This window comes from Citrobacter sp. Ce104 (assembly GCF_030334595.1).
GTDB lineage: Bacteria > Pseudomonadota > Gammaproteobacteria > Enterobacterales > Enterobacteriaceae > Citrobacter > Citrobacter europaeus.
This window is the reverse complement of the sequence record NZ_JAOWDP010000064.1, coordinates 173,015-286,446: the sequence shown is the minus strand read 5'-3', so window position 1 is coordinate 286,446 and position 113,432 is coordinate 173,015. Positions and strand designations below refer to the sequence as shown.

Below are 113,432 nucleotides of genomic sequence, written 5' to 3'. Positions count from 1 at the left end.
GACACGAAACCGCCTTTGCGCACGGCGCTGGCGTACTGGATGCGTTTCCGCAGGCGAAAGTGGGGATAGTCAACTTCGATGCGCATCTCGATTTGCGCCATGCCGGGCAGGCCACGTCCGGTACGCCATTTCGCCAACTGGCGCAACTGTGCGACGAACAGCAGCGTGAATTTCACTATGCCTGTATCGGCGTCAGCCGGGCGGCAAATACCCAGGCGCTATGGGATGAAGCCCTGCGACTCGGTGTGACCGTAGTGGAGGATCTGCATTGTGATACGGCGCAGGCTCAGCTGGCACAGTTTGCCGCCAACCTGGATGTCGTCTATCTGACTATCGACCTCGACGTGATGCCAGTATGGGAAATGCCCGGCGTGTCGGCCCCCGCCGCGCTTGGCGTACCGTTGGCGACGCTGCTGAGACTGATTGAGCCCCTGTGCCGTAGCGGTAAACTACAGGCGGTGGATATGGTTGAATTTAATCCACGCTTTGACGATGATGGCAGGGCGGCGCGGGTTTCGGCGCGATTAGGCTGGCAAATCGCACACTGGTGGCACTGACATACCTGATGGCGTTGCGCTTATCAGGTTCGGGTAATGCCTGTAAACTGTACCCACTCACATTCTCAGCTTAAGGAAGGCTCACGCATGCTCCCATCCCGTTCTGCTCCGGCTCCTTTTTACGAAAAGGTCAAACAGGAGATCAGCGAAAAAATTGCCGGTGGTATCTGGCAACCTCACGATCGCATTCCGTCTGAGGCTGAGCTGGTGGCGCAGTATGGTTTCAGCCGCATGACCATCAACCGTGCGCTGCGTGAGTTAACGGATGAAGGTCTACTGGTGCGTTTACAGGGCGTGGGGACGTTTGTCGCCGAACCAAAAGGCCAGTCCGCGCTGTTTGAAATCCGCAGCATCGCGGATGAAATCAACGCCCGTCAGCATCAGCACCGGTGCGAAGTGCTGACGCTGGAAAGAACCCAGGCAAACGCGCAGCAGGCTTTGGTGTTAAACGTCAAAGAAGGCACCTCCATTTTTCACTCTGTCATGGTGCACTTCGAGAACGATTTGCCGGTGCAGATTGAGGATCGCTGCGTGAATGCCGAAATTGTGCCGGAGTATCTGGCGCAGGATTACAGCCAGACCACGCCGCACGCTTACCTGTCGCTGATAGCCCCTTTAACGGAAGGTGAACATATTGTTGAAGCGGTGCGTGCCAGCGCCGAAGAATGTGTACTGCTGAATATCAAAGAACACGATCCCTGCCTGCTGATCCGTCGTAAAACCTGGTCTGCGTCATCCATTGTATCTCATGCCCGTTTGCTGTTCCCGGGTTCCCGCTATCGTCTGCAAGGGCGGTTTATGTCCTGATACAGGACGTGAAAACCGTGATTGCTGACGCAATATAATAAAAATGTATCTTAATTGTTAAAATCACCCTTGCGGGAGCTTGTATAGACAAGTATATGTTACTTATCTATCCGACGTTCGCGAGGAGTTTTCTGTCATGTCCCATAGCAAATATCGTCAGCAGGATATTCGTGCCCCACGTGGCGCTGCCTTAACGGCCAAAAGCTGGCTGACCGAAGCGCCATTGCGCATGTTAATGAACAATCTCGATCCTGACGTGGCGGAAAATCCCCATGAGTTGGTGGTTTACGGCGGGATCGGTCGTGCGGCGCGGGACTGGGAGTGCTATGACGCCATCGTCAACGCGCTGACCAAACTGGAGACCGATGAGACCCTGCTGGTCCAGTCCGGTAAACCGGTTGGCGTGTTCAAAACTCATGACAATGCGCCGCGCGTGCTGATTGCTAACTCCAACCTGGTGCCGCATTGGGCTACCTGGGAACACTTCAACGAACTGGACGCCAAAGGGCTGGCGATGTACGGCCAGATGACCGCCGGAAGCTGGATCTACATCGGCAGCCAGGGCATCGTGCAGGGGACTTATGAAACCTTCGTTGAGGCCGGGCGTCAGCATTATCAGGGGAATCTGAGCGGACGCTGGGTACTGACCGCCGGACTGGGCGGTATGGGCGGGGCGCAGCCGTTAGCCGCTACGCTGGCAGGCGCTTGTTCGCTGAACATTGAATGCCAGCAAAGCCGAATCGATTTCCGTCTGCGTACCCGCTACGTGGACGAGCAGGCGACATCGCTTGACGACGCGCTGGCGCGTATCGACAAGTATACCCGTGAGGGTAAAGCGGTCTCTATTGCGCTGTGCGCTAACGCCGCCGACGTTGTACCGGAAATGGTGAAACGCGGTGTGCGCCCGGATATGGTCACCGACCAGACCAGCGCCCACGATCCGCTGCATGGTTATCTGCCGTCCGGCTGGAGCTGGGAAGAATACCAGGCGAAAGCGGTGTCCGATCCTCAGGGCACGGTACAGGCGGCGAAACGTTCAATGGCAACGCACGTCGAGGCGATGCTGGCTTTCAGCAAAATGGGCGTGCCGACGTTTGATTACGGCAACAACATTCGCCAGATGGCCAAAGAGATGGGCGTGGAAAACGCCTTTGATTTCCCTGGCTTCGTACCTGCTTATATTCGCCCCCTGTTCTGTCGCGGCATAGGGCCATTCCGTTGGGTGGCGCTGTCCGGCGATCCGCAGGATATTTATAAGACAGATGCCAAAGTGAAAGAGATCGTGGCTGATGATAAGCATCTTCATCACTGGCTGGATATGGCGCGTGAGCGGATTAACTTCCAGGGCTTACCGGCGCGTATCTGCTGGGTCGGCCTGGAGTGGCGTCAGAAACTGGGGCTGGCGTTTAATGAAATGGTGCGCAGTGGTGAAGTATCTGCGCCGATTGTTATTGGTCGCGATCATCTGGACTCCGGCTCTGTTGCCAGCCCGAACCGCGAAACCGAAGCTATGCGCGACGGGTCAGACGCCGTATCCGACTGGCCGCTGCTGAACGCGCTGCTTAACACCGCCAGCGGCGCGACCTGGGTATCGCTGCATCATGGCGGCGGGGTCGGCATGGGCTTCTCCCAGCATGCCGGGATGGTCATTGTTTGCGATGGCACCGATGAAGCAGCCGCGCGTATCGCCCGGGTATTGCATAACGATCCGGCCACTGGAGTAATGCGTCACGCTGACGCCGGGTATGATATTGCGGTTGAGTGCGCCGTCGAAGAAGGGCTGAATTTGCCGATGGTTGCTGCGACGCAGGAGAAACGCTGATATGAACGCCATGACACTCACGCCGGGCCATCTGAGTTTTACCCAGCTACGCGACATCTGGCAGCAGCCGGTTAAACTGAGCCTGGATGCCGGAGCGATTGATGCTATCAACGCCAGCGTCGCCTGCGTCAATAATATTGTCGCTGAAGGCCGTACGGCATATGGCATTAATACCGGCTTTGGCCTGCTGGCCCAAACCCGTATCGCCACGGAAGATTTACAGAATTTACAGCGTTCGCTGGTGCTTTCCCATGCGGCAGGCGTTGGCGAGGCGCTGGACGACGCGATGGTTCGCCTGATTATGGTGCTGAAAATCAACAGCCTGGCGCGTGGTTTTTCCGGCATTCGCTTGAGCGTGATTGAGGCGCTGATTGCGCTGGTAAATGCTGAGGTGTATCCGCTGATCCCGGCGAAAGGATCGGTGGGCGCTTCAGGCGATTTGGCCCCGCTGGCGCATATGTCTCTGACGTTGCTGGGTGAAGGTAAAGCGCGCTGGCAGGGGGAATGGCTCCCGGCGACCGAAGCGCTGAAAAAGGCCGGGCTGGAGCCGATAACGCTGGAAGCGAAAGAAGGGCTGGCACTGCTCAACGGAACTCAGGCGTCCACCGCCTTTGCCCTGCGCGGGTTAATTGAAGCTCAGGAGCTGTTCGCGTCTGCGACGGTGTGTGGGGCGTTAACCACCGAAGCTGTGCTCGGTTCCCGCCGCCCGTTTGATGCCCGCATTCATGTGGCGCGAGGACAGCGTGGGCAGATTGATGCCGCTGCACTTTATCGCCATGTGTTGACCGACACCAGCGCGCTTTCCCAGTCGCATCATAACTGTGAAAAAGTGCAGGATCCGTATTCTCTGCGCTGTCAGCCGCAGGTGATGGGGGCGTGTCTGACGCAAATGCGCCAGGTTCTGGATGTCCTGCTGGTGGAAGCTAACGCGGTTTCCGACAACCCGCTGGTGTTTGCCGAAGAGGGCGATGTGATTTCAGGCGGCAACTTCCATGCCGAACCGGTGGCGATGGCGGCAGATAACCTGGCGCTGGCGATTGCGGAAATCGGCGCGTTATCAGAGCGGCGCATTGCGCTGATGATGGACAAACATATGTCGCAGTTGCCGCCGTTTCTGGTGAAAAACGGTGGGGTTAACTCCGGCTTTATGATTGCTCAGGTAACCGCCGCCGCGCTGGCGAGCGAGAACAAAGCGCTGGCGCATCCGCACAGCGTGGACAGCTTGCCGACCTCCGCCAACCAGGAAGATCACGTATCTATGGCGCCTGCGGCGGGTCGCAGATTGTGGGAGATGGCGGCGAATACGCGCGGCGTGATTGCCGTGGAGTGGCTGGCGGCGTGCCAGGGGATCGACCTGCGCGAAGGGTTAACCTCAAGTCCGCTGCTGGAGCAGGCGCGTCAGGCATTACGTGAACAAGTTGCCCACTATACCCAGGACCGTTTTTTCGCCCCGGATATTGAGTGCGCGACCGAACTGTTAGCGCAAGGAGCGTTGCTGAAATTGCTGCCTGAATTTCTGTAAAACCAGGCCGGATGAGGCGAAGCCGACATCCGGCACAACAAAGCTTAGCTAAACATCGCCGTAATCGAGGCGCTGGCGAGCGAATGGAAGTGAACGTTAAATCCGACCATCGCGCCGCTGGCGTCTTCATCGACATCAATACGCTCCACATCCAGCGCGTGAACCGTGAAGATATAGCGATGGGTTTCCCCCTTCGGCGGGGCTGCTCCACCATAACCGGCTTTACCAAAATCCGTACGGGTCTGAATCACGCCATCCGGCACTGCAACCAGCCCGGAGCCGAATCCTTGCGTCAGTACGCGGGTATCAGCCGGCAGATTTACCACCACCCAATGCCACCAGCCGGAGCCAGTTGGCGCATCAGGATCAAAGCAGGTCACGACAAAGCTTTTGGTTCCTGCGGGCACGTCATCCCACGCCAGATGTGGGGAAATATTATCCCCGTCATACCCCATGCCGTTAAAGACGTGGCGATGTCCAAGCTTATCGCCATCGCGCAGATCGTTACTGATTAGTTTCATGCTGACTCCTCTCGTTAGCCAAAAAGTGTAGCCAGAAACTGTGGAGCTTACCGCTGATTAATCGCTAAAAAATGTTGCACTGCGCACAGCATCGTTCACGGCCAGGGTCAGGCGACGCAACTGATCGGGCTTGATAATGTACGGCGGCATCAGATAAATCAGTTTACCAAATGGTCGTACCCAGACGCCCTGTTCGACAAAGAACTTCTGTAACGCCGCCATATTCACCGGATGGGTAGTTTCGATGACGCCGATGGCGCCGAGTACGCGTACGTCCGCTACCCAACTGGAATCCGCCGCCGGGGCAAGTTCTGCCCGCAGCTGCGCTTCAATGGCCGCGACCTGCGAGCGCCACTCGCCGGTTTCGAGTAATGACAGGCTGGCGGAGGCGACGGCGCAGGCCAGCGGATTGCCCATAAAGGTTGGGCCGTGCATGAAGCAGCCCGCTTCGCCGTTGCTGATGGTTTCTGCGACCTGACGCGTGGTCAGGGTTGCTGAAAGAGTCATTGTCCCACCGGTTAACGCTTTACCCAGGCACAAAATGTCCGGAGTGATGTCGGCGTGCTCGCAGGCAAACAGCTTACCTGTACGGCCAAATCCGGTGGCGATTTCATCAGCAATCAGCAGGATCCCTTCACGGTCGCACATTTTACGGATGCGCTTTAACCATTCGGGATGATACATGCGCATACCGCCAGCGCCCTGTACGATTGGCTCAAGGATCACCGCCGCAATCTCGTGGCGATGCGCGGCCATCAGGCGGGCAAAAGGCACCATATCCAGTTCGTCCCACTCGCCGCCCATGCGGCTTTGCGGGGCGGGTGCAAACAGGTTTTCCGGCAGATATCCTTTCCACAGACTGTGCATCGAGTTGTCGGGATCGCAGACCGACATCGCGCCGAAGGTATCGCCATGGTAGCCGTTACGAAACGTCAGGAAACGCTGACGGGATTCGCCTTTAGCCTGCCAGTATTGCAGCGCCATTTTCATTGCTACTTCTACGGCGACCGACCCTGAATCCGCGAGAAAAACACACTCCAGCGCCTCTGGCGTCATCGCCACCAACTGACGGCACAGCGCAATGGCCGGGGCATGGGTAATGCCGCCAAACATCACATGCGACATGGCATCAATCTGCGTTTTCATCGCGGCGTTCAGCTGTGGGTGATTGTAACCGTGGATAGCCGCCCACCAGGACGACATGCCGTCAATCAGCTTCTCACCGCTGGCTAAAATCAATTCACAGCCTTCGGCACGCGCCACCGGATAAACCGGCAGCGGGGAGGTCATGGAGGTGTAAGGGTGCCAGATATGGCGTTGGTCAAACGCAAGATCGTCCGTTGTCATAATCGACTTGTAAACCAAATTAAAAAGATTTAGGTTTACGAGTCTACACCAAACTAACAACGAAACGTATACCAATATGGCTCATTCTTCTCGCTGGACAATGTCGCAAGTCACCGAATTATTTCAAAAACCGCTGCTGGATCTGCTATTTGAAGCGCAGCAGGTTCATCGCCAGCACTTCGATCCGCAGCAGGTTCAGGTCAGTACGCTGCTGTCGATTAAGACCGGCGCCTGCCCGGAGGACTGCAAATACTGCCCGCAAAGTTCCCGCTATAAAACCGGTCTGGAAACGGAGCGTTTGATGGAGGTTGAACAGGTACTGGACTCGGCGCGTAAGGCGAAACAGGCCGGTTCAACGCGGTTTTGCATGGGCGCGGCGTGGAAGAACCCTCACGAACGCGATATGCCTTACCTGGAACAGATGGTTCAAGGCGTGAAAGCGTTGGGGCTGGAAGCCTGTATGACGCTGGGCACGCTGGACGAAACTCAGGCCCAGCGCCTGGCCAATGCGGGTCTGGACTACTACAACCACAACCTCGACACCTCGCCGGAATTCTACGGCAATATTATCACCACTCGTTCGTACCAGGAGCGCCTGGATACGCTGGATAAAGTGCGTGAGGCGGGCATTAAAGTCTGTTCCGGCGGAATTGTGGGGCTGGGGGAAACGGTGACCGATCGCGCGGGTTTACTGCTGCAATTAGCTAATCTGCCGACGCCGCCGGAAAGCGTGCCGATCAATATGCTGGTAAAAGTGAAGGGCACGCCGCTCGCCGATAATGACGACGTAGATGCCTTTGATTTCATTCGTACTATTGCCGTGGCGCGCATCATGATGCCGACCTCGTACGTGCGTCTTTCTGCCGGGCGCGAGCAAATGAACGAACAAACCCAGGCAATGTGCTTTATGGCCGGGGCCAACTCGATTTTCTACGGCTGCAAACTGCTTACTACACCCAATCCGAACGAAGACAAAGATTTACTGTTGTTTCGCAAGCTGGGCCTTAATCCGCAGCAAACGGCGGTACTGGCGGGCGATAACGAACAGCAGCAACGCCTGGAGCAGGCGCTGCGTACTCCGGATACTGACGATTACTACAACGCGGCAACCGTATGACCTGGCAGCAAAAAATAGACGATGCGCTAACGGCGCGTCGCCGTGCTGATGCGTGGCGTCAGCGCTATGCGGTGACGCAGGGCGCCGGTCGCTGGCTGCAGGCTGATGGTCGCCAGTATCTGAATTTCTCCAGCAACGACTACCTTGGCTTGAGCCACCATCCGCAGATTATCTGCGCGTGGCAGCAGGGTGCTGAGCGTTTTGGCGTCGGTAGCGGCGGCTCGGGCCATGTCAGCGGTTATTCCGTTGCTCATCAGGCACTGGAAGAAGAGCTGGCGCAGTGGCTCGGCTACTCCCGGGCGCTGCTGTTTATCTCCGGTTTTGCCGCTAATCAGGCGGTCATTGCCGCATTGATGGGAAAAGAGGATCGGATTGTTGCAGACCGGCTCAGCCATGCTTCGCTGCTGGAAGCTGCCAGCCTTAGCCCCGCCGTGTTACGTCGCTTTACCCATAACGACTCGCAACATCTGGAGCGTTTGCTGACTACTCCCTGTCCGGGGCAGCAGCTCGTGGTGACTGAAGGCGTGTTCAGCATGGACGGCGACAGCGCGCCGCTGGCTGAAATTCACGCGGTGGCGAAACGACATAACGCGTGGCTGCTGGTGGATGACGCACACGGGATCGGCGTGTGCGGCGAGGAAGGGCGCGGCTCCTGCTCTCGACAGCAGGTAAAACCTGAGCTGTTAGTGGTGACGTTTGGCAAAGGGTTTGGCGTTAGCGGCGCGGCAATCCTGTGTTCAGATAGCGTAGCCGATTATTTGCTGCAGTTTGCCCGGCATCTGATCTACAGCACCAGTATGCCCCCGGCACAGGCTCAGGCCTTGCGCGCCGCGCTGGCGGTGATCCGCAGCCGCGAAGGCGATGAGCGCAGAGAAAAGCTGGCGATGCTGATCCAGCGTTTTCGTGCTGGGATTAATACGCCGGACTTAACGCTGGCGCATTCAGACAGCGCTATTCAGCCGCTGATCGTTGGCGATAACCATAAGGCCTTGCAACTGGCACAGACGTTACGGCAACAGGGATGCTGGGTGACGGCGATTCGTCCACCGACGGTGCCGGCGGGTACGGCCAGGCTGCGGCTTACGCTGACTCAGGCGCATGAAGCCCAGGATATCGACAGCTTACTGGAGGTGCTGCATGGCGCAGATCAATAAGCAGGCGATTGCCGCGGCGTTTGGTCGTGCGGCCACGCACTATGAGCAACACGCTGAGCTTCAGCGTCAGAGCGCCGATGCGTTACTGGCGCGACTCGATGGTCGGGTGTTCTCTCAGGTACTGGATGCGGGCTGTGGGCCAGGACGTATGAGTCGTTACTGGCGGGAGCAGGGGAGCGAGGTCTGCGCGCTGGATCTGTCGGCGCAAATGCTGACGCAAGCGCAGCGTCATGATGTCGCCCACCGCTATCTGCTGGCGGATATCGAAGCCATTCCGCAGGCCGCCGGTACTTTCGACCTGGCCTGGAGCAATCTGGCCGTACAGTGGTGCAGCGACTTTCGAGGCGCATTAAGCGAGCTTTACCGTGTGGTGCGCCCTTGCGGGGTGGTGGCGTTTAGTACTCTGGCGCAGGGTTCAATGCCGGAGCTTCGTCAGGCCTGGCAGGCGGTTGACGATCGGGAGCATGCCAACCGTTTTTTGCCCGTGGAACAACTGGAAAACGCGCTGCATGGCTGGGATGCGGAATACCAGTCTCATGCCGTCACGCTGTGGTTTGATGATGCGCTGAGCGCCATGCGCTCGCTAAAAGGCATCGGCGCGACGCATTTGCATGATGGACGCGAGCAGCGCGTGCTTACCCGTTCGCAGTTGCGTCAGCTACAGCTAGCCTGGCCCTGTCAGCAGGGGAAATATCCGCTGACTTATCAACTATTTTTGGGAGTGATTCAACGTGACTAACACCTATTTTGTCACCGGGACGGATACTGAGGTGGGTAAAACTATCGCCAGCTGTGCGCTGCTTCAGGCGGCGGGACAGCTGGGGTTACGAACCGTTGGTTATAAACCCGTGGCGTCAGGCAGTGAAATGACGACTGAAGGTCTGCGTAATAGCGATGCCCTGGCATTACAGCGCAACAGCGTTGTGCCGGTGGATTATGCGGCTATCAACCCCTATACCTTCGCAGAACCTACCTCACCGCATATCATCAGCGCTGACGAAGGCCGCCCGATTCAGGCCTCAGTGATGTCTGCAGGTTTACGCGCGCTGGAAGAGCAGGCTGAGTGGGTGCTGGTGGAGGGCGCTGGCGGGTGGTTTACGCCGCTTTCGCCAACGCTGAGTTTTGCTGACTGGGTAACAGCAGAGCAACTGCCGGTGATTCTGGTGGTTGGCGTTAAGCTCGGCTGCATCAACCACGCTATGCTGACCGCCCAGGCGGTGCAGCAGGCCGGACTAAAGCTTGCCGGATGGGTTGCCAATGATGTGACGCCACCCGGCAAGCGTCATGCTGAATATATGGCAACGCTCAGACGTGTACTTGCGGCTCCAATGCTGGGGGAAATTCCCTGGCTGGCAGAAGAGCCGGAGCAGGCATCGACAGGGCGTTATATCGATCTTAGCGTTTTATCTCTGGCGTCCCCCAGTCATTGATTAACGGGTCGCCGAACGGTGTTATTTCCCCCTGAGCCACGTTGCGCCCCCGGTGTAACAAGCAGTAGCAGTCGGCGACCCGACGAATAAACGGCAGGCTCTGCTCCGCGAGCATAATGGCGATGCCAAGCTCCTGGCTTAGCCTCACAATCAGGTTTCCCAACTTGTGGATATACGCCTGGCCACTGCCTCGCGTGGGCTCATCGAGGATCAGCAGGCGAGGGCGTGTGACCAGCGCGCTGGCGAGCGCAAGCTGGTGCTGATTATCCTCTGATAATGCCGCTCCTTTGGCCTGACGTAGTACAAACAGCTGTGGAAACAGGCGGTAAATATCGCTACTGTTCATCGTTTCGCTTTCTTCAACAGCCTGGCGGGCAATATGCAGATTTTCCTCGACCGTCAGTTGCGAAAAAATCCGTCTTTCTTGTGAAACGGAGTTAATACCCAGCGCAATGCGATTTGCCGCCGGGATCGGACTCAGATCGCGTGGCGGCGCGCCTGCCTGATGCCAGAACATGGTGCCGCTTTCGATCGGTAGGTTGCCGATGATGCAATTGGCCAGCGTAGTCTTTCCCATCCCCGGAAGCCCCAGCACGCCGGTACATTTGCCGGGCAGCAGGTCGAGATCCACATCCCACAATGAGTGCTGATTGCCGTAATAGTGATTCACTGCGCGAAGACTCAACATAGATTTCTCCATCATGATGTTATCCGGCACACGGACAGGTCGTCGGAAGAAAACTGCAATTCTCTTGCCAGAAGAGGGCTTCGGGACAAAAACAATGGGATAACATGCTAAGTGGGTCGAAATATCTGGTTTGTCAGAAGGAGAGCGCTGTTTTGTGCACATTACCAGTGCCTGGCGGTGCCGTGATGGTGCAGGCAGGAAAATGATGAAAATGCGAGCAAGATCCCGGCCATTCCAGGCCGCTTCGTTAGCTGATAAATATCAAAAAATAGCGATAATTTTTTTTTATGCCACCGGAAAAGGGAGTAAGGGCGTTTTTGCCAGGCTACAGTCCATACGGGCTGGAGGCAGTTATCCACTATTCCTGTGGATAACCTTGTGTATTAGAGTTAGAAAACACAATGTAAGCGAGAGAAGACGCGGCCTGCGACTAAATTGGTGCGAAAGACGGCTCGGGATAATAGTCATTAAATTACAGGATGTTAGATAAAATCAATGGCTGTCGCAGAAGTGTCATGCGTTGCCACAAAACTTTCATCGAGTGGCTTGACAAATGTTAAAAAAGTCATTGCTTTGGGGATAACGCATTTTTACTGGTGTTTTATCTCGCCTGAGGCCAAATTTTAGTCGCCCGTCACGGCCGTTTTGATGGCGTATCAGAAATATTATGGCGCGTTACTGTTTTTTCATCCAGTATATTTTACTGGCAAAATATACCACTGCGAGTAAAATTACACACCTGCCCGCCCATTGCTTCAGGTAGCTGCTCATGAGTAAACCGTTCAAACTAAATTCCGCTTTTAAACCCTCTGGCGATCAGCCTGAGGCAATTCGTCGTCTGGAAGAAGGGCTGGAGGATGGTCTGGCGCATCAGACGCTGCTGGGGGTGACAGGGTCGGGGAAGACATTCACCATCGCTAACGTGATTGCGGACTTGCAGCGTCCTACCATGGTGCTGGCGCCCAATAAGACGCTTGCCGCGCAGCTGTATGGAGAGATGAAAGAATTCTTCCCTGATAACGCGGTTGAGTATTTCGTCTCCTACTACGACTATTATCAGCCGGAAGCCTACGTGCCAAGTTCTGACACCTTCATCGAGAAGGATGCCTCGGTCAACGAACACATTGAGCAGATGCGTCTGTCGGCGACCAAAGCGCTGCTGGAACGTCGTGACGTCGTTGTTGTGGCGTCGGTTTCCGCTATCTATGGTCTGGGTGACCCGGATCTGTATCTGAAAATGATGCTGCATCTGACGGTGGGGATGATTATCGACCAGCGCGCGATCCTGCGCCGCCTGGCGGAACTGCAGTATACCCGCAACGATCAGGCATTCCAGCGCGGAACCTTCCGCGTGCGCGGTGAAGTGATCGACATTTTCCCGGCAGAATCCGACGACATCGCGCTGCGTGTGGAACTGTTTGATGAAGAGGTCGAACGTTTATCGCTGTTTGACCCGTTAACCGGGCAGGTCGAATCCACTATTTCGCGCTACACCATTTATCCTAAAACGCACTATGTGACGCCGCGTGAACGTATCGTGCAGGCGATGGAAGAAATCAAAGTTGAACTGGCAGAGCGGCGTAAAATTCTGCTGGCAAATAACAAACTGCTCGAAGAGCAGCGGCTCAGCCAGCGTACGCAGTTCGATCTGGAAATGATGAACGAGCTGGGTTACTGCTCGGGGATTGAAAACTATTCCCGCTATCTCTCCGGGCGTGGCCCCGGCGAGCCGCCGCCGACGCTGTTTGATTACCTGCCTGCCGATGGCCTGCTGGTGGTGGACGAATCCCACGTCACTATTCCGCAAATTGGCGGCATGTACCGCGGTGACCGGGCGCGTAAAGAGACCCTGGTCGAGTACGGTTTCCGTCTGCCGTCGGCGCTGGATAACCGTCCGCTTAAATTTGAAGAGTTCGAGGCGTTGGCACCGCAGACCATCTACGTCTCAGCGACACCGGGCAACTATGAGCTGGAGAAATCCGGTGATGAAGTGGTCGATCAGGTCGTACGACCGACCGGCCTGCTGGATCCGGTTATTGAGGTGCGTCCGGTGGCGACGCAGGTCGACGATCTGCTGTCTGAGATCCGCATTCGTGCGGCGATTAACGAACGTGTGCTGGTCACCACGCTCACCAAACGGATGGCGGAGGATCTCACCGAGTACCTCGAAGAGCACGGTGAACGGGTGCGTTATTTGCACTCTGACATCGATACCGTGGAACGTATGGAAATCATTCGTGACCTGCGTCTGGGTGAGTTTGACGTGCTGGTGGGTATCAACCTGTTACGTGAGGGTCTGGACATGCCTGAGGTCTCACTGGTGGCGATTCTGGACGCAGACAAAGAAGGGTTCCTGCGTTCTGAACGTTCGCTTATCCAGACCATCGGTCGTGCGGCGCGTAATATCAACGGTAAGGCGATTCTCTACGGCGATAAAATTACCGCCTCAATGGCCAAAGCGATTGGTGAAACCGAACGTCGTCGTGAGAAACAGCAACTCTACAACGAAGAACACGGTATTACGCCGCAGGGCCTGAACAAGAAAGTGGTCGATATTCTGGCGTTGGGTCAGAATATCGCGAAGACCAAAGCGAAAGGCAAAGGGAAGTCACGCGCAGGCGCGAAGTCTGAAGTTGTCGAGCTGGATATGACGCCAAAAGCGCTGCAGCAGAAGATTCACGAGCTGGAAGGGCAGATGATGCAGCACGCGCAGAATCTCGAATTTGAAGAGGCAGCGACGATCCGCGACCAGTTGCATCAACTGCGCGAGTTGTTTATTGCGGCATCGTAAGGCGGTGTCGGATGCGGGGTGGATAGCATTCGTAGGCCGGATGCCGGAGCAAATCGTTTTGTAGGCCTGATAAGCAAAGCGCATCAGGCATTGTTTGATGCCGGAGCAATTCGTTTTGTAGGCCTGATAAGCGCAACGCATCAGGCAAATACGTTCAACCTAACGCCTGTACCGCTTTCTCCAGCGCGTTGTGCAATAGCTGGCGGTCATGGCGGTAGGGAATATCGCTGGCTTCCAGCACCTCCTGAATAACCACGCGGTCGGAAACGGTGGATACATCTACTTTCGGGCCCACAACCACCGCATCAATCACTTTTCTGCCAACATACTGTTCAATGATTGCCAGCTTATCGTTAAGTGTCAGGCCGGCTGCTGGCAGGCTTAACTCGCGGCCCAGATTGCCGATGTACACCATCGGAGCGGGAGTGCGACGTAATGCCTGCGCCAGTTCGTCGAGCAGCAGGAGCGGCATCAGGCTGGTGTAAAAACTGCCGGGACCTATCAGAATCAAATCCGCTTCGGCGATAGCTTCTACCGCCTCCCGCGTGGTGGGAACTTTTGGCGACAGCATCAGTTCCTGAGGTGGGATGGTAAGCTGATCGATATTCACTTCGCCATAAACTTCATGCCCCTGATCGTCGATAGCCATCAGATCTACCGGCAGCTCCGACATCGGAATTAAATGCGCGTCAACTTTCAGCAGACTACGAATTAAATTGATAGCCTCCAGAGGCCGCACGCTGAGGTGATCGAGCGCCTTTAACATCAGATTTCCGAGGTTATGCCCGGAAAGTTCGCCATTACCGCCAAAACGATACTCAAACATGGCGGATGCAACGCTGGGTTGAGTGATTAACTGGTTCAGACAGTTACGCATGTCTCCCCAGGCAATCCCGCCTTCAGAGCGGCGAATACGACCTGTCGACCCGCCATTATCGGTCGTGGTGACGATACCCGTCAGGCGCGAACCTAAAGGAGAAAGTGAGGAGAGAACGCGTCCCAGTCCATGCCCTCCGCCGAGAGCGACAACGCGGTCCAGATCTGCCAGCGTGCGAGTGCGCATAAATTTTCCTGATATCAATTAATCGGCGCTACAGTAACGTAAATAGCGTGTTTTCAGCAATTATCCAGTCGACATCTGCCGTAATTTTTTTCTGCCATCTACTCCTTTCTGACGAGATCCACCTGACGGCAAGATGATGTATATCAATGCAAAACTGTGGTTTTTGCTTATTCTGTAGCGAAATTGCACGATCATGTCGTTATGTATGTATTTATACAACGAAAGTGTACATGGCAAAAGCGTCATTTACACGCTAGTATCGGCATAACCACTAAGTACTCTAAATAATTTGAGTTGCCGGAAGCCAACGCATCTGCAACACGAAGTATGACGAGTATAAACACTCTAGCCTCTGCACCTGGGTCAAATGATACGGTGCTTTGGCCGTGACAATACTTGAAAAAGTTTGTCACCAGGGCGCAGGAAGAAATGACTACGTCTCCCGTATTTGGAAAGGTGTACATGGGCTCTCAACTTACCGATGCTTTCGCACGTAAGTTTTACTACTTACGTTTGTCGATTACCGATGTGTGTAACTTTCGTTGCACCTACTGCCTGCCGGATGGCTATAAGCCCGGTGGGGTCACCAATAACGGCTTTCTGACCGTTGATGAAATTCGCCGCGTTACGCGCGCATTCGCCAGCCTGGGAACGGAAAAAGTGCGTCTGACGGGGGGCGAACCGTCTCTGCGTCGCGACTTCACTGACATTATCGCCGCCGTGCGCGAAAACGACGCCATCCGTCAGATTGCGGTAACCACCAATGGTTATCGTCTGGCGCGCGATGCTGCTGCCTGGCGCGATGCCGGACTGACCGCGCTTAACGTCAGCGTCGACAGCCTCGATGCCCGCCAGTTTCACGCCATTACCGGGCAGGACAAATTTCAGCAGGTGATGGCGGGCATTGACGCCGCCTTTGAAGCCGGTTTTGAAAAAGTGAAAGTCAACACCGTGCTGATGCGCGACGTGAATCATCATCAACTGGACACCTTCCTGGCGTGGGTTCAGCCCCGTCCTATCCAACTGCGCTTTATTGAACTGATGGAAACGGGCGAGGGCAGTTCTCTCTTCCGTAAACACCATATTTCAGGCCAGGTACTGCGCGATGAGCTGCTGCGTCGCGGCTGGATCCACCAGATTCGACAGCGCAGCGACGGCCCGGCTCAGGTTTTCTGTCATCCTGACTATGCCGGCGAAATTGGTTTGATCATGCCTTATGAGAAAGACTTCTGCGCCACCTGCAACCGTCTGCGCGTTTCATCTGTCGGCAAGCTTCATCTGTGTTTATTCGGTGAAGGCGGCGTAAGCCTGCGAGATTTGCTGGAAAACGACGCTCAGCAGCCAGCGCTGGAAGAACGCATTTCAGCCGCGCTGCTGGAGAAAAAGCAGACCCATTTCCTGCATCAGAACAATACCGGTATTACGCAAAACTTATCTTACATTGGCGGCTGATCGCTAAAAGGAGTTTTTCATGAGTCAGGTAAGCGCTGAATTTATCCCGACACGCATTGCTATTCTTACCGTTTCAAGCCGTCGCGGCGAAGAGGATGATACCTCCGGCCATTATCTGCGTGACTCGGCGCAAGAAGCGGGTCATCAGATTGTCGACAAGGCGATTGTCAAAGAGAACCGCTACGCCATCCGTGCCCAGGTTTCTGCCTGGATTGCCAGTGACGATGTTCAGGTGGTGCTTATTACCGGCGGCACTGGGTTAACCGAAGGGGACCAGGCGCCAGAAGCGCTGCAGCCGCTGTTCGACAGAGAAGTCGAAGGGTTTGGTGAAGTATTCCGTATGCTGTCGTTTGAAGAGATTGGCACCGCGACGCTGCAATCCCGGGCGATTGCCGGAGTAGCCAATAAAACGCTGATTTTCGCCATGCCGGGGTCGACGAAAGCGTGTCGTACCGCCTGGGAAAATATCATTGCGCCGCAACTCGATGCCCGTACGCGTCCGTGTAATTTCCACCCACATTTGAAGAAATAAGTATGTCGCAACTGACTCATATTAACGCCGCTGGCGAAGCGCATATGGTGGATGTCTCCGCCAAGGCGGAAACCGTACGCGAGGCGCGTGCAGAAGCATTCGTGACCATGCGTAGCGAAACGCTGGCGATGATTATCGACGGCAGCCACCATAAGGGCGACGTTTTTGCCACGGCGCGTATTGCCGGTATCCAGGCTGCCAAACGCACCTGGGATCTTATCCCGTTGTGTCATCCGCTGATGCTGAGCAAGGTTGAAGTCAATCTGCACGCTGAACCGGAACATAACCGCGTACGTATTGAAACGCTGTGTCGCTTGACCGGTAAAACCGGCGTTGAAATGGAAGCGTTAACGGCGGCCTCCGTGGCGGCGTTGACCATCTACGATATGTGCAAAGCGGTGCAAAAGGATATGGTGATTGGACCGGTGCGTCTGCTGGCAAAAAGCGGCGGAAAATCGGGCGATTTTAAGGTGGATGCGCATGATTAAGGTTCTTTTCTTTGCTCAGGTACGGGAACTGGTGAACACGGATGCGTTAGAGGTTGCTGCCGGGTTTGCAACGGTAGAAGCCCTGCGCCAGCATCTGGCAGCGCAAAGCGATCGCTGGGCGCTGGCCCTGGAAGACGGTAAGCTGCTGGCGGCGGTAAACCAGACGCTGGTCAGTTTTGACCATCCCCTTAACGCGGGTGACGAAGTGGCTTTCTTCCCGCCGGTAACCGGAGGCTAAGATGGCTGAAACGCGAATTGTTGTTGGCCCTGCGCCGTTCAGCGTTGGGGATGAGTATCCCTGGCTGGCCGAGCGTGATGAAGACGGCGCGGTCGTCACTTTCACCGGTAAAGTGCGCAATCACAATCTCGGTGATAGCGTGCGGGCGTTAACGCTGGAACACTATCCGGGAATGACTGAAAAAGCGCTGGCGGAGATTGTCGACGAGGCGCGTTCGCGCTGGCCGCTGGGTCGGGTGACGGTAATTCATCGCATTGGCGAACTGTGGCCGGGTGACGAAATCGTTTTTGTTGGCGTGACCAGTGCGCATCGCAGCAGCGCGTTTGATGCCGGGCAGTTCATTATGGATTACCTGAAAACTCGCGCGCCGTTCTGGAAGCGCGAGGCTACGCCGGAAGGTGAGCGCTGGGTTGATGCCCGCGACAGTGATAAGCTAGCAGCAAAACGCTGGTAGAGTACAATTGTTGTAGGCTCATACTGATTCAGGAGATTGTCATGGACCGATTCCCACGATCCGATTCTATTGTACAGGCCCGTTCCGGCCTGCAAACGTATATGGCGCAGGTGTACGGCTGGATGACCTGCGGACTGTTGCTGACGGCGTTTATCGCCTGGTATGCGGCAAATACGCCCGCGGTGATGATGTTTGTCTTCTCCAGCAAAATCACCTTCTTTGGCCTGATCATCGCTCAACTGGCACTGGTGTTTGTCCTGTCCGGCATGGTGCAAAGGCTCAGCGCAGGTATGGCGACAACGCTGTTTATGCTCTATTCGGCATTAACTGGTTTGACGCTATCAAGCATTTTTATCGTCTATACCTACTCGTCTATCGCCAGCACTTTCGTGGTCACCGGCGGGATGTTCGGGATCATGAGTCTGTATGGCTACACCACCAAACGCGATTTGAGCGGCTTCGGCAATATGCTGTTCATGGCGCTGATCGGTATTGTGCTGGCCTCGCTGGTTAACTTCTGGCTCAAGAGCGAAGCGCTGATGTGGGCGGTAACCTATATCGGGGTGATTGTGTTTGTTGGTTTGACCGCCTATGACACGCAGAAGCTGAAAAATATCGGTGAGCAGATCGACCTGCGCGACAGCTCCAATCTGCGTAAATACGCGATTCTTGGAGCCCTAACGCTGTATCTGGACTTCATCAACCTGTTCCTGATGCTGCTGCGTATTTTTGGCAATCGTCGTTAATCGTCTGTTGCCGGATGGCGCTGCGCTTATCCGGCCTACAGTTGTGTATCGAAAGTAGGCCGGATAAGGCGTTAAGCCGCATCCGGCAAATCATTTCGCCATCGCCTTCTCGTTTTTTACCCGCAGCTTTTTCGCCCGACTCTCCAGCAGCAAATAACACACCAGCGCCAGCAGTAGCGGAATAAAATAGTACAGCACGCGATACGCGAGCAGTGCGGCAATGATCGTGCCCTGAGACGTGTCCTCTCCTGCCAGCAGCGCCATAAACACCGCCTCCAGCACGCCAATTCCCGCCGGAATATGTACGATAACGCCGGCAATACTGCTCACCAGTAGCACGCCCAGCACGAAGAAATAGTTAATATTCTGACCCAGCAACAACCAGATAATCGCCCCCATTACCATCCAGTTAGCCCCGGATATCGCCATTTGTGCGAGGGCAAATTTCCAGGAGGGTAGCACCAGTTTTTGGCCCTTGATGGTGATGTGGCGATGTTTAGCGAAGGCGCAAAACCACAGATAAACGCCAATTATCAACAGCAGCGCAATGCCTAAGATACGCAGCGTACCTTCATCGATATACCAGTGCGCGGGCAGTTCGACGACGCCGAAAGTAAAAATAAAACCGCCCAGCAGAATATAGCCCAGCCAGTTGGTGGTAATGCTCAGTGAAAAAATTCGGGTAATTGTGCTCCCCGGCAACCCGAGACGCGAGTAGAGCCGATAGCGCATCCCAATACCGCCCACCCAGGTGCTTAACGTCAGGTTGAAGGCGTAACAGATAAACGACACCAGCATGACCTGGCGTTTTGCCAGCTTGTGCCCACAGTAGTAGCGCCCGAGCAGGTCATAACAGCCGTAAAGTAAATAACTGACGATCACCAGCCCCACGGCACTGAGCAGGGCAATCCGATTATAATCGCGGATTACCGTCCATACTTCCTGCCAGTTGACCTTGCTGGCATAAACGACCAGCAATACGATCACCGCAATAAAAAAAAGCCATGTAAGGATCTTTTTCGCTAACCGCCAGCGTCGGTGGTTTTTTGTCATCAGGTTTTCCCTCCTGCATCCTCAGTTTGTATACGGTCCTGGGTTTCCAGAGCGGGCTGTGCGGGCGGCTCTACCTCGGCCAGAAGCGGGGTATGCGCCGGCAGCCAGCCGACCAGCGCCGGGAAGTGGCGTAAGAAGTGGAAGGCCAGCACGCTCTTTGTCAGGTTCCACCAGGTGCGTTTTGGCAGCATAGATTCGTCAACCCGCTTGCAGTCCTTGGCAATAATGGGATTCAGGTTGTCACGCAGAGTCTGGTTAAATGTGCGGTCATGAATAATCAGATTTGCTTCCAGATTCAGCGACAGGCTCAGCGGATCGAGATTGCTGGAGCCCACCGTCGCCCAGTGATCGTCCATCAGCGCTACTTTGCCATGCAGAGGTTTACGACGGTATTCATAGACATGGACGCCGCCCTTGACCAGATAGTTATACAACAGGCGGGCGCCCACTTTTACAATCGGCATGTCCGGTTCGCCCTGCACGATGAGTTTTACCCGAACGCCGCGCCGCGCTGCTTTACGCAGGGCATGCAGCAGGCGATATCCGGGAAAGAAATAGGCATTGGCGATAATCACTTCCCGCCGGGCCTGGGTCAGCATTTTCAGATAATGGCGTTCAATATCATCGCGATGCTCTTCGTTATCGCGCCAGACAAACAGCGCCTGCGCTTCGCCGGGACGATGATTGTCGATTGCCCGGTGATGACGTCGCCACCAGCGGCGTACGGCGCTTTGCCCGGGCAGGTTTTCCAGTGCAAAATTCAGAATGTCAGCAACGACTGGACCTTCAACACGCACGGCGTAATCCTGCTTGGCCTCAGGGCCGTAATCAGACATATGTTCAGCGGAGTAATTGATGCCGCCGACAAAGGCAACACGATCATCAATGACCACAATTTTGCGATGCATACGGCGAAAGAGATTGGTGCGCATTCCAAACAAACGTGGACGCGGATCGTAGTAGCGGAAAACAACGCCGGCTACGGTGAGCTCTTCGACAAAACTGTCGCTAAGATCCGGCGAGCCGTAGCCATCCAGCAGCACCTCTGCTTTGATTCCTCGCTGGGCGGCCCCGAGTAGCGCGGCATGCAGCTGTTTTCCGACCGCATCCTCAAACCAGATAAAGGTTTCGAGGATAATTTTTTGCTGCGCCTGCTCAATGGCCTCAAAGACGGCGGGATAAAATTGATCGCCGTTTTCCAGCAGTTGTATTTGATTGCCTTCACGCCAGCCATATTTCATAAATGAATCTCCGCACTCAGGGGGGCATGATCGGACAAATGTCGCCAGTGGCGCAGCGCCAGCGTCGTTGGAGTACTGGCATTGGCGTTTTTCACGTAGATCCTGTCCAGACGCAGCAGGGGAAACTGCACCGGAAAGGTTCGCGCCGGGCGACCGTGGGCGCGGGTAAAAATCTCATCAAGGCCGGCCCTGGCTTTCAACGGGCGATTGGCCGTTTGCCGCCAGTCATTAAAATCTCCGGCGATCACCACGGGCTCCGTGTCGGGCAGGGCGTTGACCCAGTCTGCCAGCATAGCGAGCTGGGCCTGGCGGTGAGCTTCACGCAAACCGAGATGCACGCACATCACATGGATGGGGTGGGAGAGCATTGGCGGTACGATTCGGCAGTAAAGGACCCCGCGCTTTTCACTCGCGCCGACGGAAACATCACGATTTTCATAATGCTCAATGGGATACCGCGACAGCACCGCATTACCGTGATGTCCCTGCGGGTATACGGCGTTACGCCCGTAGGCGAAGTCGCTCCACATCGTGTCCGCCAGAAATTCGTAGTGGCTGGTATCCGGCCAGTTCTCAATATGCAACGAATGAGCTTCGTGCGCGCCCATGACTTCCTGCAGACACACAATGTCTGCACCAACCGTTCTGACAGCCTCCCGTAGCTCAGGCAAAATAAAACGCCGGTTGAAGGCGGTGAACCCTTTGTGAGTATTAATGGTGAGCACATTGAATGAAAATTGAACTCCCGATCCGCTCATGAGCCTCCCGATGGCGTCACTTCCTAAATAAAATAGTGTAGTCGTCGTCACAAAAAGATGCGGTGTTGCGGAATTTTCCGTAAAGTCCGGTACTCTGAACAATTAGTCGAAAATCCTTCAGGAGAATAGCCATGAGGTGGCAACAACGTGTTCGTGTCGCAACGGGTCTAAGTTGCTGGCAGATAGTGTTGCATTTACTGGTAGTGGCGTTGCTGGTAATGGGCTGGATGAGCGGCACGCTGGTGCGCGTCGGCCTGGGATTATGCGTCGTTTACGGCGTAACGGTTTTATTAATGCTGGCCTTGCAACGTCACCATGAACAGCGCTGGCGCGACGTCGCTGACGTGCTGGAAGAGCTGACTACCACGTGGTATTTCGGTGCCGCAATGATCGTACTGTGGCTGCTGTCGCGTGTGTTGCAAAATAACGTCTTGCTGGCACTGGCGGGGCTGGTGATCCTTGCCGGACCCGCCGTGGTCTCGCTGCTGGCGAAAGACAAAAAGCTACATCACCTTGCGTCTAAACATCGCATACGCCGCTGAGCCGGTCGTGGCCGCTATCACTAATAGCGGCCACAAACTTCCCCAGACAATCTGCAGACTCGCATCCTTCAGGTAAATTTGTTTGGTGATGTCCGTAAAATGACGGATTGGGTTTATCCACGTCAGATTCTGCAACCAGACCGGCATGTTTTCGACCGGTGAAACATAGCCCGAGAGTAAAATCGCTGGCATCATAAACACAAACACCCCGATAAACGCCTGCTGCTGGGTGGCGCACAGCGATGAAATCAGCAGACCAAAGCCGACCAGCGACAGCCCGTAAATTACCATCGTGAAATAGAACAACCCCAGTGAACCGGCAAATGGGATGTGATAAGCCCAGATGCCGATCGCCAGCACAATGGTGGCCTGAAAAGTTGCCACAATTAACGCAGGCACCGCTTTGCCGATGAAAATCTGCCAGGTGGTAAGCGGGGAAACCAGCAGTTGATCCAGCGTGCCTTGCTCGCGCTCGCGGGCAACCGAGAGCGAGGTGACGATCATTACGCCGATAGTGGTGATCATGGCGATCAGCGACGGAACCACAAACCATTTATAATCCAGATTCGGGTTATACCAGTTACGCACTACCAGCTCGCTGTTATTCGGCTTCGGCTTGCCGTCCATCAGCTCCTGCTGATACTCCTTAACGATTTGCTGCAGGTAATTCGCGGCAATTTGCGCGCTGTTGGAGTTACGTCCGTCGAGGATAATCTGCATGGGAGCCTGCTGGAAGGTATCCAGATTACGCGAAAAGTTAGCCGGGAAACGCACCAACAGCAGGGCTTTTTGCGTGTCGATGGTGGGCTGGATCTCCTGCGGACTTTTCAGCAGCAAAACATGCGTAAAGGCGCTGGCGCGGGCGAAGCGCTGGGTGAGCTCCACCGAATGTTTACCGTTATCTTCGTTATAGATAGCGATAGTCGCGTTGGTGACTTCCAGCGTTGCCGCGAACGGGAACAGGATAACCTGAATCAGCACCGGTAAAATCAGAATGGCTCGCGTCTGCGGTTCGCGTAACAGCGATTGCAGCTCTTTGCGAATTAATGTCCATAATCGATGAAACATGCCCGTCCCCTTAATCCAGCCGACGTTTGGTTTTAAGCCACGTCAGGCCGATAAACATCACTGCCGAAGCAATTAAAAACAGCACGTTGACAATCAGCACTACCGGAATATTTCCCGCCAGAAACAGGCTTTGCAGGGTGCTGACGAAATAACGAGCCGGAATAATGTAGGTCACCGCCCGAATAATCGCGGGCATGCTGTCTATCTGGAAGATAAAACCCGACAGCATAATCGAGGGCAGGAAGGCGGCATTCAGCGCGACCTGCGCGGCGTTAAACTGGTTGCGGGTGACGGTGGAAATAAGCAACCCCATGCCGAGCGTACTGAGCAGAAACAGGCTGGTAATAAAAAACAGGATCAGCAACGAGCCACGATAGGGCACGCCAAGAATAAACACCGATACCAGCATACACAGCAGCATCGCCAGCATGCCCAGAAAGTAATAGGGGATCAGTTTGCACAGTAGGAGTTCGACGCGGGTGACTTCGGTAGACAGCAGCGCTTCCATGGTTCCGCGCTCCCATTCGCGTGCCACCACTAATGAGGTGAGGATGGCGCCAATGACCGTCATTATGATGGTTACTGCCCCAGGAATAATAAAGTGCTGGCTGATGGCCGCCGGGTTAAACCAGTAGCGGGTCTGCACATCGATCAATGGCTTGAACGATTCTCCACGATCTTCCGCCCGCTGTTGCTGCCAGATTTGCCAGATGCCTTCGACATAACCCTGCACAAAGTTGGCGGTATTCGGCTCACTGCCGTCGGTAATCACCTGGATCGACGCCACGTCGTTGGGCCGCGCCATCTGCTGGGCGAAATCCACCGGGATCACCACCAGCCCGCGAATGCGCCCGGCCTGCATTTTCTCAATCAGTTCCTGACGGTTATCGCTGATGGTGGCGTCAATATAGGGCGAACCGGTCATAGTATGGGTAAAATCCAGCGCCTCTTCGCTTTGCTGTTCGAGCAAAATCCCTACCCGCAGCTTGCTGGAGTCGAGGTTGATCCCGTAGCCGAAGATAAACAGCAGCAGCAGCGGGATCACCACCGCAATCAGCCAACTGCTGGGATCGCGGACGATCTGGCGCGTCTCTTTTACGCACAGCGCACGTACGCGACGCCAGGAGAGAGCGGAGTTACTCATGCGTATGCTCCTTATCCCAGTCATTGATTAGCGTAATAAACGCCTGCTCCATGGTCGGATCCGGCGTGTCGCTGTCGGCAGCCTGAGCTTTCAGGTCGTCCGGCGTACCGCTGGCAATCAGTTTGCCGCGATACACCAACCCGATGCGATCGCAGTATTCCGCCTCATCCATAAAGTGGGTGGTCACCATCACCGTGACGCCTTTTTCCACCATGCTGTTGATATGCAACCAGAACTCGCGGCGGGTGAGGGGATCGACCCCGGAAGTGGGTTCATCAAGGAACAGAATGTCGGGTTCATGCATCAGTGAGCAGGCCAGCGCCAGACGCTGCTTAAAGCCCAGCGGCAATTCGTCGGTGGCGTGGGAGGCGATGCTCTTCAGGCCGAATGCCTCGCTCATACGGTCAATTTTCTCTTTCTGCGCCCGACCGCGCAGGCCGTAGACACCGGAGAAAAAGCGCAGATTCTGTTCAACCGTCAGGTTGCCATACAGGGAGAATTTCTGCGCCATATAGCCCAGATGCTGACGCGCTTTGCCGGAGCTGACTTTCAGATCCATATCCAGCACCAGCGCTTTGCCGGAAGTGGGGACCAGCAGGCCGCACATCATTTTAAACGTGGTAGACTTACCGGCGCCGTTGGGTCCTAACAGACCAAAAATCTCGCCGCGCTGCACGGCAAAGTCTACCTGGTCGGTAGCGGCAAAATCGCCAAATTTCTTGGTCAGCGCTTTGGCCTCGATCACCGTTTCGCCAGGCGTGCCTTCCACGGTATGCAGGATAGCCCCCAGCGGGGACTCTGATGTTCCGGCCCCACCGAGTAAATCGATAAAAGCATCTTCGAAGCGCGGCGCAGTTTCGTTGATGGTTATCTCCGGCATGCCGTCAGCGCGTTGAATCTGCTGAGCTGTAGCCTCTTTTTTCAGGATTAAACGGACTGATTTCCCCTGAATCATCCCATCGCTGACCTGCGGCAGTTTTAATGCGCGTTGCAGCAGCCGGCGGTTGTTTTCCTGCGGACTGCTCATCAGGAAGCTGCGACCTGCCATGGTTTGCGTAAGCTGAGTGGGATCGCCCTGGTATAATAATTCCCCTTCGTTCATCAACAGCACATCACGGCATTGTTCAGCCTCATCCAGATAGGATGTACTCCAGAGGATCAGCATGCCGTCCCCGGCCAGTTCGTGGACCATTTGCCACAGTTCGCGACGGGAAATAGGGTCGACGCCGACGCCTGGCTCATCCAGCAGCAACACTTTGGGTTCGCCGACCAGCGTACAGGCAAGCCCGAGCTTCTGTTTCATGCCACCGGAAAGCTTGCCAGCCAGTCGTCCGGTAAACGGCCCCAGCGAGGTGAATTCCAGTAGCCGGGCAAAGGTTTTTTCTCGCGTTTCACCGGTGACGCTGCGCAAATCAGCATAGAGATTGAGGTTCTCCATGACCGTCAAATCTTCATACAGACCAAATTTCTGCGGCATATAGCCGAGCACTGCATGCAGCGCGCTGTCGTCTCTGATGGGATCAAAACCAATCACCGCAGCACTTCCGGCATCGGGTTTTAACAACCCTGCCAGCATTCGCATCAGCGTAGTTTTGCCCGCGCCGTCGGGTCCGACAAGTCCGGTCACGTAGCCCGCATGGACGGTGCAGTCGAGTGGGGCGACGGCCGGTTTTTCCATTCCGGCAAAGTTTTTCGTCAGCCCTTTAAGCGTAATGACGGCGTCATTCATGCCGTGCCTCATCGCCAAACTTAATTGTTACCGGCATTCCCTGGCGTAGCGCATCGTCCGCGTCGGTGACGACAATTCGCAGTCGATAAACCAGGTCGGTGCGCAGGTCAGGGGTCTCAACCGTTTTCGGCGTAAACTCGGCGGTAGGGGATACGAAGCCGATTTTACCGTGATACGGTTTGTCCGGGCGACCATCGGTATAGAGCTGGATTTCTCGTCCTGGCTGCGCCTGGCTCAGATTTCGTTCGTCAACGTAGGCGCGAACCCATACCGGACGCGTGAGCGACAGCGTCAGTACCGTGCCCCCTTCGTTCAGCATGCTACCGGGTTCAACCGCACGGGTGAGAAGCGTGCCATCTGACGGCGAGGTCAGCGTGGTGTCATGCAAATTAAGCTCTGCCTGCGCCAGCTCGGCCTGGGCCTGTTCGAGCGCGGCTTTTGCCTGTTCGATGTCCTGTACACGATTACCGCTGCGATATTGCGTGAGCTTATCCTGCGCGGATTTCAGTGAGGCCAGCGCCTGATCCCGTGATGAACGGGCGTTTTCCAGATCGTTGGCAGAAATGGTGCGGCTTTTCCACAATCCTACCTGCCGATTGTAAAAGTTCTGCGCGTAATCATAGGCCGCCTGCGCCTGTTTGACAGCCGCCGCGGTTTGCGCGATCTCTTCTTCGCGATATCCTGCCAGCATCAGATCGTATTGCGCCTGCGCAGCGGCAACGTTGGCTTTTGCCTGCATTAATGCGTTTTCATACGGCGCGCGATCCAGTTCGCCCAGCACCTGACCGGCGGTAATCGCATCGCCTTCGTCAACAGCCAGCGAGGCCAGCCTGCCGCCGACGCGAAAACTCAGGTTGACGCTACGGATGTCGACATTGCCGTACAGCGTCAGGCCGTTATCTTGCCGGCTTTGATACCACCACGTTCCACCGGCAATCACGGCAACGAGGGCCGCGATGACCAGCCCGAGAACGACAGGTTTTTTCATGACTCCAGACTCCTTTGCGTTAAACCTTGCAGAATAAGATCGATGTGACAGGTGATCGTTTGGTCAATCAGCGCGGTTTTATCCTCATCAAATTGTGACCAGCCCGTACGCAACAGAATGGTTTCTTTCCCCAGACGAAAAGCCAGCACTTCGCCGAGTATGGCGTGGGTGTGCAGAATCATTTGGGTATCGTTGGCATCGCCGCCGGTATAGGCGGCAATCAGGCGTGTCAGGTGTGTATGCAGCGGATTGATAACCTGGTCGTGCACCAGTTGATAAGCTGCGGTGGGGGAAAGCTGTTCACGCGAGATAAATTTGCTCAGGTTAACGGTGTCGTCCTGAGTTAACAGCATGATCATATTTTTGCAGGCGCGCAGGATCAGTTCGCGCATCGCGCCGCGATCAGGCTCCGGCTGCGCAAACAGACGCTCGGCTTCTTCAGCGTGCGGGCGAAACTGTGAGCCGATAAAATCTGCAATCCACTGGGCGCAGGCGAGATATAAATCCTCTTTTGAGCCAAAATAGTAGGTGATGGCCGCAATATTTTGCCCGGCCTGCGCGGCGATATCGCGCGTGGTGGCATGTAGACCATACTCGCCAAACTGCGCCAGCGCGGCGGCAATGAGCTGATTTTTCGCCTGTTCACCTTTGGTTGTCATGGTGGGTGTATTCATGGCACAACTCTAATATTAATCAATCGATTGATTAAGATTATGACTGATGTGCAACCTTGTCCAGTCCAGACCGTTATTTTCCTGCACAGGGATAATTTATGCGGCACATCACAAAAACTGCTACACTCCGCCCCTTCATGACATTGTGGTTTTTGTCATCTCTATTATATGTATCTCCCTGAAAACGACACCGGTAACGGTCAGGGTGGTTCGGAGTTGTTATGTCTTTTGATTCCCTTGGTTTAAACCCTGATATTTTACGTGCCGTTGCCGAGCAGGGTTACCGTGAACCTACCCCTATTCAGCAGCAGGCGATCCCTGCCGTGCTGGAAGGCCGCGATCTGATGGCCAGCGCCCAGACCGGCACGGGGAAAACGGCAGGTTTTACCCTGCCGCTGTTGCAGCACCTGATTACTCATCAGCCGCATGGTAAAAGCCGTCGTCCGGTTCGTGCGCTGATCCTTACTCCAACCCGCGAACTGGCAGCCCAGATTGGCGAAAATGTCCGTGATTACAGTAAGTATCTGAATATTCGCTCGCTGGTGGTTTTCGGCGGCGTCAGTATTAACCCGCAGATGATGAAGCTGCGTGGCGGCGTGGATGTGCTGATTGCCACTCCGGGTCGTTTGCTCGATCTGGAGCACCAGAATGCGGTGAAACTGGATCAGGTTGAAATTCTGGTGCTGGATGAAGCTGACCGCATGCTGGATATGGGCTTTATTCACGACATTCGTCGCGTTCTGGCGAAATTGCCGGCAAAACGTCAGAACCTGCTGTTCTCAGCCACGTTCTCTGACGATATCAAGTCGCTGGCCGAAAAGCTGCTGCACAATCCGCTGGAAATCGAAGTGGCGCGTCGTAATACCGCGTCCGAGCAGGTGACTCAGCACGTTCATTTCGTAGATAAGAAGCGTAAACGCGAACTGTTGTCGCAGATGATAGGTCAGGGCAACTGGCAGCAGGTGCTGGTGTTTACCCGTACCAAACACGGTGCGAACCATCTGGCGGAACAGCTGAATAAAGACGGTATCCGCAGCGCGGCGATCCACGGTAACAAATCTCAGGGAGCGCGTACGCGTGCGCTGGCTGATTTTAAATCCGGTGATATTCGCGTGCTGGTGGCGACCGACATTGCCGCGCGCGGCCTGGACATTGAAGAATTGCCGCATGTGGTGAACTACGAGTTACCAAACGTCCCGGAAGATTACGTGCACCGTATTGGTCGTACCGGTCGTGCGGCCGCTACTGGCGAAGCGTTGTCTCTGGTGTGCGTCGATGAACATAAGCTGTTGCGCGACATCGAGAAGCTGCTGAAAAAAGAGATCCCGCGTATTGCAACGCCAGGCTATGAGCCAGACCCGTCCATCAAAGCCGAGCCGATCCAGAATGGTCGCCAGCAGCGTGGCGGCGGCGGCCGTGGTCAGGGTGGAGCAGGGCGTGGCCAACAGCCGCGTCGTCAGGATGGCGGTGCGCCAAAAGCGAAACCGCGTAGCGGTGAAGGCAAACCGGCAGGCGACAAGCCTCGTCCACCGCGCCGTCCGCGCAAACCGTCTACAGCGCAGTAATTCCCTTACTGTATGGCTGTATAAACACGCTATCCGGTCTACACACTGTGTAGGCCGGATAGGTCAATCACTCCCCCGAACTTTGCGATTTCAGCACGATCGAGCAGGTATATCGTCCTGCCGGGTGAATCGAAATCGTCGTCTCAAATACTTTCCCGTCCCTGTCCAGATAACGACGCACAATTCTCATCGCTGGCGAATCAGGCGCTACATTGAGAATCTTTGCCACCTTTTTGGGCACTCCGACAGCCGTAATGGTCTGATGCACCTCATGACTTTTGATACCGTAATGCGTTTCGATCAAATCGCTGATTAATGAGTGTGGATCGTCACGGATGTACGTGCGCAACTTGGCGTAATCCGTGCTGGCATAGCTGTCCGTCCAGCAGATTGGCGCGTCGGGGTTGTGCGCATCTTCGCGAGTGCTGGCAATGTGCAGCCATCGAGAACCTGGCGGGCAGCCAATCATCTGGGACAACTCTATGTCCGCCACAATCTCATCGATTTTCTTGATGACGCGCAGATTGTTTTTGGCCAGCAGCAACAGATCCTCAAGATGCGATAGCGGGTGATTGACGCCGTTCGCCTTAGGTTCGCAAACGCGAGTACCCGCACCTTTACGCCGTGAAATCAGACCTTGCTCTGTTAATTCCCTTAACGCCTCACGCATGGTGTGGCGGCTGACCTGCCATGTTTCGCACAGTTCCATTTCCGTAGGAAACAGCGAGCCGGGGGCGAAGGTTCCCACCGCAATTTGCTGCGCCAGTTCACGTGCTATTCGCTTGTACAGAGATTCTTTCATCGCAGTTTCATCAAAATATTAGTGATCTTTATCACGAAAATTTGTACGGACTATTCCCTACATTTCTTACGAATACTATAAATGTCCGTACATTTAAATGTACGGACATTTTGTTATGTCTGGACATTATGGCGGCGTTTGGGCATTCAACAAACTGCCGTAAACACGCATCTTATCATTATCAGATTTTCCAGGGGGATTTATGGCTTCGAATGTACTTGATTCTGTTCTGTTCAGGGATTCTTTCGGTACACCGGCGATGCGCGCGGTGTTTGACGATCGCGAACTGGTGCGCAAATACGTGGAAGTGGAAGTGGCATTAGCCAAAGCCCAGGCACGCTGCGGTGTGATACCCGAGGCTGCTGCGGTGGAAATTGCTGAAAAATGTAATGCCGACACGCTCGATTTTGATTTATTGCGCCATGAAACCGAAATTGTGGGTTATCCGATCCTACCGCTGGTCCACCAGATTTCTAAACAGGCTGGCGAGTCCGGCGGTTATGTGCACTGGGGGGCAACCACTCAGGACATTATGGACACCGCAGTGGTCCTGCAAATTCGTGATGCTTTTGCGCTCATTGAATCCGATATGGACAAACTCCGCGCCACGCTGGCCGATCTTTCACGCCGCTACCGTGATACGCCGATGGCCGGGAGAACCCATTTACAACAGGCTTTGCCGGTGACATTCGGTTACAAAGCGGCCATCTGGCTGGATATGTTTGAACGCCACGCGGAACGTCTTACCCAGGCGCGTCCTCGTGTATTGGTTGGCGAATTTGCGGGGGCGGCCGGTACGCTGGCATCGCTGGGGGATAAAGGGCTGGCGGTACAAAAAGCGATGATGGAAGAGCTTGGTCTGAATGTTCCAACCTCCACCTGGCACGTCGCGCGTGATGGTTTTGCCGAAGCGGTGAACCTGTTAGCGGTGATAACCGGGTCGCTGGGTAAGATTGCCTACGACGTAATGCTGCTGGCAGCTAACGAGTTTGGTGAGCTGTATGAGCCGTTTGTTAAAGGGCGTGGCGCCAGCAGTACCATGCCGCAGAAACGCAACCCTATTTCCAGCGAGCTGATGCTGGCCTGTGCCAAAGGTGTTCGCCAACAGGCAGGGTTGATGCTTGATGCGATGGTACAAGATCTGGAGCGTGCAACCGGGCCGTGGCATGCCGAATGGATTGCCATCCCGGAAAGTTTCGTTCTCAGCGCGGGGGCGTTGCATCAGGCCAATTTTATGCTGGCGGGGCTGGTGGTCGATGAAGCGGCGATGAAACGTAACCTCGGTATGACCAACGGATTGATTGTAGCTGAGGCAGTCATGATGGGATTGGCCCCGTACATCGGTCGTCAGGATGCACATGACGTGGTGTACGACGCCTGCCGTATCGTCAACGAACAGGGTGGGCGATTGGCTGATGTGCTGAATGCGATGCCCTCTGTCTCTGAACGACTGGACCCACAGTTGATTGAAAAACTGACCGACCCGGCAAATTACCTTGGAATGGCACCGGCGATGGTGGATCAGGTATTAGCAAGATATATGTCGCGGAAATGAACGTTCTCGGGCTAACGGAATAAGGATATTTTTATGTCAACGAATTCTGTCACGGGAAAATCCATTCTGTCGTTCCTGATACCGCTGGCGATAGGCGCGATCGTTTGGTTTTATCCCGTACCTGATGGTCTGACGCCTCAGGCCTGGCATATGTTCGCGATATTTGCCGCGACCATTGCCGCTATTCTTACTCAGCCGCTCCCTTCGGGGGCGGTGATGTTGGTTGCACTTTGTGTGGTTATTTTCACCAAAACATTACCAGAGGCAAAGGCGTTGTCAGGGTTTGCGTCCGGTACGGTATGGCTCATTTTCTGTGCCTACGTCTTGTCTCTGGGGTTTGTAACGTCAGGACTGGGGAAACGTATCGCGTATAAAATGTTATCGCTCTTTGGCGGTAGCAGCCTGGGTATCGCTTACTCACTGGGGGTTTCCGATCTGATTATGGCCCCGGCAATGCCGTCAGTAACCGCGCGGTCCGGGGGCATTATTTTTCCCATCACTCGTTCCATCAATGATGTATTGGGTTCCGCTCCAGGGGTTACTGGCAAGCGCATTGGCGATTTCTTAACCATGGTGTGCTTCCAGTTTACGCCGATTACCGGGGCGATTTTCCTCACCGGGATGGCGGCGAATCCGCTGGTAGCCAGTCTGGCTAAATCGTCATTGGGTATAGAGATAACCTGGGGCGGATGGTTTATTTCCGCAGTGGTCCCTGCGATGGTCTGTTTCTGCCTGATGCCACTTCTGGTTTACAAGTTATTGGATCCCGAGCTTAAGCGTACGCCAGAGGCAAAAGCGATGGGTAAGCAGGCGCTCGGTGAACTCGGTTCGATGAGCAGCAATGAGAAAAAGGTTGCGTTTGGGTTTGTGCTGGCGCTGGTTGGCTGGGGCACTAGCTTGATTACTGGATTGTCTGCCACATCTGTCGGACTGGGGCTGGCTGCTTATCTGTTCGCCTCGGGTGCCGTTAGCTGGAAAAGCCTGCTTAATGACCATGCGGCATGGGATACGGTAATCTGGTTTAGCGTCATAATTAGTCTGGCGACCGGACTTGCCGATCTGGGCTTTATTAAATGGATGACCGTAAAGCTAGGCAGCGGTATTCAAGGGTTTGGCGCGATCGAGTCCTTTATTGTCCTGGGGATCCTTTACATTTACGTCCATTATCTCTTTGCTACGGCTACCGGGCACGTGGCTGCGCTGTATGCCCCTTTCGCGGCCACGGCGATCGCTGCAGGTGCGCCGCCGATGATGGTCGCTATTTGCTTCGGTATCTTTAGTAACCTGATGTGGGGGAATACCGAGTATGGCGGCGGACCTGGCCCTATTTATTTTGCTCAGGGCTATTTTGAACGGCCGCGCTTTTACAAGATTAACCTCTGCGTGGTGACGGCAAATGTGATCATCATTTTTGCCGTGGGCATGCTGTGGTGGAAGCTGCTGGGGTACTATTAATCGACACGTTTATTCGGCCTGCAATGAACCTGGCTGTAGGCCGGATAGCGTATAAGCCGCCATCCGGCAATTTAAGTCAAAGCTGCGAAGCGCTTTCCAGAATGGGGGAAAAAGGTACATTCAACGACTGAAATGTGCCACAATAGTGGCTGTTTATACAGTACTTCAGGTTTTCTCATGGCACTAACGGCTGCGTTAAAAGCGCAAATCGCCGCCTGGTATAAGGCGCTTCAGGAACAGATCCCCGACTTTATCCCCCGTGCGCCGCAGCGGCAGATGATTGCTGACGTTGCGAAAACACTCTCCGGGGAAGAAGGGCGACATCTGGCGATTGAAGCGCCGACCGGGGTGGGGAAAACTCTGTCTTATCTGATTCCCGGTATTGCCATAGCGCGTGAAGAACAAAAAACGCTGGTGGTCAGTACCGCCAACGTCGCTTTGCAGGATCAGATCTACAGCAAAGATTTACCGCTGCTACGCAAAATTATTCCTGACCTGCGTTTTACCGCCGCGTTTGGTCGCGGACGCTATGTCTGTCCGCGTAACTTAGCGGCGCTGGCTAGTACCGAACCCAATCAGCAGGATCTACTGGCCTTTCTCGACGACGACCTGACGCCCAATAACCAGGAAGAACAAAAGCGCTGCGCCAGGCTAAAAGGCGATCTCGACAGCTACAAGTGGGACGGGCTGCGCGATCACACCGATATCGCTATCGACGACGGACTCTGGCAGCGTCTGAGCACTGATAAAGCCAGCTGTCTGAATCGTAACTGTCACTACTATCGTGAATGCCCTTTTTTTGTTGCCCGCAGGGAAATTCAGGAAGCCGAAGTGGTGGTTGCCAACCACGCGCTGGTGATGGCGGCCATGGAAAGCGAAGCCGTTTTGCCGGAGCCGAAAAACCTGCTATTGGTGCTTGATGAAGGCCACCATTTGCCCGACGTCGCGCGCGATGCGCTGGAGATGAGCGCAGAAATCAGCGCCCCCTGGTACCGACTGCAGTTGGATCTGTTTTGCAAATTAGTGGCTACCTGCCTGGAGCAGTTTCGGCCAAAAACCACGCCTCCGTTGGCGAATGCCGAGCGTCTGAATGGTCACTGTGAGGAACTGTATGAGCTGATTTCCTCGCTCAATAACATTCTTAATCTGTACATGCCCGCTACCCAGGAGGCGGAACACCGCTTCGCGATGGGGGAGCTACCTGCGGAAGTGATGGAGATTTGTCAGCGTCTGGCAAAACTAACGGAAATGCTGCGCGGTCTGGCCGAACTGTTCCTCAACGATCTCAGCGAAAAAACCGGCACTCACGATATTGTGCGTCTGCATCGGGTTATTTTGCAGATGAATCGGGCGCTGGGCATGTTTGAGGCACAAAGCAAATTGTGGCGGCTGGCATCGCTCGCGCAATCATCGGGCGCGCCGGTGAGTAAATGGGCGACGCGCGAGGTGCGTGACGGGCAGATCCACGTCTGGTTTCACTGCGTGGGGATCCGCGTGAGCGATCAGCTCGAACGACTGCTGTGGCGCAGCGTACCGCATATTATTGTCACTTCCGCCACGCTACGCTCGCTCAACAGCTTCTCGCGTCTGCAGGAAATGAGCGGCCTGAAGGAAAAAGCAGGGGACCGGTTTGTTGCGCTGGATTCACCGTTTAATCACGTTGAACAGGGCAGAATCGTCATTCCGCAGATGCGCTACGAACCGCTAATTGAAAATGAAGAGCAGCATATCGCGGAAATGGCCGCCTATTTCCGCGAACAGCTGGAAAGCAAGAAGCATCAGGGGATGTTGGTACTCTTTGCCAGCGGACGGGCGATGCAGCGTTTTCTGGAGCACGTTACCGATCTGCGCCTACTGTTGCTGGTTCAGGGCGACCAGCCGCGCTATCGTCTGGTGGATCTGCACCGCAAGCGGGTGACCAACGGCGAGCGTAGCGTGCTGGTTGGGCTGCAATCTTTTGCCGAAGGTCTGGACTTGAAAGGCGACCTGCTGACTCAGGTGCATATTCATAAAATTGCTTTTCCGCCTATCGACAGCCCGGTGGTGATCACCGAGGGCGAGTGGTTGAAAAGCCTGAACCGCTACCCCTTCGAGGTGCAGAGCCTGCCCGCGGCGTCGTTCAATTTGATCCAGCAGGTAGGGCGACTCATCCGTAGCCATAGTTGCTGGGGAGAAGTGGTTATTTATGATAAGCGTTTATTGACCAAAAACTATGGCAAGCGTTTACTGAATGCGTTACCCATATTTCCGATAGAGCAACCTGCTGTGCCAGACGTTATAGTAAAACCAAAAGAAAAAGCGAAACCCACACGCCGCCGTCGGCGTTAACGACGCGAGCAACAGGCAAGGAGTTAACGATGGATTACCGCAAAATCATTAAAGAGATTGGGCGAGGAAAAAATCACGCGCGTGACCTGGATAAGGATACTGCTCGCGGACTGTATACCCATATGATGAACGGCGACGTACCTGACCTTGAAATGGGCGGGGTACTGATTGCGCTACGTATTAAAGGCGAAGGCGAAGCGGAGATGCTGGGCTTTTACGAAGCGATGCAAAACCACACCATTCGCCTGACTCCGCCGGTAGCGAAACCCATGCCGATTGTCATTCCCAGTTATAATGGCGCGCGCAAGCAGGCGAATTTGACTCCGCTGCTGGCGATTTTACTGCATAAGCTCGGCTTTCCGGTGGTGGTACATGGCGTCAGCGAGGATCCAACCCGCGTGCTGACAGAAACCATTTTCGAGCTGATGGGAATTGCGCCGACGCTGCATGCCGGGCAGGCGCAGGCAAAGCTGGATGGTCATGAGCCGGTGTTTATCCCGGTGAGCGCGCTGTGTCCTCCGCTGGAGAAACAGCTGGCGATGCGCTGGCGAATGGGCGTGCGTAACAGTGCGCACACGCTGGCTAAATTAGCCACGCCGTTTGCTGAAGATGCCGCGCTGCGTCTTTCCAGCGTGTCCCACCCGGAATACGTTTCGCGCGTGGCGAAGTTCTTCGGCGATATCGGTGGGCGTGGCCTGTTGATGCACGGTACCGAGGGCGAAGTGTATGCCAACCCGCAGCGCTGCCCGCAGATAAGTCTGATAGATTCATCCGGTGTGCGAGTGTTACAGGACCGACAGAGCGAGATGCCTGATGAGCCGGTACCGCTACCGGTAGCAAAAGACCCGGAAACCACCGCGCGCTGGATTGAGCGTTGTCTGGCGGGCAGTGAGCCTGTTCCGGCATCGTTGAAAATCCAGATGGCCTGTTGCCTGGTGGCAACCGGTGAATCCGCCTCACTGGCTGAAGGACTTGCCCGCGTCGAGCAAAGTTTCTAATTAATTTGTTATCCCGACGGGCCATTTACCAGGCCTGTCGGTTCTCTCATTTTAACAACGTGAAATTTCTGCACGTTTATTGACCTCCTGAGCGCCGTGGCGCAGCATAGTTTGTTGAAAAATAAGAAACACAACAAACACGCGACACAACAGGAGATAACAATGAACAGTGGACATCGCTTCCATGTGCCAACACTGCACGCCTTTATCCAGGCCGTTTTTCATCAGATGGGAAGCAATGAGCAGGAGGCGCGGCTGGTGGCAGATCATCTGATAGCCTCTAACCTTGCTGGTCACGACTCCCACGGCATTGGCATGATCCCAAGCTATATTCGCTCATTCTCACAAGGGCACCTGCAGATCAACCGTCATGCCAAAGTGGTCAAAGATGCGGGAGCGGTGATAACGTTTGACGGCGACTGTGCGTTTGGTCAGGTGGCGGCGCACGAGGCAATCACGCATGGAATCGAAAAAGCGCGCCAGTACGGTATCGCCGCCGTGGCATTACATAATTCGCACCATATCGGACGCATTGGCTACTGGGCGGAACAATGTGCGGCGGCAGGTTTTGTTTCGGTGCACTTTGTGAATGTGGTAGGTATCCCGATGGTCGCACCGTTTCATGGCCGCGATAGCCGTTTTGGCACCAATCCCTTCTGCGTTGTGTTCCCGCGTAAAAATACTTTCCCGTTGTTGTTGGACTATGCGACCAGCGCCATCGCGTTTGGCAAAACCCGTGTGGCATGGCATAAGGGCGAACCGGTGGCACCTGGATGCCTGATTGACGCAAATGGAGTGCCCACGACCGATCCTGCCGTAATGCAGGTTTCTCCGCTGGGGTCGTTACTGACATTCGCCCAACATAAGGGTTATGCGCTGGCGGCGATGTGCGAAATTATGGGCGGGGCGCTTTCTGGCGGTAAAACAACACATGAAGAAAGTCTGCAGACCAGCGCGGATGCCATCATCAACTGCATGACGACCATCATTATAAATCCGCAACTGTTCGGCGCGCCGGACTGTGATAACCAGGTTGCGGCATTTGCTGAGTGGGTGAAAGCGTCTCCGCATGCTGAAGGTAACCCGATCCTGTTGCCAGGGGAGTGGGAGGTGAATACGCGTGAGGAACGGCTGGCGCAAGGTATTCCGCTGGATGCCGGGAGCTGGAAAGCGATTTGCGAGGCGGCGCTGCAAATAGGGATGCCAGACGTCGTGTTACAGGAGTTCCGTCAACGTCTGGAACACTAAGCAAAAAAAAGCCCGTCCAGTGGCGGACGGGCAAACAAAGGGTAACAAACAGGGTCAATGAGGGTTGGAGCATTGGGTCGTACAGGTAATTTCTCGGTTATTTATAGATAACCGCGGTGCCGCTCATTTTATCTTTGCCGATAGCGGAAGTAATGCTGTATCCCGTTGCGCCAGCAGCATTTGCTTTCTCAGCGAGTTTGGCTTCCAGGCCGTCCAGCGTAGTGGCGCCGTCAGCAGATACCACACCAATTTTGTTCATGTTTTGTGCCTGAGTAGAGGAAACCGGCTCGGCAGCGAAAACGCCAAATGACAGGGTAGACAGAGCGATGGCGGCAACAGCAAATTTGATATTTTTCATGATTAATTTCTCGCAGGGTTGTTCTGTTAGTCAGTGTTCTTTAAGAAGACGTTGTTTCGTCGATGTGAGAAGTATCACGTTTTTTTATGCGAGATAAAATCGAATAGAATTGACGGCATCAATCAAAAAAATTGAATGACAAATAACTTATTGAATATTAATAAATTCGAAAGAGGGATTTACAGTTCTTGTCATTGCGCTTTACAGAGACACCGACAACGGCACATTTTGCTACACAGAGTGCAAAAAAGCGTGCTCGTAAAGGAAATTGTATACGCTAAAGCTTTTGGTAAAGATAAGTCAACGTAGCTGGCTGTCTTTTGAACCTCTGCGATTATATCCTGAAAATGCCGCACTATGTGAATCTTTATCCTGTTGGCAAGTGATGCACAAGCGTACGCCTGGCACGGCCTCACGTCTGGCCTGAGGGATAGGATTGCCACATTCTTCGCATTCATACAGACTTTCCCCCGTCGGTAATTCACCGCGGGCGCGGGCTACAGCATCTTCAATAGTATTGTTGATCTGTTCGTTAACCGCGTCGTCATTTGCCCATCCGGATGCCATGCTTACCTCCTGCTGATGTCTACAGAATAAGTATAGCGAATGTGATGGCTGAAAAACGACCACGCGTTACCACTATCAGATTTCAGACCATTCGCGCAGCAGGTTATGGTAGAGATTGAGAAGCGAGAGGATCTCGCTACTCTCCCCATGACGTGTTTTCAGGGACTGGATGTTTTTATCCAGTTCAAAAAGCATGGCGCGATTTTTGTCGTCACGGATCATCGACTGGATCCACATAAATGACGCCACACGAACGCCTTGGGTCACCGGCGTGACGCAGTGCAGGCTGCTGGAAGGGTAAAGCACCAGATCGCCCGCCGGCAGCTTTACCGCATGCTGGCCGTAGGTATCATTGACCAACAACTCTCCTCCTTCATAATCATCAGGATTACTCAGGAATAAGGTGGCGGAAAGATCTGTGCGCATCCAGCCGTTTTCCGGATGGCTACGCACCGCGCCGTCAACGTGAAAACCGTAAGTCTCGTTGTCCTGGTAGCGATTAAACAGAGGTGTGGAGAGTGTTTTCGGTAATGCTGCGGCGAAGAATAGTGCGCTGCTATTCACCGCAGTTTGTACCGCCTGTTGTAAAGCGCCATAACGCGCACTTTGCGTATCCACCTGCTGGTTGTTTTTAACCTGTGCTCCCTGAGCGCCGGTGGTTGCACGGCCATCAACCCAGTCGGCAGCGTCCAACTGTTCGCGAAACCAGGCAACATCCTGAGCTGTCAGAACGCCGGGAATGTGGTACATCATCAGTGTTTCTCCTGAAAGTGGGGCTGACGCCCCACGTAAAAGATCAGAAATGCATATTTGCAGTGAGCAGGAAGGTTCTTGGCTCGCCCGGATGGTAACGGTATCCGCTCTTGTTAATGGAGGATACGTAATCGGTGTCGAACAGGTTATAGACGTTTAGCTGGAAATCGAGATTGCGATTCACGCGATAGCCCAGTTTGGCGTCGGCGACCCAGTAACCTTCAGTGTAGGATGGCGTACCGACCGCACCGTCGGAACCGCGATGCATGCTGCCCACGTAACGAGCGCCCGCGCCAACAGAGATATCATCGGTAGCCTGATACTGGTTCCACAGCGTGAACGCATGTTCAGGCGTATACGGCAGGGATGAAGACCCATCCTGAGCAACGTTTTTACCATTGTGGATGGTAGCGCGTTGCTGGGTGTAGCCACCAATAACCTGCCATGCGGGGGTGATGTTGCCTGCTACCGAGAGCTCGTAGCCTTCAACGCGTTTCTCTCCGTACTGGGAATATGTTCCGTCGTCGTTCTGCTCAACTTCGTTTTCAATATCCGTGCGGAAAATCGCGGCGGTTAACAGCAGGCGCTTATCCAGCACCTCCCATTTGGTGCCGATCTCGCTGGTTTTCGCTTTCTGCGGTTTGAAATCGGTACGGTTCGCACTGTTACCGCTGCCGCCCTGGGCAAGAGCAAAGTTGCTGCCGCCTGGCGGTTGCTGAGAAACGGCATAGTTGATGTACACGTTACCATTATCGGTCAGGTGATACAGCGCACCCGCTTTCCAGTTAACCAGATTGCCTGATTTGGCTGTATCCACAGTGGTGACCGGGGAACCTTTGACCACACCTGTCGGGCACGCGACAGCGCCACGCCCGGAGGCGCCGCAAGCGGTGGCGCTGTCATATTCAGTGCGGTAATTGTCGAGGCGAATACCACCGTTTAGCTCAAACTCACGGGTAACTTGTAGCGTATCAAAAGCGTATATACCGAAGGTATCGGTTTGTCCGTTAGCGTTGGCGCCGTTACGCGACAATCCGCCGATATTCACATTGCTGTCGGGATGATAGATATTCACCGGTGGTGGGGTGATCGGCGCCACGCCATAATTGGTTTGCGTTTCGCGCGTTAGCTCCACGCCGGTACTGATGTCGTGACCGATGGATCCCGTGTAAAACTTTGAGGTCAGATTAGTCTGGTTGGTGAGGATTTTATTGCTGACATCTTTGGTATTTGCCAGGCGTGACCAGGTCCAGGTATCGACACTACTGGTTGGTTGAGTGATGTTAGACGCGCCGCCCATCACCGCCGTCATCAGATAATCTTGTTTAATACGCGACCAACGGGTGGTGTTGCGAATAGTGGTGCTGTCGTTCAGGTCATGTTCAAAACGCATCGTTGCGGTATCGGTCGTCGAATCGTCGTAATCCGAGTTGGTGCCGTAGAAGTTATGCGTATCTACTTTTCCTGAATGATTCAGTGCAGAAGTCCCCGCGGATGGTGCGGAATACCCCGGCAGGCCAATGGTAGGGATACCGCCATCCGGCGTGTTGTGCTGGGTGACATGAAGATAGTTCAGGTACAGTCGGTTCTCAGTCCCTAAGCCAAAAGCGAGAGAGGGGGCCACACCATAACGTTCATTCTTAACATTATCGCGACCCGCATCATGGGTTTTTTCACCCATCAGGTTTAAACGTGCGGCGGTGGTCTCGCCGATGACCTGGTTAATGTCCAGCGTACCACGACGGAACCAGGCGCTACCGACGCTGGCTGACGCATCGATCCCGGAATCGGTGCGCGGCTGTTTGCTGATCATATTGATGGAACCCGTCGGCGCGCTACGTCCATAGTCGGTACCGGAAGGACCTTTGATCACTTCCACCTGTTCTGTATTGAAGGTGTCGCGCGTGACGCTGCCAATATCACGGACACCGTCGATATAAATACTGTTCGAGGTATCCGCACCACGCATGTAAACCGCGTCGCCTGTGCTGGAGTTTCCGTTCTCACCGGCAAAAAATGCGCCAACGCCCGGTACGTTTTTCAGCGCATCGGTCAGATTTGTTGCGCCTTGATCCTTAATCACCTGTTCAGAAATCACCGTCATGGTGCGGGTGGTATCCGCCACCGGGCGGGAGAATTTAGGATCGGCAGACTGCGTTGGGGCGTACAGCGAAGGTTTGGCCGCTTCAACGACCAGAGTGTCTTCTTGTTTTTTATCCTGATTGCCCGCGGCGACAGCCTGAGCTACCGGGGACAGGCCAATGCACAGACCGGCAAAAAAAGTCAGTGAGTGAAAACTACTGGACGGCAAGTTGCGATTTTTATCCATGTTAATGAGTGACTTATTATTGTTTGAGTAAACGGTTTCACTCGCGCGAAGGGACATCTCTATGGATGTTATACCCTGCAGGCCTCGCGGAAGTGGACTTGTAATTGATAATGATTTTGATAAGCATTACTAATCAGTGCGACGTTTTAGCATTCATTACTTCAAAAATAAATACATTTGTTTACATTGGATTCAAAATTACTACACGGTGATTACAATTCGCACCGGGAATGACGTGAATTGCGGACAGCTAACTGCATTCGGGATGAATGCAGTTGGGCTAAGGTGAGGGGGTTACTTATAGATAGTTGCGGTGCCGTACATCTGGTTTTTACCGCCCGCAGAATTGACGACAAAGCCTTTGGCGCCTTGCTCTTTCGCTTTCTCAGCCAGCTTGTCTTCGAGATCGCTCAGGTTAGAGGCGCCGGTAGCGAAAACTGTGCCGGAAGCCTGTAGCTGACCGATAGCAGGGCTGGTGTAGGGCTGTGCAGCAAAGGACGCAAATGTCATGCCGGTCAGGACGGTAGCGGCAAGTAATGTGAGGCATTTCTTCATAGTGATATCCTCTGAAAAACAACAGGTGTGCCTGATAAGTTTAGGTCGTCAGCACAGGACATTTACCGCAAAAAACTGGTGAAAACCTGTCTGTTTTTTGAACAACTGGCAAGGCATTAAACAGGCGTGAAAAATCAAATTTCCTTGTTGCATGTGTTTACCGCGTGGCGTTATGCGGGTATCTTACGCCGCTGTTAAAAGGAGAATGCTATGTCCGCCCAGAAACCGGGATTACACCCACGCAACCGCCACAACGGCCGTTATGATCTTGCGACTTTATGCCAGGTTACGCCCGAGCTGACGCAATTTCTCACCCTCACGCCCGGCGGCGAGCAGAGTGTTGATTTCGCGAATCCGCAGGCAGTGAAGGCGCTCAATAAAGCGCTGCTGGCGCATTTTTATGCGGTGAAACACTGGGATATTCCAGACGGTTTTCTGTGCCCGCCGGTTCCTGGTCGTGCAGACTATATCCACCATTTGGCCGATCTGTTAGGTGAAACCAATGGAACCATTCCGGCAAATGCGAGCGTACTGGACGTGGGAGTAGGGGCCAACTGTATTTATCCGCTGATCGGCGTGCATGAATACGGCTGGCGATTCACCGGGAGTGAGACCAGCAACGAAGCGTTTAACAGCGCTCAGGCGATCGTAAATGCCAATCCGGGGTTAACCCGTGCTATTCGCCTGCGTCGCCAGAAAGATGTTACGGCAATCTTCAACGGTATCATTCACAAAAATGAGCAGTATGAAGCCACATTGTGTAACCCGCCATTCCATGATTCTGCGGCCTCAGCCCGCGCCGGAAGCGAGCGCAAGCGCCGTAACCTGGGCCAGGATAAAGATGATGCGCTGAACTTTGGTGGACAGCAGCAGGAGCTGTGGTGTGAAGGCGGCGAAGTGGCGTTCATCAAAAAAATGATCGCCGAAAGCCAGGCCTTTGGACGTCAGGTGATGTGGTTCACCACGCTGGTTTCGCGCGGTGAGAATTTGCCGCCGTTGTACCATGCATTAACGGATGCGGGCGCGGTGAAAGTCGTCAAGAAAGAGATGGCCCAGGGGCAAAAGCAGAGCCGCTTTATTGCCTGGACCTTTATGGATAACGATCAGCGCCGACGTTTTATGGCGCGTAAACGCTAAAGCGTGGGCTCGGTTGGCGGCAGCGGTTCGCTTGCCGTCGATACAGGGCCATTCACCGGTGCAGGCAAGACCTGATACGTTTGTACCGGGGCGCGTATGTTGGCCAAATCGAAGTATTTCTTCACCTGACTGTCGAGGGCAAAACGTACCGTCCACTGCTTCAGCGGTAAAGTAGTAAACGAGACCCTGAGCGTGAAAGCCGTATTGGTTAATCCCACGATCCCGGCAAACGACGGCTCGCCGATAATAAGACCGCGGATATCTTCTTTTTCCATCACCGCAGCAACCGCGTCTTTCAACGCTTGATTCGCTTTATCCGCATCCTCATGACGGTCTACGTCGTAATTGGCGACGACCGATCCAATTCCACGCACAAAGTTGGCGAAGGTCGTTATCGATGACCAGGGAATGATATGGTACGCCCCGGTGTCTTGACGCACACCCACAGAGCGGATGGACATTCGTTCAACCGTGCCGGTGAGTGGGCCGATGGTCACCAGGTCGCCGGTGTTCATACCATTTTCGAACTGAATAAAGATCCCGGTAATAATATCTTTTACCAGCGTTTGCGAGCCGAAAGAGATAGCCAGCCCCAACGCCCCGGCCCCGGCCAGTAAGGGGGCGATATTGACGCCAATTTCAGACAGCACAATCATGATGGTGATCGTGCTGATTATTACCGCCAGCGCATTGCGAAACAGCGTCAGCAAAGTGCGGGTTCTGGCGCTGGGTAGCGGGCGGCCATGAATATCGGAAGCCAGACGATTTTCAATCAGGCTGGCAAGGATCGTCCAGCCGATGGCGGAGAAGAATAAAATCAGCGCGATACGGATCAGAATATCCACCGTTTTTTCTCCTGCGCCGTAATGCAGCCAGTTCCAGAAGTCGAACAGTCCCCAGGCATTCAATAGCAGCATCACCGCAACGCACACCGTCAGGATCCTGGCCACGCTTAACGCCGTCGACAGCCAGCCATTCAGTCGTTTTTGTAATTCCGGATAGCTGCGCTGGGTGTGTGGCGAAAGGGTAATGGTCTTGGCTATCCAGCGGGAAAACATGCCGGATACAAAGGCAGCAATCCCGATAATCACGAGGCTGCGCAGCGTAGCGCCCATCATGAATTTCAGGCTGTTGCCAGGATCAAACAGCGAGAAGAAAAACAGCACAATGAAGTAGGCGCTGGCCAGCCAATGCCATACCAACGCAAAAGCGCGGATAAACAGGCTGAAGAAAGCTAACGATCTTTCCGCCAGATTCTGTAAATGCTGTGTTATCTCTTTCTTGTTTCTGAAAATCAGGTACAGCGCCCATAGCGTAATACACAGCATGATGATGACGTTTGCCATCGCGCCGACCTGCACGTTGACCTGATTGGAGATAATGGGAACGGCAACGATCAGTCCGTAACCAATCAGACTGCTCAACGAACTCAAACGGCGATTCCAGTAGCGAGCACCAGCATCCTGAATGTTAAACGGGCGCAGTTCGGCCACCGTTGGGCAAAATATCAGACGTAGAATGGCTTTGAAGAATTCAATCAGGGCAAAGGCATTGAGAAACAGGCTTTGCTGAAAGGCGATCGTGCGACTGCCGGCGTTCATTCGGTCGCTCAGTATTTGCCCGACAAACAATGTCAGCGCCAGCAGAAGCAAATCGATAATGAATGCGCCGATTATCATTGCCGGAAGCTGGAGCCAGTTGCTGCGTTCACGGTTTTTCCGTCGTGCCCATTGCCCCATTTTGCGATACAGCGGAAGCGCGCACAGGCGAATCAACCAGAAAAAACCGAACACTGACGCCGCCAGCATTAAAAAATGGGTCAGGGCATTGGTGAAAGTTTGTGGGTTAAAACTCTTATGCGGTGCGTCGGTAATATTACGGTAAAGTTGGGCAAAGCGGCTGGAGAGCGCCTCACCGTAGTGCCGTGTGACATCCGTGACGTTTTCCAGCACCGTTTTTTCTTCTGTTAATGTGGGTGGAACAATGGTTGGCACCGGCTCGGCAGGGGGCGCTGTCGCCACTTTGCGTAACTGATCGATCAGTTCCTGACGTGAGGCGTCATTTTCCAGCACATCCGCCAGTGCGCCGTAGGCCGCTTTCTTCTGTTCAACATCCGGCTCTTTCGTTGGCGCGGTTTGTGCGTTGGTTGACGTTGGCGAGGTGACGCCAGGTATCGTCACCGCCTGAGCCGGAATACTCAGCAGACAAACAAAGATGAACAGGATCCAGCGCATGACTCCTCCCATGAGAAAATAAATTCAAAAGGATAAGTATAGATGTCAGGGCGGGGGAGAAATGAAATGAGAGGATTCTGGTGAAAAACCTCCCTTCGGGCGAAGGGAGGCTGAACTATCAGGAAACGTGCTGCAAAAATTCCTGTAAGCGTTGGCTGGGCGGATTTTCAATCAGGGCCTGCGGATTACCGTCTTCGGCAATACGTCCCTTATCAATGAAAATCAGGCGTGAAGCCACTTTTTCGGCAAAGCCGATTTCGTGGGTTACAATCACCATGGTCATCCCTTCTTCCGCCAGATCCTGCATAACTTTCAGAACTTCATGACGCAGTTCCGGGTCCAGCGCTGAGGTTGGCTCATCAAACAGCATCATTTTCGGCTTCACCGCCAGCGCACGGGCGATAGCCACACGCTGTTGTTGACCACCGGACAGTTCAGAAGGGTAGTGATGCGCACGCTCAGCCAGACCCACTTTCGCCAGCAGCTCTTTAGCCAGTTTCTCAGCCTGCTCTTTATTCGCCCCGCGTACGCGCTGCGGTCCGAACATGACGTTTTCCAGCGCCGTCAGATGCGGGAACAGATAGAACTGCTGAAACACCATCCCGGCTTCCTGGCGGATTAACCGCTCGTCTACCTTCGGATCGTTTACTTTCAGACCATCGACGATCAAATCGCCGGAGGTGATTTCTTCCAGTTTGTTAATACAGCGCAGCAGGGTAGATTTACCGGACCCGGACGGACCGATAATCACCACCACTTCGCCCTGCTGAATGTTCAGGTCAATATTGTGCAGCACCTGAGTTGGACCAAAGTGCTTAGAAACGTTTTTAAATTCAATCACAGGATTTTCATCCTTCTTTCCAGACGACGCAGAATGAAGCTCAGCACCAGCGTAATGATCAGATAGAACACCGCAACGGCGCTCCAGATTTCCAGTGCGCGGAAGTTACCGGCAATGATTTCCTGGCCCTGACGGGTCAGTTCAGCGACGCCAATGACAATAAACAGCGAGGTATCTTTTATGCTGATTATCCACTGGTTACCCAGCGGTGGCAGCATACGACGCAGCGCGAGAGGCAAAATTACGTGGCGGATAGTCTCTGTGCGTGAAAGTCCAAGCGCCAGTCCGGCTTCGCTGAATCCTTTATGGATTGAGAGCACCGCACCGCGGGTGATTTCCGCAATATAGGCCCCGGAGTTGATCATGATGGTGACAACGGCGGCGCTAAAGGGATCAATGCGTAAATCGTTAAATGCCATTGGCAGGGCGAAGTAAATAAACATCACCTGCACAACGATTGGCGTACCGCGAATGACTTCGATAAACACCAGCGCTACGTGGTTGGCTATCCAACCGCCGAAAGTACGTGCAAACCCCGCTGCAAGCCCGATTACCAGACCGCCAGCCAGACCGAGGACCGAAATCCACAGGGTCATTTTGGCGCCTTCAATCAAAAGCGGGATGGCGGGCCAGATGGCACTCCAGTCAAACTGCATATGTCGTTCCTGTTACCGTGGTGTAAATATACAAATGCCTGTTTTACCGGATTCACCGTGTGGTTATTCGGCCTACAGGTCTCAAAAATCCCGGCGTAAGCCCGGTAAGCATCGCGCTACCGGGCAACGCTGCCGGTTATTATTTAGGTTCAGTACCGAACCATTTTTTGTAGATTTCGTTATACGTGCCGTTCTCTTTCAGCGTTTTCAGCGCGCCGTTCACTTTCTCGCGCAGTTCATCGCTGCCTTTCGGGAAGGCGATACCGTACTGCTGGGCTTCCAGGGATTCACCTACGGCTTTGAACTGGCCGTTACCCGCAGTTTTGATGAAGTAAAGAATGTTTGGCGTGTCGTGCAGCACGGCGTCTGCGCGGTTGGTGCCCAGTTCCATATACGCGTTATCGATATTCGGGAACTGACGCAGGTCTTTGGTTTTGATGTTAGCTTTTGCGTAATCAACGGAACCGGTGCCGCTCTTCACAGCGACGACTTTACCATCCAGATCTTTCACGCTTTTCACGTCGTTATTATTCGCTTTGACCATCACTAACAGACCGCTTTTGTAGTAGCCGTCAGAGAAGTCGATCGCTTTTTTACGCTCATCAGTGATGGTGATACCCGCCAGTGCCAGGTCGATATTTTTGGTTTGCAGAGCCGGGATGATGCCGCTGAAATCCATTGGTTTCAGTTCATAATCCAGCTTCAGTTCTTTGGCCACGGCAGCCCACAGATCCACATCAAAACCAACGTATTTGTCACCCTGTTTGAATTCGAACGGTACAAACGCGGTGTCGGTTGCGACAACCAGTTTCTTATCTGCGGCATGGGAGGACACCGCAAAAGCCAGGGTAAGTGCAGCCAGTGAAACTTTTAATACAGACTTCATAGGATTTCCTTTTATATCCACGGGGCGATCCCCTGCGAGAACATATGGCTTAATGAAAAAATCGTGCCAATTTTGCAACTCATTGTTTTAACAAGAGGGTGTCTTGTTTCTCTGCACAATAAGTAGGGCAAAGCGGGCGATCTGCACTATTTTGGGGCACTCATTTGGTGCGTACCTGACACGGTGCAAACGGTATGACTATTTAGCGTAAAAATTGTTGATAAAACAATCTTTCGTTAACGATTGTGTGAGGTGATTATTACAATTAATTTACTTTGGAGTGACGAATGATCAAAGTTATGCACCATAGAAGTGCAAAACCCCCGCCAGGGCGAGGGTTATATAGGTAATTCTTATGTCTGCTGTTATTCAATATTGGCTTCGATAAACCACAGGAATTTGTCGAGATCGCGTGACGCGGCGGTGAAGATATCTGCAGTATCTTCGTCTTTAGCTTCGCTAATGGCTTTACGTACGCTATTCGCGACGACGGCATAACGATCGGCCAGCTCTTTTAAGTGGTCCTGCACGCTATGGATATCTAGCGGGTAGCTTTTCAGAGGCGTTTTGCTGTTAATCACTTGGGTTGTACCCAGTGCGACTCCGCCCAACTGTACGGCGCGCTCAGCCATGGTGTCGAGGTGATCGGTCAGGGCTGTGCGGAAGCCATCCAGCATTTCATGTACGGCAATAAAGTTGGTGCCGCGCATGTTCCAGTGAGCCTGTTTGGTGATCAACGACAGGTCGATGAACTGGATCACTTGCTGATTCAGCAGCTCTACGGTCGCTTTCTTTTCGCTATCTGTCACATCGTTGCGGGTATATAGGAGGGCAGATGCTTTTGTTTTTACCAATTTTGCGGTACTCATATTTTCATATCCTCTTGATATTTATGTCCCAGCTCTTCAACGGGATTAAGTATAGCGCTAAATTTGGATTTGTTTTTCCGATCTTGCCTATCACTTTAATAGCGAAGAGAGAGGTTGGTATAAAATAATTAATGAAATCATAGTGATATGATGGTTGTTGCCGGGGCGATGTTATTTTTATGTTAATGTAAAAAGTAAAAGAAATATGCGGATGAGAAAAATATATTTATTAGAATAATTATCACGCAGATTTACAATTGGATATTCTGCATGATTATGCAAACCATGCAGAATATTAAGTGGTTAATTCACGTCAACTTGCTTAATTTGCGGTTCTTTGCGAATAGTGAGCGTAGACCCCATTGATGCGACGATAATGGCGCCCAAAGCGAGCGTCTGGATAAGCGTCAGCGTTTCACCGAGGAAGATCATTCCGGAAACCGCTGCCAGTGCGGGCTCCATGCTCATCAGCGTCCCAAAAGTACGGGTTGGCAGCCGCGTCAATGCAATCATCTCCAGCGAGTAGGGAAGCGCAGTGGAGAGGACCGCAATGGCGAGGCCTAACGGCAGAATGGACCAGTGCCACAGGGCATCTCCAGCCTGGATCGCGCCGATGGGGACAAAAACCAGCGCCGCAATTAATGACCCAACCGCAACGGTCGCCGGACCATGTTCCGCGCCTGCACGCTGCCCGGTAAGAATATAGATTGCCCAACAGGCGCCAGCCCCCAGCGCCAGCGCGGCGCCGGTTAAATCCACGTGAGAAACGTCCTGACCTAACGGCAGCAGGAACCACAGCCCGAGAACAGCCAGTGCAACCCAGATGAAATCCACCGGACGCCGGGATGAAAACAGCGCTACCGCGAGCGGACCGGTAAACTCCAGCGCCACGGCAATTCCCAATGGCACGGTCTGGATTGACAGGTAGAAGAGATAGTTCATCCCGCCCAGAGACAGGCCATAAAACAGCAGGGGCAGGCGCTGTTCTTTGGCGAATCGCAAACGCCAGGGTTTAAAGAAGGCGATAAGGATGAGGGTGCCCAACGCAAGGCGCAACGCGGTAACGCCCGGCGCGCCAACGAGCGGGAACAGCGATTTCGCCAGAGATGCTCCGCTTTGAATGGATGACATAGCAATGAGCAAAACCAAAATAGGCAACCAGACTGGCGCTTTACGTGACGACCCCGGCATCCTTTCTCCTGTCAATGATGATTACACGCCTTCATCTGCGCGACGTTGCAGTTTTGCTACGACACGGATGACTTTATGTATAGAAAAGTAAAACAGCGAGTGTAATGGAAATACGCATCGCTGGTTGACTATTCGTTGAAAAAAAAATTGCTCAGTTCCGTACAATGGCATGAAAATGATGGATTAATAATCTGTGTGATTAGGATTAATCTGGATGAATGTGCCATATTGTGCGCGCAATAATGGCATTTTACGTTAGAAAAGTGATGTTAATTGAAAGAGATAGCGGGTTTCTGAAATGTTCTGTTACATGAAAGACCCCGTTAGACATCGCGAATCGCAAAGAGTTTCCCATCAATTTTTGGTATATTTAAAACTTAAGATTTACTTGAAGCACATTTGAGGTGGTTATGAAAAAAATTGCATGTCTTTCAGCACTGGCCGCTGTTCTGGCTTTCTCCGCAGGTACTGCAGTAGCTGCTACTTCTACCGTTACCGGTGGTTACGCTCAGAGCGATGCTCAGGGCGCAGCGAACAAAATGAACGGTTTCAACCTGAAGTATCGCTACGAGCAGGACAACAACCCGCTGGGTGTTATCGGTTCCTTCACTTACACTGAAAAAGATCGTACCGATGCTTCTGGCGACTACAACAAAACCCAGTACTACGGCATCACTGCTGGTCCGGCTTACCGTCTGAACGACTGGGCAAGCATCTACGGTGTAGTGGGTGTTGGTTACGGTAAATTCCAGAACGCAGCATCCCCGGCTGACAACCACACCACCAGCGACTACGGTTTCTCTTACGGTGCTGGTCTGCAGTTCAACCCGATCGAAAACGTTGCTCTGGACTTCTCCTACGAGCAGAGCCGTATTCGTAGCGTTGACGTTGGCACCTGGATCGCTGGCGTGGGTTACCGCTTCTAATCACTCCGGTGATATGAAAAATCCGCCTTTTAGGGCGGATTTTTTTTGCGTGTAATTTAGAGATTAACGAGATTTGGTCTCAAAGATATCGGTACCAAGATGGTTGTAATCCACCTTCTGCAGTTTGAAGTTGGTGATGTACACCGGGCCGGCCTTTTTCTCTGAAATAAAGCGGTAGCTGTTGGTAATTTCCTTTGCGCTTATCCCTGTCCACTGTGAGAAAAAACTGAGGAAATCATTCGCAGAGCGACGGGCTTTAATCACCCGATGCGCTTTATCATCGCTCGACAGCACCATGAAAGGCACCTGGAAATTCTGCTGGAACTGATCGTCATGCGCCAGGTACTGCACCTCTTTTCCTCGCTCTTTAAACGCGAGGCCATGATCGGAAAAATAGACCATCGAGAAGCTGGTACCGCTGTTACGTAGCTGATCGTATAGCTGACGCAGCAGGTCATCCGTCTGCGTCATAGTGTACAGGTAGCAGGATGTCTCTTTTGACTGGACGAAGGTCTCGTATTTACCCTGCGTACGGTCGCAGGCCTGTGGATGTGAGCCCATTAAATGCAGCACGATGAGCTGTGGCTGGGTGCGCTCGGTTGCCAGCACCTGGGCGGTCATCTTCAACAGCGCTTCGTCACGGGTGTTTTTATCCGCTTCGAAATCACCGCTTTTGAGAAACTGAACTTCATCAGCGCGTTTCGCGATGCTGGCGATGGCCGTATCGTATTCACCAATCTGTCCCTGATTGGAAAACCACCACGTCTGGAATCCCGCTCGGTTGGCCAGGGTGACAAAGTTATCCTGGAACTGGGGCTTATTGTCGACCACCCGATTCAGCGTCAGGCCGAGTGATTTTTGCGTCGAACCGCTTGCCGCAATGTAATCCGCGAAGATGTAGCCGTTAACGGAGCTGGCAAACGGGGTGTTATCCCAGTGGCCGCCAAACGCGCCTAACGCATCGCGGCGGGCGCTTTCGCCGATCACCACGACGTAGGTGTGATACTTCGGCTTGACGGCGGTTACCGTCCAGCTGTCTTTTACGCTCGACAGTTTCGCCATACGCTCTTGTTCATCGAGCACTTCGTTGTTATTGACGATAACGTCCTTGGCAAAGCGGAAAACCGGATAGCCAGTATCTTTCAGCTTGAACACGCCGCCCCAGGCCAGGTTTTGCATCGGGGTAACAAAGAATGCGACAACGCTGAACAGCAAACAAACGCTGTCGAACTTGTTCCAGCCACGCTGCTGTACATCTTTTTTACGGCGTACGGCGATAACGCCGAGGGCGAAAATAAATACCCCAACCAGATAACTGTACCAGGGGAAGATGGTCAGTATTTCAGTAGACTCTTCCATATTGGTTGAGTGCAGCGCCAGCAAAGTATTGAAGTTCGGCGCACCATAAGCCTGGCCGAACGGAAAGTACATTGCCGCAATGAGTGAGCAAATGCCAATCAGTGCTTTCTGCACGCGCGGCGCGCTACGCCACAGCAGCATCAATATACAGGTGAAAGCAACGCTATAGAGCAGGCTAAGCGGATAGCCCAGCGCAAGGTTGATCAGCAGAGACTGTAAGAAATAGAGGCCAGTCCACGGACTAATTGCCCGGCTACGAGCAATGATTGAATCTTTGAGGGTTAAATTCATATGCCACTGTTACAAAAACGCCATGTGCTTACCCTGGCGCTAAGGGTCATTGCCTGCCTGAGAGAGCGAGAAGAGGGATAGGGTCCGCATCCGCGAGCCGCAATATACGCAGGGCTGCGAAAAGATAGAGTGTGCGCAGGAGAAGGTCAACTACTACAAAGAAATTGTTTTGCGAGGGACGTGGCAAAACTGACAAAAAGAAGGGTTATTGGCAGGAAAACGATAGCCGTATCCGAGTTACGGCAGGAAAAGAAGCGGCGTACCGCGACGCCGCATTATTTTTCTGAAGGTTTATCCTGCTCTGGTTTGCTGTTAATCATGTCGCACAGCATAGAGATAAGCATTAACCGTACTTTAAAGGGAGAGTGGCTAAACACGCGTATACACCTCTTAAATTCATTCATATAAACCTCCTGACTTCACGATCCCATCAGTCCTTGAGGGATGTCTTTATTATATACAGATATAGCACAGGCTATATTATATAGCTATTGCTAAAACGTTAATTTTTTGTGCCCACGCAACTCTGGTTTACAATGAGCGCTCTCTAATCAGATGCCGTTAACGCGTCACAGGAACGAGGAAGCATAATGAGTCGTCGCGCAGGTACGCCAACAACAAAAAAAGTGACGCAATTGGTGAATGTCGAAGAACACGTTGAAGGATTTCGTCAGGTCCGGGAGGCACATCGCCGTGAGCTGATTGATGACTACGTAGAGCTGATTTCCGATCTCATTATTGAGGTTGGTGAAGCGCGCCAGGTAGATATGGCCGCGCGGCTTGGGGTTTCCCAGCCGACGGTTGCTAAAATGCTTAAGCGTCTTGCTTCAGTCGGATTGATTGAAATGATCCCCTGGCGAGGCGTGTTTTTAACCGCAGAAGGTGAGCGACTGGCTCAGGAGAGTCGGGAGCGTCATCAGATTGTAGAGAATTTCCTGTTGATGTTAGGTATCAGCCCGGAAATTGCCCGTCGCGACGCTGAGGGAATGGAGCACCACGTCAGTAAGGAAACGCTGGAAGCTTTTAGCCGGTTTACGCAACAGCAAGGAACAGGCTCTGAATGAGTTTTCCTTTATTACGCGCCTTACAGCGCGATCGTTTTTTTCAGTTGTTAATCATCGTCGGGATTGTACTAAGCCTGTTTACGCCATTTGCGCCCCGGTCGTGGCCGGGGGCGATTGACTGGCACACGATTATCACGCTTAGCGGGCTGATGTTACTGACCAAAGGGGTGGAGCTAAGCGGTTACTTCGATGTGTTAGGGCGCAAGATGACCCGCCGCTTCAATACTGAACGCCAATTGGCGATATTTATGGTGCTGGCGGCGGCGCTGCTGTCGACGTTTCTGACCAACGATGTTGCGCTGTTTATTGTGGTTCCGCTGACCATCACCCTGAAAAAATTGTGCGCCATTCCGGTGAATCGCCTGATTATCTTTGAGGCGCTGGCGGTAAACGCCGGATCGTTACTCACGCCAATAGGCAATCCACAAAACATTCTGATGTGGGGACGCTCAGGCTTATCGTTTAGCGCGTTTATCTGGCAAATGGCACCGCTTGCGGGGGCCATGATGCTGACGCTGGTGGTGCTGTGCTGGTTCAGTTTCCCACACAAAGCCTTGCACTATCATACCGGTACGCGCGCGCCTGACTGGCAACCGCGCCTGGTGTGGGGCTGTCTTGCGTTGTATATCATCTTCCTGACGGCACTGGAGTTAAAACATGGGCTGTGGGGCCTGGCGGTTGTGGCGGCAGGTTTCATGGTGCTGGCTCGCCGCGTGATCCTCAGCGTGGACTGGACGTTGCTGTTGGTGTTTATGGCGATGTTCATTGATGTGCATTTGCTGACGCAGCTCCCGGCCTTACAGGGGATGACCCATCAGATTGGCATCCTCTCAGCGCCGGGGCTTTGGTTGACCGCCATTGGCCTCTCGCAGTTTATCAGTAATGTTCCCAGTACGATTTTGCTGCTGAACTACGTCCCGCCAACGCTGCTGTTAGCCTGGGCGGTCAATGTGGGCGGCTTTGGGCTGTTGCCGGGGTCGCTGGCGAATCTTATTGCTTTACGGATGGCAAACGACCGACGGATCTGGTGGCGTTTTCATTGGTATTCGGTGCCGATGCTGATATGGGCGGCGCTGGTGGGATATGGTTTGTTGTTACTAATGTAATAGCGGCATTGAGGCAATAAAAAGGCGGATGAATTATCCGCCTTTTTCGTGTCAGGTATGTGCTTAGTTCAGACGAACCGGCATACCTGAACGGTTCTGAACCGCCTGCTCAACGACGGCCTGATCGACGTCAGACTGACCGGTGATGCTGGTAATGCTCTTGTTCAGCGTAATCGGTACGATTTCCCCGCCCTCAAACTGTGCTTCAGTGGTAGACAGTGGGTTATGTACCTCGATGTAACGGCTGCCGTCTGGTTCGGTAGTGGCTTTTACCGGCTCATCGATAAACTGTACGCGGGTGCCGACTGGTACATTTTCAAACAGGAATTTGATGTCATCGTTACGCAGACGCACGCAACCGTGGCTGACGCGTAAGCCGACGCCGAAGTTAGCATTGGTGCCGTGGATGGCATACAGACGACCAATATACAGCGCGTACAGACCCATCGGGTTATCCGGACCTGCTGGAACAACGGCTGGCAGCGGTTCACCCGCAGCGCGGTATTCCGCATGCATTTTCGCCGTTGGCGTCCAGGTTGGACCCGCTTTTTTACGTTCTACTTTAGTAGTCCAGTTGATTGGCGTGTCTTTGCCCAACTGGCCGATACCAATCGGCAGAACAATAACGGTGTTGGTGCCTTTCGGGTAATAGTACAGGCGCATTTCAGCGCTGTTGATAACAATACCTTCATGCACGGTATCCGGCAGGATCAACTGCTGAGGAATGTTCAGCACCGTGCCGCCTTTCGGCAGGAAGGTATCCACGCCCGGGTTGGCTTCCAGCATGTTAGACAGACCCATCTGATACTCCGCCGCAAAATATTCCAGCGGTTGGGTGTTGCCTTCAGGAATCGTGATGACCTGGTTTTGCCCAATTAAACGGCTGCCATCGGTAGGCAGCGGGTACGTGACGGCAGAAGCTGTGTTACAAAAACCAACTATTGCGAGTGCCGCCGCGAAAAGCGTTGTTAATTTCATATTCATGTTCATGTATGCGAGATTCAGTGCCAGGCAGGCTAGTGGGTTGAGATTTATGTAGTGTTGGGCACGCATTATATGTGCAATCTGAGCAACAAGGAATTCGGATGTGTACTAAATCACATTTTTTTCCTTTTACTCTCATTTTAGCCCTTCAGCATCAGGGGGCGATCTTATTGCAGACTTATGGCATAATAAGCGGTTTGTCACATATTTCTTTCTCTTTCAGGATACGCCAGTGTTAGTTTCCAGCAACGTCACCATGCAGTTCGGCAGTAAGCCGCTGTTTGAAAATATTTCCGTCAAATTTGGCGGCGGCAACCGTTACGGCCTGATTGGCGCGAACGGTAGCGGTAAATCTACTTTTATGAAAATTCTCGGCGGCGACCTCGAACCGACGCTGGGCAACGTTTCCCTCGATCCGAACGAGCGCATCGGTAAGCTGCGTCAGGATCAGTTCGCCTTTGAAGAGTTCACCGTGCTTGACACCGTGATCATGGGTCACGGCGAACTGTGGGAAGTGAAGCAGGAGCGCGATCGCATTTACGCCCTGGCTGAGATGAGCGAAGAAGATGGCTACAAAGTTGCTGACCTTGAAGTTCAGTACGGCGAAATGGACGGCTACTCTGCGGAAGCGCGTGCGGGTGAACTGCTGCTGGGCGTCGGTATTCCGGTAGAACAGCATTACGGCCCGATGAGCGAAGTCGCGCCCGGCTGGAAGCTGCGTGTGCTTCTGGCGCAGGCGCTGTTCTCTAACCCGGACATTCTGCTGCTCGACGAACCAACGAACAACCTGGATATCGACACCATCCGCTGGCTGGAGCAGACGCTGAACGAGCGTGACAGCACCATGATCATCATTTCGCACGACCGTCACTTCCTGAACATGGTCTGCACGCACATGGCGGATCTGGACTACGGTGAACTGCGCGTTTATCCGGGTAACTACGACGAATACATGACGGCGGCAACCCAGGCGCGTGAACGTCTGCTGGCTGATAACGCCAAGAAGAAAGCACAGATTGCCGATCTGCAATCCTTCGTCAGCCGCTTTAGCGCCAACGCGTCTAAATCTCGACAGGCGACTTCTCGTGCGCGTCAGATTGATAAGATTAAGCTCGACGAAGTGAAAGCGTCCAGCCGTCAGAACCCGTTCATTCGCTTCGAACAGGATAAGAAACTGTTCCGTAACGCGCTGGAAGTGGAAGCGCTGGCGAAAGGTTTTGATGAAGGCCCGCTGTTTAAAAACTTCAACCTGCTGCTGGAAGTGGGGGAGAAGGTTGCCATCATTGGCGCCAACGGCGTGGGTAAATCCACCATGCTGAAAACGTTAGTTGGCGATTTGCAGCCGGACAACGGTACCGTTAAGTGGTCTGAAAACGCCCAGGTCGGTTACTACGCGCAGGATCATGAATACGAGTTCGAAAACGATCTGACCGTTTTCGAATGGATGAGCCAGTGGAAACAAGAAGGCGATGATGAGCAGGTTGTGCGCAGCTTCCTTGGCCGTCTGCTGTTCAGCCAGGACGATATCAAGAAACCTGCGAAAGTGCTCTCCGGTGGTGAAAAAGGCCGCATGCTGTTCGGTAAACTGATGATGCAGAAACCGAATATCCTGGTCATGGATGAACCAACCAACCACCTGGATATGGAATCTATCGAGTCGCTGAATATGGCGCTGGAAATGTACCAGGGCACGCTGATCTTCGTTTCTCACGACCGTGAGTTTGTCAGCTCGCTGGCCACCCGCGTGATTGAAATTACGCCGGAACGCGTGATCGACTTCACCGGTAACTACGAAGATTATCTGCGTAGTAAAGGCGTCGAATAATTTTCCCGCCGTCTTTCGCGTTACAGGTGTGTTGGCTACACCTGTAACGCGAGATTCTTAGGGAAAAGGGTATAAGTTACAGATTAAATAATCCCCAACGCGCGTTTACCGTGGATATTCAAATCCTCCAGCGTGAAGCGTCCTTCCCAGTTAGTTTCATAATCCTCACGCGGGAAATCACCCGGCGACGCGCCTTTTTCCAGTGCGGCTTTCACTTTGTGGGCATAAGCCAGATTCTTTTCGCACATTGGTGCGGCAGGAATGTACATCACGTTGCCCCAGCCCTGCTGATTTTCTACCGGGGCGACGGAGTGAATCACGTCGCAATGCCACCAGACGGAGTCTCCGGCGTTCAGTTGCGGAATGCTGGTTAACGCCTCAATCAGTAGCGGATGCCATTGTGTGGAAATCGGCAGGACTCTGCCGGGCGCGACGCCGCAAAGTTCATCTTCCGGCACATCATCAAGCAATGGGCGTAACAGCACATATGCCATCGCTTCAGGAATAGGGACCACGTGCAGCAATCCCTGACCCGGCAGCATATCGGACAGTGCAGTCCAGCCCTGGAAGGTACGGAAGACCGAACATTTGGTGGTGTTATCCACCGTGTACTCTTCTACCTCGGTGCGATGCGCCGCCTGCCATGGATCATAATCTTCCAGCTTACCATTGAAAACATTAGCAAAGACCTGCTGATACGCCGGAAGAAGCCAGCGCTCCAGCGCGCCGGAATCCGTATGCGCACCCAGCCCTTTGGACGTCGTTCCCGGCGGGCGACGGCGTATCCGGTCAGGGTAGATAACGCTGACATCCGGGTTAAACCATTGCTTACCTGCGCTTGAAAATGTCCAAAGACGATTAAGGAAAGACTGTGCATTGGCCATTTCTTCACTCTGACGGGCCTGCATCTGCGCCTGGGACCAGTAGATGGGGTAGATTTCAGGCCGCGATGCGCTCAGGGTACCAAAGAAATTATCGCCCGGTCCTTTATAGACATCGTCAAAATGGTTGCGGTCCAGATAGTCCAGCATTGACCGATCCCAATCGAGGGCCTGTTCTCGAGGGAAATGGCCTTTAATCACCGCGCATCCGCGACGCTTAATTTCTTCACGCTGCTCTGCACTTACGCGACCCGCGTTGATATCTGCATAAGACACCACGGGCCAAACCGGGGAGCCTTGCGCTTTGAGGGCGTTGATTTCCGCCACGCGATTGGCAATGGCATCGCTCAACTGATTGAAAATCAACTGAACATCTCCAAGCTGTTCACGCAGTTGCTGTTTCATCTGCCGGATTGTCGCTTTGTGATCGGCGGGCAACGTGTCGCTGGTAAAAGTAAAAGCCATATCCACCTCACATTAACTTTCATTCGAAACTCATTTAACTTACAGATGATAATATAAGTTAAAATTTAGTTATCGCAAGTTTAAAACTTGATGGAGTGAGCAAAATGGAAAAAGAGTGAAAACCGGGGTAAGGGATACCCCGGTTGGCAGGATTAGATGTTAAAAGGCGAAGTGTTATCCAGCACCGCCTGAATCACGTTCAGCGCGCCCTGATGGTTGTTGTCGTCGGTCTGATAGCGAGCAATCGCTTTGATACTCTCTGCAGCGTTGGCCATAGCGAAAGAGTAGCGCGCCATTTTCAGCATTTCCGCGTCATTACCGCTATCGCCAATCGCGACCACGTTTTGCGGTGACAGGTTCCAGCGCTTTAGCAGACGGCTGATCCCGTTTGCTTTATGTAAACCAGGAATGATCAGGTCGATAAACCCAAAGCCGCTGGTGACGGGCTTCATAATACCGTCAAGGGCTGAATGAAGGTGATCGATAACTAATGGGATCTGTTGGTCAGGTAGATTTAGCGAGAACTTGAACAGTACATCGTCGATGTCCTGATAATCCTTCACGGGTTTCAGGCGATGATAGTGTTTTGACATCAACGCGACAAAGGACTCTGGGGCATTTTCGCTAACGTAGGCGCTTTGCAGGCCGCAAGCCACAAAGTTGAGATGCTTATCTTTTAGCAGTTCGCCAAGAACAATGCGGGATTCGTGGCGGGTGAGCTCACCGTGAAACAGCTGTTTGCCATGTTCAAAGACTAACGCCCCGTTCTCGGCGACAAAAGAAATCTCATCTTTGAGCTCCGGGAAAAAAGAGATCAACTGGTAATACTGGTTGCCGCTGGCCACGACAAATTCGATATCTCGTTTTTTTAGTTCCTGATACTGCGCCATAAAACGTGGACGATCGTATTGCTTGGCATCGTCGAGAAAAGTTCCGTCCATATCGGTGACGATAACTTTGATGGTCATATTTGCTCCTGGCTTATAACTGCAACCAGAAACATTCTAATAACAATGTGACCTGTGGCACAAATTTAATTTCGAATGAAAGTAAAAGGCCGGGTGACAGCTTCGTCTTACCCGGCTAAGGGGGAGAATATGTAGGCCCGGTAAGCGCAGCGTCACCGGGCGGGGGTTTTTACAACATGTGTTCAGTACGGGCGATGATATCGTCCTGCGCATCCGGTGACAGCGCGGTGAAGAAGGCGGAATAACCTGCTACACGGACCACCAGGTCGCGGTACTGATCCGGGTGTTTTTTGGCTTCCAGCAGCGTTTCACGCGAGACAATGTTGTACTGAATATGCCAGCCTTTGTGCTCTTCAAAGAAGGTACGCAGCAGGATCATCAGCTTTTGCTTATCGGATTCATTCTCCAGCGTGGCCGGGTTCAGTTTCTGATTTAACAACACGCCGCCGAGGATTGAACCGGTCGGCAGTTTTCCCACCGAGCCAATTACCGCCGTTGGGCCGAGATGGTCCGTCCCGGAGGCCGGACTTGCGCCTTCCGCCAGCGGGGTGTGCGCCTTACGGCCATCCGGCGTTGCCATCGTTGCCGCGCCAAACGGTACGTTTGCGGAGATAGACGAGGTCCCGGCGTAGTAATTGCCGCCAACCGGGCCACGTCCGTAACGCGGATTATGATACTGTTTTAATTCACTGATATAGGTCTGATAAGCGCGGGCCAGCAGCGTATCAACGCTATCGTCATCGTTGCCGTATTTCGGCGCGCCGTTGATCAGTCGCTGGCGTAATTGCTCATGGGTCAGACCGTCAAAATCGTCGGCCAGCGCGGCGGCCAGCTGTTGCTGACCGATAGCACCTTGTTCAAAGACCAGTTTCTTCACTGCCGCCAGGCTGTTGCCGAGGTTGGCAATACCCACTTGCAAACCTGATACCCAGTCATACTTTGCGCCGCCTTGCTTAATGCTTTTCGCGCGCTCGATGCAGTCGTCTACCAGCGCGGAGCAGAGAATATCATGTACATTCTCTTCCAGCATGGTGTCGACGACATACTCGATTTCGATAGATTTACGCGTGTAGTAGCGAATCTGCGCATCCCAGGCGTCCATCACTTCGTCGAAATTGTTGAAGTTACCGGCTGAGAGCGCTTTTTCCTGTGGCAGGAAGACTTTGCCGCTGGTGGCATCACGACCACCTTCCAGCGCCGCCAGCATTACGCGGGCAAAGTTAATAAAGCTCATGCCGGTGCAGCGGTAGCCCCATTTGCCGCCAACGGCGGTTTCGATGCAACCAATAGCTGCATAGTCATAGGCGTCCTGCGGTTCAATGCCAAGCTTAATGAATTCCGGGATGACGATTTCATCGTTGTTAAAGGCTGGCATCCCGAAGCCGCAGCGGATCACCTGCACGCAGGCATCCAGGAAGTCATTACTCATCCCTGCGTGATAACGCACGCTCAGGTTGGGCTGCGTAGAACGCAGTCGGCCGCAGGATTCCAGAATCGCGTAGGAGAGCGGGTTGACGGCATCCATCGCCTGACCGTTAACCAGATTTTGACCACCAATGGTTACGTTCTGATACAGCGGACTGCCCGCCGATGCTTTCGAATGGGAGCCGGAACGGATTTTGTTCACTTCCAGCAGTTTCAACCAGCAGCTGTGCAGCAGCTCAATGGCGTGCTCGCGATCGAGGCTCTGGTTCAGTTCTACGTCACGACGATAGAACGGATAGAGATACTGATCCATACGACCAAACGACACCGAGTGACCGTTAGATTCAATTTGCAGGATCAACTGAATGAAATAGCACAACTGCAGCGCCTGCCAGAACGTTTTTGGCGGCTGATGGGCGATCACATCGCAGTTTTCCGCAATGGTCAGCAGTTCATCACGACGGCTGGCGCGAGTTTCTGTGGATGCCATTTTACGTGCCAGCGTGGCAAAGCGCTCAATGTGCAGGCTGACGGCCTCCAGCACGATATCTATCGCTTTCAGGAACTGATCGCCATGGAGGTCTTCCAGACATGTCAGGTTGATGCGGGAACGACGTTCATCGACTTTGTGGCGTAGGCCGTCGAGACCTTTTTCCAGCAGCAGCGGGAAGTTTACCGCCAGGTGTGCGTCGCCTGAGGTCATGTTACCTTCGGCTTTGATAATGCCGGTTTCCAGCAGCCCTTTCTGTTCGTCGGTAAACATCCCGTAGCAGCGATCCTGCACGGTCTGACCACGCCACCACGGACACACCTCGTGCAACACACGTTTATTCTCCTCGCTTACCGAGAAGCCTGCGCCCGGCCTGTCGGCGAGGTCGTCGATCTCTTTTTCAATCCAGGAGACGGTGTATTCCGGGAAGATAGGCGCAGCACGTACTTCACTCGCCTGGTTGCCAACGATCAGCTCGTCATGCTTAATCCAGATGGTACGTTCCGCCAGATGATGGGCCAGCGCCAGCGCGCGGCGAACCGGGATGGGTTTATCCAGATGCTGTTGGTACATCTCGGTATAGTGCTGGGCGCGCTCGGTACAAACCGGCGGCTTTACGATGTGGATCAGGGCCGTTTTATGCGCTTTGATACGGTCGCTGAGTGTGTCCAGTTTCAGTGTGGTCATGGCGATTATCCTCGTAGGGTCGCGGTTAAACCTTTAAGGCTGGCGTACTGCTGGGCAAATTCGAGCAGCGCAGGCGCATCAAGCGGTTTATCCGGTGCGTTGTAGGGTTGACTGAGTAAGTGGTATTTGTTGATGCCCAGAGTGTGGTAGGGCAAAAAATGGATCTCACCGACGTGAAGCTCGTCGGCGGCAAAATCGGTAATGGCTTGAATAGCGGCTTCGTTAGCGTTGAATCCCTGAATCAGCGGTACGCGGATGATCATTTTTTTACCAGCGGCGGCCAGTTTTTTTAGATTTTCCAGTACGCGAGAGGCACGCCCATCGGTCCACTGTTTAAACGGGGCGTCGGCCACATGTTTTAAATCGGCCAGGAACAGATCGACGTCAGGTAATGACGGTTCAATATACTTCCACGGAACATGCAGACACGTCTCTACCGCCGTATGAATGCCGGCATCGTGGCTGGCTTTGAGCAACGCTGCCGCCAGTTCTGGCTGCATAAACGGTTCACCGCCGGATAAGGTGAGGCCCCCTCCGCTGCGGTCGTAAAACGGTTTGTCACGCATTACGGTCGCCATGATCTCGTCCACACTTTTTATCTCTCCGCAGACGGTCAGTGCCTGCGTCGGACAGCAGTGGGTCAACGCGGTAAGCGCGTCATCGGTCAGTTTTTCGCGATGAATCAGCAATCCGCTTAGCGCCCGTTCAATCACCTCCGGTGCTGCCTGAGCACAAAGATCGCAACCCTCGAGGCACAAACGCGCGTCATAGAGCAGATCCTGCGTGCGTGCGCGGCTTTCCGGATTCTGGCACCACCGACAGCCCAGGGAGCATCCCTTAAGGAACACCACGGTACGGATCCCGGGACCATCATGCGTGGAATAGCGCTGGATATTGAAAATCATAAGCGGCCTCTTTTCTTTCGTATAAAGATTAAATTACTTTCGAATGAAAGTTATATTGACGTGCGTCAACTAACTGTGAGGTTTCGCCGTGCTACCTTTTATCCATGCAATTATTCGTTTAAGGAAAGGTTATGGAACTCTATTTAGATACGTCTGACGTTGCCGCGGTAAAAGCGCTGGCGCGTGTTTTTCCGCTGGCAGGGGTGACCACTAACCCAAGCATTGTGGCGGCAGGTAAGCAGACGCTGGAGGTGTTACTGCCGCAACTGCAGGAGGCGATGGGAGGGCAAGGACGACTGTTTGCTCAGGTAATGGCGACCACCGCCGAAGGTATGGTCAGCGATGCGCGTAAACTGCGGGCAATCATCGCGGATATCGTAGTTAAAGTGCCGGTGACGGCAGAAGGTCTGACGGCCATTAAATTGCTGAAAGAAGAGGGCATCCCGACGCTGGGTACCGCCGTATACGGCGCCGCTCAAGGGCTATTCGCTGCGCTGGCGGGGGCGGAATACGTGGCGCCCTACGTTAACCGCGTGGATGCGCAGGGGGGAGACGGCATTCAGACGGTGAACGATCTGCAGGCCTTATTGAAAATGCATGCCCCACACGCCAAAGTCCTGGCAGCCAGTTTCAAAACACCTCGTCAGGCGCTGGATTGCCTGCTGGCGGGTTGCGAGTCCATCACGCTGCCGCTGGATGTCGCTCAGCAGATGATTAGCTCTCCGGCCGTTGATGCTGCCGTAGCGAAGTTCGAGCACGACTGGCAGAGTGCATTCGGTCGTACATCGATCTGATGCTGTTGCCGGGTGGCGCTAACGCTTACCTGGCCTACGTTCGAGCCGNCCACCCGACTTTATTACCGACTACAAACCTCACACCCCGGATTACGCATCAGCTTCATTTCGCGAAACTGGCAGGTCATGGCGTCGTACATGACGATTTTTCCCGACGCCGGTTTACCGTAGTTTGCCAGCAGCTTAATGGCCTCCATCGCTTGTAATGAGCCGATCACGCCGATCAGCGGGGCCATCACTCCGGCCTCGACGCAGGTCAGGGCATTTTCACCGAACAGACGGCTCAGGCAGCGGTAGCAGGGCTCCCCTTCCTGATACGTAAATACGGTAATTTGTCCTTCCATGCGAATTGCCGCACCAGAAACCAGCGGAACCCTGGCGGCAAAGCATCCGGCATTCAGCTGATTGCGGATGCTGACGTTATCCGTACAGTCCAGCACCAAATCGTGCCCGGCAATAAGCGCGAGAATCTCGCTATCTTCCAGCAGCGCATTCACCGGCGTAATGGCGATGTATGGATTAATCCGCGTCAGTGCGTCGCGGGCGGAGAGCACCTTTGGCTGTCCAACGGTCGCATCGCTGTGCAGTGTCTGGCGCTGGAGGTTCGACACGGAGACCGTGTCAAAGTCGAGCAGGGTTAAATGCCCGACGCCAGCGCCCGCAAGGTACTGGGTTGCTGCACATCCCAGTCCCCCCAGACCAACGACCAGTACCCGCGCCTCCTTGAGCGCTTCCTGACCTTCGAAATCGAAGCCGCGCAGAATGATTTGCCGGTTATAGCGCATCATCTCCTGGTCGCTGAGTTCCGCCATTACAGGCCTCCAAACAGTGCGTTAAACGGCTCGACCTCAACCCATTCTCCGGCTTCGACGTTACCGCGATCGCGCTCCAGTACGATAAAGCAGTTGCCCATGCTAAAGGAGCTAAAAATATGCGAGCCCTGATGTCCGGTGGTGGTGACTTCCAGTTCGCCTTCTGCGTTGCGCTGCAACACACCGCGCTGAAAATCCAGACGGCCAGGCGTTTTCTTCAGGCGTGATGCGGTACGTACGCGCTGGCGCGCAGGCAGCCCGCAGGCGGTGTTGCCGCTGAGTTTTGCCAGCAGCGGTTGTACCAGTTGATAAAAGGTGAGGGCCGCAGACACCGGGTTACCCGGCAGGCCGCAAAACCAACTGTTGCTCAGTTTGCCAAAGGCGAACGGTTTGCCCGGTTTGATGGCCAGCTTCCAGAAGGCAATTTCTCCCAGCTCTTCCAGAATGGTTTTGGTGTAATCCGCTTCGCCTACGGAAACGCCGCCGGAACTGATGACGACATCGGCCTGGCTGTCGGCTTCGATAAACGCGGCGCGTAGCGCGTTGGGATCGTCGCGAATGATCCCCAGGTTGATCACTTCGCAGCCCAACTGCTGCAGCATCAGGTGAACGGTCAGACGGTTGGTGTCATAAATCTGTCCGTCTCCCAGCGGCTGACCCGGCAACTGCAGCTCATCGCCTGTAGAGAACAACGCCACGCGGACTTTACGCACAACGGGGACTTCGGCAATACCGAGCGAAGCCAGCACGGGAAGCTCGGCGGTGGTCAGGCGCGTCCCGGAGGGAAACACCACCGCGCCATTGGCAATATCTTCGCCGCGCAAACGAATATTTTGTCCGCTGCGGACCTCGGCGGTAAAACGCACACCGTCGTCGGTTTGTTCCGTTTGCTCCTGCATCACTACCGCTTCACAACCGACAGGCACCGGGGCGCCAGTCATAATGCGGATGCAGGTTCCCGCAGGCCACTCGCCATGGAAAGGCTGACCGGCAAAAGCTTTGCCTGCCACAGCCAGAGGCTGGTCAGACTGTAAATCGGCTAATCGCACCGCATAGCCATCCATTGCCGAGTTATCGAATCCCGGCACATCAATCGGGGAGACGACATCGGTGGCCAGAATGCGGCCAAAGCATTGAACCAGCGGCAGCGTTTCAACAGCGGTAAGCGGGGTAATACGCGACAGCATCTGAGAGAGAGCCGTTTCAAGCGGCATCAGTCCGGCGGTAAATTCCATGAGAAGACTCCTGCGGGGCAAAATCGAATCCGCTTATTATGTCAGAAAATGGACGCGGACAGTATGCCACCTCAGTCTTAGGTGCTGGCCTTTACCTTTACATGACGTCTGCATCTTTCTATATTCAAAAATCGAATCAATAAGTCACAGAAATTCTGATATTTATAACCCCGGTATCTGCCACCTGATGGACGAAAAAAATGGGTAAAGCAGTCATTGCAATTCACGGCGGCGCAGGGGCTATCACCCGTTCGCAGCTGAGCCAGGAGCAAGAGTTGCGTTATATACAGGCGCTGTCGGATATTGTTGAAACCGGCCAGCGGATGCTTGAGGACGGTCGTAACGCACTGGATGTAGTGACCGAAGCCGTGCGCTTGCTGGAAGAGTGTCCGTTGTTTAATGCCGGAATTGGCGCGGTATATACCCGTGATGAAACCCATGAACTGGACGCCTGCGTGATGGACGGCAATACGCTGAATGCGGGAGCCGTCGCCGGGGTCAGTCATCTGAGAAATCCGATTCTCGCGGCGCGCCTGGTGATGGAACACAGCCCGCACGTCATGATGATCGGTGAAGGGGCTGAAAAATTTGCCATTGCGCACGGTATGGAGCACGTATCGGCGGATATTTTCTCGACGCCAGAACGCTATGCTCAACTGCTGGCGGCGCAAGCGGCAGGTGAAACGCTACTGGATCATAGCGCGAGCCCACTGGATGAAAACACCAAAATGGGTACCGTAGGGGCGGTCGCGCTGGATATGTATGGCAATCTGGCGGCGGCAACATCGACCGGCGGAATGACCAACAAATTACCCGGTCGGGTGGGGGACAGTCCACTGGTCGGCGCAGGCTGTTATGCCAATAATGCAAGTGTGGCTGTCTCCTGCACCGGAACCGGGGAAGTCTTTATTCGTGCGGTGGCGGCCTATGATATTGCGGCGTTGATGGACTACGGCGGCCTGAGTTTATCGGAGGCGTGTGAACGCGTAGTAATGGAGAAATTACCGGCGCTCGGCGGCAGCGGCGGTTTAATTGCCATCGACCACGAGGGCAACGTCGCCCTGCCATTTAACAGCGAAGGCATGTACCGCGCCTGGGGATACGCAGGCGATACGCCAACCACCGGTATTTATCGGGAAAAAGGAGATACCGTTGCCACACAGTGATGAGCTTGACGCCAGCGACGTGCTGGCAGTCAACAATCTGAATATTGCCTTTGAACAGGAGCAGCAGCGCGTCAGTGCGGTGCGCAATCTGTCATTTCGCCTGAAGCGTGGCGAAACGCTGGCGATCGTGGGCGAATCCGGTTCAGGAAAATCGGTAACAGCCTTGTCGCTGATGCGTCTGATTGAACAGGCAGGCGGCGAGGTGAGTTGCGATGAAATGCTGCTACGACGCCGTAACCGACAGGTTATTGAGCTGGGTGAGCAGAGCGCGTCGCAGATGCGTCACGTACGCGGCGCGGATATCGCCATGATCTTCCAGGAGCCGATGACATCGCTCAATCCGGTATTCACCGTGGGTGAGCAGATTGCCGAGTCAATCCGTTTGCATCAGGGGGCCAGCCACGAAGAGGCGATGGTGGAAGCTAAACGGATGCTCGATCAGGTCCGTATCCCTGAGGCGAAGGCGATTTTATCGCGTTATCCGCACCAGCTTTCCGGCGGCATGCGTCAGCGGGTGATGATCGCCATGGCGCTGTCTTGTCGCCCTGCGGTTTTAATTGCCGATGAGCCGACCACCGCGCTGGATGTCACTATCCAGGCGCAGATCCTGCAACTGATAAAAGTGTTGCAGCAGGATATGTCGATGGGCGTGATTTTTATTACCCACGATATGGGCGTCGTGGCGGATATTGCCGACCGCGTGCTGGTGATGTATCAGGGTGAGGCGGTAGAAACCGGCAGCGTTGAGCAGATTTTTCATGCTCCTCAGCACCCCTATACCAAAGCGCTGTTGGCCGCTGTGCCGCAGCTTGGCGCGATGTGTGGACAAGAGTATCCGCGCCGTTTCCCACTTATATCATTACACGATCCCAGTCATGTAGAACCGCAGACCGAGCAGGACACCGTGGTTGAAGGCGAGCCTATTCTGCAGGTACGTAATCTGGTAACGCGTTTTCCTTTGCGCAGCGGCATTCTTAATCGGGTGACTCGCGAGGTGCATGCGGTTGAAAACGTCAGCTTTGACCTGTGGCCCGGAGAAACGCTCTCGCTGGTGGGGGAGTCGGGTTGCGGGAAATCCACCACCGGGCGGGCGCTACTGCGTCTGGTAGAGTCTCAGCGTGGAGAAATCATCTTCAATGGCCAGCGTATCGATACCCTGGCCGCCAGTAAGCTACAGCCGCTGCGTCGGGATATTCAGTTTATCTTCCAGGACCCCTATGCTTCGCTCGATCCGCGTCAGACCGTAGGATATTCCATTTTAGAGCCGTTGCGCGTGCATGGATTACTGCAAGGGGATGCGGCGGCAAAACGAGTTGCCTGGCTGCTGAAGCGCGTAGGATTGCTCCCTGAGCATGCCTGGCGCTATCCGCACGAGTTTTCCGGTGGTCAGCGTCAGCGTATCTGCATTGCCCGGGCGCTGGCGCTCAATCCCAAGGTGATCATTGCCGATGAATCCGTTTCGGCGCTGGATGTCTCGATTCGCGGGCAAATTATCAACCTGTTGCTCGACCTGCAGCGTGAACTGGGGATTGCATACCTGTTTATTTCCCACGATATGGCGGTGGTGGAGCGGATCAGTCACCGTGTGGCGGTAATGTACCTTGGGCAGATTGTCGAGATCGGCTCCCGGCGCGCGGTGTTTGAAAATCCGCAGCACCCATACACCCGCAAACTGATGGCGGCGGTCCCGGTTGCCGATCCATCGCATCACCGGCCCCAGCGCGTGCTGTTGTCGGATGATATCCCCAGTAATATCCGCAAACGCGGCGAAGAGATTCCCCCCGTTTCACTACAGTTAGTTGGCCCGGGGCATTATGTCGCGCGTGGGCAACCAGAAAATGCGCTTTCGCGTTTATAACAGGCAGGCAGGGTTTAAGGAGAATAACATGACAAAAATTGTTGCTCGAAAATGGCTGGTTGCTGTGGGTGTGGCCTCTGCGCTGGCCGCAACACCTGGCTGGGCCGCCAAGGATGTGGTGGTGGCGGTAGGATCTAATTTCACCACGCTCGACCCCTACGACGCGAACGACACGCTGTCGCAGGCGGTAGCGAAGTCGTTTTATCAGGGGCTGTTTGGCCTTGATAAAGAGATGAAGCTGAAAAACGTGCTGGCGGAGAGCTATACGGTTTCTGATGATGGCCTGACTTACACCCTTAAGCTGCGTCAGGGCGTGAAGTTTCAGGATGGCACTGACTTCAACGCCGATGCGGTTAAAGCTAACCTCGACCGGGCCAGTAATCCGGAAAACCATCTGAAACGTTACAATCTGTATAAGAATATCGATAAAACCGAAGTCGTCGATCCGTCGACGGTGAAGATTACGCTGAAACAGCCGTTCTCTGCCTTTATCAATATTCTGGCGCATCCGGCAACGGCGATGATTTCTCCCGCCGCGCTGGAGAAATACGGTAAGGAGATAGGTTTCCACCCAGTGGGGACCGGGCCGTACCAGCTTGATACCTGGAATCAGACGGATTTTGTGAAGGTTAAGAAGTTCGCGGGCTACTGGCAGCAAGGGCTGCCAAAGCTGGATACGATTACATGGCGTCCAGTGACCGACAACAACACGCGTGCGGCCATGCTGCAGACCGGGGAAGCGCAGTTTGCTTTCCCGATCCCTTACGAGCAGGCGGCGTTACTGGCGAAGAACAAAAACCTGGAACTGGTGGCTAGTCCGTCTATCATGCAGCGTTATATCAGCATGAACGTCACGCAAAAACCATTCGACAACCCGAAGGTGCGTGAAGCGCTGAATTATGCCATCAACCGCCAGGCGCTGGTGAAAGTGGCTTTTGCCGGTTACGCGACGCCGGCAACCGGCGTTCTCCCCCCGTCGATAGCCTATGCGCAAAGCTATACGCCATGGCCATACGACCCGGCGAAAGCGCGGGAACTGCTGAAAGAAGCAGGTTATCCGAACGGTTTTACCACCACGTTATGGTCTTCGCATAACCACAGTACGGCGCAGAAAGTGCTGCAATTTACCCAGCAGCAGCTGGCGCAGGTGGGTATTAAGGCTCAGGTAACAGCGATGGATGCCGGACAACGCGCCGCGGAAGTTGAAGGAAAAGCGCAAAAAGAGAGCGGAGTACGGATGTTCTACACCGGCTGGTCTGCCTCTACGGGTGAAGCTGACTGGGCGCTGTCGCCGCTGTTTGCATCACAAAACTGGCCGCCGACTCTGTTTAATACGGCGTTCTACAGCAACAAGCAGGTGGACAGTGATTTAGCGGCAGCGTTGCAAACCAACGATCCTGCGCAGAAAGCGAAGCTGTACAAGGATGCGCAGGATACTATCTGGAAAGAGTCGCCGTGGATCCCGCTGGTAGTGGAAAAACTGATTTCGGCGCACAGCACCAGGTTGACCGGGTTCTGGATTATGCCGGATACCGGATTTAGCTTTGATGATGCGGATTTAAAATAAGCTATTCATTCGGCCCCGCAGCCCAGGGGCCGACGAAGGGAGTGTGATGCTTAACTATGTTTTCAAGCGCCTGCTGGGGTTGATTCCAACTCTGTTGATTGTTGCGGTGCTGGTGTTTTTATTTGTTCACCTGCTACCCGGCGATCCGGCCCGGCTGATTGCCGGACCGGAAGCTGACGCCGAGGTGATTGAACTGGTGCGCAAGCAACTGGGTCTGGACCAGCCGCTGCATGTTCAGTTCTGGCATTACATGACCAATGTATTGCAAGGCGATTTTGGGACCTCGATGGTTTCTCGTCGCCCTGTTTCAGAAGAGATAGCCAGTCGTTTTATGCCATCGCTATGGCTGACTATTGCCAGTATGGCGTGGGCGGTGTTATTTGGCATGACGGCAGGGATTATTGCCGCGGTATGGCGCAATCGCTGGCCGGACAGATTGAGTATGACGCTGGCGGTCACCGGGATCTCGTTCCCGGCATTTGCGCTTGGCATGCTGCTCATGCAGATATTCTCCGTTGAGCTCGGTTGGTTACCCACCGTTGGTGCTGACACCTGGCTGCACTATATCCTCCCGTCTATTACGCTGGGCGCGGCGGTGGCTGCGGTGCTGGCCCGGTTTACCCGCGCGTCGTTTGTCGATGTGCTCAGTGAAGATTATATGCGGACCGCGCGGGCTAAAGGAGTGAGTGAAACCTGGGTGGTGTTAAAACATGGTCTGCGTAATGCGATGATCCCGGTGGTCACCATGATGGGGCTACAGTTTGGGTTTTTGCTCGGCGGATCTATTGTGGTTGAGAAGGTATTCAACTGGCCAGGGCTTGGGCGGCTGTTGGTGGACTCAGTTGAAATGCGCGACTACCCGGTGATTCAGGCCGAGGTGCTGTTGTTTTCTCTGGAGTTTATTCTTATTAACTTAGTGGTTGATGTGCTCTACGCCGCCATTAATCCGGCTATCAGGTACAAGTAAGGATGCGATTTTTTAACTGGCGCCGACAGGCGATTTTAAATGCGATGCCCCTTGTTAAGCCTGAGCAGATCCGCACGCCGTGGCATGAATTCTGGCGTCGTTTCCGCCGTCAGCGCATGGCGATGTTTGCGGGACTGTTTGTCCTGTTGCTGATAGCGTTGGCGATTTTTGCGCGCTGGCTGACGCCATTTGATGCCGAGAACTACTTCGATTATGACCGTCTGAATGACGGACCGTCGATGCTGCACTGGTTTGGGGTTGACTCACTGGGACGGGATATCTTTAGCCGCGTGCTGGTTGGCGCGCAAATCTCGCTGGCGGCAGGGGTCTTTGCCGTGTTTATTGGTGCGGCGATTGGCACGGTGTTGGGTCTGCTGGCAGGATACTATGAAGGCTGGTGGGACAGACTGATTATGCGTATCTGCGACGTGCTGTTCGCCTTTCCGGGGATTTTGCTGGCGATAGCCGTCGTCGCCGTGTTGGGCAGCGGCATTGCGAACGTGATCATTGCCGTGGCCGTTTTCTCCATTCCTGCCTTCGCACGCCTGGTGCGCGGAAATACGCTGGTGCTGAAGCAGCAGACCTTTATTGAGTCTGCGCGCAGTATTGGCGCCAGCGATGCGACCATCATTTTTAACCATATCCTGCCGGGTACGGTTTCATCGATAGTGGTCTTTTTTACCATGCGAATTGGCACGTCGATTATCTCTGCCGCGAGCTTGTCATTTCTGGGATTGGGCGCGCAGCCGCCGACCCCGGAGTGGGGGGCCATGCTCAATGAAGCACGCGCTGATATGGTGATCGCGCCGCACGTGGCGATTTTCCCCGCAGTGGCGATATTCCTGACGGTGCTGGCGTTTAACCTGCTGGGAGATGGTCTGCGCGACGCGCTGGACCCGAAAATTAAAGGGTAAATCACAGGCCTGATAAGACGCATTAGCATCGTCATCAGGCCTTGCCGGATGCGGCGAAACGCCTAATCCGGTCTGCAGTTGGCTTACGCTTATTTAAACGCGGGTGCCCCACAGATCGTATTCATCTGCGTTTTCGACTTTCACGCGGATGATATCGCCAGGTTTCACCTTAGTTTCGCCATTCAGGTATACCGCGCCGTCGATTTCCGGGGCGTCAGCCATACTGCGACCAATCGCGCCTTCTTCGTCAACTTCATCAACGATAACCAGAATTTCGCGGCCCACTTTCTCCTGCAAGCGTTCAGCAGAGATCTGCTGTTGCAACTGCATAAAGCGGTTCCAGCGTTCTTCTTTCACCTCTTCCGGGATTTGGTCCGGAAGATCATTGGCGCCAGCGCCTTCTACCGGGCTGTATTTAAAGCAGCCCACGCGATCCAGACGTGCTTCCTTCAGGAAGTCGAGCAGCATCTGGAAGTCTTCTTCCGTTTCACCCGGGAAACCGACAATGAAGGTGGAGCGCAGCGTCAGTTCAGGGCAGATTTCACGCCACTGCTTGATGCGCGCCAGCTGTCTGTCCACGGAACCTGGGCGTTTCATCAGTTTAAGAATTCGCGGGCTGGCATGCTGCAGCGGGATGTCCAGATACGGCAGAATTTTCCCTTCCGCCATCAGTGGGATCACGTCGTCAACGTGCGGGTAGGGATAGACGTAATGCAAACGCGTCCAGATCCCCAGTTTTGATAACTGCTCGCACAGATCAACCATGCTGGTTTTGACCGGCTCGCCGTTATGGAAACCGGTGCGATGCTTCACATCCACGCCGTAGGCGGAGGTATCCTGAGAAATGACCAGGATCTCTTTTACGCCTGCATCCACCAGACGTTTGGCTTCGCTGAGGACGTCGCCAATCGGGCGGCTCACCAGATCGCCACGCATCGACGGAATAATGCAGAACGTGCAGCGGTGGTTGCAGCCTTCAGAAATTTTCAGATAGGCATAATGGCGCGGAGTCAGCTTGACCCCCTGCTCAGGAACCAGACTCTGGAACGGGTTGTGCTTAGGTTTTGGCACATAGTGGTGAACGTGCTCCAGAACCTGTTCGTAGCTGTGCGGCCCGGTGATTTCCAGCACCTTTGGGTGAACTTCACGGATCTGATCGACTTTCGCGCCCAGACAGCCGGTGACGATCACCTTGCCGTTTTCGTTCAGCGCTTCGCCGATTGCTTCCAGAGACTCCTGAACCGCGCTGTCGATAAAACCGCAGGTGTTAACGATAACCATATCCGCGTCGTCGTAGCTTGGCACAACATCATAGCCTTCGGTACGAAGTTCGGTCAGGATGCGCTCGGAATCGACGAGGTTTTTCGGACAACCTAGTGATATAAAACCAATTTTTGCCATTTTCTTATACTGTACATTGCTCGTAATCGGGCGATTATACAGATGCCTTCACGGTACATCTATATCTGATCAGCATAAGACCGGGAGAATAAGGACCAATACCCATAAATAGTGGATCGGTTAGCGGAAGGTGTTTAGCGAGTCTAATTCCGGCTTTAAGTGCCACTTCTTGGCTGTAGAAATTAATTATCGTAAATTTTATCTCGTCGAGCGTTATTAATGAGGTTAAATTTGAAAGATATTGTTTTGCAGTCGAAACTTGAAATGGCGAAAACTCTTTATGCTAATGGTGTGAGTTTATATTATATCTCACTGGCTACAGGCTTAAGTTGGCGTGTATTAATGACAGAATTAACGTTTATCGCCAGTCATGAAATTATTCGACAAAAAACTGACGCTCGCAAACCCAGAGTTTAAATAATTCACCTGTCTATTACCCATCCTGCAAAATTTGAAAGGTAACGTTAATATGTATATTTCGCCACTACCGCTCGCGACGGACTCTGATGTTGATAAACTGAGAGACGATATTGCTAATAAACTCTTATTTACTGTTGGCAAAGATCCCGCCATCGCGACGAAGCGGGAGTGGCTTAATGCGACGTTATATGCGGTTCGCGATCGAATGGTCGAGCGTTGGCACCGTTCTAATCGGGCTCAATTCTCTCAGGATGCGCGCCAGGTTTATTATCTGTCGATGGAGTTTTTAATTGGCCGCACGCTGTCGAATGCGCTGCTGTCGTTAGGTATTTACGATGAAATCAGAAGCGCGCTGGAGGCAATGGGACTTGAACTGGAAGAGTTGATTGACGAAGAAAACGATCCCGGACTTGGGAATGGCGGTCTTGGTCGTCTGGCGGCTTGTTTCCTTGATTCTCTGGCAACGCTTGGCCTGCCGGGATGTGGATACGGCATTCGCTATAACTACGGTATGTTTAAACAAAATATCGTCAACGGCGTACAAAAAGAGTCGCTGGACTATTGGTTAGAATACGGTAATCCGTGGGAATTCAAACGTCATAATACACATTATAAAGTGCGTTTTGGTGGGCGACTGCAACAAGAAGGGAATAAAACCCGCTGGCTTGAAACTGAAGATATTCTGGCGGTGGCCCATGACCAAATTATTCCCGGCTATGCGACGGATACCACCAACACATTACGGTTGTGGAACGTTCAGGTAAATAGTGAGGTTAATGCGGGCAAACTAAATCAGCAGGAAGACTTTGCTACGGAAGTGGAAAACAAATACCACTTTGATCGGATCTCGCGAGTACTGTACCCGGATGATTCGACCGATGCAGGACGTGAGCTGCGTTTACGCCAGGCCTATTTCCTGGCATCGGCTACGATTCAGGACATCCTGAGCCGTCATTATCAGTTGCACCGCACATACGATAATCTGTGCGATAAAATCGCGATTCACCTCAATGATACGCATCCAGTGCTGGCGATCCCTGAGCTGATGCGTTTGCTGATTGATCATCACCAGTTTAGTTGGGATAACGCGTTTGACGTGACCTGTCAGATTTTTTCTTATACCAACCATACATTGATGAGTGAGGCGCTGGAAACCTGGCCGGTAGAAATGTTAAGTCGAATTTTGCCGCGTCATTTGCAGATTATTTTTGAGATAAACGATCGCTTCCTGAAGACGTTACAGGAGCGCTATCGCGATGACAGCGAACTGTTGCAGCGCGTATCGCTGATTGATGAATCTAATGGGCGCGTGGTGCGCATGGCCTGGCTGGCGGTGGTTGTCAGTCATAAGGTAAATGGCGTGTCGGCGTTGCATTCAAAGCTGATGACCGACTCCCTGTTTGCTGACTTTGCGCGTATCTTTCCTTTGCGTTTCACCAACGTAACCAACGGTGTTACGGCGCGGCGTTGGTTGGCGCTGGCAAACCCTGCGCTAGCCAATGTACTGGATGATAATATTGGTGAAAGCTGGCGGACCCAATTAATGCAATTAGGCGAGTTGAAGCAGTATATAGACTATCCGACGGTGAATGAGGCGGTACGCCGGGCGAAGCATGAAAATAAGCAGCGACTGGCGCAACATATTGCCAGCCATTACGGCGTGGTGGTGGATCCAAATGCGCTGTTTGATGTGCAGGTGAAACGTATTCACGAATACAAGCGGCAGCTTATGAATGTGCTTCACGTGATCACGCGCTATAACCGGATTAAAGCCGCGCCGGATGCCAATTGGGTTCCACGTGTCAATATTTTTGCCGGAAAAGCCGCCTCGTCTTACTACATGGCGAAGCAAATTATTCGCTTAATTAACGATGTGGCGCAGCTAGTCAATAATGACCCGCAAACAGGCGGCAAACTGAAGGTGGTCTTTATTCCGGATTACAGCGTTAGTCTTGCTCAGCTAATTATTCCGGCAGCCGAACTGTCAGAACAAATTTCCCTGGCCGGGACGGAAGCCTCCGGGACCAGCAATATGAAATTTGGTATGAATGGCGCGTTGACCATTGGCACGCTCGACGGTGCGAATATTGAAATGCGCGAATATGTTGGGGAAGATAACATCTTCATCTTTGGTAACACGGCTAATCAGGTTGAAGCCTTACGATGTGATGGCTATGACCCGCGACGGATCTTTGAAAATGATGAAGAACTGCACCAGGCGCTGACGCAAATCGGTACAGGTATGTTCAGCCCGCAGGAGCCTGGACGTTACAGAGACGTGCTGGATTCATTGATCAACTTTGGTGACAACTACCAGGTGTTGGCGGATTACCGCAGCTATGTGGACTGCCAGGATGCGGTGGATGAGTTGTATCGAACTCCTCGCGAGTGGACGACAAAGACGATGCATAATATTGCCAACATGGGGTATTTCTCATCGGACAGAACGGTGCAGGAATATGCCGACCATATCTGGCGCATAGCTAAAATTCGCGTATAGCAATTTCCCTAACGCTGGGCCTCCCTGGATTTTATAACAGGGAGGCAGTTTGCAAATCGGCGAGAATGGGGGAGAGGATCTTATGGGTATTGCTGTCTTTGCGCGATGAAGCAAACACACTAAATTGCGGCAGGGGAAACGGCGTGTTTATTTTTTTCAGCCCATACAGATGAGCATGTGTTGCAAATACCTTTTCCGGGATCACCCCTATACAATGGGTATTGGAGACAATCGTCAGTATCGCCGTAAATGATGAGGTAAGCAGGCAGCGCTCCCCGGTTCTGAATTTTTTATCCACAATGCTGCGATGGTAAATGATTTTTTCATTCTTGGTATTATAACCCACCAGGTTCGCGTTTCTGAATTGCGCTTCGCTAATGGTGCTGCCGTATAAAGCGTTATTTTTTGATGCCGCCAGTACCAGCCGCATATCGCATATTTTCTGGCATGAAAGGCTTGCTGACTCAACGGAAAAAGTTGAAAAAACGGCATCTGCCTGGCGCATATTCAATAACTCAATAATGCTCTGTTCATTCAGGTCGGCGGTGAGGTGCAGGAGACTGATATCGGCGTCGGTATCGATTATCCTGGCGGTAACTTCGGGAATGACGATAGGGGAAATAAAAGATTCCGTGTAGAGCGTTAGCCTTTTTTTGGCGGCAGGCGTGGAAAGCGGCATCAGCGACGACAGTTTGTCGATAATTGGGATTGTATTATCATAAAGCTCATCAGAGTAGACCGTCGGTAACAGCGCATTTCCGCTGCGGACGAACAGATTATCCCCCATCATTTCTCGCAGTTTTCTCAGGGACTGGCTGACGGCAGAGGGCGAAATGTTCAACATGTCCGCGACCCTGGAAATGCTGCCGACGCTATAGATCAAGCAGAAAATCGTCAGTAGATTGAGATCAATTTTTGATAGCGTGCGAATTTTCTCTGCATCATTTGCTTTCGACATACACCCCTCATAATCAGCGCCACGGCAGTAATCACATCAGGTATAGCAAAAAATGTCAGGCCAGTCAGACACTGACCATTTTCGCTGAGCACACCGTCTGGAGTTGTAACATTGTAAATTATGTTAATCAATTGAGCTTTGTTGATGTAGGACATCTATTTGTTCAAAAAACAACCATACTATTAAGTTGCACCATGGTTGGAAAGAGGAGGAACAAAGTATGGTTGTTGACAGACTGAGAACCGATCTTCTCAACAAATTGATAAACGCCCGTATCGAACTTGCCGCTTATCTGCTGTTGAGAAAAGCGAAAGGCTACATGTCAGTTAGCGAGAGCGATCGTCTGCGTGATAATTTTTTTGTGCTGAATCGCGAATTGCACGAACAATCACAGCTTCACGGTATGCATCTTGATCAGGAAGAGTGGAATGCCCTTCATCGTGCTGAAGGGGCGTTAGCCGCCGCCGCTGTTTGTCTTATGAGTGGACATCACGATTGTCCAACCTTCATCGCCGTTAACGCAGAGAAACTGGAAAACTGCCTGACAACGCTGACGCTGAGTATCCAGTGTTTGCAATCTTATCCAACGCTGGAACACGTCTGAATCAGGGGGAGGGCGCTCCCCCTTTTCGTTAAGATTATGTAAATATGGCAGGATAATTCCCCTTGCTGGCTACGCTTTATGCAGAGCTATTCAGGAGGTGTTATGCGTCGACTCTTTCTCTGTGCTATTCCACTTGCGCTATTTTCCACTTATGCCGCCGCGGTAAAAGTGGAAGTGCTGCAAACCAAACTCGATCACCCGTGGTCGCTGGCTTTTTTACCCGACAATCGCGGTATGCTCATTACGCTTAAAGGCGGCCAGCTTCGACTCTGGCAGCCAGAGAAGGGGATTTCCGACCCACTGACCGGCGTGCCCAAAGTCTGGGCAAATGGTCAGGGAGGACTGCTTGATGTGGCGTTAGCACCGGATTTTGCACAATCTCGCCGGGTATGGCTGAGCTTTGCTGAAGCTGATAGTGAAGGTAAAGCCGGCACGGCGGTAGGTTACGGGCGGCTGAGCGACGATCTCAAACATCTGCAAGGATTCCAGACCGTTTTTCGCCAACAGCCGAAGCTCTCTACCGGAAACCATTTTGGCGGACGTATGGTATTTGATGGTAACGGCTATCTGTTTATTGGCCTCGGTGAGAATAACCAACGAGCCAGCGCACAGGATCTGGATAAGCTGCAGGGTAAGGTGGTACGACTGACCGACGAGGGGAAAATTCCGCCGGATAATCCGTTTGTGGGCAAGACGGGGGAGCGGGCAGAGATTTGGTCATATGGTATCCGCAATCCGCAGGGGATGGCGATGAATCCCTGGAGCGATACCCTGTGGCTCAATGAGCATGGTCCACGCGGGGGCGATGAAATCAATATCCTGGAGAAAGGAAAAAACTACGGCTGGCCGATCGCGACCTGGGGCGTTAACTACAGCGGTCTTAAAATTCCGGAAGCAAAAGGTCAAATTGTTGCTGGCACTGAGCAACCCATCTTTTACTGGGAAAAGTCACCGGCAGTCAGTGGAATGGCTTTTTATAACAGCGACGCCTTCCCTCAGTGGCGGCAGAAGTTGTTCATCGGCGCGTTGAAAGATAAAGAACTGATTGTGCTGAGCGTCAAAGGGAATACCGTCACCGAAGACGGTCGTCTGTTACAGGAACGGGGACAGCGGATCCGTGATGTCCGCGTCGGACCAGACGGTTATTTATATGTATTAACCGACGAGTCCGACGGGGAATTACTAAAAGTGAGTCCCTGACCTGGTTAGCTGACCGGGATCATCACGACTTTTTGAAACGCCGGGCGCTCGGTCAGTTGTTGATACCAGCGCTCCAGATGTGGGCGCGGGGTCCAGCTCAGGCCAACATTGAACAGGTTGTAGATGAACGGCGCAACGGCAATATCTGCGGTACCAAATTCAGCTCCGGAGAACCATGACTGGTCCGCCAGCGCGTTATCCAGAATGGCAAACAGGTTATCGCAAACCTGAGCGCCCGCCTCGATGGCCGCCGTGTCGCGCTGATCGGCAGGTGTTCTGACCAGACCAAATAAGATAACCCGATGCGCAGGGCTTAGCGTCTGGTTCGCCCAGTCCATCCATTTTTCACCGACAGCGCGCGCAGCCGGAGCATCAATCCACAAACGCTTTTGTCCGTACTGAGCGGCCAGATAGCGGACAATGGTATTGGATTCCCATAGCACAACGCCCGTTTCATCATCGCGTAGCAGCGGGACAAGTCCGTTGGGGTTCAGTGCCAGATAGTCGGCATCGCGGTTACCGCCATGCTGTCCGCCCGCCAGAATTTGGTTATACGGCAGTTCCAGTTCCTCGAGCGTCCACAATACTTTTTTTACGTTGGTCGAGTTATTGCGACCCCACAGTGTAATCATAGTAACCCCGCAAATTAATTGAGCAGCTTTATGGCTGCAGATGCCATCTGACGAGCTCACATGGTGGGGTAAACCTAATATTTACGCAACAAAGTCTAAAAAAATCGTGCCAGGAGCAGCGCAGCGCGGCGTTATTGCATAAACTTTAAAAACTTTACCAACTTACGGTTTCTTTAAGCTCGTTAGTGCGTTATTACTCACCGCACTTATTTTACACGTCATCCATCAGACCTTTTCTGCATGGGTTGGCCGAGGTCGTTTGGCCGGTTTTGTGTAAACACGGTGTGGTATGACGTGGTTTTTTGGAATGGATACTCGGGTGGCATTTATGACGCAATACTTCTCTTCACTTCGCAGCTTTGCTGCAGGTTCTGCACTCTTAATCCTCTTGGCGCCGACCGTACAGGCGGCGGAGCAACCGACGGCCCCACCGAGCGTGGACGCGCGCGCGTGGATCCTGATGGATTACGCCAGCGGCAAAGTACTGGCGGAAGGTAATGCTGATGAGAAACTGGATCCTGCCAGTCTGACCAAAATCATGACCAGCTATGTGGTCGGTCAGGCGCTAAAGGCCGGGAAAATTAACCTCAACGACATGGTCACGGTGGGCAAAGACGCCTGGGCGACCGGTAACCCGGCCCTGCGCGGTTCGTCGGTCATGTTCCTCAAACCTGGCGATCAGGTTGCGGTGTCCGATCTGAACAAAGGCGTTATTATTCAGTCCGGGAACGATGCCTGTATCGCACTTGCTGATTACGTTGCCGGTAGTCAGGAATCCTTCATTGGCCTGATGAACGGCTACGCAAAAAAACTGGGGCTGACCAACACCACTTTCCAGACGGTGCATGGCCTGGATGCCGCAGGACAGTTCAGTACCGCACGTGATATGGCGCTGCTCGGGAAAGCACTCATCCACGATGTACCGGAAGAGTATGCAATCCACAAAGAGAAAGAATTTACCTTTAATAAAATCCGCCAGCCGAACCGCAACCGTCTGTTGTGGAGCACCAACCTGAACGTGGACGGTATGAAAACCGGGACCACTGCCGGGGCGGGATACAACCTGGTGGCTTCCGCAACTCAGGGCGATATGCGCCTGATCTCCGTGGTGCTGGGGGCGAAAACCGACCGCATTCGTTTTAATGAGTCAGAAAAGCTGCTGACCTGGGGCTTCCGCTTCTTTGAAACCGTTACGCCGATCAAGCCGGATGCGACTTTTGTGACCCAGCGCGTCTGGTTTGGCGATAAGAGCGAAGTTAATTTGGGCGCTGGAGAAGCAGGTTCGGTGACCATCCCGCGTGGTCAGCTCAAAAACCTGAAGGCCAGCTTTACCCTCACCGAGCCACAGTTAACCGCGCCGCTGAAGAAAGGTCAGGTTGTGGGCACTATCGACTTCCAGTTGAACGGGAAATCTATCGAGCAGCGTCCGCTGATGGTGATGGAAGACGTTGAAGAGGGCGGATTCTTTAGCCGCATGTGGGACTTTGTGATGATGAAATTCCACCAGTGGTTTGGTGGCTGGTTCTCTTAATCTTCGCGTTTGCCGGATGACGCTATCGCCATCCGGCAGCATCTCTTAATAAATCAGCTTTATACGTTGCGCTTTCGCGTACTCAACAAACGCCTCGTCAGGACGGCTGTCGCTGATGATGGTATCAAAGCATTTTACTTCACCCATCCTCGCAGGGCGCACCTTACCAAATTTGCTGTGATCGACCACCAGCACGTGATGCTGCGCCATCGACATCGCCCAGTGTTTCACCGGCAGCTCTTCCAGGTTAAAACAGGTCGCGCCTTTCTCAATATGAACGCCTGCCGCGGAATAAAAGGCGATATCCGGACACAGATTGTTCAGCGTTTCCTGGAAATCGAGCGGTTTGAAAATCGCGTTGCTGGCATGGAATTCGCCACCACACAGAATAACGCGGCACTGCGGTTTTTCCTGCAACACCAGAAACGTATTTAACGAGTAGCAGATTGCGGTGAAAGGCAATTCATTGTCGATGGCTTCAATGATCCACGGCGTGGTGGTGCCACAGTCGAAAAAGATGGTCTGGTGTGCCTGAACGAGGCTTGCCGCCTGTTGGGCGGCGCGACGTTTTTCATCAACCAGCCGGGATTTTTGATCGCTAATTAAATAGTGATTTGCGCTGCGGGGTTCCAGAACAATATAGCCCCCGAGCAGGACGACGGGAGCATCGTTATTATTCAGGTCGCGACGAATGGTCATCTCGGATACACCCAGCAGCGTCGCGGCTTCTTTGAGGTGTAATTTATCGCTGCGTTTCAGCGCCTGCAGTAATTGACCAATACGCTCATCGCGTCGAGTTTCCATAGTTCCCCTGGAGAGTAGAATAAGTGCTCTGTGCCGCGCTTAATATTACTCTTTTTACCGTGGGTTAGTCACGCACCCAGCCTTTACGGATGGGCAGAGCGAAGCAGGCGCGATAGCAATTTTGCAAGCCGAGATACAGGGTTGCGCCAAAGCGCTGCCAGATCATCTGGGCACTCAGACAGCCAATCAGTCCGGCGAGTAATCCTCCCAGCATATCCAGCGGCCAGTGTACGCCAAGGTAGACCCGCGACCAGGCAATTGCTACGGCAACGCCCATCAGCAGAGCGCCCGTCCAAAGGCGATGCCAGAACAGGAAAGCGAGGGCAAAGGTAAAGATAACCGTACCGTGATCGCTCGGGAAAGAGTCATCCGCTGCATGATGCAGGAAGTTGTAACCGATGTGGTTAACAAACGGACGATCGTGGGGGAACAGATGTCCCATCAGCCATGAAATCGTCAGCCCGACGATGAGCGCAATCGCCATTTTGATGACCAACTGACGCTGGAGCATAACCTGGTCGCGCGGTCCCCAAAGCCAAAGTACAACGGCTAACAACGGCACGATGCTAATCAGGTCTTTGGCAATAAAAATCGCCAGCGATATCATCCATTGCGCAGAGTCCGGCGTGGCATTGATGAGATAAAAAAGTGAGTTGTTCAGATTTTCCAGCATAACGTCCAGACTCAGTGTAATCGTTTAAAGGCCCATAGGGGGGAGAGCATAAAATTGCTTTCGCGGAATAAAAAGCGGTCTTGTCTTATTTGTCTGCTAAATGACTATTTTTAAGACAGTTAATGAGACTTATTGAGCATGATAGCGGCCTCAACTTAAATTAACCTTAAAGCCAAATCTTCGTGAGCAAATGAGTGTAAAAATGTGCGCATTTTGCTTTCAAATCACATAATTCACTATCACCAGTACGGCGCATTTATTACACTTTGCGCGATTTTTCTATAGTTAAGAGATTGCATGCAGAACCGTTTATCTTCAGGCGCCCGTTTGGGGCGTCAGGCATTACTTTTCCCTCTCTGTCTGGTGCTTTACGAATTCTCTACTTATATCGGCAACGATATGATCCAGCCCGGAATGTTGGCGGTGGTGGAGCAATATAACGCCGGATTAGATTGGGTACCCACATCGATGACCGCCTATCTGGCTGGCGGCATGTTTTTGCAGTGGTTGTTAGGACCGCTGTCGGATCGTATTGGACGTCGCCCGGTGATGTTAACCGGTGTGCTGTGGTTCATTGTGACCTGCCTTGCGACCCTGCTTGCGCAGAATATTGAGCAGTTTACCTTCCTGCGTTTTTTACAAGGGATAAGCCTGTGCTTTATTGGCGCGGTGGGTTACGCCGCAATTCAGGAATCCTTTGAAGAAGCGGTGTGCATAAAAATAACTGCGTTGATGGCAAACGTAGCGCTGATTGCGCCACTGCTGGGTCCGTTGGTCGGCGCAGCCTGGGTACATATTCTGCCGTGGGAAGGGATGTTTATCCTGTTTGCCGCTCTTGCCGCCATCTCCTTTTTTGGTCTGCAACGGGCGATGCCGGAAACGGCAACCCGACTTGGCGAAAAGTTATCCATTAAAGAGCTGGGCAAAGATTATAAGCTGGTGCTGAGGAACGTACGCTTCGTGGCTGGCGCGTTGGCATTGGGATTTGTCAGCCTGCCGTTACTGGCGTGGATTGCGCAGTCGCCGATTATCATCATCAGTGGTGAACATCTCAGCAGCTACGAATATGGCCTGTTGCAGGTGCCGATTTTTGGCGCGCTGATTGCCGGTAACCTGGTGCTGGCGCGCCTGACTTCGCGAAAAACCGTACGTTCGCTGATTATCATGGGCGGCTGGCCAATCGCCGTCGGGCTGGTGATTGCCGCAGCGGCCACGGTGGTATCATCCCATGCATATCTATGGATGACGGCAGGTTTGAGCATCTATGCGTTTGGCATTGGCGTGGCGAATGCGGGACTGGTACGTCTGACGCTGTTCGCCAGTGAAATGAGTAAAGGTACGGTTTCCGCCGCCATGGGGATGTTGCAGATGCTGATTTTTACCGTTGGTATCGAGCTGAGTAAACATGCTTATCTGCTGGGAGGGAACGGTTTGTTCAGCCTGTTCAATCTGGCAAGCGGCGTACTGTGGCTGATTCTGATGGTTATCTTCCTGAAAGATAAACGGGTAGGGGATTCACGGGAAGGTTAAAGCCCGGTTGCCCGGGCCTGGCGACAACTTAGTGGTGATCGTCAATCTGATGTTCGATAACCATCCCTTCACCGACGCTTGCAACATGTCGCGCATAAGGATGTGCGCGATAAACAGGAGCCGGGGCAGGTGCCGGAGCAACATACACCGTTTGCGGCGCGGAAGTCACACTGACCGCCTGCGGAACGCTGACGGAAGAGGGTACAACCACCACCTTGTAACCGCTGGGAACATCAACAGTAACGCTTTGCGCAAATGCTGTTCCCGCAAAACCCAGCAACAATGTCGCCATCAGTATACTTTTCTTCATAATCCGCTCGCCTGAAATATTCACCGGAAGTAATAATCCAGTGGGTTAATTTGAGGCGGATTATGAATAGATCATGCCATTATTTTGTTGCCGTCTGTGCTGAGGCATTAATGCGTAAACGGTGCTTCATTCTTTAACACGCGGTCGATAATATCCAGCACAGCCTCTTCGTTGTTCGACCCCGCGCGATATTTAGCCGCCTGGACAACCGGTTCATGGGCGTTGGCCATTGCAAAACTAAATCCTGCCTGACGCAGCATTTCAATATCATTTCCGCCATCGCCAAACACAACAACCTCATCGTCGTTAATATTCCAGCGGTGTTGCAGCAGGCGCAGACCATTTGCCTTATGCACGCCGGGAATAATTAAATCGATACTGCCGTAGCCGGTATGCACCGGCACCATAATGTCGCCAATGGCTTCATGCAGATCAGCCTGCACCTGCGGGATACGGTCGTCGGAAATATTCAACCCGAACTTGAAGAAAACGTCGTTAAGATCGTCAAAATTATCTACAAATTCAAGACGATGATAATACATGGCGGAAACAGTTTTATGCTCGTCGCTGTACTGCTTCAGCGTATAGGCGCTGCTTTTACCGCAGGCAATAATGTCGATATCCGTACGGGTCAACAGATGATCCACGATGGCATGAAAATCGTCTTTCGCCAGCTCGCCGTTAAAAACATCTTCGCCTTCACTGACCACCCAACCGCCGTTTTCGGCAACAAATGAGATTTCACTTGCCAGTTCAGGGAAAAAGGAGATTAGCTGGTAATACTGGTTGCCGCTGGCGACCACGAAGCGGATCCCTTGTTCTTTCATCTGACGATATTGCGCCATAAAGCGCTCACGGTTATAGGTTTTTTGGTCGCTTAAAAATGTGCCGTCCATGTCGACCGCAATTAATTTGATACTCATTAGCTGTTCTCCATCACAGTGGTATTTTTGAGATCTGGTTTCGCCACAGCTTTTGCGACGATGGCGGCGACAAGCACCAGCGCCAGCACCACCAGCATAGCGCTGCGCAGGCCGTAGTGTTCACCCAGGTAGCCCAGCAGTGGCGGTCCTACCAGGAACGCCAGATAGCCGGTCGTTGCGACAACGCTGACGCGGGTTGGCGCATCGGGGCCGGTGTCGCTGGCAGCCGAAATGGTCAACGGGAAGCCCAGTGATGCGCCGAGTCCCCACAGAATAACGGAAACACCTGCCACCCAGGAGCTGTCGACAAAAATAATCAGGCTAATTCCGAGTGCGCCCATCAGCGCACTGGCACGCACCACCGCGACGCGGCTATAGCGGTCGATGAACCAGCCGCCGGTAAATCGTCCAACGGTCATACCCAACGTAAAGCCGGCATAAATCAGCGAGCCTGATGTCGGGCTAAATCCATGTCCGTCCACCATTAGCAGCGGAAGCCAGTCGTTGGCGGAACCCTCAGCAAATGCCATCGCCAGCACCACGACGCCAATCAGCAATAGCTGGATATCGCGATAAAAAGGCAACCCTTTTTCGCCGGAGTGAGTTCCGTCAGCGGCATTTTTACCCGTGCCGTCAGGAATCGCTTTGATAGCGATGAAGATAGGGGTGATTGCAACCATCGCCGCCAGCAGAATATGCGCGGTCGCCGGGACGCTGAAGGCGGTAAGCATCATTCCGACCCCTGCACCTGCCAGCGTTCCCAGGCTGTAAAAACCGTGCATCATCGGCAGCACGGTTTTATTCATTTCGCGCTCAACTGCCGCACCTTCGACGTTGATGGCGACTTCTGCCGCGCCAAAACTGGCACCAAATACGCCCAGGCCAAACGCGAAAAGCCAGGCGGAATGCAGCCAGAGCGCCCCGCTGAGGATTGCCATTCCGAGAACTGCGCAAGACATGGTGGTGCGGATCACTTTACGCGTGCCAAATCGTTTCACCAGCCAGGCCGAACAAAGAATGCCACTCATCGAACCGATAGAGAGTCCAAATAGCACCGCGCCCATTTCAGCGGTGGAGATGGAGAGAATATCTCTGATGGCAGGGGTACGCGTTGCCCAGGAGGCCATTAATAATCCTGGTAAAAAGAAGAACGTGAACAGCGCCCAGGTACGACGTCTTAAGGCTTTGCGTGATGAGATGCCAGTCATGAATTCGAGCCAAAGAAAAGAGGAAAGAAGACAACATTAGCAAGGTTGTGTACATTTGTACACAAATGCAAGAAGAGGTAATGCAGTGCGACGTGCGAACGATCCGCAGCGGCGGGAAAAAATAGTTCAGGCAACTCTGGATGCGGTAATAGCCCATGGTATTCATGCGGTTACACATCGCAAGATTGCGACAATTGCTCAGGTGCCCCTAGGGTCTATGACCTATTACTTTTCGGGTATCGATGAGCTTTTGATGGAGGCGTTTGGCCGTTTTACTGACAGGATGCTGCTGCAGTATCAGGCCTTTTTTGCCGACGTTAAGGATGCGTCGCAGGCTTGCCAGGCTATTACCGATATGATTTACAGCTCTCAGGTCACCACGCCTGACAACATGGAGCTCATGTATCAGTTATATGCCTTCGCCAGCCGTAAACCGGCGCTAAAAACGGTGATGCAAAACTGGATGCTACGAAGCCAACAAACGCTGGAGCAGTGGTTTGACCCGGTGACGGCGCGGGCGCTGGATGCGTTTATTGAAGGGATGACGCTGCATTTTGTCACGGACAAAAAACCGCTGCAGCGAGAAGATATTTTGCTGATGGTGGAGCGTATAGCGGGCTTGTCCGCGACAGTCAGCTCTGGGTAGCGCCCCCGGTAATATTCACCACCGTGGCGGTGATTGCTGCTGCATGGTCTGAAGCCAGAAAGGTCATTACCTCAGCAATTTGAGCAAGCGTAGGCAGGCGCCCGAGCATGGTGCTTTGCGCCGCGCCCGCTAACCATTGATCGACGGTTATCCCCATTGATTGCGCTTTTGCGGAGAAAATCTCTCCGGTATACGAGCCGGCCGCTACCGCGTCCACAATCGCATGTGATCGCACGCCGACGACCCGAACATTTGCCGGCCCCAGTTCGCTGGCGAGCGCTTTAATAAATGCCTCTGTTCCCGCACAGCCGACGATGTGACCCAGATGTCCAGGCATCGCCATCGGGGCCGCGGGCGCGACAACGGTGAGAATGACACCCGCTCGATCGCCGCCCATGTGCGGCGTTACAGATTTTGCGATATTGAACTGCGCCGAGAGGAAAGGGGTGATACCGCCCATAAACTCAGGGAGGGATAATGCCTCAATGCGCTTACCCTGCTCATGCATAAAGCCGGTCGCGTTAACTACCACATCTATTCCACCGGTTTGCTGCGCAAGTTGAGTAATTTGTTTTGATGCGTCGTGTTCGTCGAGTACATCGGTGATAAAGGTATCGACGGTACCGCCTGCTGTTCGAAGGCGACTGGCCGTCCAATCCAGCTTTTCCTGACTGCGCGCGCCCAGGTACACATGGGCACCTTCGCGCGCCATGGCCTGCGCAACCGCACTACCAATAGCCCCGCTGCCACCGAAGATCACCGCGACTTTGCCTGCGAGCAACATAGCTTACTCCCGTCACCATTAAGCACCGAGTAAAAGTATGTGCCATAACCGGCGTGCTGCAAATATAGAGCGATATTTCCGGGGGAGGAAGGAGGGAGGCAAAATACAGGCAACAAAAAACCCATTTATGTAAACGGGTTAGTAAAAACAATGACTTGTAGAATAATCAATAAGTTAGTTTGGTGGTAAGAAGTGACGACTAGGGGGCATTGCCAATCGCTGCCGCCACTTTGCCGCCACTAACGTTTAACTAACTAATGTCGCGTATTAAAATACCACAACACCTTTGACGGGAGCTCCTGCACCACGGATTTCGCCGCTTCCATAAGAGACGACTTTCCCGTTTTCAAAGGTAACGTAGTAATCACCCTTATCCCATCCCCAACCAGATGTTAACCGGTTGCTGTACTGGATTTGTTCGCTGTTACCTTTAACTGCATCACCATCAGGGGTTCCAAGCAAATCAATTACTTGTTGTTTTGTCATGCCAACCTGAACATTGTGAATTTTTTCACCAGTAGTACAGCTTGCTAAAACTGCTACGGTAAAGCCGATCATCATTAATTTTTTGAAATTCATTTCTCAGTCTCTATGGATTGTGAGCAGTAATTATTTACCAACCAATATTATGTGATATTGATCACGCACTAGAGGACTCAATGATTCCATGAATAATTTTTAATAAGCTGGTACAGGATGAGCACTCTATATCCGGGGCATGTCAACGTTTGTTGGTGCCATAGGCAATGTTGCCAGGGGATTAAAACGCAATGCTGTTTCGAGGTGGTCAGGTGCTAAGTGCGCGTAGCGCATGGTCATTTTTATGTCGTGATGCCCAAGGATTTTCTGCAGAGCCAGGATGTTTCCGCCAGACATCATAAAGTGTGCTGCGAACGTATGGCGCAGAACGTGTGTTAGCTGACCGCGTGGAAGCACGATAGAAGTCTTATCCATTACAGATAAAAACTGGAAGTAGCAGTCAGTGAAGAACCTGAAACCGTCCAGGGCAATGATTTCCTCATACAGCTCTTTGCTAATCGGAATGCTGCGGTTCTTTTTGCCTTTTGTCCTGACAAACGTGATCCGGTATTTCGTGACCTGAGAACGGGTCAGGTTCACCGCTTCGCGCCAACGTGCTCCGGTGCTCAAGCAGATTTTGACGACAAGAGCGAGCAGGGGGCTTTGGCGTTGACAGTCAAACAGAAGCTCTGTGATTTGTTCATGTGTCAGCCAGGCCATTTCTTTTTCGGCAATGGTGAATTTGCGCATGTTCTCCAGCGGGTTCGGCGCTGTCCATTCACCTAGTCGGGCCAGCTCGCTAAAGACTCCGCTCATATAGCTTTGCTCAAGATTGATAGTCACCGGGCTGGCTCCTTGCTTCCACTTTTCGCTGAAGTAGATTTCACCTGTCAGGCGTTTATCGCGATAGTGCGCGAACATTTTGGATGTTAAATCGGTGGCGAGGGGATTTCCGAGAGCTTCGACCATCAGGATCAGCTTGTCGTAAACATGCTCGCCAGCGGTCAGAGATTTGCCGTGCAGTTTGAACCAGAGTTCAACGACGTCTTTCAGAGTTCGGCGATCTACCGATTCACCCAGCCAGGGCTTAGCTTCAGTTTCCTCCATTATGTGCCGTTCAAATGCTAACGCTTCACCTTTGGTGGCGAATTGCTTACGCACACGCCGTCCGCTGCGCCCGGCGGGGTAGCATTCGCATATCCATTTACCTGTGTCGAGTTTTCGTACTGCCATAAAAAAGCCCTCATGTCTGAGGGCTAAATTTAACTGTATATTTAAACAGTGGTCAATGTATGTTTAGGTGAACTCATACATCAATCAAATGTTGTGCTCAGTTCAATTAAATCGAAATATTGATGAATTTTTAGTTCACTTTCATTGTACCGGCTTTTGGCGTATCCCATTTTGAGAAAGTTCGCTAATGATTCCTCCTGAGACAATTCTCCTTCCATCCAAAGTTCTGGAGTATTGTAAGGTCGCGTGCCAACAGGTGCGGTTCTTGCTATCGTTAAGGTGTTCCAAGCAGTCTCTATGTAAAATAGAACATTTGTTGAAATTTCTTTTTGTTTATACGTATTACTATAAACACCACCATTAGCTTGGAAGTACTTGACTTGTGTAGTTTCATAAGATAAATCAAATGATAAATCTATCTCTGTGTTGAGAGGACTAGGAATTAGCTTTTCTTTTGATTTTATTTTTGCATATACATCATGATCTTTGAAATTAAATGCAGATAATATCAACATTAGATTGGGGTCAAATGTTTTATTTGACGTGATAAGTATGTCTATTAGCCTCTCGTATATTTTTACAGCGTCTCTGATGTTTATTTTTATGGATAATAATATGGATGAACAATTTTTAACAAATGATGTGATGTCATGTGGGCATGGAATTAATTTTTCACGTAAAGAATTAAATTCCGAAATTATGTTTTCACCTGTTTTTGTTAATAGTAAGTCTTTGTATTCTGGCGTTGGGAGAAGGAATCGACGGTCAAAAAACCTGCTTAGATAATGACTTGCTGAAAAATTAGTGCCATATATAACTTTTATTGAATGCTGTAATTGTTGGGTGTCAGTGGCAATAATAAATACTACGCCAGGGATGTTAAAAATATGCTTGGAGATTTCTAAAAGACTAATGGAAAAATCGGGCCTACATCTATCAAGTTCATCAATTATTATAAATAATGGAAGCTCTTTATCTATTCCATCTTTTCGCCCAATGAATTCAACCCAACGACTAATTCCTTTTCTTACTGTCTCTATTCTCGTTGATTTTTCTGCGTGTATTTCTATTAGCTTAGATGATAAGTCTTTAGTTAGGTCAGAAAAGGAGTCAACCCCTGTGAACTTTTGTATTAATCCATCAATAATAACTGGTGCCGCTGTTTTTAGCAAAGGACCGACATTCTCAATTGTTGAATTGATTAAAGCAGTAAAGCTATCAGATTGACCAGATAATTGATCTTTAATTCCACTAAATACTGTGAGCAATGGGTCTTCAGTAAAATCTTCTTTCCAAGCATCAATGTATATTGTGGGATGGTAGTGGGAAATTGTCTTGGCTAGGCGTTTAGTAAAATATGTTTTTCCAGCCCCCCATTCCGCATTAATGTTAACTACGAGATTGGATTTAGCACCGCGTGCAGCACAGATTTCATAAAGATATTTTGCGTACTTTTTTCTGTCCAATGTATCTGCAGGCAATTTTTCACCAAGAAATTCGTCATCTTGATCCCAATTCCACTCAATATCCATTTAAGCCTCACTTATTACAGCTTGAATCTTTGCAACAGGTTTAATAACATTTACATCACACTCAAAAGAAAAACCATCTTCAGACACCATTGCCTTTTTGACAGGTATCAAATTGATTTTTTTTATGCTTAGTTTGCCTTCAATCTCAACTAACCATTGACCATCAGAAATGGTATTGTCTTCTCGATCACAGATGTATATATGTTGGTTAGTTTTTATCGCTAATACAGATTTAATTTCTTTGAGAAGGAAAATTGGGGCAATCTTGTGGGTCCCAAGTGCAATAACCTCTCCATTTTTTAGCTCATGGATTTCAACGTCTATCAACGAGTTGACTGTTGTGGTTTTTAACTCACCTTTTCCTGATACCAACCAATCAATTGAAGTTCCTGTTTCTACAACGCATTGAAGCACCCAATCTGCAGGGAAAATGTCACGCATGTAGCGCGTTGCCATTGTACTTTTTGAAACCCCTAAGTGGTCACATAGCGCCTGTCGGGTTGTAAACCCATACGCCTCAACCAAACGCTCAATCACTTTCTTTCCGCCGCCATTGAAATCCAAGAGACCTCCAAAACAATCTTAAATACATTGACAGATTCCAAAAGCGATCTTAAGGTTGAACTTGAAGTGTTCTTTTGGAGCCTTCACAACTAATCACGTTAAACAACGGCTCGCCACAAGCCGAACTAAAGAAGGAATGTTGCACCATGCCCCATAACATTTCAATCACTCTGAACACACCACACGTCACAATTGAACGCTATAGCGAACTTACTGGGCTTCCAGTCGATACGATCAATGACATGTTGGCTGATGGTCGCCTTCCACGCCATCGTCTTCGTAAAGATAAAAAACGAGAAAAAGTCATGATTAATATGGCTGCACTGACTGTAGATGCTCTTTCGGCCTAAGAAACGTTTACTTATCGTAATTCTTTTTCAGGTTCTATTTTGCGATAAGTTCGGAGATGAAAACTATGTTTGATTATAAAGTTTCCAAACAAAGACATTTTGATGAAGCCTGCCGGACTTTCGCTTTGCGTCACAACATGTCGAAGCTGGCAGAACGCGCAGGTATGAACGTTCAGACTCTACGTAATAAGCTAAACCCTGAGCAACCACATTTGCTCACCGCACCAGATATCTGGTTGCTCACCGATCTCACCGAAGACTCAACATTGGTTGATGGATTTCTGGCGCAAATTCATTGCTTGCCATGTGTCCCGGTAAACGAAGTTGCAAAAGAGAAATTACCGCATTACGTCATGAGTGCTACCGCAGAAATAGGTCGTGTTGCTGCCGGAGCTGTCTCTGGTGATGTGAAAACTACTGCAGGCCGTCGCGATGTAATCAGCAGCATTAATTCAGTTACGCGTTTGATGGCACTGACCGCAGTTTCATTACAGGCGCGTCTACAGGTAAATCCAGCGATGGCTAGTGCGGTGGACACCGTGACGGGCCTCGGCGCTTCGTTCGGTCTGATCTGAGGTGCTTATGCTGACGAAAGAACCATCTTTTGCATCACTTCTCGTTAAGCAAAGTCCTGCAATGCACTGCGGTCACGGCTGGATTTACTTACCTGATGGGAAAAAGTGGCATCCGTGTATTGAACAGTCTCCCCGGAAGCAGGCTGTCCGGGGAATAGGTAAAAAGAGATTGCTACAACGTCTAAGTTTTAACGTGGCAAGCATCCTGCAAACCAGGCGAAAAGCTTTTCCTGGAAGCTGAGCTTAGTGTCGTCAGTCCGACCACATGCAATAGCTGCTCTTTTGTAGGCTGGATTTAACAAAGAACCGAAAGGTGCGGAGTCAGAGTGATGCAGCGTTTTCAATTTTTGTGCGATCAGTTCCGGGGTCAGTTCATCTCCAGCATAAAGCAATTCCCCGTACTGGCGGCTTTGTACGGTAGCACGCTCGGAAATAATTGCGGGTTGCCACACAAGTTGAATTGTTGCGATTACAACAACGGGCAAAGCGAACAACCATTCCAATCCTGTATCGGCAAATACTGCAGTACCGCTAATAAGCTGGATAGCTGTCATCAATTTGTCAGCCCTACCGTGAAGCGTTGCCGTCATTGCCTCAAGGTAATAGCAGTAATGCAACTGGAAATATTCGGAGCTTTGTTTAGTCATGCCGGATTCCTATTTTTTATCTTGCCCCGGTTCTGGCTTAGGTGCAGGGGCAGGACGAGGCAATACATGGAAGTTGTCAGAGTCTGACATCAGATTTCTCCTTCGCGAGGTAGATGATTGTTGGCGCAAATAGTCTACCACCAAGGCACGCGCCGGGCGTGTGAAAAAATTCCCGGCACAACTTTAAATAGGTATATGTACGATGAGACAGGAGGGGGTAATGGCTATTGATGGCTCGGCGGCAACTGTTCCACTAAGCCCCGGCAAACGCCTGGACGGACTGAACCATATTGCAGAACTACGTGCAAAAGTGTTCGGCCTGAATATTGAGTCGGAGCTTGAACGGTTCATTGAAGATATGCGAGACCAAAAAGATGTTAACAATAAACAAAATGAGAGGGCACTGGCAGCCATATTTTATATGGCAAAAATTCCGGCAGAACGTCATTGCGTCAATATTAGTGATCTGACTACTGACGAAAAACGGGAACTGATTAAAGCAATGAATCATTTTCGTGCAGTGGTGAGCTTATTTCCAAAACGGCTAACCATGCCGAATTAATCCACAACAGAAATTAATGGCGTAAACCCGCCGGGCTTCTTATTGCCCAAATTCAGGAGAAACAACAATGCGAAATATTGAAACCCGTATCACCAAAACAGGACCAGATGATGCTGGCCTTAATCAGATGCTGACTGATGCGCGCATGGAAGAACGCTGGGCACGTGCCTCGGCAATGGCAGCCCGTCTTGATAGCCTGGCTTGCCATATCACGTCACGCCAGCTTAACCACGTTGAAGCGGCGGAGCTGCTGCGTATTGCGGCTGAAAATATTCAGAACGAAGCGCAGGAGATCCACTGATGGCTGATTCAATGGACCTCGTACAACAGCGCGTTGAAGAAGAACGCCAGCGCCACATCCAAACAGCTCGCAGCCGAAAGACTGGGGCTTCTTCTCTGGAGTGTGAGTGTTGCGGAATCGTCATCCCGGAACAGCGTCGTGCTGCAGTGCCGGGCTGTGATCTCTGCGTCACCTGTCAGGAAATAGCAGAGCTGAAAGGGATGCACTACACCCGAGGTGCTTTGTGAGCTTCGGAGTCTTCCAGTGATGTCTGAGCTACTAAAAGATAAAGGCGGTCCGACTGTGACCGCCGTGGCCTTTCCATGGAATACCCCAAAAAAAGCGGTTAACCCGTATCTGGAACCGGCGGACGTTGCGCCGGTGTCTGCACTTTCAAACCTGATCACTCTGTACGCTGCGGATAACGAGCAGGAGCAACTGCGCCGTGAGGTGTTGAGTGATGAGGTTTGGGAACGCTATTTCTTTAATGAATCCCGTGATCCTGTCCAGCGTGAAATAGAGCAGGATCAGCTAATTAGCCATGCCAAAATGGCCCGCGAACAGCAGCGCGTTAATCCCGATTTAGTGATTATTGCCGATGTAAGCGCCATGCCTGCCCATATCAGCAAGCCTCTGCTGGAGCGGATTAAATACTTCCATAGCCTGGGCAAGGCTAAAGCTTACTCCCGCTATCTGCGCGAAACAATCAGGCCTTGTCTTGAGCGGCTGGAGCGCGTGCGTGACAGCCAGGTGTCTGCGTCTTTCCGGTTCATGGCGAGCCAGGACGGGCTGGAGGGGCTGCTGGTACTGCTTGAAATGAATCAGGAGCAGGTCAAGCGCCTTTCCACGCTGGTTGCGGCACATATGAGCATGTGTCTTGATGCGGCTTGCGGTGATCTGTTTGTCAGTGACGATGTTAAACCAGAAGAAATCCGCCAGGCATGGGAAAGGGTTGCTGCAGAAGCCATGCGCCTTGAGGTCATCCCGCCTGCCTTTGAGAGGTTGCGCCGCAAAAAGCGCCGCCGCAAGCCGGTGCCTTATGAACTTATCCCACCGTCGCTGGCGCGCATGCTGTGCGCGGACTGGTGGTATCGCAAATTGTGGCAGATGCGCTGCGAGTGGCGGGAGGAGCAGCTGCGCGCCGTCTGCCTGGTCAACAAGAAAGCGTCCCCGTATGTCAGCTATGAAGCCGTGATACACAAACGCGAGCAGCGTCGCAAATCGTTGGAGTTCTTCCGCTCGCATGAACTGGTCAACGAAGACGGTGACACGCTGGATATGGAAGATGTGGTGAACGCCAGCAACAGCAACCCGGCGCACCGCCGTAATGAAATGATGGCCTGTGTTAAAGGGCTGGAGCTGATCGCGGAAATGCGTGGAGACTGCGCAGTGTTCTATACCATCACCTGCCCGTCACGCTTCCACGCAACCCTCAACAACGGCAGACCTAATCCGAAATGGACCAGCGCCACGGTCCGGCAGAGCAGTGACTATCTGGTTGATACATTCGCCGCTTTCCGCAAGGCCATGCACAAATCCGGGCTGCGCTGGTACGGCGTCCGCGTTGCAGAGCCACATCATGATGGCACCGTGCACTGGCATCTGCTGTGTTTTATGCGCAAAAAAGACCGCCGCTCCATCACTGCGCTGCTGCGTAAGTTTTCCATACGTGAAGACCGCGAGGAGCTGGGCAACAATACGGGACCGCGTTTTAAGTCTGAGCTAATCAACCCGCGTAAGGGGACGCCGACCAGCTACATTGCCAAATACATCAGTAAGAATATCGACGGGCGTGGGCTGGCTAAAGAGATCAGCAAAGAAACAGGCCGGTCACTGCGTGACAGCGCCGAGCACGTCACCGCCTGGGCGTCGCTGCACCGAGTTCAGCAGTTCCGTTTCTTTGGTATTCCGGGGCGTCAGGCATATCGCGAGTTGCGCTTGCTGGCTGGTCAGGTCGCGAGAGCGCAGGGCGAGCACAAAGTGGGTGCGCCGGTACTGAATAACCCGCGTCTGGATGCGGTGCTGGCAGCAGCTGATGCGGGCTGCTTTGCTACCTACATCATGAAGCAGGGCGGTGTACTGGTTCCCCGCAAACATCACCTTGTCCGCACGGCTTATGAGCTTAACGACGAACCGAGCGCCTACGGCGATCACGGTATCCGTATCTATGGCATCTGGTCCCCGATTGTAGAGGGCAAGATTTGCACGCACGCGATGAAGTGGAAAAAGGTTCGTAAGGCCGTTGACGTTCAGGAGGCGACAGCCGACCAGGGCGCTTGCGCCCCTTGGACTCGTGGCAATAACTGTCCCCCTGTTGAAAATTTGAACCAATCAGGGGGCGATTTACCAGAAGCCAGTGGACCGGAGCTGCTGCCGGATCTTCATAATCTGAGCGCGAAGGAACGGCGGGAGCTGACGGCGCGGCTGAGATTGGTAAAACCGAAGCGGCGGAAAGGGTACAAACAGCAGATTAGCAATCATCAGCGCCAGCAGCTTGATGCTGAACTGAGATCTAGGGGATTTGATGCGAATGATACCGAGGTGGATCTGCTTCTGCGTGGCGGCAGTATCCCGTCCGGGGCCGGGCTGCGTTTGTTCTACCGAAATCAGCGACTGCAGGAAGATGATAAATGGCGGCAGTGGTACTAAGAGGGCTGGAATGAGGCTATCTATTAATCAAAGGGTTAGCCGAGTAAAAAACTATTTCAGCTTTAAATACATATGATGTACTGTATAAATAAACAGTAATATTAGGAGGGAGTTGTGAACGATTTGTTCATGGAGTCACTTGCACTGCAACGGATAGAACTTATGGCCCGGCTGGTCGCCAGCTCAGATTGTAGCGATGACGACAAGGAGGTGGCGATCTCCTGGCTGTCGGAGTTGACGAGTGATCTGGTTACCAGGCTAAACGAGTACGGAGTAAGGCAAGATGAAAACACGCATTAGTGATTTTGCACCGTGGGAATCTCCCTCCCATACAGCATACGGCGACTTGATAACGCAGTGCATGTCTATGGTGCATGGATTCGCATGATCCAAAAAGGATCGCAATGGACCGGGGCCGCCAGAACTGGCGCGCTTTCCGATCCGTCATGCACCTGCATGAAAACCACGCCATAAAGCGGGCAGGCGTGGCGGGGATACGAGCGCGCGCAACGTTAGTTGGCTGTTCATAAATAAAATGTGATCGATAAGAATGTTCTTAATTTTGTATTTGTTTTTGAAACATCGGTTCGCTTAACATGGATGTTATCGAGACAAAAATGAGAGTGAAGAATGCTTTTACCCGTGAGCGTGACATCATGTGGCTTTTATCATCCTTATTGGTATCAAGGGGAACGCAACCCCCACAATGATGAGCTATCAAGACAAATGATGGATTTCAAGGATGAGGATAACCGCAATCATCAAAGAGCTATCAACCGTTTTTCTGAGTTAGCTATCGACAAAGTTGGACGATTGGTGATTCGAGGAGGTGGTGGGCGTTTTGTTGAAAGTCCATTTTCGATAGCTATTGTTCCTTCACATACCGCAGGCCGGATTTCCCCTGCATTGATCGAAGTTGCAGAGCGCGTTGTTCGTACTTATCGTCGTGGTAATGTGGACTGTTGTTTAGAGAGAACCCGTACTGTCCCCAGCGCCCACAGAGAGGGCGGAGATCGTTCAATTTCTGGTCATATGTCGACTATCAGAGTTAAGGGCGGTAACTTGCGCGGACGAAATGTGTTATTACTAGACGATGTCAAAACGACAGGGGGGAGCCTGTCTGCTTGTTTTTATTTACTGGAGTCTGCAGGTGCAGGTGTAACAATTCCATTGTCGCTGTTGGAAACGGCAACTTATGAGGAGTAAAGAAGTGCACTCAGATGAATTAAAAAATACACTAGGATTAGCAATTCAGATCGGAAAGTTAGCATCTGACCAAAGTGTATTGAAATTCTTTGAGCTTATTGATTTTGAAAGGATTCGTGATATTCGCGATTTGACTCAAATGGTCAACAGCCATGGTTTGTTGAAAGAAATTATTTCTGAAACGGATTTTTTAATCGCAAATGCAGAGCTTGAAAATCATCATTCTCATGGTATAGAACTCGTGCCATTCGGGTCTGAGTATTATCCTTTAAGTTTAGCGTTTACTCCAAATCCTCCTGCAATATTGTATGTTAAAGGTGGTAAAGATATCCTCACTCAATTGCCTGGTGTTGCAATCGTAGGATCTCGTGACATCTCTCCTGCTGGAGAGGAAATAACTAGAAGAATAACATGCCAAATTGTAGCTGCTGGATATATTGTTGTGAGTGGCTTGGCTATAGGTACTGATGCAAATGCCCATAAAGCAGCATTACAGGCGAAAGGGAAAACCATAGCTGTTTTAGCTCATGGGCTCGAAGAAGCTAAGCCAAAGCAAAATAGCAGGCTTGCTCAAGAAATCATTGAGAAGGGGGGGGCATGGATTTCAGAATATCCTATGGGACGTCCCGCTCAAAAACAATCCTTTGTTCAAAGGAATCGAATACAAGTAGGCTTATCGGCGGGCTCTATACTGATCGAAGCTGCGCTTAATAGCGGAACAATGACGCAGGCAGATTTTGCAAATAAAGCTAAGCGTCCAGTTTTTGCTGTTGTACCACATCAACCGAATAATCCTTTAAATCTTAATTGTGAAGGTACGGTTGATTTGGTAAATAGTAATATGGCAAGGCCGCTAAAGACAAAGAGAGATTATGAAAGTGTCATCATGATTATAAATGAGTCGAGAGATGCTTTGTTGCGTCTTAAGCGACTAGAGAAACAAAACACTCTGAATTTAATGTGAGCCTCAAATGAGGCTCTAAATTAAATTTCATATTCTTCGAACTTTATTACCTCCTCTCTGGCCCAATAGTTGAATTCTTTCATTCTTTTTTGTAATGGCAATAACTCATTTTTTACAAAAACCTTACTAGCCTTTTCCACATCCCCAAAGCCCCCAACATTGCTCGGCATAATCCCCATCATCTGCGGCGGAACGCGGTGCGCCGCCATCATGTCATCACGGCTCACGTTCTTGATGTTCAAAAATTCATCCTTTGCCGCAACTTCTGACAGCGGGATGATCTGAATCCCATCTTTTTTGCCATTGGGGGAGTACATAAACAGGTTGCGAAAGTTACCTGGCCCTTTGGCACTTTTCATGGCCTGGCGGATATTGTTCACGTCCTCTTGGTTCTGCGCCGCATCGGTCATATACATAATAAAACCCGCATGACTGCCGTTGATGTAATACTTGCGGCGGAACAGCGTTGCGGACTCATTCAGCAGGGCGGAAGGGATGGCTGACAGATATTCCGGCAGGCCGTAAATTTCCTGGTTTAAATCCGGCTCCATCAGGTGAAAGATGCTGCCTTTGGTAAACTCGTAGGGCTGCGTGGTCATGCCGTATTGCACAAACCAGTAGGTATCCAGATCCACGCCACGCCGGGTGTATTTCGCCAGCGATGGCTCCAGCGACAGAATGCCGCCGAGGCGGTTGGTGCGCTTCTCCAGATAGGCGTTTCCGAAAACCAGATAATCCTGCACAAAGCGGCTGAAGGCCTGCTGGCTGAGCAGCGGATGAGGGATAAACGTGCTGGTAAGAATATTGCGTTTAACGGCAATCGGTGAGCTGTGGTGCACGGCGGCACGGTAGGTGCGAGCCAGCCCATCAAAACTCACCGGCGGTTCATACCATCTGTCCATCTGTACGCATTCCACATAGTCCAGCAGTTCGCGGCGGTCCAGTACCGGGATCGGATCGCCAAAGCTGAACGCTTCGGCGTGAGTTGTATTCTTCTGCTGTTCGGCCTCCTGCACTTGCGCGGTGCTGGTCTGGGCGTCGTGTTCACTCATCAAAAAATCTCCACAATGTTGCTGGTATTGGCGGATTCGCCCTGCAGCGGTTCGTTAAACAGGGCGTGCATCGTTGCCCAGGCCAAATCTGCGTGGCTGGCTTCTTCGCTGCGGCTAGCTTCGTAGGTAGGACGGTTGCCGCTGGCGGTAGTGGCGCGGCGGATTGCCATAAAGGACTGCGCGATGTCTGTGTGTCCGGCGTCAAACTCCAGACGGCGGTGGCTGATAATGTCGTACGCCTTGAGTACCAGGGCGTTTTTGACGTTGGGGTTGTAGACAAACTCCCGCACGGCAGGAAAGAACGCTTTTACGTTCTCATAAACACCGTGACCGACGCCGGTTGAGTCGATGCCGATATAAGTCACGTTGTACTGCTGCGTCAGCTTTTTGATGGCATCAGCCTGGGCGCGGAAGTCCATCCCGCGCCACTGATGACGCTCCAGAATGCGGAACTTTCCGCCAGGTACAGTGGGTGGTGCCATAACCACGCAGCCTGCGCTGTCACCGTTCTGCGTACCTTTCGCCGGGTCGTAACCGATCCAGACTTCCCGCCAGCCAAACGGGCGCAGTGCCAGTGCCTGAAAATCGGTCCAGACTTCCCAGCTGTCCACCATACACGCCTGCAGCTCGCTGAGCGGGAATACTGACGCCAGATCGTCAATAAATTCGCACATCAGCAGGTTCTGGTATTCGTCCGGGCTGTACTCCATGCGCAGTTGGTCTAGGTCGAACAGGTTACAGCCTCCGCGCACCGCATCCTCCACGGTGACGATCTGGCGGTACTGTCCGTCAGGGCAGAGCAGGCCGCGCGCAAGGTTGCTGTGGGTCAGGTCAATATCCACCTTGTCCGCTTTGGCACGGCCCCGATTAAACAGCGCACCGGACCAGAACGGATAGGCACTGTGGGTCAGGCTGGACGGCGTGGAAAAGTAGGTTTGTCGCCATTTCTTGTGAATGGCCATACCGGAGGCAACCTTGCGCAGCTCCTGGAATTTCGGTATCCAGAAATATTCATCAAGGTACAGGTTGCCGTGGTAGCTCTGCGCCGTACGGGCGTTGGTGCCGAGGAAGTACAATGCAGCGCCATTGGGTAGCACCATGGGATCGCCTTTCAGCTCCACCTCAACTTCTTTGGCAAAGTCGATGATGTACTGCTTAAACACGTGCGCCTGTGCCTTACTGGCAGAAAGGAAAATCTGGTTGCGTCCGGTCAGCAGGGCATCAACAAGGGCTTCACGGGCAAAATAAAACGTGGCGCCAATCTGGCGCGACTTGAGCAGATTACGGATGCGGTTTGTTTTCCCGGCTTCAAACCAGTGACGCTGATAGTCGAACATAGAGGCGTGGAAGACTTCTTCCAGCTTTTCGATCTGCTCGTCGGTGAAAACATTCTTTTCGGGCTGGCGGCGTGGTCCTTTGTTACGGTTGGCGACTTTCGGGTTTAAATCAGCTTCGTTCCCGCCATCGTTAAATTTGCCGATCCGGGCGTGGCGCTCTGACTGGCGCGCCAGCAGGTCAATTTCCTTGAAGTCTTTCCCTTCTTTCTGCTCCTTCATGATGAGCTGGCAGTAACGTGCGGCGGTGGTGAGCTGCATCTGATCCAGCGGCCCATAGTCGCCCCACTTGTCGCGTTTTTTCCAGCTGTGAACGGTTGCAACTTTTTCGCCCAGCATTTCAGCAATGCGGGCTACGCGGTATCCCTGAAAGTACAGCAGCATGGCCTGCCGACGGGGATCGAGGTCTGCGGGGGTCAGTGTCGTGTTCATGGCCCAAACATACGGCCTTGGATGGCGGCTTTCCCCGGCTGCGGTTTGTGTGGTTTACCGTACAAATACAGTGCGTTGTCTCACTCCCCCTATCACCGCAAACATAAGGCTCTAGTAAGTTATTTCTAACGGAGCACGGCTCATGACAGTGAAAGCAAAGCGTTTCCGTATCGGGGTGGAAGGTGCCACCACTGACGGGCGCGAGATCCAGCGTGAATGGCTGGAGCAGATGGCTGCCAGCTACAACCCGACGGTCTATACCGCGCTGATCAACCTGGAGCACATCAAGTCTTATTCCCCGGACAGTGCCTTCAACCGTTACGGCAAAGTGACGGCGCTGGTTGCAGAGGAAATCCAGGACGGTCCGCTTGCAGGCAAGATGGCGCTTTACGCCGATGTTGAACCGACGGATTCCCTGGTGGCGCTGGTGAAAAAGGGTCAGAAGCTGTTTACCTCCATGGAGGTCAGCCCGAAGTTTGCTGACACCGGTAAAGCCTATCTTGTGGGGCTGGCGGCAACTGACGATCCTGCGAGCCTTGGCACCGAAATGTTGGCTTTCAGCGCCAGTACCGCGCATAACCCGCTGGCAAACCGTAAGCAGAACCCTGAAAACCTGTTTACCGCTGCCGAAGAAACGCAGATCGAACTGGAAGAAGCCCAGGACGAAAAGCCGTCCCTCTTTGCCCGCGTCACCGCGTTGTTCACCAAAAAAGAGCAGACCGACGATGCGCGATTCTCTGATGTGCATAAAGCCGTGGAGCTGGTCGCTACTGAGCAGCAGAACCTGAGTGAGCGCACGGAAAAATCCCTGTCCGATCAGGAGCAGCGCCTTTCTGAGCTGGAGTCCTCCCTGGAGGAGCAGCAGGCCGCCTTTGCCGAGCTTGAGCAAAAGCTGAGCATTGAAGACAGCCGCAAGGATTACCGCCAGCGCGCGCCGGGCGGTGACGCACCGGCAGGCACCCTGACCAATTGCTGATGGAGCATAAAACCCGATGAAAAAGAAAACCCGCTTTGCCTTTAACGCTTACCTGCAGCAGCTGGCGCGCCTGAATGGTGTGGAGATTGAAGAACTCTCCAGTAAGTTCACCGTAGAGCCGTCCGTGCAGCAGACGCTGGAAGACCAGATCCAGCAGTCCGCCGCTTTCCTGACGCTGATTAACATCACGCCGGTCACTGAGCAGTCCGGGCAGTTGCTGGGGCTGGGCGTGGGCAGCACCATTGCCGGAACCACCGATACCACCACCAAAGAGCGCGAGCCTACCGATCCGACGCTGATGGAAGACGTGGAATACAAATGCGAGCAGACCAACTTTGATACGGTTCTGACCTACGCAAAACTGGACCTGTGGGCGAAATTCCAGGACTTCCAGGTGCGTATCCGCAACGCTATCGTCAAGCGTCAGGCGCTGGACCGCATCATGATCGGCTTCAATGGCGTGAAGCGTGCCAAAACGTCCAATCGTGCTGAAAACCCGCTGCTGCAGGACGTTAATAAAGGCTGGCTGCAGAAAATCCGCGAAGACGCGCCGGATCATGTCATGGGCAGCAAAACCGCAGAAGACGGCACCACTACGGCGGAGCCGGTAAAAGTAGGTCCGGGTGGTAAGTATCTAAATCTTGATGCGGTGGTAATGGATACCGTCAACGAGCTAATCGATGTGGAGTATCAGGATGATGACGAGCTGGTTGTCGTCTGTGGTCGTGAACTGCTGTCTGACAAGTATTTTCCGCTGGTCAACAAAGAGCAGGACAACAGCGAGAAAATCGCCGCCGATCTGATCATCAGCCAGAAACGCATGGGCGGCCTGCAGGCTGTGCGCGCGCCTTTCTTCCCGGCAAATGCCCTGCTGATCACCCGTCTGGATAACCTGTCTATCTACTGGCAAGAAGACACCCGCCGCCGTTCTGTTATCGACAATCCGAAACGTGACCGGATTGAAAACTTTGAATCCGTCAACGAGGCGTATGTGGTCGAGGACTACCGCTGCGCGGCGCTGGTTGAAAACATCGAAATCGGTGATTTCAGCGCGCCTGCCGCACCGGAAAGTGGGGAGTAACGCATGAGCCTGAGTCCCGCACGGCAGCACCGCCTGCGCATTCAGGCTGAACAGGCCGCCCGTGAGGGCGGCAGTGTTCGCCATGCGTCGGGTTATGACCTGATGCTGCTGCAGCTGGCAGAAGATCGCCGCCGGCTTAAAGGCATCCAGTCCACGGTGAAAAAGGCGGAAATCAAGGTGGAGCTGCTGCCGAAATATTCCGCCTGGGCGGAGGGCGTGCTGGCTGCCGGAGGTGCGCAACAGGATGACGTGCTGATGTACGTGATGCTGTGGCGTATTGACGCCGGTGATTATGCCGGTGCGCTGGAAATCGGGCGTCATGCGCTGCGCCATGGCTGGGTGATGCCGTTAGGCAACCGTAACGTGCAGACCGTGCTGGCAGAAGAAATGGCAGACGCGGCACAAAGCGCTCTGCTGGCCGCTGCCGGTTTTGATGCCGATCTGCTTCTGCAGACGCTGGACCTGACAACCGATATGGATATGCCGGACCAGTCGCGGGCGCGCCTGCATAAAGCCATCGGCGCTGTACTGAGCGAAAGCAACCCGGCGTCAGCCCTGAATCACCTTACCCATGCGCTGCAGCTTGATCCCCGCTGCGGTGTGAAAAAAGAAAAGCAGCAGCTGGAGCGCAGACTGCGCAATGACAGCCGCTAACGAACGTGCCCCGCGCACGGGCGGCACGGGATGGCGAAAGGCACTGCCACATCAAAATTCCGTCCACCGCCCACTTATTCAGGAGAAAGCCGCATGAAGTTTGTTGCGCCAGAACAGGCACCAGAACAGGCGGAGGTCATCAAAAATACGCCGTTCTGGCCTGATGTGGACCTGTCGGAATTTCGCAGTGTGATGCGAACTGACGGCACGGTGACGCAGCCGCGTTTAAAGCAGATTGTGCTGACGGCTATTTCTGAGGTTAACGCTGAGCTGTACGACTTCCGCAACCGCCAGCAGTTGCTGGGCTACCGGGCACTGGCTGAGGTTCCGGCGGACATGCTGGACGGTAAAAGCGAGCGTATCCGGCACTACCATAACGCCGTTTTTTGCTGGACGCGTGCCGTACTCAATGAGCGTTATCAGGATTATGACGCCACGGCGTCAGGTGTGAAACGGGGGGAGGAGCTGGCGGAGGCCAGCGGTGATCTGTGGCGTGATGCCCGCTGGGCCATCAGCCGGGTGCAGGATGCGCCGCACTGTACGGTGGAGCTTATCTGATGAAAGTGCGTGCGCATCAGTATGACACGGTGGACGCGCTTTGCTGGCGTCATTACGGGCGCACGCAGGGGGTCACTGAGCAGGTTCTGAAGGCAAATCCGGGGCTGGCAGAGTACGGCCCATTTTTACCGCACGGGCTGCAGGTGGAACTGCCGGACATTACGGCGTCAACCACGGCGCAGACCGTCCAGCTATGGGACTGAATTATGACGCTTGAACGAATCAGCGCCTTTATTACTTACTGCATCGCCGTGCTGCTGGCATGGCTGGGCGATCTGTCGCTCAAGGATGCATCAACGGTTGGCGGCGTGTTGATTGGTGTGCTGATGCTGGCTATCAACTGGTACTACAAACACCAGTCTTTCAGGTTGCTGCGCGATGGCAAAATTTCACGGGGGGAATATGAATCCTTCAATCGTTAAGCGCTGCCTTGTCGGGACTGTGCTGGCTATCGCCGCCACGCTGCCCGGTTTTCAGTCGCTCAAAACTTCAGTTGAAGGACTGAAACTGATTGCCGATTACGAGGGATGCCGCCTGCAGCCGTATCAGTGCAGCGCAGGTGTCTGGACCGACGGGATCGGAAATACATCCGGGGTGGTGCCGGGGAAAGCTATCACGGAACGGCAGGCGGCGCAGGGGTTAATAAACAATGTACTACTGACTGAAAAAAGGCTGGATGCCTGCCTGACGGTTAAGCCCCCGCAGCATGTCTACGATGCGCTGGTGAGTATTGGTTTCAATGTGGGGACCGGCGCGATCTGCAGGTCAACCATGGTGTCATATATCAATCGCCAGCAGTGGTGGCAGGCATGCAACCAGCTACCGCGCTGGATTTACGTTAATGGTGTGAAAAATAAAGGTCTGGAGAACCGCCGCGCGCGGGAAATGGCCTGGTGCTTAAAAGGAACTGGAGCGTGACACGCGCATTGGTAGTAGGGCTGGCGCTGGCTATTGCGGCGCTGGGCTGGCAGTCGTGGCGGCTTAACAATGCCAGTCACACCATTGAGACGCAGGGCGCCGCGCTGAAAAGCAAAACGCAGGAACTGACGAAGAAAAACAGTCAGTTGATCGGCCTGTCCGTTCTGACCGAAACCAACAGCCGGGAGCAGACGCGGCTTTATGCGGCAGCGGAGCAGACCACCGCACTGCTGCGAAGCCGCCAGCGCCGGATCGAGGAACTGAAACGTGAAAACGAGGATTTGCGCCGCTGGGCTGACGCTCCTTTGCCTGCTGACATTATCAGGCTGCGCGAACGTCCGGCCCTTGCCGGAGGTGCAGCTTACCGTGAATGGCTGTCCCAGAGTGACGCAGTGCCGCCTGGAAAGGTCAGCGCCGCGCAGTAACGGTGATTTGAATACGGCGCTGGATGAAACAGAGGCCGCCTGGGCGGTCTGTGCTGACAAAGTCGACACGATAGTTGCGTGTCAGGAGCGAAACAGTGAACAAACCGCAGTCCCTGCGCAGCGCCCTGAATAAAGCGGTGGCGTATGTCCGCAACAACCCGGATAAGCTTCACCTTTTCGTTGATAACGGCTCACTGGTGGCAACCGGTGCCAGCTCTATGTCATGGGAATACCGCTACACTCTGAACGTGGTGATCGAGGATTTCAGCGGCGACCAGAATCTGCTGATGGCTCCCGTGTTGCTGTGGCTCAGAGAGAACCAGCCGGACGCCATCAACAACCCGGAGTTGCGCGAAAAACTGTTCACCTTTGAAGTAGACATTCTGCGCAATGATGTATGCGATATCAGTCTGAATCTGCAACTGACGGAGCGTGTACTGGTCAGCACTGACGGCGGTATATCAACGGTCGAGGCAGAGTCGGAACCCGACGAGCCAGAAGAAATGTGGATGGTGAAACGTGGATAATCTGCATAAAGTGGATGAGTGGCTGGCAGCGCTGCTGGCGAATCTGGAGCCTGCTGCGCGCAGCCGTATGATGCGGGAACTGGCGCAGGAGTTGCGCCAGAATCAGCAGCAGAACATCCGGCTGCAGCGTAACCCAGACGGCAGCGGTTACGAGCCGCGCCGGGTGACTGCCCGCAGCAAGAAGGGACGCATCAAACGCCAGATGTTTGCAAAGCTTCGCACCACAAAATACCTGAAAACCACCGCCAGTGCGGACTCCGCCAGCGTGCAGTTTGATGGCAAGGTGCAGCGCATTGCCCGTGTTCACCATTACGGGCTGCGGGATCGCGTCAGCCGAAAAGGCCCGGAGGTCCGCTACGCAGAGCGCCACCTGCTGGGCGTGAATGAAGAAGTGGAAACCGTCACCCGTGACACCTTATTGCTTTGGTTAACCAGATGACTAAAATTCTATATAGGGTTTATTTCTCTGAGTCTTTCATTCTTTATTATGTAAGTGCCTTTTTCAGAGGTCAATTTTCCACCGCATTCACATAAAGATGGAATAGTGATGGCTCCGTTAATGGTTAGATCCTTGAAACCTGCAAAAGTCGGTATGGTTTTAAGCTCCTTGCCACATTGAACACATTTGACTGTTAACTCAGGTAGAACGACTGAAGGAGTGATTATAGATGTTATATTTTCAGGCGCGACATAATATCCTAATAATGGATACCCTCGACTATCTGAGACTCCTCTATAGGTGTTTGTGATTCCGGAAATTAATGCTAATACTTCATCAAAGTCTTCTTCGTTTCGCATGGAAATCCAATGTTCATCATTCTCATAACAATATTCACGTCCTGCAACACATATAGCACCTAGGTAATGAGTTTCTTTTTTGTATATCTTTTTATATCTTTCTGCTTCCGTCATTCCATTGGCTTTTAAGTCAGTGTTCAATGCGAACACAACCGCACGAGGTTTACTAATGGAATGGTTTATTCTATTACCTTCTTCATCAAGTTTTCCTGGAAGATATTTATAGACCGTATTTATCGTTTTTGCGCTGAGTTCTGCGATTGAAAGTTCTCGTGAGTTTAGTGTTGTTTTAACTTCAATAGTATATAAAACAGATTCTATTGGAAATATTCCGACATTATTATCAACTAGAACAGGGGGGAGTATCGCTTTGTTATAGATAACAATGTCAATTTGTGGAGAGGGGGGATTACCAAAGGCATCGATGATTTGCCCTGTACCAACACCAATATCTGCGGGTAAAAGAGGTCGGAAAAGTTGACTTAGTAATATTTCAAGAACGCTCCCTTTTACTCCTTGATGTGTCATATGAGCCGCAGCTCTGGCTTGCGCAATTGCTGAAGTTACCTTTCCGCGTAGTAAAGCTTGGTATGGGTTTTTATTTTTCATTTTGCAATAACCAATCGTTCTTGATGACAGGATCCTATTTTAATCTTTAATTGTGTTAGGAACTATACAAAGTGGTGTATAGCCGTTCAACGCACTACTAATGGCAACCTATTGCCATGAACACACAACTAACAGAAATCATGCGCCTTATCACCAACCTGATCCGCACCGGCATAGTGACCGAAGTGGACCGGGCAAACTGGCTGTGCCGGGTGAAAGTGGGCGAGCTTGAAACCAACTGGATTAACTGGCTGACGTTGCGCGCCGGAGGTGCCCGCACATGGTGGTGTCCGTCGCCGGATGAGCAGGTGGTGGTGCTGAGCATGGGGGGCAATCTGGAAACAGCTTTTGTGCTGCCCGCCATCTACTCCAATCAGTTTCCGCCGCCGTCGGATTCGGTGGACGGTTGCGTGACGGAGTACCCGGACGGGGGATGGTTTGAGTATGAACCCGCCACCGGACGATGGCATGTCAGGGGCATCAAATCCATGGTGATCGAGGCATCAGACAGCGTCACCTACAAAACCGGTGAGTTTGTGGTGGAGGCTGACACCACGCGCATTAACAGCGAGGTGGTGATCAATGGTGGCGTCACCCAGGGCGGTGGCGCGATGAGTTCCAACGGGATCGTTGTTGATGACCATGAGCATACTGGTGTTCTGAAAGGCGGTGCTAACACGGGAGGTCCGGTATGACATTGTATATCGGTATGAGCAGGAATGACGGGCAGGCCATTGCAGATACCGACCATCTGCGCCAGTCGGTGCGGGATATTCTGCTGACGCCGCAGGGCAGCCGTCTTGCCCGCCGGGAATATGGCTCCCTGCTGTCTGCCCTGATTGACCAGCCGCAGAACCCGGCGCTGCGCCTGCAGATTATGGCTGCGGTCTATGTGGCCCTGAGTCGCTGGGAGCCACGTCTTACGCTGGACTCCATCACCATCAACGGCAATTTTGACGGCTCTATGGCGGTTGAGCTTACCGGACACAGCAATAACGGCGCGCCAGTTTCCCTTTCCGTATCAACAGGAGCAGACAATGGCAGTCATTGATCTTTCCCAACTACCGCCGCCGCAGATTGTGGACGTGCCGGACTTTGAGGCATTGCTGGCAGAACGCAAGGCCGCCTTTGTAGCCCTTCATCCGGCTGATGAACAGGAGGCCGTTATGCGCACGTTAGCGCTGGAGTCAGAACCTGTCACCAAACTGCTGCAGGAAAATACTTACCGCGAAATCCTGCTGCGTCAGCGAATTAATGAGGCTGCGCAGGCGGTCATGGTGGCCTATTCCATGGGAAATGACCTTGAGCAACTGGCAGGCAACTGCAACGTGAAACGCCTGACGGTAGTCCCTGCCGATAATGACGCGGTGCCGCCGGTCGCCGCAGTGATGGAAAGTGATGAAGCATTACGCCAGCGCATTCCTGCAGCATTTGAGGGGCTATCCGTTGCAGGGCCGACGGGAGCCTATGAGTTCCACGCCAGAAGCGCCGACGGGCGCGTGGCGGATGCCAGCGCAACCAGTCCGGCACCGGCAGAGGTGGTGCTTACCGTGCTGAGCCGCGAGGGTGACGGGACGGCAGGGGCTGACCTGCTGGCGGTGGTTGAGCAGGCGCTTAACAGTGAAAAGGTTCGCCCGGTGGCAGACCGCCTGACGGTGCGCAGCGCAGAAATTATTCCGTACAGCGTGGACGCAACGATCTTCCTTTATCCGGGGCCGGAGGCTGAGCCGGTGATGGCAGAAGCAAAAGTCAGTCTGCAGAAATACATCGCCAGTCAGACGCGGCTTGGATGTGATATCCGCCGCAGCGCCATTTATGCCGCGTTGCATGTGGAGGGCGTCCAGCGTGTGGAACTGTCGTCCCCGCTGGATGATGTGGTGCTGGATAAGACGCAGGCGGCATCCTGTACAGAATGGAGCGTTACCAACGGGGGCACGGATGAATAGTCTGCTGCCGCCGGGTTCGTCGCCGCTTGAGCGTCGAATGGCGCAGACCTGCAGCGGGATTTCCGATCTGCAGGTATCGCTGCGTGATTTGTGGAACCCGGCAACCTGTCCGATCAGATTCCTGCCTTATCTGGCCTGGTCGTTTTCTGTTGACCGCTGGGATGAGAGCTGGACAGAAAGCGTCAAGCGCCGCGTTGTGCAGGACGCTTTTTATATCCATCAGCACAAGGGGACAACCAGCGCCGTGCAGCGCGTGGTGGAGCCGTTTGGCTTTCTGATCCGCATCATTGAGTGGTGGCAGACCGGCGAAACGCCGGGGACGTTCCGTCTGGATATTGGCGTGCAGGACCAGGGCATAACAGAAGAAACCTATCTGGAACTGGAGCGCCTGATCGGTGACGCCAAACCATGCAGCCGTCATCTGGTTGGTATGTCCATCAACCTGCAGACAGGCGGCCCGTATTTTGTGGGTGCAGCCACCTACACCGGCGAAGAAATCACGATCTACCCCCATATCAACGAAACCATTATTTCCGGCGGCACCGCTTATGAGGGCGGGGCGGTCCATGTTATTGACACGATGAGAGTGAACCCATGAGCGCAAAATTTTACACCCTGCTGACGGATATCGGCGCGGCGAAACTGGCAAGCGCCGCCGCGCTCGGTGTCCCGTTGAAAATTACCCATATGGCGGTGGGTAGCGGTGGTGGTGTGCTGCCCACACCCAACGCGCAACAGACCGCGTTAGTGGCTGAGGAACGCCGCGCAGCGCTGAATATGCTGTATATCGACCCGCAGAACAGCAGCCAGATTATTGCTGAGCAGGTGATCCCGGAAAATGAGGGCGGGTGGTGGATTCGTGAAGTCGGCCTGTTTGATGAAACCGGTGCGCTGATTGCTGTGGGTAACTGCCCGGAGAGCTACAAGCCGAAGCTGGCGGAGGGCAGCGGACGCACACAGACCGTGCGTATGGTACTGATTACCAGCAGCACCGATAACATCACGCTGAAAATCGATCCATCTGTCGTGCTGGCAACGCGTGGCTATGTCGATAACCTCATTGAAACCCGGCAGCAGAAAAGCGATACCCTGACCGCGCTGGCGGAGCTGAAACCGGCTAAAGGAAAGTTTCCATATTTCACTGCTGAAAAAACAGCAGCTTTGGCAGACCTGAGTGATTTTGTTCGCCCTATGTTGAGTAAAGTAGATGTAGTCGGCGTTCTTCAATATCTTGGTTTGAGAAATGCAATCAATGGTACGAGTAAACTGATCCGTATTCCTGGATTTATTGATGGTGTTGCTGGGGAATATGTTATTCAAATGCAACAGATACAAAGTAACTCGTCCAGTGGTGTGATAGTTTTTCCAGAGGCGTTTAATCACGAGTGCCTCATTGTCTTAGCTATAGATTATGCCTCGTCAGTTACAGATAATTCACGAGTGCGTTTGGGCATTCCAACAAAATTTCAGTGTGAATGGATTGGCCAGACTATGGCAATCAATCCATCACCAGTTTCTCCATCTTCATGGGCTTGGTTAGCAATAGGATATTAAATGAAATATTTCACTGCCGTTCCATTAGGTTTATATAATAGTGAGAGTAATGATGTTCCAGAAAACGCAATTCCTATTGCTGATGAATTATACCAAGAACTAATTGAAGGTCAGGGCAAGGGGCGTTTTATTCAGGCGGATAATAATGGAAAGCCAATTCTTGTTGATGGGGTTTCAGTAACTGATGAACAACAACTTAATCAGATTGCAAATCAGAAGCAATTTCTTCTGAATAAGGCCAATGCGGAGATTGCATGGAGACAAGATGCTTTTGATATGGATATTGCAACGGAGGAAGAAGTTTCAGCATTAAAATTATGGAAAGAATATAGGATTACATTGATGAGGATGGAAATCTCTACCGTTACAGACATCAGTTGGCCAAATCAACCGTAAATAATTGTATGTAATTATCGCACCA

General features: G+C 52.9%; 115 protein-coding genes, 1 pseudogene and 1 riboswitch (1 of these 117 cut by a window edge). Of the genes and pseudogenes, 66 read left to right on the top strand and 50 right to left on the bottom strand.

All coding sequences use genetic code 11. The features are described 5' to 3' along the window. From hutG to hutH, 4 genes are all read left to right on the top strand, one after another. Positions 1–557, top strand: partial view of a formimidoylglutamase gene (gene hutG, locus OGW16_RS12025; RefSeq protein WP_286518484.1) — the 3' portion only. 385 nt of this gene lie to the left of the window's left edge; only the last 557 of its 942 coding nucleotides appear in the window; its start codon lies off the left edge, out of view; it ends in the stop codon at positions 555–557. Positions 558–644: 87 nt separating this feature from the next. Beyond that, complete coding sequence (locus OGW16_RS12020) at positions 645–1,364, top strand: histidine utilization repressor (protein WP_047412517.1); 720 nt, start codon at positions 645–647, stop codon at positions 1,362–1,364. Positions 1,365–1,500: 136 nt separating this feature from the next. Next, positions 1,501–3,186, top strand: coding sequence for a urocanate hydratase (gene hutU / locus OGW16_RS12015; protein WP_286518483.1), 1,686 nt, complete (start codon positions 1,501–1,503; stop codon positions 3,184–3,186). A 1-nt stretch (position 3,187) separates the two neighbouring features. Next, positions 3,188–4,708, top strand: a complete 1,521-nt coding sequence (hutH, locus tag OGW16_RS12010; protein ID WP_286518482.1) for a histidine ammonia-lyase — start codon at positions 3,188–3,190, stop codon at positions 4,706–4,708. Between the two features lie 44 nt (positions 4,709–4,752). On the opposite strand, the gene OGW16_RS12005 is transcribed toward hutH, so the two are convergent. Further along, positions 4,753–5,229, bottom strand: coding sequence for a kinase inhibitor (locus OGW16_RS12005; protein ID WP_043015665.1), 477 nt, complete (start codon positions 5,227–5,229; stop codon positions 4,753–4,755). A gap of 57 nt (positions 5,230–5,286) precedes the next feature. After that, positions 5,287–6,576, bottom strand: coding sequence for an adenosylmethionine--8-amino-7-oxononanoate transaminase (gene bioA, locus OGW16_RS12000; protein ID WP_047412508.1), 1,290 nt, complete (start codon positions 6,574–6,576; stop codon positions 5,287–5,289). 76 nt (positions 6,577–6,652) lie between these two features. On the opposite strand from bioA, the gene bioB reads away from it, so the two are divergent. From bioB to bioD, 4 genes are read left to right on the top strand one after another with little or no spacing between them, the layout of a single operon-like run. Further along, positions 6,653–7,693, top strand: coding sequence for a biotin synthase BioB (bioB, locus tag OGW16_RS11995; protein WP_043015667.1), 1,041 nt, complete (start codon positions 6,653–6,655; stop codon positions 7,691–7,693). Then, positions 7,690–8,847: an 8-amino-7-oxononanoate synthase gene (bioF, locus tag OGW16_RS11990; protein WP_080625526.1), complete on the top strand. Its 1,158-nt coding sequence runs from the start codon at positions 7,690–7,692 to the stop codon at positions 8,845–8,847. Before bioB ends, bioF begins: the two co-directional genes overlap by 4 nt. Beyond that, positions 8,831–9,586 (top strand): malonyl-ACP O-methyltransferase BioC, encoded by a 756-nt coding sequence (bioC, locus tag OGW16_RS11985; protein WP_047412500.1) that lies wholly within the window; start codon positions 8,831–8,833, stop codon positions 9,584–9,586. The genes bioF and bioC overlap by 17 nt, the downstream gene beginning before the upstream one ends. Then, a complete protein-coding gene (bioD, locus tag OGW16_RS11980; protein WP_047412497.1) occupies positions 9,579–10,277 on the top strand; it encodes a dethiobiotin synthase in 699 nt (232 codons plus the stop codon). The genes bioC and bioD overlap by 8 nt, the downstream gene beginning before the upstream one ends. Here the strand turns inward: bioD and OGW16_RS11975 are convergent. After that, on the bottom strand, positions 10,243–10,965 hold the full coding sequence (locus tag OGW16_RS11975; RefSeq protein WP_043015671.1) for an ABC transporter ATP-binding protein: 723 nt from the start codon (positions 10,963–10,965) through the stop codon (positions 10,243–10,245). The genes bioD and OGW16_RS11975 overlap by 35 nt on opposite strands. A gap of 769 nt (positions 10,966–11,734) precedes the next feature. Here OGW16_RS11975 and uvrB point away from each other — a divergent pair. Then, complete coding sequence (gene uvrB / locus OGW16_RS11970) at positions 11,735–13,756, top strand: excinuclease ABC subunit UvrB (protein WP_075144956.1); 2,022 nt, start codon at positions 11,735–11,737, stop codon at positions 13,754–13,756. Between the two features lie 154 nt (positions 13,757–13,910). Here uvrB and yvcK read toward each other — a convergent pair whose 3' ends face one another. Beyond that, positions 13,911–14,819, bottom strand: a complete 909-nt coding sequence (gene yvcK, locus OGW16_RS11965) for a uridine diphosphate-N-acetylglucosamine-binding protein YvcK (RefSeq protein ID WP_043015674.1) — start codon at positions 14,817–14,819, stop codon at positions 13,911–13,913. 329 nt (positions 14,820–15,148) lie between these two features. Beyond that, positions 15,149–15,294, top strand: a riboswitch (molybdenum cofactor riboswitch). Between yvcK and moaA the strand changes: the two genes are divergently transcribed. The 6 genes from moaA to OGW16_RS11935 all read left to right on the top strand — a co-directional run bounded on the left by moaA (position 15,282) and on the right by OGW16_RS11935 (position 18,729). Then, positions 15,282–16,271: a GTP 3',8-cyclase MoaA gene (gene moaA, locus OGW16_RS11960; RefSeq protein WP_043015675.1), complete on the top strand. Its 990-nt coding sequence runs from the start codon at positions 15,282–15,284 to the stop codon at positions 16,269–16,271. Its footprint overlaps the riboswitch before it by 13 nt. A gap of 19 nt (positions 16,272–16,290) precedes the next feature. After that, positions 16,291–16,803 (top strand): molybdenum cofactor biosynthesis protein B, encoded by a 513-nt coding sequence (moaB, locus tag OGW16_RS11955; protein ID WP_043015676.1) that lies wholly within the window; start codon positions 16,291–16,293, stop codon positions 16,801–16,803. A 2-nt stretch (positions 16,804–16,805) separates the two neighbouring features. Further along, on the top strand, positions 16,806–17,291 hold the full coding sequence (gene moaC, locus OGW16_RS11950; RefSeq protein ID WP_003035188.1) for a cyclic pyranopterin monophosphate synthase MoaC: 486 nt from the start codon (positions 16,806–16,808) through the stop codon (positions 17,289–17,291). Then, a complete protein-coding gene (gene moaD / locus OGW16_RS11945) occupies positions 17,284–17,529 on the top strand; it encodes a molybdopterin synthase sulfur carrier subunit (protein WP_043015677.1) in 246 nt (81 codons plus the stop codon). Before moaC ends, moaD begins: the two co-directional genes overlap by 8 nt. Before the next feature lies 1 nt (position 17,530). Beyond that, positions 17,531–17,983 (top strand): molybdopterin synthase catalytic subunit MoaE, encoded by a 453-nt coding sequence (moaE, locus tag OGW16_RS11940; protein ID WP_043015678.1) that lies wholly within the window; start codon positions 17,531–17,533, stop codon positions 17,981–17,983. A gap of 41 nt (positions 17,984–18,024) precedes the next feature. Then, entirely contained in the window at positions 18,025–18,729 is a 705-nt protein-coding gene (locus OGW16_RS11935; protein ID WP_003831536.1) for a Bax inhibitor-1/YccA family protein, read from the top strand. Between the two features lie 90 nt (positions 18,730–18,819). On the opposite strand, the gene OGW16_RS11930 is transcribed toward OGW16_RS11935, so the two are convergent. Genes OGW16_RS11930 through OGW16_RS11920 form a run of 3 tightly spaced genes read right to left on the bottom strand, consistent with a single transcriptional unit; the run spans position 18,820 to position 21,781 of the window. Then, positions 18,820–19,782, bottom strand: a complete 963-nt coding sequence (locus OGW16_RS11930; protein ID WP_193144679.1) for a lysylphosphatidylglycerol synthase domain-containing protein — start codon at positions 19,780–19,782, stop codon at positions 18,820–18,822. Beyond that, on the bottom strand, positions 19,782–21,023 hold the full coding sequence (clsB, locus tag OGW16_RS11925; RefSeq protein ID WP_043015680.1) for a cardiolipin synthase ClsB: 1,242 nt from the start codon (positions 21,021–21,023) through the stop codon (positions 19,782–19,784). The genes OGW16_RS11930 and clsB overlap by 1 nt, the downstream gene beginning before the upstream one ends. Next, a complete protein-coding gene (locus tag OGW16_RS11920; protein WP_047412486.1) occupies positions 21,020–21,781 on the bottom strand; it encodes an endonuclease/exonuclease/phosphatase family protein in 762 nt (253 codons plus the stop codon). The genes clsB and OGW16_RS11920 overlap by 4 nt, the downstream gene beginning before the upstream one ends. A gap of 131 nt (positions 21,782–21,912) precedes the next feature. Between OGW16_RS11920 and OGW16_RS11915 the strand changes: the two genes are divergently transcribed. Next, a complete protein-coding gene (locus OGW16_RS11915; protein ID WP_016152353.1) occupies positions 21,913–22,323 on the top strand; it encodes a YbhQ family protein in 411 nt (136 codons plus the stop codon). Here the strand turns inward: OGW16_RS11915 and OGW16_RS11910 are convergent. From OGW16_RS11910 to cecR, 5 genes are read right to left on the bottom strand one after another with little or no spacing between them, the layout of a single operon-like run. Beyond that, entirely contained in the window at positions 22,285–23,391 is a 1,107-nt protein-coding gene (locus OGW16_RS11910) for an ABC transporter permease (protein WP_008784194.1), read from the bottom strand. The two genes, OGW16_RS11915 and OGW16_RS11910, sit on opposite strands and share 39 nt — an antisense overlap. Positions 23,392–23,401: 10 nt before the next feature. Next, positions 23,402–24,535 carry an ABC transporter permease gene (locus OGW16_RS11905; RefSeq protein ID WP_286518481.1) on the bottom strand — a complete coding sequence of 378 codons (1,134 nt, stop codon included), beginning with the start codon at positions 24,533–24,535 and terminating at the stop codon, positions 23,402–23,404. Beyond that, positions 24,528–26,264 (bottom strand): ATP-binding cassette domain-containing protein, encoded by a 1,737-nt coding sequence (locus OGW16_RS11900; RefSeq protein ID WP_286518480.1) that lies wholly within the window; start codon positions 26,262–26,264, stop codon positions 24,528–24,530. The genes OGW16_RS11905 and OGW16_RS11900 overlap by 8 nt, the downstream gene beginning before the upstream one ends. Then, positions 26,257–27,252 carry a secretion protein HlyD gene (hlyD, locus tag OGW16_RS11895; RefSeq protein ID WP_043015684.1) on the bottom strand — a complete coding sequence of 332 codons (996 nt, stop codon included), beginning with the start codon at positions 27,250–27,252 and terminating at the stop codon, positions 26,257–26,259. The genes OGW16_RS11900 and hlyD overlap by 8 nt, the downstream gene beginning before the upstream one ends. Then, positions 27,249–27,926: a transcriptional regulator CecR gene (gene cecR / locus OGW16_RS11890; protein ID WP_003035216.1), complete on the bottom strand. Its 678-nt coding sequence runs from the start codon at positions 27,924–27,926 to the stop codon at positions 27,249–27,251. Before cecR ends, hlyD begins: the two co-directional genes overlap by 4 nt. Before the next feature lie 221 nt (positions 27,927–28,147). Between cecR and rhlE the strand changes: the two genes are divergently transcribed. Further along, positions 28,148–29,491: an ATP-dependent RNA helicase RhlE gene (gene rhlE / locus OGW16_RS11885; RefSeq protein WP_043015685.1), complete on the top strand. Its 1,344-nt coding sequence runs from the start codon at positions 28,148–28,150 to the stop codon at positions 29,489–29,491. Positions 29,492–29,558: 67 nt separating this feature from the next. On the opposite strand, the gene OGW16_RS11880 is transcribed toward rhlE, so the two are convergent. Then, positions 29,559–30,293 (bottom strand): GntR family transcriptional regulator, encoded by a 735-nt coding sequence (locus OGW16_RS11880; protein WP_032938550.1) that lies wholly within the window; start codon positions 30,291–30,293, stop codon positions 29,559–29,561. 202 nt (positions 30,294–30,495) lie between these two features. Between OGW16_RS11880 and OGW16_RS11875 the strand changes: the two genes are divergently transcribed. The 5 genes from OGW16_RS11875 (at position 30,496) to OGW16_RS11855 (ending at position 37,877) form a co-directional block, all read left to right on the top strand. Then, positions 30,496–31,848, top strand: coding sequence for a class-II fumarase/aspartase family protein (locus OGW16_RS11875; protein ID WP_043015686.1), 1,353 nt, complete (start codon positions 30,496–30,498; stop codon positions 31,846–31,848). Positions 31,849–31,881: 33 nt separating this feature from the next. After that, positions 31,882–33,303, top strand: a complete 1,422-nt coding sequence (locus tag OGW16_RS11870) for a DASS family sodium-coupled anion symporter (RefSeq protein WP_043015687.1) — start codon at positions 31,882–31,884, stop codon at positions 33,301–33,303. A gap of 177 nt (positions 33,304–33,480) precedes the next feature. Continuing rightward, positions 33,481–35,631 (top strand): ATP-dependent DNA helicase DinG, encoded by a 2,151-nt coding sequence (gene dinG, locus OGW16_RS11865; protein WP_286518479.1) that lies wholly within the window; start codon positions 33,481–33,483, stop codon positions 35,629–35,631. Between the two features lie 29 nt (positions 35,632–35,660). Beyond that, complete coding sequence (ybiB, locus tag OGW16_RS11860; protein WP_043015689.1) at positions 35,661–36,629, top strand: DNA-binding protein YbiB; 969 nt, start codon at positions 35,661–35,663, stop codon at positions 36,627–36,629. A gap of 162 nt (positions 36,630–36,791) precedes the next feature. Next, positions 36,792–37,877, top strand: a complete 1,086-nt coding sequence (locus OGW16_RS11855) for a malate/lactate/ureidoglycolate dehydrogenase (protein WP_200000353.1) — start codon at positions 36,792–36,794, stop codon at positions 37,875–37,877. A 97-nt stretch (positions 37,878–37,974) separates the two neighbouring features. On the opposite strand, the gene ybiJ is transcribed toward OGW16_RS11855, so the two are convergent. The 5 genes from ybiJ to mcbA form a co-directional block, all read right to left on the bottom strand. Next, positions 37,975–38,235, bottom strand: a complete 261-nt coding sequence (gene ybiJ / locus OGW16_RS11850) for a DUF1471 family protein YbiJ (RefSeq protein ID WP_003831561.1) — start codon at positions 38,233–38,235, stop codon at positions 37,975–37,977. A gap of 300 nt (positions 38,236–38,535) precedes the next feature. Next, complete coding sequence (locus tag OGW16_RS11845; protein ID WP_003035233.1) at positions 38,536–38,802, bottom strand: DksA/TraR family C4-type zinc finger protein; 267 nt, start codon at positions 38,800–38,802, stop codon at positions 38,536–38,538. Positions 38,803–38,877: 75 nt separating this feature from the next. Continuing rightward, positions 38,878–39,555: a PKHD-type hydroxylase YbiX gene (ybiX, locus tag OGW16_RS11840; protein WP_286518478.1), complete on the bottom strand. Its 678-nt coding sequence runs from the start codon at positions 39,553–39,555 to the stop codon at positions 38,878–38,880. 43 nt (positions 39,556–39,598) lie between these two features. Then, on the bottom strand, positions 39,599–41,884 hold the full coding sequence (locus OGW16_RS11835; protein ID WP_043017870.1) for a catecholate siderophore receptor Fiu: 2,286 nt from the start codon (positions 41,882–41,884) through the stop codon (positions 39,599–39,601). A gap of 294 nt (positions 41,885–42,178) precedes the next feature. Next, positions 42,179–42,439, bottom strand: coding sequence for a DUF1471 family periplasmic protein McbA (gene mcbA, locus OGW16_RS11830; protein ID WP_213731987.1), 261 nt, complete (start codon positions 42,437–42,439; stop codon positions 42,179–42,181). A 210-nt stretch (positions 42,440–42,649) separates the two neighbouring features. Here mcbA and rlmF point away from each other — a divergent pair, with 210 nt between their 5' ends. After that, entirely contained in the window at positions 42,650–43,576 is a 927-nt protein-coding gene (rlmF, locus tag OGW16_RS11825; protein WP_043015693.1) for a 23S rRNA (adenine(1618)-N(6))-methyltransferase RlmF, read from the top strand. Here rlmF and ybiO read toward each other — a convergent pair. The 6 genes from ybiO to rhtA all read right to left on the bottom strand — a co-directional run bounded on the left by ybiO (position 43,573) and on the right by rhtA (position 50,253). Beyond that, complete coding sequence (gene ybiO / locus OGW16_RS11820; RefSeq protein WP_043015694.1) at positions 43,573–45,810, bottom strand: mechanosensitive channel protein; 2,238 nt, start codon at positions 45,808–45,810, stop codon at positions 43,573–43,575. The genes rlmF and ybiO overlap by 4 nt on opposite strands. A 118-nt stretch (positions 45,811–45,928) precedes the next feature. After that, positions 45,929–46,651 carry a glutamine ABC transporter ATP-binding protein GlnQ gene (gene glnQ / locus OGW16_RS11815; RefSeq protein WP_003035246.1) on the bottom strand — a complete coding sequence of 241 codons (723 nt, stop codon included), beginning with the start codon at positions 46,649–46,651 and terminating at the stop codon, positions 45,929–45,931. Next, a complete protein-coding gene (gene glnP, locus OGW16_RS11810) occupies positions 46,648–47,307 on the bottom strand; it encodes a glutamine ABC transporter permease GlnP (RefSeq protein ID WP_043015695.1) in 660 nt (219 codons plus the stop codon). The genes glnQ and glnP overlap by 4 nt, the downstream gene beginning before the upstream one ends. 139 nt (positions 47,308–47,446) lie before the next feature. Beyond that, positions 47,447–48,193, bottom strand: coding sequence for a glutamine ABC transporter substrate-binding protein GlnH (glnH, locus tag OGW16_RS11805; protein WP_016152370.1), 747 nt, complete (start codon positions 48,191–48,193; stop codon positions 47,447–47,449). Between the two features lie 365 nt (positions 48,194–48,558). Further along, the gene (gene dps, locus OGW16_RS11800) at positions 48,559–49,062 is read right to left on the bottom strand and encodes a DNA starvation/stationary phase protection protein Dps (protein WP_043015696.1); all 504 of its coding nucleotides are present in this window, start codon (positions 49,060–49,062) and stop codon (positions 48,559–48,561) included. A gap of 303 nt (positions 49,063–49,365) precedes the next feature. Continuing rightward, positions 49,366–50,253 carry a threonine/homoserine exporter RhtA gene (gene rhtA, locus OGW16_RS11795; RefSeq protein WP_003035255.1) on the bottom strand — a complete coding sequence of 296 codons (888 nt, stop codon included), beginning with the start codon at positions 50,251–50,253 and terminating at the stop codon, positions 49,366–49,368. A 410-nt stretch (positions 50,254–50,663) separates the two neighbouring features. Between rhtA and ompX the strand changes: the two genes are divergently transcribed. Beyond that, positions 50,664–51,179 carry an outer membrane protein OmpX gene (gene ompX / locus OGW16_RS11790; protein ID WP_003035257.1) on the top strand — a complete coding sequence of 172 codons (516 nt, stop codon included), beginning with the start codon at positions 50,664–50,666 and terminating at the stop codon, positions 51,177–51,179. A gap of 63 nt (positions 51,180–51,242) precedes the next feature. Here ompX and OGW16_RS11785 read toward each other — a convergent pair whose 3' ends face one another. Both OGW16_RS11785 and mntS read right to left on the bottom strand, forming a co-directional pair. Continuing rightward, positions 51,243–52,829 (bottom strand): phosphoethanolamine transferase, encoded by a 1,587-nt coding sequence (locus OGW16_RS11785; protein ID WP_047412464.1) that lies wholly within the window; start codon positions 52,827–52,829, stop codon positions 51,243–51,245. Positions 52,830–53,104: 275 nt separating this feature from the next. After that, positions 53,105–53,233, bottom strand: coding sequence for a manganase accumulation protein MntS (mntS, locus tag OGW16_RS11780; RefSeq protein ID WP_003831584.1), 129 nt, complete (start codon positions 53,231–53,233; stop codon positions 53,105–53,107). Between the two features lie 186 nt (positions 53,234–53,419). Here mntS and mntR point away from each other — a divergent pair, with 186 nt between their 5' ends. Together mntR and OGW16_RS11770 are read left to right on the top strand one after the other, a co-directional pair. Continuing rightward, positions 53,420–53,893, top strand: a complete 474-nt coding sequence (gene mntR, locus OGW16_RS11775; protein WP_003035264.1) for a manganese-binding transcriptional regulator MntR — start codon at positions 53,420–53,422, stop codon at positions 53,891–53,893. Beyond that, on the top strand, positions 53,890–54,999 hold the full coding sequence (locus OGW16_RS11770) for an anion transporter (RefSeq protein WP_087051509.1): 1,110 nt from the start codon (positions 53,890–53,892) through the stop codon (positions 54,997–54,999). Before mntR ends, OGW16_RS11770 begins: the two co-directional genes overlap by 4 nt. A 63-nt stretch (positions 55,000–55,062) precedes the next feature. On the opposite strand, the gene ldtB is transcribed toward OGW16_RS11770, so the two are convergent. Next, the gene (gene ldtB / locus OGW16_RS11765) at positions 55,063–55,983 is read right to left on the bottom strand and encodes a L,D-transpeptidase (RefSeq protein ID WP_003035268.1); all 921 of its coding nucleotides are present in this window, start codon (positions 55,981–55,983) and stop codon (positions 55,063–55,065) included. A gap of 232 nt (positions 55,984–56,215) precedes the next feature. On the opposite strand from ldtB, the gene OGW16_RS11760 reads away from it, so the two are divergent. Next, complete coding sequence (locus OGW16_RS11760) at positions 56,216–57,808, top strand: ABC-F family ATPase (protein WP_047412459.1); 1,593 nt, start codon at positions 56,216–56,218, stop codon at positions 57,806–57,808. A gap of 83 nt (positions 57,809–57,891) precedes the next feature. Here OGW16_RS11760 and OGW16_RS11755 read toward each other — a convergent pair whose 3' ends face one another. The 4 genes from OGW16_RS11755 to OGW16_RS11740 form a co-directional block, all read right to left on the bottom strand. After that, entirely contained in the window at positions 57,892–59,154 is a 1,263-nt protein-coding gene (locus tag OGW16_RS11755) for a DUF1479 domain-containing protein (protein ID WP_286518477.1), read from the bottom strand. 152 nt (positions 59,155–59,306) lie between these two features. After that, the gene (locus tag OGW16_RS11750) at positions 59,307–60,122 is read right to left on the bottom strand and encodes a Cof-type HAD-IIB family hydrolase (RefSeq protein WP_286518476.1); all 816 of its coding nucleotides are present in this window, start codon (positions 60,120–60,122) and stop codon (positions 59,307–59,309) included. Between the two features lie 169 nt (positions 60,123–60,291). Next, positions 60,292–62,724, bottom strand: a complete 2,433-nt coding sequence (locus tag OGW16_RS11745) for a glycyl radical protein (protein WP_181230599.1) — start codon at positions 62,722–62,724, stop codon at positions 60,292–60,294. A 5-nt stretch (positions 62,725–62,729) separates the two neighbouring features. Then, positions 62,730–63,629 (bottom strand): glycyl-radical enzyme activating protein, encoded by a 900-nt coding sequence (locus tag OGW16_RS11740; RefSeq protein ID WP_043015705.1) that lies wholly within the window; start codon positions 63,627–63,629, stop codon positions 62,730–62,732. A gap of 131 nt (positions 63,630–63,760) precedes the next feature. Between OGW16_RS11740 and fsa the strand changes: the two genes are divergently transcribed. Beyond that, entirely contained in the window at positions 63,761–64,423 is a 663-nt protein-coding gene (fsa, locus tag OGW16_RS11735) for a fructose-6-phosphate aldolase (RefSeq protein ID WP_043015706.1), read from the top strand. A 62-nt stretch (positions 64,424–64,485) separates the two neighbouring features. On the opposite strand, the gene moeB is transcribed toward fsa, so the two are convergent. Together moeB and moeA are read right to left on the bottom strand one after the other, a co-directional pair. Next, positions 64,486–65,235, bottom strand: a complete 750-nt coding sequence (gene moeB, locus OGW16_RS11730; protein ID WP_286518475.1) for a molybdopterin-synthase adenylyltransferase MoeB — start codon at positions 65,233–65,235, stop codon at positions 64,486–64,488. Further along, positions 65,235–66,470: a molybdopterin molybdotransferase MoeA gene (gene moeA, locus OGW16_RS11725; RefSeq protein WP_047412439.1), complete on the bottom strand. Its 1,236-nt coding sequence runs from the start codon at positions 66,468–66,470 to the stop codon at positions 65,235–65,237. The genes moeB and moeA overlap by 1 nt, the downstream gene beginning before the upstream one ends. A gap of 200 nt (positions 66,471–66,670) precedes the next feature. Here moeA and iaaA point away from each other — a divergent pair, with 200 nt between their 5' ends. The 5 genes from iaaA to gsiD are packed head-to-tail and all read left to right on the top strand — an operon-like array spanning position 66,671 to position 72,942. Further along, a complete protein-coding gene (iaaA, locus tag OGW16_RS11720; RefSeq protein ID WP_213731992.1) occupies positions 66,671–67,636 on the top strand; it encodes a beta-aspartyl-peptidase in 966 nt (321 codons plus the stop codon). Next, entirely contained in the window at positions 67,623–69,494 is a 1,872-nt protein-coding gene (gsiA, locus tag OGW16_RS11715; protein WP_043015710.1) for a glutathione ABC transporter ATP-binding protein GsiA, read from the top strand. Before iaaA ends, gsiA begins: the two co-directional genes overlap by 14 nt. 28 nt (positions 69,495–69,522) lie before the next feature. After that, entirely contained in the window at positions 69,523–71,061 is a 1,539-nt protein-coding gene (gene gsiB / locus OGW16_RS11710) for a glutathione ABC transporter substrate-binding protein GsiB (RefSeq protein WP_047412432.1), read from the top strand. A 46-nt stretch (positions 71,062–71,107) separates the two neighbouring features. After that, positions 71,108–72,028: a glutathione ABC transporter permease GsiC gene (gene gsiC, locus OGW16_RS11705; protein WP_032942797.1), complete on the top strand. Its 921-nt coding sequence runs from the start codon at positions 71,108–71,110 to the stop codon at positions 72,026–72,028. Between the two features lie 2 nt (positions 72,029–72,030). Beyond that, positions 72,031–72,942 (top strand): glutathione ABC transporter permease GsiD, encoded by a 912-nt coding sequence (gene gsiD, locus OGW16_RS11700; RefSeq protein ID WP_181633951.1) that lies wholly within the window; start codon positions 72,031–72,033, stop codon positions 72,940–72,942. A 93-nt stretch (positions 72,943–73,035) separates the two neighbouring features. On the opposite strand, the gene rimO is transcribed toward gsiD, so the two are convergent. After that, entirely contained in the window at positions 73,036–74,343 is a 1,308-nt protein-coding gene (gene rimO, locus OGW16_RS11695; protein ID WP_003831616.1) for a 30S ribosomal protein S12 methylthiotransferase RimO, read from the bottom strand. Positions 74,344–74,574: 231 nt separating this feature from the next. Between rimO and OGW16_RS11690 the strand changes: the two genes are divergently transcribed. Both OGW16_RS11690 and glgP read left to right on the top strand, forming a co-directional pair. Continuing rightward, the gene (locus OGW16_RS11690; RefSeq protein ID WP_227093261.1) at positions 74,575–74,760 is read left to right on the top strand and encodes a glycine cleavage system protein T; all 186 of its coding nucleotides are present in this window, start codon (positions 74,575–74,577) and stop codon (positions 74,758–74,760) included. Positions 74,761–74,812: 52 nt separating this feature from the next. Then, complete coding sequence (gene glgP, locus OGW16_RS11685) at positions 74,813–77,263, top strand: glycogen phosphorylase (RefSeq protein WP_286518474.1); 2,451 nt, start codon at positions 74,813–74,815, stop codon at positions 77,261–77,263. A gap of 31 nt (positions 77,264–77,294) precedes the next feature. Here the strand turns inward: glgP and OGW16_RS11680 are convergent, their stop codons facing one another. After that, a complete protein-coding gene (locus OGW16_RS11680) occupies positions 77,295–78,221 on the bottom strand; it encodes a LysR family transcriptional regulator (RefSeq protein ID WP_047412423.1) in 927 nt (308 codons plus the stop codon). Positions 78,222–78,441: 220 nt separating this feature from the next. Here OGW16_RS11680 and bssR point away from each other — a divergent pair, with 220 nt between their 5' ends. Continuing rightward, a complete protein-coding gene (gene bssR, locus OGW16_RS11675) occupies positions 78,442–78,825 on the top strand; it encodes a biofilm formation regulator BssR (protein ID WP_006685335.1) in 384 nt (127 codons plus the stop codon). A gap of 102 nt (positions 78,826–78,927) precedes the next feature. Continuing rightward, positions 78,928–80,025 carry a PQQ-dependent sugar dehydrogenase gene (locus tag OGW16_RS11670; RefSeq protein ID WP_075144940.1) on the top strand — a complete coding sequence of 366 codons (1,098 nt, stop codon included), beginning with the start codon at positions 78,928–78,930 and terminating at the stop codon, positions 80,023–80,025. A 5-nt stretch (positions 80,026–80,030) separates the two neighbouring features. Here the strand turns inward: OGW16_RS11670 and OGW16_RS11665 are convergent, their stop codons facing one another. Continuing rightward, positions 80,031–80,657 carry a glutathione S-transferase family protein gene (locus tag OGW16_RS11665; protein WP_075144939.1) on the bottom strand — a complete coding sequence of 209 codons (627 nt, stop codon included), beginning with the start codon at positions 80,655–80,657 and terminating at the stop codon, positions 80,031–80,033. Positions 80,658–80,985: 328 nt separating this feature from the next. On the opposite strand from OGW16_RS11665, the gene dacC reads away from it, so the two are divergent. Next, positions 80,986–82,188: a serine-type D-Ala-D-Ala carboxypeptidase gene (gene dacC / locus OGW16_RS11660; protein WP_032944358.1), complete on the top strand. Its 1,203-nt coding sequence runs from the start codon at positions 80,986–80,988 to the stop codon at positions 82,186–82,188. Positions 82,189–82,233: 45 nt separating this feature from the next. Here the strand turns inward: dacC and deoR are convergent, their stop codons facing one another. Together deoR and ybjG are read right to left on the bottom strand one after the other, a co-directional pair. Beyond that, positions 82,234–82,992 carry a DNA-binding transcriptional repressor DeoR gene (gene deoR / locus OGW16_RS11655; RefSeq protein ID WP_047412413.1) on the bottom strand — a complete coding sequence of 253 codons (759 nt, stop codon included), beginning with the start codon at positions 82,990–82,992 and terminating at the stop codon, positions 82,234–82,236. A 64-nt stretch (positions 82,993–83,056) separates the two neighbouring features. Continuing rightward, positions 83,057–83,665, bottom strand: coding sequence for an undecaprenyl-diphosphate phosphatase (gene ybjG, locus OGW16_RS11650; protein WP_043015719.1), 609 nt, complete (start codon positions 83,663–83,665; stop codon positions 83,057–83,059). Between the two features lie 297 nt (positions 83,666–83,962). Here ybjG and OGW16_RS11645 point away from each other — a divergent pair, with 297 nt between their 5' ends. Beyond that, positions 83,963–85,195, top strand: coding sequence for an MFS transporter (locus tag OGW16_RS11645; RefSeq protein WP_043015720.1), 1,233 nt, complete (start codon positions 83,963–83,965; stop codon positions 85,193–85,195). A gap of 28 nt (positions 85,196–85,223) precedes the next feature. Here OGW16_RS11645 and OGW16_RS11640 read toward each other — a convergent pair whose 3' ends face one another. The 3 genes from OGW16_RS11640 to OGW16_RS11630 form a co-directional block, all read right to left on the bottom strand. Beyond that, complete coding sequence (locus tag OGW16_RS11640) at positions 85,224–85,505, bottom strand: hypothetical protein (protein ID WP_043015721.1); 282 nt, start codon at positions 85,503–85,505, stop codon at positions 85,224–85,226. A 107-nt stretch (positions 85,506–85,612) separates the two neighbouring features. Further along, positions 85,613–86,428 (bottom strand): Cof-type HAD-IIB family hydrolase, encoded by an 816-nt coding sequence (locus OGW16_RS11635; protein ID WP_286518473.1) that lies wholly within the window; start codon positions 86,426–86,428, stop codon positions 85,613–85,615. Continuing rightward, complete coding sequence (locus OGW16_RS11630; RefSeq protein ID WP_047412405.1) at positions 86,428–87,636, bottom strand: MFS transporter; 1,209 nt, start codon at positions 87,634–87,636, stop codon at positions 86,428–86,430. The genes OGW16_RS11635 and OGW16_RS11630 overlap by 1 nt, the downstream gene beginning before the upstream one ends. 85 nt (positions 87,637–87,721) lie before the next feature. On the opposite strand from OGW16_RS11630, the gene OGW16_RS11625 reads away from it, so the two are divergent. After that, positions 87,722–88,282 carry a TetR/AcrR family transcriptional regulator gene (locus tag OGW16_RS11625; RefSeq protein WP_043015724.1) on the top strand — a complete coding sequence of 187 codons (561 nt, stop codon included), beginning with the start codon at positions 87,722–87,724 and terminating at the stop codon, positions 88,280–88,282. On the opposite strand, the gene OGW16_RS11620 is transcribed toward OGW16_RS11625, so the two are convergent. The 5 genes from OGW16_RS11620 to OGW16_RS11600 all read right to left on the bottom strand — a co-directional run bounded on the left by OGW16_RS11620 (position 88,269) and on the right by OGW16_RS11600 (position 92,914). Then, positions 88,269–89,066, bottom strand: a complete 798-nt coding sequence (locus OGW16_RS11620; protein ID WP_286518472.1) for an SDR family NAD(P)-dependent oxidoreductase — start codon at positions 89,064–89,066, stop codon at positions 88,269–88,271. The genes OGW16_RS11625 and OGW16_RS11620 overlap by 14 nt on opposite strands. A gap of 267 nt (positions 89,067–89,333) precedes the next feature. Next, positions 89,334–89,645 carry an outer membrane protein assembly factor BamE domain-containing protein gene (gene bamE / locus OGW16_RS11615; RefSeq protein ID WP_052951303.1) on the bottom strand — a complete coding sequence of 104 codons (312 nt, stop codon included), beginning with the start codon at positions 89,643–89,645 and terminating at the stop codon, positions 89,334–89,336. 126 nt (positions 89,646–89,771) lie between these two features. Continuing rightward, entirely contained in the window at positions 89,772–90,818 is a 1,047-nt protein-coding gene (locus OGW16_RS11610) for a phage integrase (protein ID WP_080625508.1), read from the bottom strand. Positions 90,819–90,898: 80 nt separating this feature from the next. Beyond that, a complete protein-coding gene (locus OGW16_RS11605) occupies positions 90,899–92,350 on the bottom strand; it encodes a KAP family P-loop NTPase fold protein (protein ID WP_080625507.1) in 1,452 nt (483 codons plus the stop codon). Continuing rightward, positions 92,351–92,914 (bottom strand): phage repressor protein CI, encoded by a 564-nt coding sequence (locus OGW16_RS11600; protein WP_080625506.1) that lies wholly within the window; start codon positions 92,912–92,914, stop codon positions 92,351–92,353. It lies immediately after the preceding gene. Positions 92,915–93,060: 146 nt separating this feature from the next. Between OGW16_RS11600 and OGW16_RS11595 the strand changes: the two genes are divergently transcribed. From OGW16_RS11595 to OGW16_RS11585, 3 genes are all read left to right on the top strand, one after another. Then, positions 93,061–93,264 carry a regulator gene (locus tag OGW16_RS11595; protein ID WP_080625505.1) on the top strand — a complete coding sequence of 68 codons (204 nt, stop codon included), beginning with the start codon at positions 93,061–93,063 and terminating at the stop codon, positions 93,262–93,264. 65 nt (positions 93,265–93,329) lie between these two features. Beyond that, positions 93,330–93,839 carry a phage regulatory CII family protein gene (locus tag OGW16_RS11590; RefSeq protein WP_080626332.1) on the top strand — a complete coding sequence of 170 codons (510 nt, stop codon included), beginning with the start codon at positions 93,330–93,332 and terminating at the stop codon, positions 93,837–93,839. A gap of 7 nt (positions 93,840–93,846) precedes the next feature. Further along, entirely contained in the window at positions 93,847–94,080 is a 234-nt protein-coding gene (locus OGW16_RS11585; RefSeq protein WP_080625504.1) for a phage filamentation protein Fil family protein, read from the top strand. Here the strand turns inward: OGW16_RS11585 and OGW16_RS11580 are convergent. After that, positions 94,028–94,486 (bottom strand): hypothetical protein, encoded by a 459-nt coding sequence (locus OGW16_RS11580; protein ID WP_080625503.1) that lies wholly within the window; start codon positions 94,484–94,486, stop codon positions 94,028–94,030. The genes OGW16_RS11585 and OGW16_RS11580 overlap by 53 nt on opposite strands. Positions 94,487–94,706: 220 nt before the next feature. Here OGW16_RS11580 and OGW16_RS11575 point away from each other — a divergent pair, with 220 nt between their 5' ends. The 6 genes from OGW16_RS11575 (at position 94,707) to OGW16_RS11545 (ending at position 100,147) form a co-directional block, all read left to right on the top strand. After that, positions 94,707–95,048 carry a DUF5347 domain-containing protein gene (locus tag OGW16_RS11575; RefSeq protein WP_080625502.1) on the top strand — a complete coding sequence of 114 codons (342 nt, stop codon included), beginning with the start codon at positions 94,707–94,709 and terminating at the stop codon, positions 95,046–95,048. Between the two features lie 67 nt (positions 95,049–95,115). Further along, complete coding sequence (locus tag OGW16_RS11570) at positions 95,116–95,349, top strand: DUF2732 family protein (RefSeq protein ID WP_080625501.1); 234 nt, start codon at positions 95,116–95,118, stop codon at positions 95,347–95,349. Further along, entirely contained in the window at positions 95,349–95,576 is a 228-nt protein-coding gene (locus tag OGW16_RS11565) for a TraR/DksA family transcriptional regulator (RefSeq protein WP_080625500.1), read from the top strand. Before OGW16_RS11570 ends, OGW16_RS11565 begins: the two co-directional genes overlap by 1 nt. A 19-nt stretch (positions 95,577–95,595) precedes the next feature. After that, positions 95,596–97,977 carry a replication endonuclease gene (locus OGW16_RS11560; RefSeq protein WP_286518471.1) on the top strand — a complete coding sequence of 794 codons (2,382 nt, stop codon included), beginning with the start codon at positions 95,596–95,598 and terminating at the stop codon, positions 97,975–97,977. Positions 97,978–98,607: 630 nt separating this feature from the next. Further along, a complete protein-coding gene (locus OGW16_RS11550) occupies positions 98,608–99,183 on the top strand; it encodes a phosphoribosyltransferase (RefSeq protein WP_080625498.1) in 576 nt (191 codons plus the stop codon). A gap of 4 nt (positions 99,184–99,187) precedes the next feature. After that, positions 99,188–100,147 carry a DNA-processing protein DprA gene (locus tag OGW16_RS11545; protein ID WP_420921582.1) on the top strand — a complete coding sequence of 320 codons (960 nt, stop codon included), beginning with the start codon at positions 99,188–99,190 and terminating at the stop codon, positions 100,145–100,147. Between the two features lie 20 nt (positions 100,148–100,167). Here OGW16_RS11545 and OGW16_RS11540 read toward each other — a convergent pair whose 3' ends face one another. Next, positions 100,168–101,199, bottom strand: coding sequence for a phage portal protein (locus OGW16_RS11540; protein WP_080625497.1), 1,032 nt, complete (start codon positions 101,197–101,199; stop codon positions 100,168–100,170). Further along, complete coding sequence (locus tag OGW16_RS11535) at positions 101,199–102,965, bottom strand: terminase ATPase subunit family protein (protein WP_080625496.1); 1,767 nt, start codon at positions 102,963–102,965, stop codon at positions 101,199–101,201. Before OGW16_RS11535 ends, OGW16_RS11540 begins: the two co-directional genes overlap by 1 nt. 142 nt (positions 102,966–103,107) lie before the next feature. On the opposite strand from OGW16_RS11535, the gene OGW16_RS11530 reads away from it, so the two are divergent. From OGW16_RS11530 to OGW16_RS11480, 11 genes are all read left to right on the top strand, one after another. Beyond that, entirely contained in the window at positions 103,108–103,941 is an 834-nt protein-coding gene (locus OGW16_RS11530) for a GPO family capsid scaffolding protein (protein WP_080625495.1), read from the top strand. A gap of 16 nt (positions 103,942–103,957) precedes the next feature. Then, positions 103,958–105,022 carry a phage major capsid protein, P2 family gene (locus OGW16_RS11525; protein ID WP_080625494.1) on the top strand — a complete coding sequence of 355 codons (1,065 nt, stop codon included), beginning with the start codon at positions 103,958–103,960 and terminating at the stop codon, positions 105,020–105,022. Positions 105,023–105,025: 3 nt separating this feature from the next. After that, the gene (locus OGW16_RS11520; protein WP_080625493.1) at positions 105,026–105,676 is read left to right on the top strand and encodes a phage terminase small subunit; all 651 of its coding nucleotides are present in this window, start codon (positions 105,026–105,028) and stop codon (positions 105,674–105,676) included. Positions 105,677–105,769: 93 nt separating this feature from the next. Beyond that, the gene (locus tag OGW16_RS11515) at positions 105,770–106,234 is read left to right on the top strand and encodes a head completion/stabilization protein (RefSeq protein WP_080625492.1); all 465 of its coding nucleotides are present in this window, start codon (positions 105,770–105,772) and stop codon (positions 106,232–106,234) included. Then, positions 106,234–106,437, top strand: coding sequence for a tail protein X (locus OGW16_RS11510; protein ID WP_001397651.1), 204 nt, complete (start codon positions 106,234–106,236; stop codon positions 106,435–106,437). Before OGW16_RS11515 ends, OGW16_RS11510 begins: the two co-directional genes overlap by 1 nt. Positions 106,438–106,440: 3 nt before the next feature. Beyond that, positions 106,441–106,656, top strand: coding sequence for an HP1 family phage holin (locus OGW16_RS11505; RefSeq protein ID WP_001397650.1), 216 nt, complete (start codon positions 106,441–106,443; stop codon positions 106,654–106,656). After that, positions 106,637–107,152 carry a lysozyme gene (locus OGW16_RS11500; protein WP_105179625.1) on the top strand — a complete coding sequence of 172 codons (516 nt, stop codon included), beginning with the start codon at positions 106,637–106,639 and terminating at the stop codon, positions 107,150–107,152. The genes OGW16_RS11505 and OGW16_RS11500 overlap by 20 nt, the downstream gene beginning before the upstream one ends. Then, on the top strand, positions 107,149–107,577 hold the full coding sequence (gene lysB / locus OGW16_RS11495; RefSeq protein ID WP_080625490.1) for an Rz-like lysis system protein LysB: 429 nt from the start codon (positions 107,149–107,151) through the stop codon (positions 107,575–107,577). The genes OGW16_RS11500 and lysB overlap by 4 nt, the downstream gene beginning before the upstream one ends. Then, entirely contained in the window at positions 107,462–107,710 is a 249-nt protein-coding gene (gene lysC / locus OGW16_RS11490; RefSeq protein WP_240618693.1) for an Rz1-like lysis system protein LysC, read from the top strand. Before lysB ends, lysC begins: the two co-directional genes overlap by 116 nt. Beyond that, on the top strand, positions 107,673–108,104 hold the full coding sequence (locus OGW16_RS11485) for a phage tail protein (RefSeq protein WP_080625488.1): 432 nt from the start codon (positions 107,673–107,675) through the stop codon (positions 108,102–108,104). Before lysC ends, OGW16_RS11485 begins: the two co-directional genes overlap by 38 nt. Continuing rightward, positions 108,097–108,543, top strand: a complete 447-nt coding sequence (locus OGW16_RS11480; protein ID WP_080625487.1) for a phage virion morphogenesis protein — start codon at positions 108,097–108,099, stop codon at positions 108,541–108,543. The genes OGW16_RS11485 and OGW16_RS11480 overlap by 8 nt, the downstream gene beginning before the upstream one ends. An 8-nt stretch (positions 108,544–108,551) precedes the next feature. Here OGW16_RS11480 and OGW16_RS11475 read toward each other — a convergent pair whose 3' ends face one another. Further along, positions 108,552–109,511 carry a DUF6602 domain-containing protein gene (locus tag OGW16_RS11475; RefSeq protein WP_080625486.1) on the bottom strand — a complete coding sequence of 320 codons (960 nt, stop codon included), beginning with the start codon at positions 109,509–109,511 and terminating at the stop codon, positions 108,552–108,554. 116 nt (positions 109,512–109,627) lie between these two features. Between OGW16_RS11475 and OGW16_RS11470 the strand changes: the two genes are divergently transcribed. From OGW16_RS11470 to OGW16_RS11445, 6 genes and pseudogenes are all read left to right on the top strand, one after another. After that, positions 109,628–110,206 (top strand): phage baseplate assembly protein V, encoded by a 579-nt coding sequence (locus OGW16_RS11470; RefSeq protein WP_080625485.1) that lies wholly within the window; start codon positions 109,628–109,630, stop codon positions 110,204–110,206. After that, a complete protein-coding gene (locus OGW16_RS11465; protein ID WP_079894837.1) occupies positions 110,203–110,562 on the top strand; it encodes a GPW/gp25 family protein in 360 nt (119 codons plus the stop codon). The genes OGW16_RS11470 and OGW16_RS11465 overlap by 4 nt, the downstream gene beginning before the upstream one ends. After that, a complete protein-coding gene (locus OGW16_RS11460) occupies positions 110,549–111,457 on the top strand; it encodes a baseplate assembly protein (protein ID WP_080625484.1) in 909 nt (302 codons plus the stop codon). The genes OGW16_RS11465 and OGW16_RS11460 overlap by 14 nt, the downstream gene beginning before the upstream one ends. Further along, positions 111,450–112,055, top strand: coding sequence for a phage tail protein I (locus tag OGW16_RS11455; RefSeq protein WP_080625483.1), 606 nt, complete (start codon positions 111,450–111,452; stop codon positions 112,053–112,055). Before OGW16_RS11460 ends, OGW16_RS11455 begins: the two co-directional genes overlap by 8 nt. Continuing rightward, positions 112,052–112,513: pseudogene (locus tag OGW16_RS11450) on the top strand (phage tail protein); the annotation flags it as partial. The gene OGW16_RS11455 and the pseudogene OGW16_RS11450, both read left to right, overlap by 4 nt. A gap of 498 nt (positions 112,514–113,011) precedes the next feature. After that, entirely contained in the window at positions 113,012–113,407 is a 396-nt protein-coding gene (locus OGW16_RS11445) for a tail fiber assembly protein (RefSeq protein WP_019077477.1), read from the top strand. The last annotated feature ends 25 nt before the right edge of the window (positions 113,408–113,432 follow it).

Bases quoted from the DNA above. Each gene is read 5' to 3' on its own strand.
- OGW16_RS12020 (WP_047412517.1), top strand. From the start codon at position 645: ATGCTCCCATCCCGTTCTGCTCCGGCTCCTTTTTACGAAAAGGTCAAA.
- hutU (WP_286518483.1), top strand. From the start codon at position 1,501: ATGTCCCATAGCAAATATCGTCAGCAGGATATTCGTGCCCCACGTGGC.
- hutH (WP_286518482.1), top strand. From the start codon at position 3,188: ATGAACGCCATGACACTCACGCCGGGCCATCTGAGTTTTACCCAGCTA.
- OGW16_RS12005 (WP_043015665.1), bottom strand. From the start codon at position 5,229: ATGAAACTAATCAGTAACGATCTGCGCGATGGCGATAAGCTTGGACAT.
- bioA (WP_047412508.1), bottom strand. From the start codon at position 6,576: ATGACAACGGACGATCTTGCGTTTGACCAACGCCATATCTGGCACCCT.
- bioB (WP_043015667.1), top strand. From the start codon at position 6,653: ATGGCTCATTCTTCTCGCTGGACAATGTCGCAAGTCACCGAATTATTT.
- bioF (WP_080625526.1), top strand. From the start codon at position 7,690: ATGACCTGGCAGCAAAAAATAGACGATGCGCTAACGGCGCGTCGCCGT.
- bioC (WP_047412500.1), top strand. From the start codon at position 8,831: ATGGCGCAGATCAATAAGCAGGCGATTGCCGCGGCGTTTGGTCGTGCG.
- OGW16_RS11975 (WP_043015671.1), bottom strand. From the start codon at position 10,965: ATGTTGAGTCTTCGCGCAGTGAATCACTATTACGGCAATCAGCACTCA.
- uvrB (WP_075144956.1), top strand. From the start codon at position 11,735: ATGAGTAAACCGTTCAAACTAAATTCCGCTTTTAAACCCTCTGGCGAT.
- yvcK (WP_043015674.1), bottom strand. From the start codon at position 14,819: ATGCGCACTCGCACGCTGGCAGATCTGGACCGCGTTGTCGCTCTCGGC.
- moaA (WP_043015675.1), top strand. From the start codon at position 15,282: ATGGGCTCTCAACTTACCGATGCTTTCGCACGTAAGTTTTACTACTTA.
- moaB (WP_043015676.1), top strand. From the start codon at position 16,291: ATGAGTCAGGTAAGCGCTGAATTTATCCCGACACGCATTGCTATTCTT.
- moaC (WP_003035188.1), top strand. From the start codon at position 16,806: ATGTCGCAACTGACTCATATTAACGCCGCTGGCGAAGCGCATATGGTG.
- moaD (WP_043015677.1), top strand. From the start codon at position 17,284: ATGATTAAGGTTCTTTTCTTTGCTCAGGTACGGGAACTGGTGAACACG.
- moaE (WP_043015678.1), top strand. From the start codon at position 17,531: ATGGCTGAAACGCGAATTGTTGTTGGCCCTGCGCCGTTCAGCGTTGGG.
- OGW16_RS11935 (WP_003831536.1), top strand. From the start codon at position 18,025: ATGGACCGATTCCCACGATCCGATTCTATTGTACAGGCCCGTTCCGGC.
- OGW16_RS11930 (WP_193144679.1), bottom strand. From the start codon at position 19,782: ATGACAAAAAACCACCGACGCTGGCGGTTAGCGAAAAAGATCCTTACA.
- clsB (WP_043015680.1), bottom strand. From the start codon at position 21,023: ATGAAATATGGCTGGCGTGAAGGCAATCAAATACAACTGCTGGAAAAC.
- OGW16_RS11920 (WP_047412486.1), bottom strand. From the start codon at position 21,781: ATGAGCGGATCGGGAGTTCAATTTTCATTCAATGTGCTCACCATTAAT.
- OGW16_RS11915 (WP_016152353.1), top strand. From the start codon at position 21,913: ATGAGGTGGCAACAACGTGTTCGTGTCGCAACGGGTCTAAGTTGCTGG.
- OGW16_RS11910 (WP_008784194.1), bottom strand. From the start codon at position 23,391: ATGTTTCATCGATTATGGACATTAATTCGCAAAGAGCTGCAATCGCTG.
- OGW16_RS11905 (WP_286518481.1), bottom strand. From the start codon at position 24,535: ATGAGTAACTCCGCTCTCTCCTGGCGTCGCGTACGTGCGCTGTGCGTA.
- OGW16_RS11900 (WP_286518480.1), bottom strand. From the start codon at position 26,264: ATGAATGACGCCGTCATTACGCTTAAAGGGCTGACGAAAAACTTTGCC.
- hlyD (WP_043015684.1), bottom strand. From the start codon at position 27,252: ATGAAAAAACCTGTCGTTCTCGGGCTGGTCATCGCGGCCCTCGTTGCC.
- cecR (WP_003035216.1), bottom strand. From the start codon at position 27,926: ATGAATACACCCACCATGACAACCAAAGGTGAACAGGCGAAAAATCAG.
- rhlE (WP_043015685.1), top strand. From the start codon at position 28,148: ATGTCTTTTGATTCCCTTGGTTTAAACCCTGATATTTTACGTGCCGTT.
- OGW16_RS11880 (WP_032938550.1), bottom strand. From the start codon at position 30,293: ATGAAAGAATCTCTGTACAAGCGAATAGCACGTGAACTGGCGCAGCAA.
- OGW16_RS11875 (WP_043015686.1), top strand. From the start codon at position 30,496: ATGGCTTCGAATGTACTTGATTCTGTTCTGTTCAGGGATTCTTTCGGT.
- OGW16_RS11870 (WP_043015687.1), top strand. From the start codon at position 31,882: ATGTCAACGAATTCTGTCACGGGAAAATCCATTCTGTCGTTCCTGATA.
- dinG (WP_286518479.1), top strand. From the start codon at position 33,481: ATGGCACTAACGGCTGCGTTAAAAGCGCAAATCGCCGCCTGGTATAAG.
- ybiB (WP_043015689.1), top strand. From the start codon at position 35,661: ATGGATTACCGCAAAATCATTAAAGAGATTGGGCGAGGAAAAAATCAC.
- OGW16_RS11855 (WP_200000353.1), top strand. From the start codon at position 36,792: ATGAACAGTGGACATCGCTTCCATGTGCCAACACTGCACGCCTTTATC.
- ybiJ (WP_003831561.1), bottom strand. From the start codon at position 38,235: ATGAAAAATATCAAATTTGCTGTTGCCGCCATCGCTCTGTCTACCCTG.
- OGW16_RS11845 (WP_003035233.1), bottom strand. From the start codon at position 38,802: ATGGCATCCGGATGGGCAAATGACGACGCGGTTAACGAACAGATCAAC.
- ybiX (WP_286518478.1), bottom strand. From the start codon at position 39,555: ATGATGTACCACATTCCCGGCGTTCTGACAGCTCAGGATGTTGCCTGG.
- OGW16_RS11835 (WP_043017870.1), bottom strand. From the start codon at position 41,884: ATGGATAAAAATCGCAACTTGCCGTCCAGTAGTTTTCACTCACTGACT.
- mcbA (WP_213731987.1), bottom strand. From the start codon at position 42,439: ATGAAGAAATGCCTCACATTACTTGCCGCTACCGTCCTGACCGGCATG.
- rlmF (WP_043015693.1), top strand. From the start codon at position 42,650: ATGTCCGCCCAGAAACCGGGATTACACCCACGCAACCGCCACAACGGC.
- ybiO (WP_043015694.1), bottom strand. From the start codon at position 45,810: ATGCGCTGGATCCTGTTCATCTTTGTTTGTCTGCTGAGTATTCCGGCT.
- glnP (WP_043015695.1), bottom strand. From the start codon at position 47,307: ATGCAGTTTGACTGGAGTGCCATCTGGCCCGCCATCCCGCTTTTGATT.
- glnH (WP_016152370.1), bottom strand. From the start codon at position 48,193: ATGAAGTCTGTATTAAAAGTTTCACTGGCTGCACTTACCCTGGCTTTT.
- dps (WP_043015696.1), bottom strand. From the start codon at position 49,062: ATGAGTACCGCAAAATTGGTAAAAACAAAAGCATCTGCCCTCCTATAT.
- rhtA (WP_003035255.1), bottom strand. From the start codon at position 50,253: ATGCCGGGGTCGTCACGTAAAGCGCCAGTCTGGTTGCCTATTTTGGTT.
- ompX (WP_003035257.1), top strand. From the start codon at position 50,664: ATGAAAAAAATTGCATGTCTTTCAGCACTGGCCGCTGTTCTGGCTTTC.
- OGW16_RS11785 (WP_047412464.1), bottom strand. From the start codon at position 52,829: ATGAATTTAACCCTCAAAGATTCAATCATTGCTCGTAGCCGGGCAATT.
- mntS (WP_003831584.1), bottom strand. From the start codon at position 53,233: ATGAATGAATTTAAGAGGTGTATACGCGTGTTTAGCCACTCTCCCTTT.
- mntR (WP_003035264.1), top strand. From the start codon at position 53,420: ATGAGTCGTCGCGCAGGTACGCCAACAACAAAAAAAGTGACGCAATTG.
- OGW16_RS11770 (WP_087051509.1), top strand. From the start codon at position 53,890: ATGAGTTTTCCTTTATTACGCGCCTTACAGCGCGATCGTTTTTTTCAG.
- ldtB (WP_003035268.1), bottom strand. From the start codon at position 55,983: ATGAATATGAAATTAACAACGCTTTTCGCGGCGGCACTCGCAATAGTT.
- OGW16_RS11755 (WP_286518477.1), bottom strand. From the start codon at position 59,154: ATGGCTTTTACTTTTACCAGCGACACGTTGCCCGCCGATCACAAAGCG.
- OGW16_RS11750 (WP_286518476.1), bottom strand. From the start codon at position 60,122: ATGACCATCAAAGTTATCGTCACCGATATGGACGGAACTTTTCTCGAC.
- OGW16_RS11745 (WP_181230599.1), bottom strand. From the start codon at position 62,724: ATGACCACACTGAAACTGGACACACTCAGCGACCGTATCAAAGCGCAT.
- OGW16_RS11740 (WP_043015705.1), bottom strand. From the start codon at position 63,629: ATGATTTTCAATATCCAGCGCTATTCCACGCATGATGGTCCCGGGATC.
- fsa (WP_043015706.1), top strand. From the start codon at position 63,761: ATGGAACTCTATTTAGATACGTCTGACGTTGCCGCGGTAAAAGCGCTG.
- moeB (WP_286518475.1), bottom strand. From the start codon at position 65,235: ATGGCGGAACTCAGCGACCAGGAGATGATGCGCTATAACCGGCAAATC.
- moeA (WP_047412439.1), bottom strand. From the start codon at position 66,470: ATGGAATTTACCGCCGGACTGATGCCGCTTGAAACGGCTCTCTCTCAG.
- iaaA (WP_213731992.1), top strand. From the start codon at position 66,671: ATGGGTAAAGCAGTCATTGCAATTCACGGCGGCGCAGGGGCTATCACC.
- gsiB (WP_047412432.1), top strand. From the start codon at position 69,523: ATGACAAAAATTGTTGCTCGAAAATGGCTGGTTGCTGTGGGTGTGGCC.
- gsiC (WP_032942797.1), top strand. From the start codon at position 71,108: ATGCTTAACTATGTTTTCAAGCGCCTGCTGGGGTTGATTCCAACTCTG.
- gsiD (WP_181633951.1), top strand. From the start codon at position 72,031: ATGCGATTTTTTAACTGGCGCCGACAGGCGATTTTAAATGCGATGCCC.
- rimO (WP_003831616.1), bottom strand. From the start codon at position 74,343: ATGGCAAAAATTGGTTTTATATCACTAGGTTGTCCGAAAAACCTCGTC.
- glgP (WP_286518474.1), top strand. From the start codon at position 74,813: ATGTATATTTCGCCACTACCGCTCGCGACGGACTCTGATGTTGATAAA.
- OGW16_RS11680 (WP_047412423.1), bottom strand. From the start codon at position 78,221: ATGTCGAAAGCAAATGATGCAGAGAAAATTCGCACGCTATCAAAAATT.
- bssR (WP_006685335.1), top strand. From the start codon at position 78,442: ATGGTTGTTGACAGACTGAGAACCGATCTTCTCAACAAATTGATAAAC.
- OGW16_RS11670 (WP_075144940.1), top strand. From the start codon at position 78,928: ATGCGTCGACTCTTTCTCTGTGCTATTCCACTTGCGCTATTTTCCACT.
- OGW16_RS11665 (WP_075144939.1), bottom strand. From the start codon at position 80,657: ATGATTACACTGTGGGGTCGCAATAACTCGACCAACGTAAAAAAAGTA.
- dacC (WP_032944358.1), top strand. From the start codon at position 80,986: ATGACGCAATACTTCTCTTCACTTCGCAGCTTTGCTGCAGGTTCTGCA.
- deoR (WP_047412413.1), bottom strand. From the start codon at position 82,992: ATGGAAACTCGACGCGATGAGCGTATTGGTCAATTACTGCAGGCGCTG.
- ybjG (WP_043015719.1), bottom strand. From the start codon at position 83,665: ATGCTGGAAAATCTGAACAACTCACTTTTTTATCTCATCAATGCCACG.
- OGW16_RS11645 (WP_043015720.1), top strand. From the start codon at position 83,963: ATGCAGAACCGTTTATCTTCAGGCGCCCGTTTGGGGCGTCAGGCATTA.
- OGW16_RS11640 (WP_043015721.1), bottom strand. From the start codon at position 85,505: ATGAAGAAAAGTATACTGATGGCGACATTGTTGCTGGGTTTTGCGGGA.
- OGW16_RS11635 (WP_286518473.1), bottom strand. From the start codon at position 86,428: ATGAGTATCAAATTAATTGCGGTCGACATGGACGGCACATTTTTAAGC.
- OGW16_RS11630 (WP_047412405.1), bottom strand. From the start codon at position 87,636: ATGACTGGCATCTCATCACGCAAAGCCTTAAGACGTCGTACCTGGGCG.
- OGW16_RS11620 (WP_286518472.1), bottom strand. From the start codon at position 89,066: ATGTTGCTCGCAGGCAAAGTCGCGGTGATCTTCGGTGGCAGCGGGGCT.
- bamE (WP_052951303.1), bottom strand. From the start codon at position 89,645: ATGAATTTCAAAAAATTAATGATGATCGGCTTTACCGTAGCAGTTTTA.
- OGW16_RS11610 (WP_080625508.1), bottom strand. From the start codon at position 90,818: ATGGCAGTACGAAAACTCGACACAGGTAAATGGATATGCGAATGCTAC.
- OGW16_RS11605 (WP_080625507.1), bottom strand. From the start codon at position 92,350: ATGGATATTGAGTGGAATTGGGATCAAGATGACGAATTTCTTGGTGAA.
- OGW16_RS11595 (WP_080625505.1), top strand. From the start codon at position 93,061: ATGCCCCATAACATTTCAATCACTCTGAACACACCACACGTCACAATT.
- OGW16_RS11590 (WP_080626332.1), top strand. From the start codon at position 93,330: ATGTTTGATTATAAAGTTTCCAAACAAAGACATTTTGATGAAGCCTGC.
- OGW16_RS11585 (WP_080625504.1), top strand. From the start codon at position 93,847: ATGCTGACGAAAGAACCATCTTTTGCATCACTTCTCGTTAAGCAAAGT.
- OGW16_RS11580 (WP_080625503.1), bottom strand. From the start codon at position 94,486: ATGACTAAACAAAGCTCCGAATATTTCCAGTTGCATTACTGCTATTAC.
- OGW16_RS11575 (WP_080625502.1), top strand. From the start codon at position 94,707: ATGGCTATTGATGGCTCGGCGGCAACTGTTCCACTAAGCCCCGGCAAA.
- OGW16_RS11570 (WP_080625501.1), top strand. From the start codon at position 95,116: ATGCGAAATATTGAAACCCGTATCACCAAAACAGGACCAGATGATGCT.
- OGW16_RS11565 (WP_080625500.1), top strand. From the start codon at position 95,349: ATGGCTGATTCAATGGACCTCGTACAACAGCGCGTTGAAGAAGAACGC.
- OGW16_RS11560 (WP_286518471.1), top strand. From the start codon at position 95,596: ATGTCTGAGCTACTAAAAGATAAAGGCGGTCCGACTGTGACCGCCGTG.
- OGW16_RS11550 (WP_080625498.1), top strand. From the start codon at position 98,608: ATGCTTTTACCCGTGAGCGTGACATCATGTGGCTTTTATCATCCTTAT.
- OGW16_RS11540 (WP_080625497.1), bottom strand. From the start codon at position 101,199: ATGAGTGAACACGACGCCCAGACCAGCACCGCGCAAGTGCAGGAGGCC.
- OGW16_RS11535 (WP_080625496.1), bottom strand. From the start codon at position 102,965: ATGAACACGACACTGACCCCCGCAGACCTCGATCCCCGTCGGCAGGCC.
- OGW16_RS11530 (WP_080625495.1), top strand. From the start codon at position 103,108: ATGACAGTGAAAGCAAAGCGTTTCCGTATCGGGGTGGAAGGTGCCACC.
- OGW16_RS11525 (WP_080625494.1), top strand. From the start codon at position 103,958: ATGAAAAAGAAAACCCGCTTTGCCTTTAACGCTTACCTGCAGCAGCTG.
- OGW16_RS11520 (WP_080625493.1), top strand. From the start codon at position 105,026: ATGAGCCTGAGTCCCGCACGGCAGCACCGCCTGCGCATTCAGGCTGAA.
- OGW16_RS11515 (WP_080625492.1), top strand. From the start codon at position 105,770: ATGAAGTTTGTTGCGCCAGAACAGGCACCAGAACAGGCGGAGGTCATC.
- OGW16_RS11510 (WP_001397651.1), top strand. From the start codon at position 106,234: ATGAAAGTGCGTGCGCATCAGTATGACACGGTGGACGCGCTTTGCTGG.
- OGW16_RS11505 (WP_001397650.1), top strand. From the start codon at position 106,441: ATGACGCTTGAACGAATCAGCGCCTTTATTACTTACTGCATCGCCGTG.
- OGW16_RS11500 (WP_105179625.1), top strand. From the start codon at position 106,637: ATGAATCCTTCAATCGTTAAGCGCTGCCTTGTCGGGACTGTGCTGGCT.
- OGW16_RS11475 (WP_080625486.1), bottom strand. From the start codon at position 109,511: ATGAAAAATAAAAACCCATACCAAGCTTTACTACGCGGAAAGGTAACT.
- OGW16_RS11470 (WP_080625485.1), top strand. From the start codon at position 109,628: ATGAACACACAACTAACAGAAATCATGCGCCTTATCACCAACCTGATC.
- OGW16_RS11465 (WP_079894837.1), top strand. From the start codon at position 110,203: ATGACATTGTATATCGGTATGAGCAGGAATGACGGGCAGGCCATTGCA.
- OGW16_RS11460 (WP_080625484.1), top strand. From the start codon at position 110,549: ATGGCAGTCATTGATCTTTCCCAACTACCGCCGCCGCAGATTGTGGAC.
- OGW16_RS11455 (WP_080625483.1), top strand. From the start codon at position 111,450: ATGAATAGTCTGCTGCCGCCGGGTTCGTCGCCGCTTGAGCGTCGAATG.
- OGW16_RS11445 (WP_019077477.1), top strand. From the start codon at position 113,012: ATGAAATATTTCACTGCCGTTCCATTAGGTTTATATAATAGTGAGAGT.